Here is a 114,097-nt window from a genome sequence, read left to right on the forward strand (position 1 = left end):
GAAAAAGCGGCAGCCGCCGGAGTCTCTGCAGCCACATTTAACCTGTCCAATTTTTACGAAGAAGGGCGGGGTGTACCGCGAGATATCCGCAAAGCCACAACGCTGCTGGAGGATCTGGCAAAACAAGGAGACTCAGTGGCTGCATTCAACCTCGGGCATATCTATGCCACGGGGCGCGATGACTTTCCCCAGGATATGGAAAAGGCTATTCAGTGGTACGAAATATCTGCACAAAAGGGTTATGCGTCTGCTCAGTACAACCTGGGAAACATCTATGCCCAAGGCACCGGCGGGGTAGCCAAAGACTGGGTTCTTGCTGGCCAGTGGGTTTTAAAGGCCGCACAGGGAGATCATCACAAAGCCCAAATGGATTATGGTTTCATGCTGCTGGCTGGAATTGGGGTGCCGGAAAACCGAACGGAAGGGATTCAGTGGCTGGCGAAGGCAGCCAAAGACCCGGCTACTTTCAAACTGTTGCAGGAGCGGGTTGCGCTTGTTTGTGCAAGCACACCGGGTGCCGTCGAGAAAGAGCCTTGCACCCGGTGGACGAAGGGCCACAAACCATAGTGTGGTCGAACCCTTAGCTATGTGAGGGGGCTTTGGGTCTTCACGCGCTCTGGACCTCGAAATCAGAGAGCTTCTTTGCGCGTGGCTCAGTCCGGGGTCGCCGCTTCCAGCCCCTGCGCAAAATGCGCCTGCATCGCCTTCACCGTCGCCTTGGCATCGCGCGCCATCATCGCGCCGAGGATGGCGCGGTGCTCTTTCAGTGAATCCTCAATCCGCCCCTGCTTGAGCAGCGAGTTGTGGCGGTTGAGCTTCATCACCTTGCGCAAGTCGGCCACCATCTGGCTGCGCCATCGGTTGTCGGCCAGCTCCAGCAGCAGCATGTGAAAGCGCTCGTTGACTGCAAAAAAGCGCTCACGCTCATTGGCGGCTGCCTCCAGCTCGGCATGCAGATCCTGCAATGCTTGCAGCTGAGCCGGTGTGGCGGTGGTGGCCACCACGCCTGCCGCATCGCTCTCCAGCAGGCTGAGCAGGTGGTACACGTCGCGCAGGTCTTTTTCGCTCATTTCGGTCACATAGGCGCCACGGCGCACCTTCATCGTGACCAGGCCTTCAGCGGCCAGCACCTTCAACGCCTCGCGCAGGGGCGTGCGGCTGATGCCGAATTCCTCGGCAATCTTAAGTTCGTCAATCCAGCTGCCCGGCTCCAGTTCGCGCCGGAAGATGCGCTGGCGCAATTGCTCGGCCACTTCTTCGTAGAGCGCGCGGGGAGTGAGGGTGAGGGCAGACATGGGGTGGATTGTAAGCTGGGCGGAATATTTTGAATCAATAATTATGAATGATGTAAACTCGCCGCCACACCACTGCACCTGTGCGGTCACCGCCTGTGCGCTGTGTTGGACGCCCCAACGCCATCTTCGGAGTAGCTTTTGCCATGAGTGACAACCCCACCAACAACGCCCCAGAGTTCGCCGCGTCTTCGCTGGAAGCCTGGGCCAAGGCCGCAGCCAAGTCGGCGCCGGGGGGCGATGTCAGCGCCCTCAACTGGGTCACGCCCGATGGCATCACCGTCAAGCCGCTGTACACCGCCGAAGACACGGCCAGCCTGCCGTACGCCAACACGCTGCCGGGTTTTGAACCCTACCTGCGCGGCCCCCAGGCCACCATGTATGCCGTGCGGCCCTGGACGATCCGCCAATACGCAGGTTTTTCGACCGCCGAAGAATCCAACGCCTTCTACCGGAAGGCCCTGGCTGCGGGCGGGCAGGGCGTGAGTGTGGCCTTCGACCTGGCCACCCACCGGGGCTACGACAGCGACCACCCCCGTGTGACGGGCGATGTGGGCAAGGCCGGGGTGGCAATCGACTCGGTCGAAGACATGAAGATTTTGTTCGACCAGATCCCGCTCGACAAGGTGTCCGTGTCGATGACCATGAACGGCGCGGTGTTGCCCGTGCTGGCGGGCTATGTAGTGGCGGCAGAAGAGCAGGGCGTCTCGCAAGACAAGCTCTCCGGAACCATTCAGAACGACATTCTGAAAGAGTTCATGGTGCGCAACACCTACATCTACCCGCCCAAGCCGTCGATGAAGATCATTGGCGACATCATCGAATACACGGCCAAGAACATGCCGAAGTTCAACTCGATCTCGATCAGCGGCTACCACATGCAGGAAGCCGGGGCCAACCAGGCACTGGAGCTGGCCTTCACCCTGGCCGACGGCAAGGAGTATGTGAAGACTGCCATCGCCAAGGGCATGGACGTGGACGAGTTCGCCGGGCGCCTGTCGTTCTTCTGGGCGATTGGTATGAACTTCTATCTCGAAGTCGCCAAGATGCGCGCCGCGCGCCTGCTGTGGTGCCGCATCATGAAGGCCACGGGCGCCAAGAACCCCAAGAGCCTCATGCTGCGCACGCACTGCCAGACCTCGGGCTGGAGCCTCACCGAGCAGGACCCCTACAACAACGTGGTGCGCACCACCATCGAGGCCATGGCGGCCGTGTTTGGCGGCACCCAAAGCCTGCACACCAACAGCTTTGACGAAGCCATTGCGCTGCCCACCGAGTTCAGCGCCCGCATTGCGCGCAACACGCAGCTCATCATCCAGGAAGAGACCCACATCACCAACGTAATCGACCCCTGGGCCGGCAGCTACATGATGGAAAAGCTGACCCAGGACATGGCCGACGCGGCCTGGAAGATCATCGAAGAGGTCGAGGCCATGGGTGGCATGACCCAGGCCGTGGACAGCGGCTGGGCCAAGCTCAAAATCGAAGCTGCCGCCGCCGAGAAGCAGGCACGCATCGACAGTGGCAAGGACGTGATCGTGGGCGTCAACAAGTACAAGCTGGCGAAGGAAGACCCGGTCGATATCCTGCAGATCGACAACGTGAAGGTGCGCGACGGCCAGATCGAGCGTTTGAAGAATATTCGGTCAAAACGGGACCCAGCGCTTGTCCAACAAGCGCTGGATGCTCTCACTTCTGCAGCAGAAAGCGGCGAAGGCAACCTGCTGGACCTGTCGATCAAGGCCGTGCGTCTGCGTGCCACGGTGGGCGAGATCAGCGATGCGCTGGAGAAGGTTTTTGGGCGCCACCGCGCCGATACGCAAAAGGTGACCGGTGTGTACGCAGCTGCCTATGACTCGGCCGAAGGCTGGGACAAACTCAAGACCGAAATCAACGCCTTTGCCGAAGAACAGGGCCGCCGCCCCCGCGTGATGATCGCCAAACTGGGCCAGGACGGCCATGACCGGGGCGCCAAGGTGGTGGCCACCGCGTTTGCTGACCTGGGCTTTGACGTGGACATGGGCCCGCTGTTCCAGACCCCCGAGGAATGTGCCCGCCAGGCCATTGAAAACGACGTGCACGCCGTGGGCGTGAGCACGCTGGCTGCAGGCCACAAGACACTGGTGCCCGCCATCATCCAGTCGCTCAAGGACCAGGGTGCGGACGACATCATCGTGTTTGTGGGCGGGGTGATCCCAGCACAGGACTATGACTTCCTGTATGAGTCGGGTGTCAAGGGCGTGTACGGCCCCGGCACACCCATTCCCGCCAGCGCCAAGGATGTGTTGGAGCAGATTCGCAAGGCTGTGGCGTGACACCTGCGGCGCTTCTTGATGGGGTGGTGCAGGGCACGGCGGCGGTGCAACGCAGGGCCATGTCCAAAGCCATCACGCTGCTCGAATCGACGCGGGTGGACCACCGCGCCCAGGCCGACGAGCTGCTGACCCAGCTGCTCCCGCACACCGGCAAGGCCTTCCGCCTGGGCATCAGCGGCGTGCCTGGCGTGGGCAAGTCCACCTTCATCGAAGCCCTGGGCCTGTACCTGATCGGCCAGGGCCACCGCGTGGCCGTGCTCACCATCGACCCGTCGAGCACGGTTTCGGGCGGCTCCATCCTGGGCGACAAGACGCGCATGGAACACCTGTCGGTGCATGAAAAGGCCTACATCCGCCCCAGCCCCAGCAGCGGCACGCTGGGCGGTGTGGCCGAGAAGACGCGCGAGGCCATGCTGGTCTGCGAGGCCGCAGGCTACGACGTGGTGATCGTCGAAACCGTGGGCGTGGGCCAGAGCGAGATCGCGGTGGCAGGCATGACGGACATGTTTGTGCTGATGCAGCTGCCCAACGCGGGCGACGACCTGCAGGCCATCAAGAAGGGCGTGATGGAGATTGCCGACCTGGTGGTCATCAACAAGGCCGACATCGACAAGAACGCCGCCACACGGGCCGAGGCACAAATCACCTCCAGCCTGCGCCTCTTGAGCCAGCACGGCAACCCGGAAAACGCGCACCACGACGAAACGCTGTGGCACCCGGAGGTAGTGCAAATCAGCGCGCTGCTGGGGCAGGGCGTAGACAGCTTCTGGGCCGCCGTCACGCAGTTCCGCCAGCTGCAAACCGCCAACGGACGCCTGGCCACGCGGCGCGAGAAGCAGGCTCTGTCTTGGATGTGGGAGCGCATCGACGCAGGCCTCAAGCTCGCGTTTCGCCAGCACCCGCAGGTGCGCGAGCTGCTGCCGCAAATGCAGGCCGATGTGGCAGCAGGGCGCATTGCGGCATCGACTGCAGCACGTAATTTGCTGCTAGCGCAATCCAATCATGCGCTGGCAGCTATCAAATAGATAGTAGACACCAACCCATTCATCAAAGGACGACCATGCAAGACATCCTGGATCAACTGGAGAAAAAGCGTGCGCTGGCACGCCTGGGCGGCGGGCAAAAGCGCATCGACGCGCAGCACGCCAAGGGCAAGCTCACCGCGCGCGAGCGCATTGAACTGCTGCTGGACGACGGCACGTTCGAAGAATGGGACATGTTTGTCGAGCACCGCTGCACCGACTTTGGCATGGAGGACAACAAGATCCCCGGCGACGGTGTGGTGACGGGCTACGGCATGATCAATGGCCGCCTGGTGTTCGTGTTCAGCCAGGACTTCACCGTGTTCGGCGGCGCACTCAGCGAGACGCACGCCGAGAAGATCTGCAAGGTGATGGACCAGGCCATGAAGGTCGGCGCTCCTGTCATCGGCTTGAACGACTCGGGCGGCGCCCGCATCCAGGAAGGCGTGGCGTCCCTCGGCGGCTATGCCGATGTGTTCCAGAAGAACGTGCTGGCCAGCGGCGTGATTCCGCAGATCAGCATGATCATGGGCCCCAGCGCCGGTGGCGCCGTGTACTCGCCCGCCATGACGGACTTCATCTTCATGGTCAAGGATTCGAGCTACATGTTCGTGACCGGCCCCGAGGTGGTCAAGACCGTGACGCACGAAGAAGTCACCGCCGAGGAACTGGGCGGCGCCGTGACGCACACCACCAAGAGCGGTGTGGCCGACATGGCGTTTGAGAACGACGTGGAGGCGCTGATGATGCTGCGCCGCCTGTACAACTACCTGCCGCTCAACAACCGCGAAAAAGCCCCGGTGCGTCCCAGCAACGACCCGGCCGACCGCATGGACCTGAGCCTGGACACCCTGGTGCCCGAGAACCCCAACAAGCCCTACGACATGAAGGAGCTGATCCTCAAGACGGTGGACGATGGGGACTTCTTTGAACTGCAGCCCGAGTACGCCAAGAACATCCTGATCGGCTTTGCCCGCATGGAAGGCCAGACCGTGGGCATCGTGGCCAACCAGCCGCTGGTGCTGGCGGGCTGCCTGGACATCAAGAGTTCCATCAAGGCCGCGCGTTTTGTGCGCTTTTGCGATGCGTTCAACATCCCCGTGGTCACGTTTGTGGACGTGCCCGGCTTCATGCCTGGAACCAGCCAGGAGTACGGCGGCATCATCAAACACGGCGCCAAACTGCTGTACGCCTATGCCGAGTGCACCGTTCCCAAGATCACCGTCATCACCCGCAAGGCCTACGGCGGTGCGTACGACGTGATGAGCTCCAAGCACCTGCGCGGCGACGTGAACCTGGCCTGGCCCAACGCCGAGATCGCGGTGATGGGCGCCAAGGGCGCGGTGGAAATCATCTTCCGCGAAGACAAGAACGACCCCGTGAAGCTCGCCGCGCGTGAGGCCGAATACAAGCAGCGTTTTGCCAATCCGTTTGTGGCCGGTGCACGCGGCTTTATCGACGACGTGATCCTGCCGCACGAGACACGCAAGCGCATCTGCCGGTCGCTGGTGATGCTGCGCGACAAAAAGCTCGAAAACCCATGGCGCAAGCACGGCAACATCCCACTGTGAGCGGACAAGGAGCATAAGAACATGTTTACGAAAATCCTGATCGCCAACCGTGGCGAAATCGCCTGCCGAGTGATTGCAACGGCCAAGAAAATGGGCATCGCCACCGTCGCCGTCTACTCCGACGCCGACAAGGAAGCCCGCCACGTCAAACTGGCCGACGAAGCGGTCAACATCGGCCCCGCACCCAGCCGCGAGAGCTATTTGCAGGCTGAGAAAATCATCGCCGCATGCAAGCAAACGGGCGCCCAAGCAGTACACCCCGGCTATGGCTTCCTCTCCGAAAACGAAGCCTTTGCCAAGCGCTGCGAAGACGAAGGCATTGCCTTCATCGGCCCCAAGGCGCATTCGATTGCGGCCATGGGCGACAAGATTGCGTCCAAGAAGCTGGCCAACGAAGCCAAGGTCAACACCATCCCTGGCTACAACGACGCCATCAGCGGCCCGGAGCAGGCGGTGGAGATCGCCAAGGGCATTGGCTACCCCGTGATGATCAAGGCCTCGGCTGGTGGCGGCGGCAAGGGTCTGCGCGTGGCGTTCAATGACAAGGAAGCGTTTGAGGGTTTTGCCAGCTGCCAGAACGAGGCGCGCAACAGCTTTGGTGATGACCGCATCTTCATCGAGAAGTTTGTGCAGGAGCCGCGCCACATCGAGATCCAGGTGCTGGGCGACAGCCACGGCAACGTGATCTACCTGAACGAGCGCGAGTGCTCCATCCAGCGCCGCCACCAGAAGGTGATCGAAGAGGCGCCATCGCCCTTCATCAGCGACGCCACCCGCAAGGCCATGGGCGAGCAGGCGGTGCAACTGGCCAAGGCCGTCAAGTACCAAAGCGCGGGCACGGTGGAGTTCGTTGTCGGCAAGGACCAGGACTTCTACTTCCTGGAGATGAACACCCGCCTGCAGGTGGAGCACCCGGTGACGGAATGCATCACCGGCCTGGATCTGGTGGAGCTGATGATCCGCGTGGCTGCGGGCGAGAAGCTGCCTTTGAGCCAAGCCGATGTGAAGCGCGACGGCTGGGCCATTGAGTGCCGCATCAACGCCGAAGACCCGTTCCGCAACTTCCTGCCGTCCACCGGCCGCCTGGTGCGCTTTCAGCCGCCGGAGGAGTCGATGTTCCAGTCCGATACGACCAAAAAATTGGGCGTGCGTGTGGACACGGGCGTGTACGAGGGCGGCGAGATCCCGATGTACTACGACTCGATGATCGCCAAGCTCATCGTGCACGGCACGGACCGCAACGACGCGATTGCCAAGATGCGCGCGGCGCTCAATGGCTTTGTGATTCGCGGTATCAGCAGCAACATCCCGTTCCAGGCCGCGCTGCTGGCGCACCCCAAGTTCGTGACGGGCGACTTCAACACCGGCTTCATTGCCGAGAACTATGGCAAGGGCTTCCACGCCGAAGACGTGCCGCACAGCGACCCGCTGTTCCTGGTGGCGCTGGCCGCGTTCATGAACCGCCGCTACCGTGCACGCGCCTCCGGCATCAGCGGCCAATTGGCCGGCCACGAGGTGAAGGTGGGGGAGCAGTTTGTGGTGGTCACGCTGGGCGCCGAAGGGCAGAACCAGCACCACGAGGTGACGGTGTCCGACTTTGAAGACAAATCGGGCTCCAGCGCAATCAGCGTGGGTGGCAATAGCTATCAGATCAGTAGCACAGCCACGCTGGGCCAGATCCGCGTGCAGGGCGCATGCAACGGCCAGGGCTTCACGGCCCAGGTGGAACGCGGCGTGGGCAAGAACCCGCTGGCGCTGCGCATTGCGCACAACGGCACGCAGATCGATGCGCTGGTGCTGTCGCCGCTGGGCGCGCGCCTGCACAAGCTGATGCCCTTCAAGGCGCCGCCAGACTTGTCCAAGTTTTTGCTCTCGCCCATGCCGGGCCTGTTGGTCGATGTGGCGGTGCAGCCGGGCCAGAAGGTGCAAGCGGGCGAGAAGCTGGCCGTGATCGAAGCCATGAAGATGGAGAACATCCTCTTTGCCGCGCAGGACGGCGTGGTGGGCAAGATCACGGCAGGCAAGGGCGAGTCGCTGGCGGTGGATCAGGTGATTCTGGAATTTGTCTGATGCCGCCTTCGCCTCGCGCTCCATCCTGCAGCCTGCGATGACGGCGGTGGCTGTGCGCACGCTGCTGGCGCTGGTCGGCGGGGTGCTGTTTCTGGACGGCGCGGTGCTGATGGTTCTGGGGCACTTCAACCTGGGCACCATGTTGCCCGTTGCGCTGGGGGCGTTGTTTCTGGCCATCGCGGTGTGGTGGTCACCCCTCACGCGCTGGCGGCACCATGACCGGCGGCGTCAGCAGTGGTGGCGCGTGGGCTGGTGGGGGCTGGCTGCGTGGATGCTCAGCGTGGTGGTTTTCTGGGTGTTCTTCTTGCGGGGCGCCGGCGTGTCTCCGGCAGAGGCAACGCCTGTGCAGGCCATTGTGGTGCTGGGAGCGGGCATCCAGAACGGACAGCCCCGCCCGGCACTTGCGGCGCGGCTGGACACAGCGGCCGCGCTGGCCCGCTTGCAGCCTGAGGCGCTGATCGCTGTGTGTGGTGGGCAGGTCTGGGGCACTACAGATACCGAGGCGGAGGTGATGGCGCGCTATCTGCAAGAACGCCACGGTATCGCGCCGGAACGCCTGGTGCTGGAGAAGGACAGCACCAGCACCGAGCTGAACCTGGCGTTAAGTCGCCCCTTGCTGGAGGCGCGCGGTGTTGCCGCCACGGCCCCGCTCGCGCTGGTGACCAGCGACTTCCACCTGCCGCGTGCTCTGCGCATTGCCCAGCGCCATGGCTTTACCCACATGGTGCCGGTAGCGGCACCCACGCCCCTGACCACGCGCTACAACGCCTGGCTGCGCGAGTACTTCGCAACGCTCAGCAGCTGGGTGTTGAACGAAGGGTAGCCGGGAGCAAGTTATTTTTAGGTCAAATTGGCCTCTGGCGCTTTATCCATAAGCGCAAGTAGCTATCAATCAAGGAGCAAACACAATGACCACATCCCTTCATCGCCCGTTCAAAGTCCTGGGCATTCAGCAGGTCGCCATTGGCGGCACCGACAAGCAGCGCATGAAAACCCTGTGGGTGGACATGCTGGGCCTCACCCAAACCGGCACCTTCCAGAGCGAGCGCGAAAACGTGGACGAAGACATCCTAGCCATGGGGCAGGGGGCCTACAAGGTCGAGGTGGACATCATGCAGCCGCTGGACATCGACAAAAAACCCGCCGTGCACACCACGCCGCTCAACCACATTGGGCTATGGATCGACGATTTGCCCAAGGCCGTGGAATGGCTCACGGCCCAAGGCGTGCGTTTTGCGCCCGGCGGTATCCGCAAAGGCGCGGCGGGCTACGACATCACGTTTTTGCACCCCAAGAGCAATGACGAGTTTCCGATTGCGGGCGAGGGCGTTTTGATCGAACTGGTGCAGGCCCCGGCCGACGTGATTGCGGCACTGACCTGATAGTTGCGAAAGGCCGGCATCCAAAGTGCACCAACGTCGGCCATCTCCAGGCGTTGCTCGGCTGCACAGAGTGTCAGATGGGAGCAGATAACCACCACAACGGGGCTGTTGAAGGCGCCAAGAAACTGACTGCCCCAAAGGCCCGGCAAGTTCAATCAACGTGCAGCCTTCTGCTTCTAAAAAGTTCAGAACTTGACGGTTGTTGATGCCTCGTTTTTCTTGGCATCTTTTGTGACCCTGTGGCGTGCTTTTGTGCCGTTTTCTCGTCCAGAATCCGCCCACCTCGCAGCGCGCCATGCCAAACCATTCGTGGTGTGCCGTGCGCGCGGTGTCGCTAAACAACTTCTTAAGCCTCGGGTGGCTCCTTGCCACGGTGGGGCGAATGCCTTGAAGGGAATCGATCGCCATGTCCTCCACGACCCTTGCCATGCCCGCCGCCCAGCCTGTGCCGCCGGCACCCACCGTACAAAACGTCCAGGTGCACCGGCGCCCAGCCACTGCCAACCCACAAGGCCCGTGGAGCGTGGAAGCCATCCAGGCGTTGCTCGACAAGCCCTTGATGGACCTGCTGTTCGAGGCGCAGACCGTGCACCGCCAGCACTGGCCTGCGGGCGACATCGAGCTGGCCACCCTGCTGTCCGTCAAAACCGGCGGCTGCCCCGAAAACTGTGGCTACTGCCCGCAGGCGGCCGAGTTCGATACGGGCGTGAAAGCCGACAAGCTGATGGAGGTGGACGAAGTGGTGCGCGCTGCCCAGGCCGCCAAGGATGCGGGGGCCACGCGCTTTTGCATGGGCGCCGCCTGGCGCGCGCCCAAGGACCGCGACATCGAAAAAGTCAGCGCCCTGATCGGTGCCGTGAAGGGCCTGGGCCTGCAGACCTGCGCCACCCTGGGCATGCTCGAATCGCACCAGGCGCAGGCCCTCAAGGATGCGGGGCTGGACTACTACAACCACAACCTGGACACCGCCCCTGAGTACTACACCGATGTGGTGAGCACCCGCGCCTACCAGGACCGGCTGGACACACTGGCGCATGTGCGCAGCGCGGGCATCAGCGTGTGCTGCGGTGGGATTGTGGGCATGGGCGAGGCGCCCGTGCACCGCGCTGGCCTGATCGCCCAGCTGGCCAACCTGCAGCCGTACCCCGAGTCGGTGCCCATCAACAGCCTGGTGCGCGTGCCCGGCACGCCCCTGGCTGACAGCGAGCCCATCGACCCGTTCGATTTTGTGCGCATGATCGCCGTGGCCCGCATCACCATGCCCAAGGCCCGGGTGCGCCTGTCCGCAGGGCGCCAGCAGATGGGCGAAGCCGTGCAGGCGCTGTGTTTCATGGCGGGCGCCAACTCCATCTTTTATGGCGACAAGCTGCTGGTGACCGGCAACCCCGATGTGGAGGCTGACGTGCAACTGCTGGCCAAGCTGGGCCTCAACGGACACCGCACCACCACTTCCTCCGAAAGTGGGGCAGAAGAAAGCGCCACAGGCGCCTGCTGCTGAGAGCGCGGGGGTCAGCCGCCGCTGCTGCTGCTGACGCTGCCTTCGCCGATGACCACACCCTCGGTAGAGAGGTCCTGGGCAATGCGGTCGCGTTGCGCCTGCAGCGCATGTTCGCTGTCGGCAAACTGCTGCGCAATGCGCCGGAACTCTTCGGAGAGCGAGAGGAAGGCGTCCACCATGTCGGGGTCGAAGTGGCTACCTCGGCCGTCGCGGATGATTTCTACCGCCGTCTCATGGGAGAAGGCGGCCTTGTACACGCGCTCGGAGATCAGCGCGTCGTACACATCGGCCACCGCCATGAGCCGTGCCGACAGGGGGATGGTGTTGCCCACCAGCCCTTCGGGGTAGCCTGAGCCGTCCCACTTTTCCTGGTGGCTGTAGGCGATTTCCTTGGCGTAACGAAAAAACGGGTTGTTCTGTGTGGTTTCGGTTTCTGCCGCCACGATGGCGTCCCGGCCCAGCGTGGTATGGGTCTTCATGATCTCGAACTCTTCAGGCGTCAGCTTGCCCGGCTTGAGCAGGATGCGGTCGGGGATGCCCACCTTGCCAATGTCGTGCAGGGGGGCGGACTTGAAGATCACCTGGATGGCGTCTTCCGTGAGTTCGTCGCGAAAGCGCGGGTGGTCCTGCAGCTTGCGGGCCAGCGCTTCCACATAGTGCTGCGTGCGGCGGATGTGGTTGCCGGTCTCGTTGTCCCGCGTTTCGGCCAGCGATGCCATGGCGCGGATGGTGGCGTCCTGCAGCTCCGCCAGGGCGCGCGTGCGGTTGGCCACCTCCTGCTCCAGAAAGTGGTTGTGGTGGGTCAATAAATCCCGCGCTCGCTTGAGCTGCAGGTGGTTGCGCACGCGCGCCATGGTGATGGCGGGGTTGACGGGCTTGGTGATGTAGTCCACCGCGCCCAGCTCCAGCCCCACCGTTTCGTCGTCGGTGGCGCTCATGGCAGTGAGGAAAATCACCGGAATGTCTTCGGTCTCGGGGTTGAATTGCAGGCGCCGCAGCACCTCGTAGCCATCCATGTCGGGCATCATGATGTCGAGCAGGATCAGGTCGGGCTTTTCGGCCGCCACGATCTGCAGCGCGCGTTCGCCGGTGGGTGCCAGCTTGACCTTGTAGTCGGGGCGCAGGAGGTCGCTCATCAGCGACAGATTGCCCGGGGTGTCATCCACCACCAGCACCGTGCATTTGCCGCTCAATTCCAATGGGCTATTCATGAACTGGGTCCTCCTTGTGTTGTATATCGTTCCCCGCCTTGCGCAGCACGTCGAGCGCATCGGCAAAGAGGTAGTTGTCGAGCAGCCGCTTCATGTCGGCGTAGGCGGGGCCCAGCAGGGCCTGAAGACTGGGGCCGGAGTCCTTGAACAACTCGATGGCGTCGGAATCACTGTCTTCCAGCAGGGCGCCAAGGCGTTCCACCAATGCGCGGGCCTGCGCGCCATCCAACGGGGTTCTGGCAGCGCTCGCCGTGCCGGGCGTGTCTGCCTCAGGGGGCAGGGCGCTCTGCAGCGCAGCCACCAGGGTCTGGCAGACGGTGTCTACCGGCGGGAGCAGGGCTTCGAGGGCGTCGGCGGTCGCGTTGTGTGCAATGGCTTGCTCCGCCGCGCCTGCCAGTTCGGCCAGGCCCACCGCGCCTATGGTGGCAGCGGTACCTTTGAGCGTGTGCATGGCGCGCTGCGCCGCCTCTGGCTGGGCGGCCGCGAGGTGCGCGCGCGCTTCTTTCACTGCGCTGCCTTGTCCGGCCACGAATTTGCGCAGCAGGCTCTCATAGGCCGTACGTTTGCCGAGTACACGCCGCAGCCCGGCGGCGGTGTCCAGGCCTTCGATGTGTGTCAGCGGGTCGGGGGTGTCCGCCGGCGCCAAGGAAGGAGCGCCAGGCACCGCAGGTTGCAGGGCAACAGTCTTACCGCTGGCGCCCCCAGTGTGCGGCAGTGCAATCCATTGCAGCAGGGCGGCGAACAGCGCGTCGGGGTCAATGGGCTTGGCTATGTGGCCGTTCATGCCCGCTTCCAGGCACTGCTCGCGGTCGCCGCTCATCGCGTTCGCGGTCATCGCCAGCACCGGCAGGCGCGCCCAGGCGGGGTTCTGGCGCAATTGGCGCGTGGCGGTGAGGCCGTCCATCACCGGCATCTGCATGTCCATGAGCACGATGTCATAGGTGCCTCGGGCCAGCATGTCGAGTGCGGCCTGGCCGTTGTCGGCCACATCCACCACCAGCCCGGCGCTGGCCAGCAGTTCGCTGCCCACCTGCTGGTTCAGGTCGTTGTCGTCCACCAGCAGCACGCGCGCGCCCTGGATCGATGCCAGGTTGTCGCCTCGTGCAGCTGCGGCTGGCAGGCGCCGCCCGTCGTCCAACCGCTGCGCGCCGCCCAGTGCCCGCATGGCGGCGTCAAAAAGCTGAGATGGGTTGACGGGCTTGGTCAGCATCAGCCCGATGCCGGTGCGTGTGAGTTCGGCCAGAACGTCGTCACGCCCATGCGCGGTGACGATGACCGGGCGCGGAGGGTGGGGCAGTTGGGCCAGCTGGCGGGCGGTTTCAAAACCGTCCATACCAGGCATCTTCCAGTCCAGAAAGGCGATTTCGCAGGGCCTGCCTGCCAGGTCCGCGGCGCGTGCCAGGTCCACGGCCTGCGCCCCCGAACTGGCCAGCGTGACCGAAAAACTCATGCTGGACAGCAGCTCGGCCAGGATCTGCCGGGCCTGTTCGCTGTCATCCACCACCAGCACGCGGCGACCACGCAGGTCGGGTTCCGGCAGCAGTGGCCGCTGCACGGCCGCGCCCAAACCCAGTCGCGCCGTGAACCAAAAGGTGCTGCCCTTGCCCGGCACGCTGTGCACGCCCACCTCGCCGCCCATCAGGCTGGCCAGTTTCTTGGAAATCGCCAGGCCCAGGCCGGTGCCGCCGTACTTGCGCGTGGTCGAGGTGTCGGCCTGCTCGAACGAGCGAAACAGGCGCGCCTGCTGTTCTTCGGTCAGGCCGATGCCCGTGTCCTGCACTTCAAAGCGCAGCAGCACGCCCTGGGCATCCCGCGCTGCTTCGCGTACCCGCACGATGATCTCGCCCTCGTCCGTGAACTTGACGGCATTGTTGGCGTAGTTCACCAGGATCTGCCCCAGCCGCAGGGGGTCTCCACGCAAGTCGGCGGGCAGGTGGGAGTCCACGTCGAACATCAGCTCCAGGCCTTTGCTGGCGCATTTCTCGCCCAGCAGGTTGGCCACGTTGTCGAGCACGGCATGCAGGTCGAAATCCACTACCTCGACTTCGAGCTTGCCCGCCTCGATCTTGCTGAAATCCAGGATGTCATTGATCAGGCCCAGCAGGTGCTGTCCCGACCGCTGGATCTTTTCGACGTAGTCGCGCTGGCGCGCGGTCAGCTCGGTGGCCAGCGCCAGGTGGCTCATGCCAATCACGGCGTTCATGGGCGTGCGGATCTCGTGGCTCATGTTGGCCAGGAAGTCTGATTTCATGCGCGATGCGTCCTCTGCCTTGGCGCGGGCCACCTCCAGTTCATCCTCGTGTTCCTGCAGCGCGGCGTTGGCTCGCTGCAGCTCGGTGGTGCGCTGGGCTACCCGGGCCTCCAGGGCTTCCTCGTTGCGCTTGAGGGCTTCCACCAGTTCGGCCTGGGCCTCCAGGGCCTGGGAGGTGGCCTTTTCACGCTGGAGGAACTGGCGCGCCATGGCAATGGCCAGCAAAAAGGTCAGGATGGCCTGGAACGCGGTCAGCCCGGTGGTCAGCAGGGTCTGGTGCTTGACCTCTTCGTTGCGCCGGTCGCCCAGCAAGGCGGAGATGCGCGATGCCTGCAGCGACAGCTCTTGAACGATGTCGCGCAGCTTGTTCAGCTCGGCCCGCAACAGAAGCATATTTGTCTGGCTCGATGCCGCGTCCACACTCTGCCCGAAATGGTTGTCCCCTGCGGCGACAAACTTCTGCAGTGCTTCCAGGGCTGTGGCGTAGATCGGTTCCTCCTGCATGAGCGTGCGGGCGGTGCCGCTCTCCAGCGCGCTGAAGCGGCTCAGGAACAGGTCATAGCGCAGCTCCAGCCGGTCCATGGGCAGGCTGGGCGGGTCCAGCTCGAACTGGTGCAGGGCGTGGTCGAGTTTTTCGTACTCCACATTGAGCTGCAGGAATGACCACAGGGCATTGACGTCGCCCCGGCGCATGACCGCCTCGACGCTGCGGTACTGGTGGTACTGCACCCCGGCAATGGCCACATACGCCACCACCAGGCCCGCGATGATCAGCCGCAGAAAGTGCTTGCCCCGGATCATGGTGTGGTTCCTGGGAAGTTGGGAGGAGAGGGTGGACTAGCGAATTCGCAGGATATGGAGCTGCCAGGCGGCGCGGTTGTAGTACAGCTCGCTGCGCAGCTCTGCCTTGGTGTCAAACGGATAGACAATGAAAAGCGGCCCCTTTTCGCGCACACGCATGGGGCGGTTGTTCATGAGCCGGGCAACGATCACGTCGTGGCGCGTGGCATCGTCGATGGGGATTTCCGTCTTGTAGTCGTTGAGCGCCACCGCCGTGATGTTTTTGCCTTTGGCGCCCACGGCCGCCAGCACATCGCGCAGCAGGGGGCCAGTGAAAGTGACGGCGCTGGGGTACCAGGGGGTCTGGGTGGAGAAGCTGTGCTGGGGCAGCTTCTCCAGCATGGCCATGTCGAACTGGGCTTGCGAGCCGTTGTTGGTCTGGCTGATCGCGCCGTCGATGGTCAGAACGACCGTGCCGGTGGGTTTGTCCAAAGCGCGGGCCTGGGGCAGCGTCGCCGCAGCGACTACAAACACTGCGATGCCCAGCCACAAGGCAACGCGTGCCCCTGAAAGACTCGTATGCATAACGCTCCCCCTTTTGCAACAGTCTTGCAGACAGTTGCCCAAAATGTAAATCGTTTTCTAGCAGCATGGGTCTTGTGATGCTCCAGCGACGCAGATGGGTACCCATACCAGGGCTGCGCTCACACGGCATAGCAGGACATACCCTGCCTGTGCACTCGCTGCAAGGCCGTGACAAGCTCAAAGGGGATAAGTACAGTGGGTAGCAGGTCCGATATTCCAAAGCAGGTTTGTCGCCTGCGCCAATCATTCGGGAGGGAGGTGCATGGGCTCACGAAAGCTCTGCAAGCGTTGGCCCCGAATCTGCGCAATGCAGCGCCGTGGGTAGTGAGGCCACAGAGGTCCTCAATGAGCCGCACAGCCCTGCATCGCATAACGTGGTCGCATCATTTCCGTGTTGGCAAGGCATCTCACCATGGGTAGTTTCGATACTGAAGACCGGCCGTTTGAACAGGAAATGGCACTTTCTGAACCCGACTACCGGCTGTTGGTAGATCAGGTGCAGGCGGCCGTCTTTGTGATTCAGAAGGGGCGGTTCCTTTTTGTGAATCCCAAGCTCCTGGAGCTTTTCGGATACTCCAAGGAAGAGATGCTCAGAGGCATGGATCCCATGCTGCTGTGCGTGCCCGAGCACCGGGACATGGTGCGGGAGCAGACGAACGCCCGGGTAGCGGGGGTCCCAGGCAAAGCCTATGAGGTCGAATGCCTGCGCAAGAACGGCGAGCGGTTCAGCGCCCAGGTCTGGGGCGTGCGCATTTTTCTGTCGGCGCAAGCAGCGGACCTGGTCACGTTGCATGACGTCAGTGCAATCCAGGCGGCCACGCGGTACGCGCAGCAGCGTGTTCAGCTGTTTCGCAATGCTGAAGAGCTTGCGCGCATTGGTTCTGCGGAGGTGGACTTGGTGTCCGGGACGGTCACCCTGTCGTCGGGCATGCATGCCATCTTGGGAATCCCGCTCACCGAGACGCCCCCCGGTACAGACTGGCTGCTGGCGCGCGTACCTCCGGTAGAGCGCCCCTATGTTCAGGCCATCAGCGAGGGCGTTTCCCCCGACGACGTCTGTGAGTTCCAGCACCGTATTGTTCACACCGACGGCAGCTTGCGCACGGTGCTGCACCGGGTCCTTGCCGAGGCCGATGAAGGCGGAAAGGTGATCAGGACGGTCACACTCCTGCAGGACATCACCCTGCAGCGGGCGGCTGAACAGAAACTGGACAAGCTCGCGAATACCGACGAAATCACCGGGCTGCCGAACCGCAACGCGCTGACGGAATATCTTGATACCAAAATGCGCGAGGCCGCGCGGGGAGGGCGGCACATTGCGGTCCTGAGCGTTGAGATTGACAGACTCAAGCTTGTCAGTGAATCACTGGGCCACGCAGCTGGGGACCAGTTGCTCATGGAGGTCGGCAGACGGCTCCAGCCCCAGGTTTCCCAGGACGATCTGCTGGCGCACTTTGGTAGCGGCGAGTTTTCCCTGGTGCTGGCACGGGAGGAGTCTGTGGATGAAGCCATGGCGCGGGGCACCGCCGCCTCATTGGTTGATGCGCTGTCCCTTCCGGTTGCCATTGGCGACAACGAGATCAAGGTGACCTGCGATATCGGAATATCCCTTTACCCCGTGCACGGGGATGATCCTGAAAAATTGCTCCAGCTAGCGCAAGCGGCGATGTATCGCGCCCATGAGCTGGGCAAGAACCAAATCTGCGTTTTCAGTTCGGGCATGCATTCCAAGGCGATCTCCAGGCTTGTCATGGAGTCGGGACTGCGTCGAGCTTTGGAGCGCAACGAGTTTGAACTGCATTTTCAGCCCAAACTCGAATTGGTCAGCGGGGCCATCATTGGTGCCGAGGCATTCCTTGAATGGAAATCCCCCGATGGCGCATTAATTTCCCGGTCCAGCTATATCCGGGCCGCTGAAGAAACCGGCCTGATCGTGCCGATCGGTGAATGGGTTCTGCGCACTGCCTGCCTCCAGGCGCTGGAATGGCAGCGCGCTGGTCATCCCATGTGCCGGGTTGCCGTCAACCTGTCGGCTCGCCAGCTTCAACAACCCGATCTGGCTCAGAAGATAGAAAAGATCCTCATCGAAACCGGCCTTGATCCAAGGCTGCTGGGGCTGGAGATCACCGAGGGTGCGCTCATGGGGGAAAGCACTCGCATCGCGCGGATTCTGGGCGACCTCAAGACCCTGGGCATCGAGATTTCGCTGGATGATTTTGGCACCGGCTATTCCAGCCTGAGCTACCTGCGCACACTGCCCATTGACGTGGTGAAGGTAGACCGCTCGTTTGTCCACGACGTCACGGCAGCTTCTCAAGACGTGTCCATCACGCGCGCGATCATCAACATGGCGCACAGCCTGCAGATGAGAGTGTTGGCAGAAGGTGTTGAGACCGAGGGGCAACTGGCGTTGCTCATCGCCAACGGCTGTGACCAGATGCAAGGGCACTATTTCAGCGGGCTGCTAACTGCCGACGCCATGGGTTCCCTGTTGCGTGAAAGCAAGGCCTTGCCTGAGCACTTGTTATTGCGCCGCGCCCAACAACGTACCTTGTTGCTCGTTGATGACGAGGACAGCATTGTTTCTGCGTTGCGCAGATTGCTGCGTCGGGATGGCTATCACATCGTGACGGCCAACAGCGGGGCGCAAGGTTTGCAAAGGCTGGCCGAAAACTCGGTGGATGTGATTGTCTCGGACCAGCGGATGCCCGGTATGACGGGGGTGGAGTTCCTGCGCCGGGCCAAGGAGCTGTATCCAGACACCGTACGTATGGTGCTGTCTGGCTACACGGAGCTTCAGTCCATCACCGATGCGATCAATGAAGGGGCTATCTACAAGTTCCTCACAAAACCATGGGATGACGAGCGGCTTCGCGGGCATGTGGCGGAAGCGTTCTCCCAAAAGGGAATGGCCGATGAGAATCGGCGGCTGGCGAGTGCAGTTCTGCGAGCCAACGATGAACTCACTGCAGTGAATGACCGTTTGCAACAGTTGCTAACGAATCAACGTGAGCAGATTCATCGCGAAGAGAGTAGCCTGAGCGTCGCACGGGAGGTCTTGGATCATATTCCTGCAGCGGTCATCGGGGTGGACCTGGAGGGCATGGTGGCATTTGTGAATGCAGATGCAGAGGCACTGTTTGGAAGGACCACCGCGTTGTTGGGACAGGATGCGGACGACGTGCTACCGGCAGATCTGCGCCATGTATGGCGTGCCGCCGATCAGAGCTACCACGATGTGCAACTCGCGGGAGAGACGTTTCGCGTTGTATGCCGCTCCATCGGAGGAGAAAATCATTCACGAGGTCGATTGCTGGTCTTGGTGCCAGGCAGTGCGGCTTGAACTCTATGCGCGCCCATGCAAGCTCTTGCTACCACCACTGAACGGGTTCCGGAGGGACTACTTTTAGCGCAGCCCGTACTGGATGCACATGCGCAACTTCTGTTGCCAGAGGGGACGCCTGTCACGCGCGAAATTCTCAACAACTTGCAGCATCGAGGTATCGACACGATTTTTGTGAATGCCCCCGAGGAGTTAGCACAGCGCAATGGAAAAGTGGATCCGGTTGAGCAACGGGCACTGACGGAACAGCGTTTGTTGCACTTGTTCAGGCCTGCCCTGCGGGCAGGGCAACTCAACCCATTGCTGCACATGATTTTGAGGCACCGGCTTGAGGAGAGGCCATGAAGCAACTCACTGCGGATGCGATCTTGCACAGCGTGCACGGACTGCCAGCCTTGCCAGCAGTCGTGCTGGAGTTGATCCAGTCCTTTGGCGACAGCGATGTTTCGGCGGAGCAACTGGCCATAAAGATATCGCACGACCAGGCCATTGCCGCGAAAACCCTTCGACTTGCGAATTCTTCCTTCTACGGGTTGCCGCGTCAGGTCACTTCGATCACTGAGGCTACGGCAATCCTGGGGCTGCGCACATTGCGCGGCGTGGCAACGGCCGCAGGCCTTGTCAGCGGGTTTGCCAAGTCGCGCTGCCAAGGCTTCGACTTCGATGCGTTCTGGTGCCATTCCATCGGTACGGCGCTTACCTGCCGGGCCCTGGCGCAGCGCACCCGATTGGACGAAGACGCCGCGTTTACGTTGGGGCTGTTGCATGACATTGGGCGCTTGGTTCTGGTCAGCTCCTATGAGGAGGAATATGCCCAGGCCATTGCATATCGGACAGAACATGACTGTTTCATGCACGTTGCAGAACAGCATCAATTTGGTGTTGACCACGCAGAGGTCGGCGGCCTCATCGCTGAGCATTGGCACTTTGCCCCAGAGATCGTCGCAGCCATCGCATGCCATCACCGGCCTCGGTCCCATGCTGGCAAAGGGCTCATGGATCTCGTCCATGTTGCTGACAACATTGCCCATGGCCTCGATCTTTCGCACCAGGAAGATGACATGGTGCCGCTGCTGTCACTGGATGCCTGGGGCAGGCTCGCGCTGGGTGAGAAGGACTACCGGGAAGTTTTTGACACCGTTGCTGAACAACACGACGTCGTCTGTCACGCGTTGCTGGCCTGAAGGAGGGTTGACATGAGTTCTCACGATCCGCTATTGGCTGAGTCCGCAAACACGACATCCTTGCCGCTCTCTGCCGCCGATGTCACGGCAGACCGGGTCAAGGAACTGCTGCGCTCCAATGAGGAGCTGATGCAACTGAATGCCAAACTTTCGGATGCACAGGACAAGCTCATGCAGTCGGAAAAAATGGCCTCCATCGGGCAACTGGCTGCCGGGGTGGCCCACGAAATCAACAATCCGATTGGATTCATATTCTCTAATTTCGGGACTCTCGAACGCTATCTGGGTGATCTTTTTCAGATGCTCGCTGCCTATGAAGAGGCCGAGTCCGCATTGGCAGGCACTCCGGCAGCAGCCCGTCTGAGGGCTCTGCGCGAAAAGATAGAACTGGACTTTCTGAAGGAGGACATCCCCTCGTTGATGGCAGAGTCGAAAGACGGCATCACGCGGGTGCGCAATATTGTCCAGAACCTGAAGGATTTCTCCCGGGTGGACACCTCGCAGAAGTGGGTCCTGGCCGATTTGCACCATGGCATTGATTCCACACTGAACATCGTCAACAACGAAATCAAATACAAGGCGGAGGTCGTCAAGGCGTACGGTGAACTCCCGGATATCGAGTGCCTTCCCTCTGAACTCAATCAGGTTTTCATGAACCTCCTGGTCAACGCTGCGCACGCCATCCAGGCAGACAGGGGCGTCATCACCATCAGCACCGGCGCTGACGACAGCCGGGTATGGGTGGAAATACAGGATACCGGAGAAGGCATTGCCAAAGAGAATCTGGGAAGAATCTTCGACCCGTTCTTTACCACCAAAGCGGTGGGCAAAGGGACCGGGCTTGGACTGTCTCTTTCCTATGGCATCGTCAAAAAGCACTTTGGCAGCATTGACGTGTTCAGCGAGCAGGGGGTTGGGACTCGTTTTCGTGTCACGCTGCCGATTCAGCACCCGCAGGAGGCTTGAGGTGTGAATTCCCCTATCGACGTCACCGCCTTGTCAGGGGCGGCTTTGCAAGAGGAGGGCGCCAGTCTGCAGGGCGGTGGTCAGCGCGTCTGGCGCATTCTGTGCGTGGACGACGAGCCCAACATTGTGGCCTCGCTCAGGCGGCTGTTTCGTGGCAGCGGATACCAGGTGACAACGGCCACGAGTGGTGCCCAAGCCATTGCGCACCTCGAGCAAGAGCCTGTGGATCTGGTCTTCTCCGACATGAGAATGCCCGGCATGAGCGGGGCCCAGTTGCTGGAGCAGATACGGGTGCGGTGGCCCAAAACGACACGCGTACTGCTCACAGGCTACGCTGACATTGGGTCAACCATCGCGGCCATCAACAGCGGGGAAGTCTATCGGTACATCACCAAGCCGTGGGATGACGGTGAGGTGCTTGCCACGGCTCACCAGATTTTTGAGCGGCATGCCCTGGAAGACGAAAAAACCCGTTTGGAAGAACTGCTCAGGGCCAAAAACCAGGCCCTGATGGAATTGAATGAAACCCTGGAGGAAAAGGTTGCGGCGCGCACCAGCGAGTTGCTCCAGCTCAGTCAAAAAATCAAGAAAAACTACCTTACCTCCATCAAGGTGTTTTCCAACCTCATGGAGTGGCGAGGTGGGCAACTCTCCGGCCACTCGCGCCGTGTGGCGGATCTGGCCCGTCGCACCGCACGGGCCATGAACATGGCGGAAGCGGATCAACAGGACGCGTTCATCGCAGGGCTCATGCATGACATTGGGCAGATTGCCTTGCCTGACACCTTGCTGGCCAAACCCGTTCCCAAGCTTTCCGATGAAGAAACTGCGCAATACCGACGGCATGCCGTTCTGGGAGAGCAGGCACTGATGGCGCTGGATGACATGCAGACGGTGTCCAACATCATCCGCAGCCACCACGAGCGGCACGATGGGCTCGGATATCCAGATGGCCTGGTCGGGGAGATGATTCCAATGGGGGCCTGCATCCTCGCTGTGGCAGATACCTACGATGATCTGCAGATCGGCCATCTCAGCTCCACCCCCCTGAGTGCTGCAGACGCACGATCAATGATTGCCAGGGGCAGGGGAACCCAGTTTCATCCAGAAGTGGTGGATGTGTTCCTGCAGATGCTCCTGAAGGCTGCGCCCGTTGCAGACGCTCCGCCGCGCATGCTGCGAACGGTACAACTTCAACCCGGCATGATCCTGGCGCGCGATCTGTTGTCCAGCGAAGGCGCCGTGTTGCTTGCCGCCGATCACGTGCTCACCGCCGAATTGATCAAGCGGTTGCGCTTGCGCGAAGGGCGGGACGATGTGGAAATGATCTTGCCCATAAAACCGTAACGGAGAGGGAGCCAGCCATGCAGAGAATTCTCTTGCTCGATGATGAACACCACGTCTTGGCTGCAATCAAGCGCAGTCTGCGGGCGGGACTCGGTTCTGACCTCCGCATTGAAGAGACCGTGGATCCGGAGGTTGCCTTGGCCAGACTGAGAGAGACCGCCTTTGACGTGGTGATCTCGGACTTTAGGATGCCGCTCATGACTGGCGTGGAGTTTCTGGGTCTGGTGCGAACCATTCAGCCCAAGGCAGTCCGGATGGTTTTAAGCGCGTCGTCCGATTCGGAGAACCTGATGCGAGCCGTCAATGACGCAGAAGTCTTTCGTTATCTGTTGAAGCCCTGGGATGAAAAAGACCTGCTTGGTCACGTCCGCTCAGCCCTGGAGAGAGCGGATCAACTGCGCCATGAAAGTGAACTTGCCGACGTGGGGCGGCATGAATTGGGGCAACTCAGTGCGACGGAGTTGGAGCGCCGTCGATTGGAAGCCATGGAACCTGGATTGACGCAGGTGACGTGGGGCCCCAATGGAGAGGTTTTGGGCCCCGAGAACTAGCGTTACGCCTTTTGTGCTGGGCAGCGTCGTGGTGCCAGGACGCTGGATTGCAGAACCGGGAAGTCTGCCAAAAGACCGTGGATAGAATGTTTGTTATTTAACATAATATACATCGTATCTATTTTAAAGATAGCGTCACATCGGATCGTGCCATTCCTTGTGATGGCCCACCAATCGCACGAGAAGGCGCCATGAACATCGACACCACGTCTTTGATTCGGGACATGGGAATGAACGCGGGCCTGCTGTGTTTTCTGGCCGCGTTGTACAGCATTGTCCTGAGTGGCCTGCGCCATCCCGACCTGGGCATCAGGAAGGCGCGGCAACGATGGTTGCCCTGGATCACAGGGCTCATGTTCGGAGTCATCGGCATCCTGACCATGCTCGTGCCTTTGCGGCTGGCCGAAGGCGTGATCGTTGACGCCAGGTTGGTGATGGCGGGCCTGGCCGGCGCCTATCTGTCGCCGCTGGGTGCTGTGCTGTGCGCTGTGGTGCTCGGCGCCTACCGGCTCAGCCTGGGCGGCATCGGCAGCGGCCCGGCCATGGTCGGTATTGTTTTGACCACGGGCATCGGGTGGCTCTGGCAGCGCCACAGGCCTTACTTTTCTCCGCAGCGTTTTGGAGCCTTTTCCGATGGGGTCTGGCTAATCGGACTCGGCTTGAGCCTGGCGGCCGGCGGCATGCTGGCGATACAGACCTTGCCGCCAGAGATTGCGCGAGCAGTCACGACGCGCTCCTGGATGGCTGTGGTGGTGATCTACCCCATCGGCACGGTGCTGCTGGGGTTCCTACTGGACAACACGCAAAAACTCAACCAGCGCGAAGAGACCCTGGAGCAGACAGCCGAGACCTTGAAGACCATGCTGGCCGAAGCGCGGCAGGCCGCCAGCGTTTTCGTCAACAGCAAGGACACGATTGCCATAGTGCAACCGGACGGCACCGTGCTGGATGTCAACCCGACCTACAGCAACGTGCTGGGCTACTCGCGCGAGGAGCTGATTGGCAAGTCATCTGCCGTCCTGCGCCTTGATGAAGGGGGCGAATCCACATTCCTGCGCCGCGTCGCGCAGGCCATTGAGCGAGACGGCCGATGGCATGGCGAACTGGTCAGGCGCCGCAAAAATGGCGAAGCCTTTGTCTCGGAGGTCACCATCGAAGGCATCAAGGACCCGGACGGCGTCGTGCGCAAATGGGTCTCTGTGGGCAAGGATGTGACCGAGCAGCGCCGCCTGGAGCAGGCCCTGCAGCAGTTTGGCAACTACGACGCCCTCACCGGCCTGTCCAGCCGCCGCCTTTTTGCCAAGGAGCTGAATGCGACCCTCCAGAAACGCATCGAAACCAATGGCATCCTGGCCCTGTGTTTGCTGGACATCGACCAGTTCAAGGACCTCAACGAGCAATGGGGGCAGCCCCTGGCGGACCAGTTCCTTCGGGTATTTGCGCAGCGCCTGCGGGCCGAGGCGGGACCAGACAACCTCATTGGCCGCATTGGCGGCGATGAATTCGCCGTGACACTGAAAGACTGCGCGCACACCGAGGCCGCCCTGCAGCGGCTCGAGGGCCTGCGCCAGTCGCTCGCGCGGACGGCCGTTCTGGACAATGTGCAACTGCGCCTGACCTGCAGCGCCGGGGTCACGTTCTATCCAGATGATCTGGGGGACGCTGACGGCCTGCTGCGCCATGCAGACCTGGCGCTGTATGCGGCCAAGGAACAAGGCAAGGACCGGATCGCGGTGTTCGACGTCCAGCAGGGCCAGCGGCTGCAAGCGCGCAGGCACACGGCCAAGCTGGTCGAGGACGCCCTGCTGCAAGGCGAGATGGAGCTGTTTTTTCAGCCCAAGGTCAGAATCTCGGATGGGCAGGTGATTGGTGCCGAATCCTTGATCCGGTGGCACCATCCCGAGCGAGGGCTGCTGGCGCCGGGTGCGTTTATGGACGACATTGTGGGCACCCCTGCTTCCGGCAAACTGGACTATTGGGTGCTGGACGCTGCATTCAAAGCCGGGCACACGCTCGTCACCCAGGGCTGCCCCCTGCCCTTGAGCATCAACATCGCAGTGCCCACACTGATCGACAGCCGGTTTCAGCAGGAAGTCGCGCGACTGCTCAAGCGGCACCCATCCTTGCCCCAGCCCTTTCTGGAGGTCGAGTTGCTGGAAACCGAAACCTTCAACGACCTCTCGGCCGTGGCCTATGTCATCCAGGGGCTGGACGAGCTGGGTGTGCAATGCTCCATCGACGACTTCGGCACGGGCTACTCATCGCTCACCTATCTGCAACGCCTGCCCGCACAGATCGTGAAGATCGACCAGTCCTTCGTGCGCGAGATGCTCGACAACGAGCGCGATCGTGCCCTGGTGCGCGGCATCGTGAGCCTGGCCCATGCGTTCAACCGCACCGTGGTGGCGGAAGGTGTGGAGACCACGGCCCATGCCGGGGCACTGCGCGATCTGGGGTGCGATGGCCTGCAGGGCTATGGCATTGCCAGGCCGATGCCGCTGCCGGATCTGATCCGCTGGATCCGGGCGTGGCAGCCGCCGCCTGAGTGGGTAGGAGCCCGGCAGCCGGTGCGCTGACGGTCTGCGGGGCTTCCGTCCAAACCCCGCAGAAAGCGAGAACAGGCATTGATCGCCCTTGGGCCCGCGCACTGGCGGTAACTCGAAGCTAATGCAGGTTTCCGGCTCCACCCTCCTCCCCCACCCGCTACCATCCACGCCCATGAATCCTACAAGCCCCGCCCCATTCCTCCGGTCTTCCATTCACTTTGGCCACACAGGTCGCGTCTGCATCGTTACCGGTGGCGCGCAAGGCATTGGTGAAGCCTGCGTCCGCCGGTTTGCAGTTGAAGGCGCCAAACCGGTGATCGTGGATGTGGACGATGCACGCGGCCAGGCCCTGGCTGCGGAACTGGGCGCGCTGTATGTGCGCTGCGACGTAGGCGACAAGGCGCAGGTGGATGCGCTGGTCGCCCAGGTGCTAGCCGCCCACGGACGCATCAACGTGCTGGTGAACAACGCGGGCATCTTCCGCGCGGCGGATTTTCTGGAAGTGACCGAGGCCGACTTTGATGCCGTGCTGCGGGTCAACCTCAAGGGCTCGTTCCTCGTCGGGCAGGCCGTGGCGCGGGCCATGGTGGCTTCGGGTGGCGGCTCCATTGTCAACATGAGCTCGGTCAACGGTGTGCTGACCATTCCCAATATCGCGAGCTACAACGTGAGCAAAGGCGGCGTGAACCAGCTCACGCGCGTGATGGCGCTGGCGCTGGCCGACAGGAACATCCGCGTGAACGCCGTGGCGCCCGGCACCATCGCCACCGAGCTGGCCGCCAGGGCCGTGCTGACCAGCGATGAGGCCAAGAACAAAATCATGAGCCGCACGCCCATGAAGCGGCTGGGCGAGCCGTCCGAGATTGCCGACGTGGTGGCCTGGCTGGCCAGCGACGCCGCCAGCTATGTGACCGGCGAGATCGTGACCGTGGATGGTGGCCGCATGACGCTGAACTACACCGTTCCGGTCTGATTCAACGAAATACTACCAAATTGATAGCTGCTAGCGCTTGATGGGTAAGCGCTAGCAGCAATTCTGGCTATATTTCTACGCCTGTGGCATGCGCCGCAGCAGGCCCGCCATGCTGCGTGGCCAACCGACCGGACCGAACCAGGCGCCACCTGCAATCGCCCAGGCGTTGACCACGCCGTACAGCACCAGCGCCACGGCTTGTGCGGCAAACACCGCCGCCAAACCACCACCCCAGCGCAGCGCCAGCCAGCCGCCAGTCACGGCCACCGCCAGGCGCGTGATGTTGCCGATGACGGGCCACAGCAGGCGCCCTGCCCCTTGCGAGGCAAAGTACAGCACCAGGCCCAGGCCGAAAAAGCCATACACCGGCCCGACGGTACGCATATACAGCGCGCCCGCCTCCAGCATGGCGGGGTCGCTGTTGAAAAGCGACAGCCACGTATGGGGAAAGGCCGCCGCCCACAGACCAATCGCCTCGGCCATTACAAACGCCATGGCCGCGCCGATCCAGGTGGCGCGCAGGGCGCGCTCACGCTGGCCCGCGCCGATGCAGGTGCCGACCATGGCCACCAGCGGCGCGCCCAGGCCAAATACCAGGGGCACCAGCAGGTACTCAAGCCGCGATGCGGTTCCATACCCGGCAATGGCCGCCGTGCCAAAACCGCCGACCAGCGCGGTGGTCACCCCAATCGCTACATTGGTGGCCACGGTCGACACGGTGCCCACCAACCCGACCCGCAGGATGTCCTTGAACAGCACCCAGCGAAACCGGATGTGCGCCAAGGATGGCCGCAGCAGGCTGCGCGGCGACCACAGATAGGCGGCCAGCACCACGCTGCCGATCAGGTAGTACGCCATCAGCGCAATGGCCCCGCCGGCAATGCCCAGGCCGGGCACGGGGCCCCAGCCAAAGATCAACAACGGTGACAGCGGCACCAGCACGAAGGCGCCCAGCACCGTGACATAGGCTGGCACGGCCATGTTGCCCGTGCCCCGAATGACGGCCGAAAGCGTGTTGAACAGCCACACCAGAAACGCGCCCGCAAACACCCAGTTGGAATAGACCAGCGCCGCAGCTAGCGCGCCGCCGGTGCCGCCCATGCGGGTGTAAAGCCAGCGCCCTCCTCCCACCACGCCGACTGTAAAGATCAGCGAGAACACCGCCGCGATGACCAAGGAGTGCAGCACCAGGGCGTCGGCATCGTCCCGGCGCCGAGCGCCCAAGGCACGCGCAATGGCCGACGCAATGCCGCCGCCCATGGCACCTGCGGAAGTCATCTGCATCAACATGACGACCGGGAACACCAGCGCCATGCCCGCCAACGCATCGGTGCCCAGCTTGCCGACAAAGTAGGTCTCGATGAGCCCGACGCCCGCTTGCGCCAGCATCACCAGCACATTGGGTGCGGCCAGGCGCAGCAGCGTGGGGGCGATGGGTGCCTCCAGCAGCATGCGGGTGCGGGGGTTCAGTGCATCGGTCACATCAAGCCCCTGCCCCGTCGGCCGCAGGCCTGCGCGGCACCACGATGCGCACGGTAGACAGCTGCAGCACATCGCCATGCTGGTTGCGGGTCTCACTGCGCACCGTGACCATGCCGCGATCGGGCTTGGACTTGGAGGGCTGGATCGCCAGCACCTCGCTCACCACATGCAGCACATCGGTGGCGCGCGTGGGCCGGGGCCAGCTCAGCTCGCCCCCCGCCCCGATGATGCCGCCCGCAATGGGCAGTCCGCTGGTCACCTGCAGGCGCATGGTCACGGCCGCCGTGTGCCAGCCGCTGGCGGCCAAGCCGCCAAACAGCGTGTCACGCGCGGCGGCGTCATCCAGATGAAACGGCTGCGGGTCGAACTGGGCGGCAAAGCTGGTGATCTGCGCTTCATCCATGGCGTGTTCGCCACTTTTGAACTGGTCGCCCACGGCCAGGTCGTCCAGATAGATCGGAGATTTTCCTGCCATGGAGGCGCTGCGGGCGTGGATGTCCGTCATGTCATTGGCTTTCAATCAAGGGGATGGATGCCTTGTGGGCTCAGGCGGCGGAGGCGGCCCGGCGCGCCAATCGCGCCTCGCGGATGGGCAGATTGATCAGTGCCGCGCCCACGGCCAGCACGATGTCGATGTACCAGACCCAGTCATAGCTGCCCGTGGCCTGGAACACGCTGCCGCCCAGGTAGGCGCCAAAAAAGCCGCCAACCTGGTGCGACAGCATCACGATGCCGAACAGCATGGCCATGTTGGCCGTGCCGAACATCTTGGCCACCAGCCCAGCGGTGGGCGGCACGGTGGAGAGGAACGTCACACCCATCACGGCGGCGAAGATCAGCACCACCATGGGTGTCTTGGGCGCGAACAAGAAGACCAGCACCGCCAGGCCCCGCGTGGCATACAGCAGTGCCAACAGCGACTTCATGCGCCAGCGCCCCACGGCCCAGCCCATGGCCAGGCTGCCGACAATGTTGAACAGCCCGATGACCGCCAGTGCCCAGCCGCCCACCTCGGGCGCCAATCCACAGGCAGCAATCACCCCTGGCAGGTGCGTGGCCAGGAAGGCGACGTGAAACCCGCACACCAAGAAGCCCACCGCAAGGTACCGGTAGCTGGGTGTTGCCAGCGCCTGGGCAATGGCCTCGCGCGCGGTCAACGCCTTTTGGCCGGACGCAGCCGCAGCCTGCGCCGCCAGCGCGTTGGAATTGCCCTTGAGCACCCACACCGCAGGCAGCGCCAGCAGCACCAGCACCCCCAGCCACTGCATGGCACTGGCCCAGCCCACCGCAGCGGTCAGGCTGATGGCAATGGGCGCCATCACAAACTGCCCGAACGATCCCCCCGCGTTCACGATGCCACTGGCCAGCCCGCGCTTGCTGGCGGGCACCAGCCGCGCCGTGGCCGCCATCAGCACCGACGGCCCGGCCATGCCCGCGCCGCCTGCGGCCAGCACGCCAATCGCAAAAATCAGCCCGGCCGTGGTCGTCATGTACGGCGTGATGAAAGTGCCCAGAGCCACCAGCGCCACGCCCAGAAGGATCACACGGCCCGTGCCAATGCGGTCGGCCACAGCCCCTGCAAACGGCTGCGTCAGCCCCCACCACAGCTGGCCAAACGCAAAGGCCAGACTGATGCTGCCAATGCCCAATGCTGTGGAGGTGTTGAGCGCCGACAGGAACAGGCCCATGGTCTGGCGCGTGCCCATGGTGAGCGCAAAGGCGCCAGCGGCGGCCAGCAGCACGAGCCACAGTGCCAGTGGCGCGACGGACTTGGCTGCGACCGGAGGGGTGTCGTTATTCGTCATGCCCAGCCTCCTGCACTGGCAGTGCTGCCAGCAAATCGAGCGAGTCGTCCACCAGCGCATGCAGCGCCATCACGCGTTCCACGCCCAGCGTTTCATTCAGCGCGAGTTGCGCAGCCTTCCAGTGGCGCTGCGCCTCGGCACGTTTTTCGCGACCTGCGTCGGTGATGTGGGCCAGGCGGCTGCGAGCATCGGCGCCCGCCTCCAACGTGACCCATCCTGCATCCACCAGAGGGCGCAGGTTACGCGTCAGCGTGGACGCATCCATCTTCATGGCCACCGCCAGGTCGCCCGGGCGGATAGGCCCCAGCGTGAGCACATGCGACAGCAGCGAATACTGCGTGGTCTTGAGCCCGCACTTCGCCATTTCGGCGTCGTAGTGCGCGGCTATGCGGCGCATCAGCTGGCGCAGCTTGAAGTTGGTGCAGCCCCGTGGCAGTACGGGGGCCAGGGTGGTTGGTTCGGCTTGCATGGATTTAATTGTATCTGCAATAATTGCATATGCATCTCATGCATGTAAACCACGCCAACAACCCGGACACCCCCATGACACAGCACAACCAACTGGAACATTGGCTTGCACAAGAGCGCGACATCCTCGCCACCCTGGACGCAGGACCCGGCCCTGGCGTGGCCCGGCGCGAGCAGATCGCCCATCTGAACGGCCTGCAGCAGATGCAGGCCATGCTGCGCGGCGAACTGCCCTACGCCGCCATCGCCAAGACGCTGGACTTCTTGATCGTGGAAGTGGGCGAAGGCACAGCCATCTTCCAGGGCACACCCCGCGCTGAGCACCTCAACCCCATGGGCACCGTGCACGGCGGCTGGTTCGCCACCCTGCTCGACTCGGCCCTAGGCTGCTCCATCCATACGCGCATGGAGCCCGGGCGGGGCTACACCACGGCCGAGCTGGGCATCAACCTGGTCAAGGCCATCACACCCAAGGTGCAGCGCGTGCGTGCCGAAGGCCGCGTGATCCACAGCGGGCGCCAGTTGGCCACGGCCGAAGCGCGCCTCGTGGGGCCGGACGGCACGCTGTATGCCCACGCCACCACCACCTGCCTGGTTTTTGACATGCCTGCACAATCGAAGGGATGAAATTCCTCCACACGATGCTGCGCGTTGGCAACCTTCAACGCTCGATTGATTTCTACACCAACGTCCTGGGCATGCAGCTGCTGCGCCAGTCCGAGAACCCCGAGTACAAATACTCGCTGGCCTTCCTCGGTTTCGAAGGCGGCAACCCCGGCCAGGCCGAGATAGAGCTGACCTACAACTGGGGCGTGGAAAGCTACGAGATGGGCACTGCCTATGGCCACATCGCCCTGGGTGTTCCTGATGCTTACGCGGCGTGCGAGAAGATCAAGGCCTCGGGCGGCAACGTGACGCGCGAAGCGGGCCCGGTCAAAGGCGGCACGACGGTGATCGCGTTTGTGACCGACCCGGATGGCTACAAGATTGAATTGATCCAACGCACCGAGGGGGCTGGTGGCGCAGGCTTGCGTTAACCATCACTATCAAATATATAGCTACTAGCGCATGATGGATAAGCGCTAGAGGAAAATTTGACTCAGTAAAAAACCCGGCACTGCCGGGTTTTTATGGAGCGACCTGCTGCAGGTCACTACACAGGCATCAAGCGCCCAGTGCCACTTCCACGCGGCGCGCTTCGGCGTTGCTGCCGGTGGCGGTGGTTTCTTCAGGCTTCTTCAGCTCGATCTTGTCTTCCGCCACGCCCAGGGCCTTGAGCGCATCGCGCACTGCAAAGGCGCGTTGCTTGGCCAGCTCGGCGTTCAGGACTGCGTCACCCGTGGCGTCGTGGAAGCCGGAGATCACAGCCTTCTTGCCCTCGGCCACACCCTTGACCACATCAGCCAGGACTTCGTCGGCGCCAGGGGCCAGTTCTGCCTTGGCGGTGGCAAAGTAGAACTTCACCACACCGTCTTCCACACGCACGCTGGCTTCTTCCACCACGACCAATGCGGCGGGTGCGCTGTCTGCCAAAGCCGTCTCAGCAGGCTTGGCGGCACCCGAAGTGCCCACGCGCTTGACCACCACGGTGCCGACCACCACCGAGATCACCAGCGCAATGAGTGCGAACAGGAAACCCAGGGCAAAACGTTGTTGGCTATCGTCGTCAGAACTAGACATTGGAGATTCCTGCAGTGATTAAGAAAAAGAATGGATGCTGGGGCCGTAGCGAAACCCGTAAACACAAGTCCCCAGAGCGTTAGAGCAAAGCTTTCGATTGTAGAGTGAACCCATGACGAACCTGCCCGCCCCGCTGCGAGATCCGGCCCCCATGCTGGAGCGCGCCCTGAACGAATGGGGTGGTCACGAAGACCTGTGGATCTTTGGCTACGGCTCGCTCATCTGGCGCCCGGACTTCGACTATGCCGAGCGCCGCCCGGCCAAGGTGCATGGCTGGCACCGGGCGCTCAAGATGTGGAGCCGCATCAACCGGGGCACGCCCGAATGCCCGGGCCTGGTGTTCGGCATGTTGTCGGGCGGCAGTTGCCGGGGCATGGTGTTCCGTGTGGACAAGGCGCATGCGCGGCAGGTCATGATCAACCTGTGGCAGCGAGAGATGATCACCGCCGTGTACGACCCGCGCTGGCTTACCTGCCACACCCCGCACGGCCCGGTGCGCGCGCTGGCCTTCACCCTGTCGCGCAAAAGCCCCAACCACACGGGCGAGCTGCCCGACCACGAGTACTGCCGTATTTTTGAGCAGGCCTGTGGGCGCTATGGCACCACGCGGGACTACGCCCAGGCCACGTATGACGAGCTGCGCAGGCACGGCATCCATGACCGGGCCCTGGCCCGTTTGATTGCGCTGGCCCAAAAAGAGGCATAGTGCACATCTTTGCTGGACGCGCATGGGCCCGACGGGGAGACTGCGCCTCGGTGCCAGGTTAAATACCGGGTGGTTTCATTGTTCTAAGGAGTTTGAGTCATGAAGATCCGTTTCGCTTTTGTCCTGTCATCCGTTACGGCGCTGGCCTTGGCGGGCTGTGCAGCCTATACCTCAGGGCCCAGCGCCACCGCCAAACTCGAACCCACGCGCGGCAACACCACCGCTGGCACGGTCACGTTCGTGCAGTCGGGCGACGTGGTGAAGGTGTCTGGCTCCATCAGCGGTCTCAAGCCCAATGCCGAGCACGGCTTTCATGTGCATGAAAAAGGCGACTGCAGCAGCGGCGACGGCATGAGCACCGGCGGCCACTTCAACCCCGGCGGCAAATCCCACGGCCACCACGGCATGGGCGACCACCACACGGGCGACCTGCCCAGCCTCAAGGCCGATGCCAATGGCGTGGCCAGTTTCAGCTTTGAGTCACGCACGATCCGCGTCGGCAGCACGGCCAATGACATCGTCGGCAAGGGCCTGATCGTGCACCGCGACCCGGACGACTACAAGACCCAGCCCACTGGCAATGCCGGTCCCCGTCTGGCCTGTGCGGTCATTGCCGCCAAGTCATAAACAAAGAGGCTGCTACGGGCTCCTGGGCCTGAACCGCCCCTCCCCCGCAACCCACCCGCCAGAGATGGCCGGCGGGTTTGGTTTTTGGCAGATCAGGCCGGTGGACGGCTGGCAAGGAGGCGTTCGGCGCGCGCCAGATCCTGCACGGTGTCAATGTCCGTCACCGTGCCCTCGTCCTCCACCGCCAGGGTTTGCACCTGCCCTTGCTGAGCAAACTTGCGCACCACGCTGGCGGCACCTTGCTCGCCCGACAGGGCCAGCAGATCCGGCAAGCACTGCGCAGCAAATCCCACGGGGTGGCCGCGCTCGCCGTGAAAGAACGGCACCGTCACCGCCCTCTTCGCCACGGCCTGGGCCAGCATTTGCAGGGTGTCAGGCCGTACCAGAGGCAGATCTCCCGGCAACACCAGCCAGCCTGCTTCATGGGACGTGGCCCGCACCGCCGCCGCAATCGAATCGCCCATGCCAGGATGGCCCACATCCTCCAGGTGCCAGGCCAGCCCGCTGGCGCGCACGGCGGCCAGCGTGTGCTCCAGCACCGGCACCCCCGCCAGCAATGCGCGCAGCTTGTGCACCTGCCCGCCCGATGCCACAAACCGATCGCCCCGGCCGGAGGCCAGCACCAAGACCACGGGAGACGAGGGATCGAGAGACATGGAGATAGGACCTGCGTTGGACAATGAACCGTGCGGCGCACAGCGGGCGAGATTCTAGGCCGTCCGCCGAACTGCGACGGGACTCAAGCCAGCGTATACCCGCCATCCACCACCAGGTTGTGCCCGCTCACAAAGCTGGCTGCATCCGACAGCAAAAACAGCACCGGCCCGACCATCTCGGCTGGGGCTGCCGGGCGGCCAGACACTGATGCCTGCAAGGTACTGCGCATTGCATCCTCGTTGCCAAAGGCGGCCAGTGCCATGGGAGTGACGGTGGGCCCCGGACTCACGGCGTTCACGCGGATGCCTTGCTGAAAATACTCCATCGCCGCATTGCGCGTGAGGCCCAGGGCCGCGTGTTTGCTGGCGGTATAGGCGCTGATGCCATTGAACCCCACCTGGGACGAGATGGACAGGTTGTTCACGATGGCCCCGCCACCCGTCTTCAGCATCGCGGCAATCTGGTGCTTCATTGCATAGAAGATGCCCAATGTGTTGGCCTGCAACACCGCCTGCACATCCGCTGCATTCAGTGTGTGCAAAGGGCCTGCGACCCCCAGGGCACCTGCGTTGTTGAAGGCGCCATCCAGGCGGCCAAAGTGCTGCACTGTGGCCTCGACACTGCGCTGGACGCTGGCCTCATCGGTCACATCCAGGGCCATCACCCAGGCCTGTCCACCGGCGGCACGCACCCGCTCGGCCACCGCTTCGCATTCGGCCGTGCGGCGCGCGGCCAGCACCACATTGGCTTTGTGGCGCCCAAGCGCCACGGCGGTTTCGGCGCCAATGCCCGAAGACGCTCCGCTCACCAGATAAGTTTTTCCGGCCAGATTCCACTCGCTGTTTTGCATGTTTTCTCCTGTGGTGTTGCAAATCAGCGGGAAGCTTATTGTTGAAAATGGAATATATAAATGGCCTGAAAATGCACACATCAATGAACTAAATTCAACAATGAGCCTGGACCTCGCAGATCTCAAACTCCTGAACACCATCGCCCGCCACCTGAACTTTCGGGCCGCCGCGCAAGAGCTGGGCCTTTCAGCCTCGGCCATCAGCCATGCCGTGCGTTCGCTGGAGGAGCGGCTGGGCGTGCGCATGTTCAGCCGCACCACGCGCAGCGTGGCGCTGACGCCAGCCGGGCGCCAGTTGCTCGATCGTGTAGGGCCCGCCTTGCAGGACATTGCTGCGGCCATCGACGACATCAACGTGTTTCGCGACACCCCGCAGGGCCTGCTGCGCATCAATGCACCGCGCTCGGCGGGCGATTTGGTGCTGGGGCCGCTGATTGCACAGTTTCTGGCGCAGCACCCGCAGGCCGAGGTCGAGTTGGTGCTGGACGACGGGTTGGTCGACATCGTCGAAGGTGGCTTTGACGCAGGCGTGCGCTACGGAGAACGCCTGCAGCAAGACATGGTGGCCCTGCCATTAGGGCCGCAGCAGCAGCTGATGGTGGTGGCGTCCCCTGCCCTGCTCGCGGGGGTGGGTGCGCCGCGCAACCCGCGCGATCTGATGCAGATGCCCTGCGTGCGCATCCGCTTTCCGAGCGGAGCGCGCTATGCGTGGGAGTTTGAAAAGGCCGGCGAAAAGATCGCGGTGGATGTGCAAGGCCGCCTGACCGTAGGCGACATGCCGCTCATCCTGCAGGCGGCCTTGGCGGGCGTGGGGTTTGCGTACCTGTACGAACCCTACGCCCGCGAGGCCCTGGCCAGCGGCGCGCTGGTGAGCGTGCTGGACGACTGGTGCCCACCCATCCCGGGCTTCTACCTGTACTACCCCAGCCGCAGGCAGCCCACGGCCACCCTGCGGGCGTTTCTGGAGCTGGTCAAGATGGCCGCTGCATCAGAAGCACCCGGGGGGTGAGGCACCCGCCCCCCGGATGCACGCTGCACTCAAGCCAGCTTGAACGGCAGCTCGCGCGGCGTTTTGCCCGTTAGTTGGGCAATGGCATTCGCAAACGCAGGTGCCAGCGGCGGCAACCCAGGCTCGCCCATGCCCTTCGGTGGATCAGCGCTCGGCACAATGTGCACCGTCACCTGGGGCATGTCGGTGATGCGCGGCACGGCAAAGTCGCCAAAATTGCTCTGCTCCACCACGCCATCCTTCAGCGTGATGGCGCCGCCGGGCAGGCACATCGACAGGCCCATCAGAGCCGCGCCCTGCACCTGGGCTTCCACGCTTTTGGGGTTGACCACCAGATTGCAATGCACGCCGGCCGTGATGCTGTGCAGCTTGGGTGTGCCGTCCTTGACGGACGCCTCGACCACATAGGCCACCACCGATTCAAATGACTCATGCACGGCTACGCCCCAGGCGCGGCCGGGGGCCAGCTTCTTCTTGCCATAGCCCGACTGGGCCACGGCCAGTTGCAGCGCGGCCTTGTGACGCGGGTGTTTGTCGCCCATCAGGGCCATGCGGTAGGCCACGGGGTCTTGTTTGGTGGTGCGTGCGACTTCGTCGATGAGGGTTTCCATGGCGTAGGCCGTGTGGGTGGAGCCCACACTGCGCCACCACAACACCGGCACATTCACATCCGGGTGGTGCACCGACAGTTTCATGGGCACGTTGTACGGCTCCTTCATGCCCTCCACGGCCGTCGCATCAATGCCGTTTTTGACCATGAAGGCCTCGAACGGCGAGCCCTTGGTGATGGATTGGCCGACGATGGTGTGGTCCCACGCCAGGATCTTGCCTTGTGCGTCGAACCCGATCTCGGCGCGGTGCACGTGCATGGGGCGGTAGTAGCCGCCCTTGATGTCGTCCTCGCGGCTCCACAGCGTGCGCACCGGGGCGGTGATGCCCGCTGTGCGCGCCGCCTTGGCCACGCCGCAGGCTTCCACCACGTAGTCGCTGGTGGGGATGGCGCGGCGGCCAAAGCCGCCACCGGCCATCTGGGTGTTCACCTTCACGTTTTGCGGCTGCAGGCCCAGCGTTTTGGCGGCGGCCATCGCATCCAGGCCGGGCATCTGCGTGCCCATCCAGAGTTCGGCCTTGTCACCATCGAGCTTCACCGTGCAGTTGAGGGGCTCCATGGGTGCGTGCGCCAAGTAGGGGAAGACGAACTCGGCGCTGATCTTGTGCGCAGCGCCAGCCAGCGGCGCCATGTCGGCCTGCATGGCCACGTTGCCAGGCTTGGTGGCCAGCTCGCGGTACTGCGCCAGCAGTGCCGTGGTGTCGGGCTTGCCCACCGCGCTGGTGTCCCATTCCACCTTCAGCGCATCGCGGCCCTGCTTGGCGGGCCAGTAACCATCGGCCACGATGGCCACGCCCTCGCCGCCCCGGTCGGTGGGCACGCGCAGCACGGCCTTCACGCCCTTGATGGCTTTGGCGGCGCTGTCGTCCATCGACTTCAGCTTGGCGCCAAACACCGGCGGGCGCGCCACCACGGCCGTCAGCATGCCAGGCAAGCGCACGTCAATGCCGTAGGCCTGCTGGCCGCTCGATTTGGCCTTGGCATCGAGCCGGCCCGTGGGCTTGCCGATGAGGCGGAACTGCTTGGGGTCTTTCAAGGTGACCTTTTCGGGCACGGGCTGCTTCATGGCCGCTTCGGCCAGCGCGCCGTAGCCCAGCTTCTTGCCACCGGGGCCTACGACGAAACCGTTGCTGGTGCGCAGCGCCGAGGCATCCACGCCCCACTGCGCGGCAGCGGCCGAGACCAACATGGCCCGGGTGCGAGCGCCCAGTTCGCGGTACTGGGTGTAGGAGTTTTTGATGGAGTTGGAGCCACCCGTGAGGTGCATGCCCATCATCGGGTCGGCATAGGCCTGGTTGGCATCGCCGTGCACGCTGCGCACCTTGCTCCAGTCGGCATCCAGCTCTTCGGCCAGGATCATGGGCAGGCCGGTTTGCACGCCCTGGCCAAAGTCCAGGCGGTTGATGGTGACGGTGACCGTGCCATCGGCGTCGATACGGACGAAGGCTGAAGGCTGCTCGAACGGCTTGAGGCCTGCGGCCGCTGCCCCGGCGCCCTGCGCGCTGGCCACCAGCGGAAACGCACCCAGCGCAAAACCGGATGCCGCAGACACCTTGAGGAACGTGCGGCGCGCCACGCCTTCGTGGGAGGCTGCGTCTGCTTCTGTATTGATAGCGCCTTGCGCCTGATTCATAAGCGCTACCAGGCCTTTTGGCATATGGGCGCGGGCGGTTTGAGCGTCGAAATGCATAGTGTTCTCCTGCTCGGTGTTCTTAGGCCAGAGTCTTGGCAGCGTCATGGATGGCCGCGCGGATGCGCACGTAGGTGCCGCAGCGGCACACATTGCCCGCCATGGCAGCGTCAATGTCGGCGTCGGTGGGTTTTTTCTTGCCCTGCAGCAGTGCGGTGGCGCTCATGATCTGGCCGCTTTGGCAGTAGCCACACTGGGCCACGTCGTGCTTGACCCAGGCAGCGTGCACGGCCTTGCCCACCTTGTCATTGGTGGTCACCGCCTCGATGGTGGTGATCTTCTGGCCTGCCGCCGCCGAAATGGGCGTGATGCACGAACGAATGGGCGCACCGTTCAGATGCACCGTGCAGGCCCCGCACAAAGCCTGGCCGCAGCCAAACTTGGTGCCGGTCATGCCCAGCGTGTCGCGCAGGGCCCAGAGGATGGGGGTGGATTCATCGGCATCCACAGCCGTATCTTTGCCATTGATGTTGAGGGTGGGCATCGTGGGGTTCTCCGTGGGGAAGGTGTTGTTGTGTGGTGGGAGGCGGTTGAACAGAACGGGATGGTGTCAGCGACGCCATCGGCCATGAAACGGTTGGAGCGTGGTGAGTGGCATTTTTAAGAGAATAAAAATTCGACTAAAAGATCAACCTCGGGTAGACAAATTCATCGCAATCTCCTGCTCAGGCCTTCAGGGCGTCCCAGCACAGCCCAAAAGCCATCTGGTGCACGGCCTCCTCATCGGGCAGCACCTTGGTGCGGATGAGGTTGCCCGTCTCGCGCACAGACCCCACCAGGCTGGCCGTGAGCAGCGGGATGGGCACGGCCTTCAAGATCTCTTGCTGCTGGCCCTCTTCCATCAACGCAAAAAACCCAGCCATCAGGCGGGTCGAGAATTCGCGGTTGCCCTCGGTGAACCAGGGCGAGTTGTAGTACTGCTCCTGAAACACCACCTCGGCATACTGGTCCAGCCGGTGGCGCAGCAGGTTGCCCCAGGCGCGCCGCACGCGGGCGCGGTAGGGCATGCCGGGCACGATGCCCTCCATGATGCGCGCGGCCGTGACCGTCTTGGCATCCTGGTAGAGCTGGCTGATGAGTTCATCCTTGGACGGGTAGTACACATACAGCGTGCTGGTGGCAATGCCCGCCGCGCGGGCAATATCGGCCAGGGTCAGGCCGCTCAGGCCCGTCTGGGCCACCAGTTCGAAGGTGGCCTGGGCAATGGCACGCTGCTTTTCGTCGTCTTTGGGTTTCATCGGTGGGGCAATATAAGCGAATAGTTATTCGACGACAACCAGGGCCACCGAAGACCCCACGTTACCCGGATCCCGCCCGGCCGTCGCCCTCTTTGCAGCCTGCCCGCCGTGGCTGGCAACCGCCCTGCCCTCGCATGCACAATTGGCCCATGACCACCTCCATCGCCGACCTTCGCAAGAGCTACGAGCGCGCCGAACTCAACGAAGACGCCTCGCACGCCGCCCCCCTGCTGCAGTTTGACCAGTGGCTGAAAGAAGCCATCAGTGCCGAAGTGCCCGAGCCCAACGCCATGACCCTGGCCACCGTGGGCAGCGACCTGCGCCCCAGCACCCGCATCGTGCTGATCAAGGGCTATGACGAGCGCGGCATCGTCTGGTTCACCAATTACGACAGCCGCAAGGGCCGCCAGATTGCTGGTAACCCCTACGCAGCCCTGCAGTTCCACTGGGTAGAGCTGGAACGTGTGGTGCGCATCGAGGGCGTGGTGGAAAAGGTCAGCGATGCTGAGAGCGACGAATACTTCAACAGCCGCCCGCTGGATTCGCGCATCGGCGCCTGGGCCAGCCCGCAAAGCCAGGTGATTTCTGGCCGGGGCGTGCTGGTGGCCAATGCCGCCAAGTACGGTGCGCAGTTCATGCTGAAGCCACCCCGCCCGCCGCACTGGGGTGGGTATCGCCTCAAGCCTGATCAGTGGGAGTTCTGGCAGGGGCGCAAAAGCCGGTTGCATGACCGGTTGCGGTACCGTCTGGATTGCGGCGAATGGATGCGTGAGCGGCTGGCGCCCTGACTGCGGCCCACCCAGGGACAACAACAGACCTGCAAGCGGCCAACGATGTTTTCGCACATCTTCATCGGCGTCACCGACTTCGACCGCGCGCTGGCGTTCTACCAGCCCGTGATGGCAGCGCTGGGCATCGCGCCGCGTTTTGTGGATGCCGCCCACCCTTGGGCCGGATGGCAAAGCCACCCCAATCCGCGCCCCCTTTTTCTCATCGGCCGTCCTTTTGAAGGCGAACACGCACCGGGCAACGGCCAGATGACCGCCTTTGCTGCCAGCACCCGCGCGCAGGTGGATGCAGTGCACGCTGCGGCCCTGGCAAACGGGGGGCATTGTGACGGGCCGCCAGGCCTGAGGCCGCAGTACCACGCCAACTACTACGGCGCGTATTTCCGAGATCCGGATGGGAACAAGCTCTGCGTGGCGTGCCACGACCCCCACGACCCCCAAGACGCCTGAGCCCAAGCCACTTCGTCGTATCTTTTCTTCACGTCGCGGCGCCATGAGCATCTCTTGACCTCAAGAGCCTGCGACTTTGAAAAGCCTTTGGCGGATAAAAATTATGATGATCATCATAATTCGTGATACAGTGAGGGCATGAAGAACGCAGCCCCATCACGCAAAGAGCTAAGCCATGAGCGCATCGTGGCGGCGGCGGCGCGTGCCATCAGGCGCAATGGATTCAGCGGAGCGGGCGTTGCGGACATCATGAAGGACGCAGGCCTCACGCATGGTGGCTTCTATTCCCACTTCCCTTCTCGGGAGGCGATGCTTGCGGAAGCCACAGACAGAGCGGGCGCAGAAACCGTTGGGCTCGCCGAGTCTGCAGCTGCGTCGGTTCCAGCCGATCAAGCGCTGGAGGCCATGTTGGGGGCCTATTTGTCGGAACAGCATATCAACAATCCGGATGTTGGTTGCCCTATGGCAGCCCTCAGTTCGGAGCTGGCCCGCCAAGCCCCCGAGGTGCGGCGTGCAGCCACCCGGCGAATGAAAGAAATGGTGGATGTGATCGCACGACAGTTGCCCACCTGGGGTACACCAGAAGCCCACGAGCGAGCACTTTTTCTGGTTGCCACCATGGTGGGAGCCGTTTCCCTGGCGCGCGCCGTAGACGATCCTTCGCTGGCTGGAAGGCTCAGCAAAGCTGCTTTCAAGTACGCCCGCTCCAGTGGTGAAGAGTCGCAAAAATAGCTTCCATTTTTTTGGGGGTTAAATTATGATGAACATCATATTAGAAACTGAGGTGAATTGGAAAAGTCGAAAATCAGCCTATCGAGGGCTTGTTCTCTGGCCTGTTTCGGCGTTCTTGTTTGTGCGGAAATATGATGATCATCATGAAATCTTTTAGCCGTCGAACTTTGAAACGCCCTATTGATTGCATTGACCACCAACCCTTCCACAGCAAACCACGCTGAGTGACTCGCCGAAAAGCCTGGCATTCAGCATTTTCCGAGGCGCGTGAGCCTCATTTCCTAGGAGATATCTACCATGAACACCTTCTCTCGCTTTCTCTCCGTCGCAGTAGCCGCAACGCTCACCTCAGTCGGCGCACAGGCTTCTGAGTTGGACCCGGCGCAATTTGCCACCCAGTTTGAGGGCAACCGCACGCGGGCTGAAGTCGCCGTAGAAGCTGCACAAGTACCCATGACTCGAAGCCAGATTCCTTCGGGCTCCAAAGCCGAGTCTTACAAGTCTGTGGCTGACCGCGCAGCCATCCGGGCACAGGCGGCAGATGCAGTCCGTACTGGCCAGATCTCCTCTGGCGAGACTGGCGCGCGCTAACTTGACGAAGGTGATGCGGTCCTTGTCTCGATCTGAAATATGACGAAAATCATATAAACACAATTTGATCGTCGCCAGTGGGCCGTTCACCAACCTGGATACGCCAGGAGTAAGGAAAACCATGAAAGCATTTGTCATTGATCGCTACAGCAAAAAAGGGGATCTTCGATTGGCCGAGCTGTCAACCCCGGAGCTGCGCGACGACGAAGTCCTGGTCCAGGTCCACGCTGCGGGTGTGAATCTTCTGGACTCGAAGATCCGCAGTGGAGAGTTCAAGCTCATCCTGCCTTACAAACTGCCCCTCGTCTTGGGCCACGACGTGGCTGGCGTGGTCACCCAGGTGGGCCCCCGCGTGCGGCAGTTCAAAGTGGGTGATGAGGTCTACGCACGGCCGGACGACTTTCGCATCGGTACGTTTGCTGAATTTGTGCCGGTGAAAGAGGCCTCGCTGGCGCTCAAGCCAAAGAACATCACCATGGAAGAAGCAGCGTCCCTTCCCTTGGTGGCGCTGACGGCTTGGCAGGCGCTGGTCGAGAAGGCCCAAATCAAAAAGGGCCAGAAGGTCTTTATCCAGGCGGGCTCTGGCGGCGTGGGGACCTTTGCCATCCAGCTGGCCAAGCATCTTGGTGCCACGGTGGCCACGACCACCAGCACGGCCAATGCCGCACTGGTGAAGGCCCTGGGGGCCGACGTCGCGGTGGACTACAAGACGCAGGATTTTGAGGACGTATTGCGCGACTACGACGTCGTACTGAACAGCCAGGACGGCAAGACCCTCGAAAAATCCCTGCGAGTGCTCAAGGGCGGTGGAAAGCTCATTTCCATTTCCGGCCCGCCGGATCCCGATTTCGCAAGCGCGATCAGGGCGTCCTGGTTCGTGAAGCTGGTCGTGCGGCTGCTGAGTGCAGGCGTCAGGCGCAGGGCATTGGCGCGCCGGGTCGGCTATTCGTTCCTTTTCATGAGGGCCAACGGAAGTCAGCTGCGCGAGATCACGCGCCTGGTGGAGGCCGGGGTGATACGGCCTGTGGTGGACCGGGTCTTCTCGTTTGAGTCCACCAACGACGCACTGGCCTATGTCGAATCCGGCCGCGCCAAAGGCAAGGTCGTGATCAAGGTGCGGTAGTCACCCAAAAAGCCAATCAGAGCAAAGCCAAGCAGGGCCCAAGGCAGACATGGCCCGCCTGGCTTGGCTTTGCCCTGCGCAACGAAATCTTGATTTTTGAACTGGAGCTTTTTATGAAGATTGAAAACGCCGTAGCCCTCGTGACGGGCGCCAACCGTGGCATTGGGCTGGCCTTTGCACGTGAACTCTTGAACCGGGGTGCCCGCAAAGTCTATGCAGCCGCCCGAGATCCGGCCTCCGTCACCCTGCCCGGTGTGCAGGCGCTGAAACTTGATGTGACGAAGCCCGACGAAGTCGCCAATGCCGTCGCCCAGGCCGGGGATGTGACCTTGCTCATCAACAACGCGGGCATCGCCCAGCCAGGGGGATTTCTCGCTGACGACAGCGAAGAAGTCGCACGCCGCATCTTCGAGACCAACTTCTTCTCCGTGCTGCGCATGAGCAAGGCGTTTGCGCCCATCCTGAAGGACAACGGGGGCGGTGCCCTGCTGAATGTGCTGTCGGTCGCCTCCTGGGTGAACGGCGGAGAGCTGGCCGCCTACTCCGCCAGCAAGTCTGCCGCCTGGTCGCTCACCAACGCGCTGCGCAACGAGTTGCTGGCCCAGAAAACCCAGGTGCTCGGCCTGCACATGGCGTACGTGGACACCGATCTCACCCGGAGCTTCGATGTACCCAAGTCGAGCCCTGAAAAAATCGTCCAGCGTGCGCTGGACGGCCTTGAAGCGGGTCTGGATGAAGTCCTGGCGGACGAACTCACCATGCTGGTCAAAAACGGCATGACCGCGCCCACGCCGACCTACCTGCACCCCATGGGCTGAGTATGCCCCGATACCCGCCCCTGTGTCTTTGGCCTACCGAAAGCCCGCCATGAACCCCATCCTGAAGAAAACGGCAGCGGCGCTGCTTGCGCTGGCTGCCCCGTTTGCATCCACTCCATCACATGCCCAACAGGCCGTGCCTGGGGGCACCAGGCGCGCCGCGCCAGTAGCCAGCCCAGAGCGGCCAACCTGGGCCACTGCGCCCACCCAGTCCATCTCTGCGGGCGGGCTGGACTTTGCCTACCGCGAACTGGGCAAGCACCACGGCGGGACGCCGCTGATTCTGCTGGTCCATCTGGCGGCGGTGCTGGACAACTGGGACCCCCGCGTGGTGGACGGGTTTGCCGCCCAGCGCCACGTGATCGCGTTCGACAACCGGGGCGTGGGTGCATCCAGCGGCTCGCCATCCAACTCCATGGAGCAGATGGCCGATGACGCGATCACTTTCATCAAGGCCAAGGGCTACCAGCAGGTGGATCTGTTCGGCTTCTCGATGGGCGGAATGATTGCCCAAGAGATCGCCTTGAAGGAGCCCGATCTGGTTCGCAAAATGATTCTCGCTGGCACCGGCCCGGCTGGGGGCGAGGGCATCAGCTCCGTTGCAGGGGTGGCCAATCTGGACCTCTTGCGAGGCCTTTTCACGGGCCAGGACCCCAAGCAGTTCCTGTTCTTCACCCGCACGCCCGGCGGCATCGAAGCCGGCAAGGCTTTCCTGAAACGGCTCTCGGAGCGCACAGACAACCGTGACAAGGACATTACCGTGAGCGCCTACGTGGCCCAGTTGCAGGCCCTGAGCGCCTGGGGCAAGAAGGCGCCCGCCGATCTTTCCCGCATCCGGCAACCAGTGCTCGTCGTCAACGGTGACAACGACCGGATGGTCCCGACGATCAATACGCACGACCTGGCACGGCGGCTACCCAACAGCCAACTGATCATCTATCCCGACGCGGGCCATGGTGGGGTTTTCCAGTTCCACGCCGAGTTCGTCATGAAGGCGCTCGGATTTCTCGCCGTACCCTGACCGACAAGCGGCAGCAGAAAACCGCCGAGCAGATCATCAGCCCATCATATTCAGCCCACCACCCACCGTGTCACCGCCAAAATCACCACCGGCATCGTGACCAACGCCAGCGCCGTAGACACCGCCACACTCGCCGTCACCTCATCCTCGGCCACCGCATAGCGCTGCGCAAACAGGAACACGTTGGCCCCCACCGGCAGCGATGCTGCCACGATCATCACCGCCAGCGGCATGCCCGACAGGCCCAGTGCCCAGCCCAGGGTGGCCAGCACGATGGGGTGCACGACACACTTGACCAGCGCAATGCGCAGGGCGGCCTTGAAGTGGTGGCCGACCTTGGTAAACGCCAGCGTCACCCCCACCAGCAGCAGCGCAATCGGCCCCAGCGCCTGGCCCAGCAGCAGCAGGGGTTTGTCGACCACCTGCGGCACCACCAGCCCGGTCTGCGCAAACAGCAGGCCCGCAATGATGGGCAGCGGCACCGGGTGCACGATACCGTTGCGCACGGCCTGCAGCACGGTGCGCCACATGGGCTGCTGCGCGGAGCCCTCCCGGCCTGCATGCTCGCGCGCGGCGGCCAGTTCAAACACCACGGTGGCGGCGGTCAGCAGGATGAGCGAGTGCACCGAGATCAGCGTGAACAGTGTGACCAGCCCCGCATCGCCAAACACCAGGCCCACCAGCGGCACGCCGATCATCAGCGTGTTGCTGAAGGTGTTGGCCAGCGCCCGCGCCGCGCCCAGGCTGGTAAAGCCCAGCACCGCCAGCGTGGCCGTGTACACCACGCCAAACGCCACAAAGTAGATCCCCACGGGGCCGAAGTTGAGGTCTTCGATGTGCACCGTGCTCATGGTGCGAAACAGCAGCGCGGGCGTGAGCACCATGAACACGAGGTTGGCCAGGTCCTTCACCGCTGCGGCCCGAATCCAGCCGCGCCGCCCCACGTAAAAGCCGATGGCGATGAACAGGATGACGGGGATCAGCGAGGTGAAAACGGGAGAGTTCAAGGTGAAAAACCGGTGGCCGTGCGGTGGTGGAGGCCCGTATTGTGGCCCGGGTCACCACGCTGGCATCCGCTGGTCACTATTGTTTTTGTAGCTGCTTGCGCTTATCCATCAAGCGCCAGGGCCAATTTTTGTTTGAATATTTCATGCCCGGCAGTCGGTGTGCCGGTGCGTGGTGGATTGTCCGTGCCATAGGGCATCTCACCCCGCCACCACCGACACCACCGACACCCCGTGGTCTGCCAGCGTCAGGCTCACCGGTGCGCCCACATCCAGCGGCAGCTCCACCTGGGGCGAAACCACAAAGATCTCGCCCAGCGCGCTCGCAAAGGTGTATTCCATGACGCTGCCCAGGTAGGTGCGTTTGGTCAGCCGGGCGGCCAGCCCGCTGGAGGTGGCGGGGCCTATGACCCAGGCCTCGGGCCGCACGGCGATCTTGACCGGGCCGGGGGCGAGAGATGCTGGCGATGGCACGCGCAAAGGGCCGAGCCTGGCATGGCTGCCAGCCGCCGGGCTTTCCCCATCCGCCGGATTGAGCGCATGGATGTGCCCCTCGAACAGCATGGCCTCGCCCATGAAGCCCGCCACAAATTCGGACGCGGGCTGCTCATACAGCGTGCTGGGCGCTCCGCACTGGGCGATGGTGCCTTTGTTCATCACCACAATCTGGTCGCTGACCGCCAAGGCTTCGCTCTGGTCGTGGGTCACATAGACCACCGTCAAGCGCAGGCGTTGCTGCAGGGCGCGGATCTCTTCGCGCATGGCGCGCCGCAAGCGGGCGTCCAGGTTGGACAGCGGCTCGTCAAACAGCAGCACGGCGGGCTCCAGCGCCAGCGCTCGGGCCAGGGCCACGCGCTGCTGCTGCCCCCCCGAAAGTTCATGGGGCCTGCGCAGGTCCAGGCCCTGCAGGCCCACGGTGTCGAGCATGGCGCGGGCCTTGTCGCGTACCTGCGGCGGGCGCAGGGGCAGCCCGTGCAGGCCGTAGCACACGTTGTCGATCACGTTCAGGTGCGGGAACAGCGCGTAGCTCTGGAACACCAGGCTCACATTGCGCTGTGCCGGGCCGAGGGTGGTCACGTCCTGCCCGTCGATGAAGATGCGGCCTACAGTGGGCGATTCGAGCCCGGCAATCATCCGCAGCGTGGTCGTCTTGCCGCAGCCCGATGGCCCCAGGATGGTGGTGAGCGTGCCACGGGGCACCACAAAGCTGATGTGGTCCACCACCAGTGGGGCGTCGGCAGACGGGCCGTAGCGCTTGCAAACGCTGTGGAACTCAATGCCGTGGGGGGCTGCGGTGTTCGTCATGGTCCGTAGGTTCTGGTTATTGCCATCTCAGTCGCCCGTAGCACTGCCAGGCCCCTGAACCAAGAGACCGGCGCGCCCTGCGCAAGAGCAGCCGAGCAAGGGCCGCCCCGCAGCGAGGGCTGCGTCCCCCCAGGGGGAAGGCGCCGCAGGCGACACAGGGGGTTTCCTATTCATGCCAGGCAACAACGGCATCGACACCGATGACCTGCCCTGCGTCCATGCGGTTGAACAGCATGACCTGGGCGCCCATCGCCTCGGCAATCTGCCGGCAGATCGACAACCCCAGCCCCACCCCGCCCTGCCCTGCCGAAAACGGCTGGAACAACCGTTGTCGCACGGCGTCGTCAATGCCAGGGCCTTCGTCCCACACCAGCAGTTCGCGCCGCCCGGTGCTGTTGCGCAGCAGCACCCCCAGCCGCCCATGCACGGGCGTGTGGTGGATGGCGTTGGCCAGCAGGTTGCGCATGAGCTCGCCCAGCAGCGCCGCGTCGCCGGGGGCCCACAGCGTATCGGGGCCTTCCAGCGCAAAGTCCAGCCGCTTGGCGGCGATCAGTGGCGCCAGCTCCATCACGGCCTCGCGGGCCATGGGGTTCAAATCCACGCTGGGCAGCTCGCCCATGCGCTGAAGCTGCTCCACCTTGCTCAGGCTCAGCAGCTGGTTGGCCAGGCCCGAGGCGCGGTCTACCGTGTGCAGCATCTGCTGCAGCGCATCAGCCACCAGCACATCGCCCGCAATGGCCGACTGCAGCTGCGTGCGCAGCACCGCCATGGGGGTGCGCAGCTGGTGCGTAGCGTCGGCCAGAAAACGCCGCTGCTCCTCGATCCATCGGCTCTGGCTTTGCTGCAGCTCACCATAATGCTGCACGGCAGGCGCCAGCTCTGACGGGCCTTCGTAGCCCTGGCCGGTGCCGCCTGCACCCGGCTGGGGTGGCGGAGTGAGCGACACATCCGCGTGCAGCAGCCAGCCCGACGCGATGCGCGCCAGCACCATCGCCACCGCCGTCATGGCCAGGGCCAGCAGAACCACTGGGCGCAAACCCGCGCCTTCATCCATCAGGCGGGCCACGCTGGGCAGGCGTTCGCTGAACGGCCGCGCCACCTGGCGCACCACCGGCGGGGCGGCGCCCTGCCCGCCCCCAGCCACCGCCGGCTGGTGCAGCGTAGCGGCCACGCGCACCAGTTGGTCGCCCACCTGCGCCAGGTAAAAGTGCACGCTGCCGTGCCCTTGCACGGCCTCGGAGGGCGGTACACGCGGCAGGTCGGCGCTGCCCGCCAGGCGCTCGCCGTCCAGGCTGCTTTCGCGGAACCAGACCGCAGGGGCTTGCTCCATGGCGGATGCACCGGCCTGCGGCTGCAACACCGTCGGCCAGGTTGTCAGCGCCCTGTGCAGCACGGCATCCTGCTCGGCAGCGTTGTGCCGTACCTGCTGCACCACCTGCACCGTGGCGACCAGGGACACCAGCGCCCACAGGGGCACGAGCAGGCCCACCAGAATCAGCCGCTGTAGCGATCCTCCGCGCGGGCGCCAGGGCCAGCGCTGCCACCACGGCGTGTTCACCGGAGCGCCCCGCCCTTCTCGGCCTTGTCGACCTTGTCGCCTTTTTGGGCGGCCATGCTGTCGGCATCGCACAGCAGGTAGCCCACGCCGCGCAGGGTCACGATCTCGGCATTGGTGCCCACCAGCTTCTTGCGCAGGCGGTGCACCACCACCTCCACCGCATCGGCCTGCACCTGCTCATCGGTGTTGGCAAACACCTGGGTGCGCAGCTCTTCCTTGCTCACCACGCGGTCGATGCGCGACATCAAGAGGCGCAGCAGCTCCGCCTCACGCTGCGACAGCTCCAGCGGCAGTGCCTCGTTGTAGAACGCGCCGCTGGCCGGGTCGCGGTGGAGCGCACCACAGCGCAACTGCCCGTCGCGCCCCACCCGGCGTGTCAGGGCCCGCAGGCGCGCCACCAGCTCGTCCAGGTCAAACGGCTTGGCCAGGTAGTCGTCCGCCCCCGCCTCCAGCCCTGCCACGCGGTCGGTGACGGCCGCACGGGCCGTGAGCGCCAGCACGGGCGTGGTGCTGCCGCCATCGCGCAGGCGTCGCAGCACCTCCAGCCCGTCCAGACCCGGCAAAGACAGGTCCAGCGTGATCACATCAAAGGCCGTGCGCCGCGCCGCCGCTAGGGCCTCCTTGCCGTCGGCGCAGCACAGCACCTCAAAACCGCGCGCCACGAGGCTGCGGCTCAAGGCACCGGCCAGATCAAAATCGTCCTCGACCAACAGCAGTTTCATGCCCCGATCATGCCTTCTGCGCTGGGCCCCGGCCACTGTGGTTGTACGGAGGGGGCGTGAAAGCAAGGCGAAAGCGTGAGAGGACGACGCGAATGAAAGCTCGTGCCCTGAGTTGGAGGTTCGTTGATGAAATAAAGATGTCGAAATCGTCGCCAGGCAAGGCGCAAGCCACAGCGGTAGCCTTAGCTATCGCGAGGATTTGCAACGCAGTATGGCGGCGATTTTGGGCGTCTTTATGAAGTGAATTTCCAACTCAGGACACTTGGGTGCCTCGCACCCACCAGCGGTGAACGGGTTGCAAGAACTCAATGGTGCCCTTTGTGCACCGGGCGTGTTGCAGGCGAAGGCTCTGAGCCCGCAGCGTAGCCGCGCAGGGCGGAGTACCGCTGGATCTGGTCACTGTGGAGCAGCGCGGTTTGCGCAAGGTGCGTGCGCAAATGCTCTTCGCGCAAGCGCGCCTGGCGCTGTCCGATTTCGCTGGTCAGTGCCGATAGCCTTGCGGGGTGGATCGTGCCCGTTTTGAACGCCTCATCCAGCGCCTCTTCCGAAGCGATCAGGGCCGCTCCGAGCTTTCGCGCGGCCTCCTTGTGCGCGTGCAGCAAGGCGGTTGTGGCCGTTCTCTGCTGGTCGGTCAACGCCAGCGCGTCTGCGTGCTCCAGAACGTGGGCTGGTCCGGGGTAGCCGTTCAACTCGGCAGCCTTGGCCAAACCCATGCCCTGCCCCTGCAACAGATCTGTCACGTCCTGGTCAGACAACGATTTGATGGCGCGTTTTTGCTGGCCGGCATAGGGCGCAGGCTCGGCGGTGGCGAGATGGGCAGCCAATGCCAGTGCAATGCACCCCGCCGTCTTGATCAGTGCGGGCATGTGGCCCCTACCCTGTGTTGACCGGGCGCCTGTATTGCGTAGCTGAACTCTTGCTGTCATGGTCATGGCCCACGTTGTTGTGATTATCGTGCGCATGTTACGAAGAAGGTCGTCCTGAACGATATGATTTTGGTCATATGAAAAAAGCGATAGGTGTGGGTGTGTCCGGCTCGGGAGCCGATTTGCCATGGATGCGGCTGATGCCCCCAAGCCTGCGCGAACTGGCAAAGGCGCGGCAATTCGCAGCACACCACGCCGTCTTTCAAACTGGCAATCCTGTGTGCAGCATTTACCTGGTGGTCACGGGTGAAGTGCGCCTCGTTCGGTTCAGCCGCAACGGCGGCGAAGTCATCCTTCAGCGATCACGGCAGGGCTTTGTGGCAGAAGCCAGCCTGGACAGCCAGCTTTACCACTGCACCGCCGTAGCCTCCGAGCCCAGCGATCTGCTGGAATTTCCAGCGGATGCGTTTCGCACTGCGTTGCACGATTCGTCAGACTTTCGCGCAGCTTGGCAGTCGCAGCTGTCGCAAGAACTGCGCAAGCTGCGTGCGCAGTGTGAGCGGCTGAGCCTGCACAGGGCTGCGGACCGCATTGCTCACTACATCCACGCTGAAGGGGTTGATGGCTGCTTAACCCTGCAGCAGCCTCGAAAGGCCTGGGCCGCCGAACTCGGCCTCACGCATGAGGCCCTTTACCGGACCCTGCGGCGAATGCAGGACGAAGGGCTGATCCATATAAACGGCAACTTGCTTCGGGCCTTGGGCTAGGAGCCCACCACCCGCCCTCCTCCATCGTCCACCTCGGTCTGCAGCACGTGCCACTGACGGGGAGCATCAACACCCTTTTCGGCAGGTGCTTGCTGATGAGGACACGTATTGCCGCGAGACAACAAGGGTTTATGGAAAGTAGGCTCATCCTGTCGGGTGCGAAGCGCTGATGTCCATATTGGCAAATAAAATTATCGAAAAATATTATATTTTATTATGCAGTAGAGGGCTCTGACCCCGTCTTTCCAGCCGATTTTCTTGCCGTCTTCGTAAGTTCTTCCAAAATAGGAAATGCCCACCTCATAGATGCGGCAATTCAACTTTGAAACCTTGGCTACAATCTCCGGCTCAAATCCAAAACGATTTTCTTCAATGCGAATGGATTGAATTATTTCTCGCCGGAATGCCTTGTAGCAGGACTCCATGTCCGTCAGATTTAAATTGGTGAATACATTGGATGCCAACGTCAAGAACCCATTGCCCACGCGATGCCAGAAGTACAAGACGCGGTGGCAATTGCCACCAATGAAACGCGAACTGAACACTACATCGGCCCTGTTGGATAAAATAGGTTCTATTAAAATGGGATATTCATCGGGGTTGTATTCAAGATCGGCATCCTGAATGATGACGATAGCCCCGGTGGCATGTTGGATGCCAGACCTGAGTGCCGCCCCCTTGCCCTGATTGGTTTCATGAAATACCAGTCTATCAATCTTGCCAGCCAACTCATTAGCAAGTATCTCTCTGGTTCCATCTGTTGAAAAATCATCGACAACAATGATTTCTTTCTGCGGATAAGGAGCTGAACGCACTGCATCCACAATAGACCGGATGGTTTGCTTTTCATTGAAGCAAGGAATGACAATCGTCAGCTTCATGGAAGAAGGTATATCCATTTTTGCGCCAATAGTACGGAAACAATCATGACAACGCCCAAGCCCGCATAAAGCGCACGATAGCGCGCCTGCAGGCTGCGTACACTCTCAAACGTCAGTCCTTCCCGCATCGCCTGGAGCATCCAGTAAAAATGCAGCGGATAAATCAACGCGACAAACATGGCCAGCACTTGCGGCACCGTTCCTCTCAGCGCCAGCAGGACCAACAGGGCGTCGGCCAGCGTGAAAAGCACAAAACTAGCGATGAAGCTCCGCTTTTTGCCGAACTTCACTGCATTGGTTTGAATCCCGTTGCTTAGGTCGGCCTCGCAATCGCGAACCTCCTGCGTCAGGTGGCCCGCGCTGAAAATAGTGGCAAAGAACAATCCGATCTGCAGACCATTCATGTCGGGGCTTCTGAATACTGAATAGCCCAGCAAAAAATGCAGCAACCCGCTGGCAACATGGAGCAGTGTGTTCGCAAGCGGGATGCCCTTCAGGTAAACATGCGGGATGGAGTAGAGCGCTCCTGCCACTGCGATCGACAGCGCAATAGCCAGCGTTGCCGCGTTCAGCTGGCTGAGGGTCATGAGGCTCAGCGCCAGCAGAATCAGCAACAAGGCCCCGATCTCATTGCGCCGAATACCGCGATTGATAAAAACCCCTGCGGCCCTGGTTGGGTCCCGAAGGTCCTGGTGCACTCCGGACCAATCGTTGAGCATGAAAATGTGGGCCACCAAAAAGGCGTTTCCTGCCATCAACAGCAACAGCATCGCCGCGCTCTGATATGTGAAGTGGCCCATGGCAAAGACGGCGCCCAGCAAAGGCGCGCCCTGAAGCACCAGAACCTCGTCGAATCGAATGCACGACAACAGGCGCAGAACCCGCCGGGCTCCCTGGGGACGATCCATCATGGTGTTTTCGGGGCAGTCCGCCTGCCATCGGCTGCAGAGCTGCCGGTGTTGTTGTCAAGGCCGTTGCCGTTGTCGGCCAGAAGGCCCAGTCGCGCGCTTTCCAGGTACAGCCGCAGCCAGAGCGCATAGCCCACATCTTCCGACCAGTAGAACCTGCGCACCGAGGCGGTGAGATCGTTGTGGTACAGCAAGGGCGGGTTCCGCTTCACGGCGAAGAAGTCATTTTTTGACAGCTCTTGAAGCAGATGGATGATCTGGGTCGGCTCGGGCACCCTGCCCTTGCCGCCCTGGAGCTGCTGCAACATGTCGCTGGCGTGCAGCCAGATTTCCTGCCCTGGCAGGGCTGTTTGCGAACGCGCGGGCGGCAACTGCACATCGCAGCCCACCGCTTTCATGTCGGCCTGGCGCAGGACGGGTACCAGCGGGGCCCTGCGGTAGTAAACCCACAGGCGGTCCTGGTCGATGGCTTGGCGAAGCGCGCCGCACAACATCTGGGCCGCTGGTGGGTCGGCCTGTGCCAGCCACATCAGCACATGCATCTGGATTGCCACGTCGGTGGGGTTCGGATCGGAGCCTGGGTCGATGCACCGGTACTCATTGCGTTGGCCCAGCCAGGTGTTGTACAGGCCTTCGGCGGTACGGTACTGCAGCAGCGCCATCAGGGCCGCTGGCCGCAGTGCATCTGCACCGGGGGCCAGTCTCCACACCAGGGCGGTGTCGTCGGCATCGGGTGTGATGGGGCACAGCCCATGTTTGGTCATGGCGGCGCCATCCGGCCGGCCGTGGTAGCGCACGAGCCCACTGGCCTCGATCTGGCTGCGCAGATGGGTCCGGGCCCGGTCCAGGCTTCCCCCCAGCCCCACGGGGCTTGGTCTTGAACCGAGAACGTCCACCATCATGGAAGTGACGTAGGTGTTCATTTCCAGCTTCGGCTTCTCAAAACGCTCTTCGCTGGTGTACGCAGTGAGCCAGTAGCCATCGACCTGTTGCCTGCGGCTGATCAAACCCACAGCCTTGCGGGCGCTGTGCGCAAGCTCGCCATGGCGGGTGGCGTTGGGGGCTGGGTCCGCTTTGTCGGGCAAAGCTGGCCGCATCACGCCTGCGGTGGCTGCAGGTGCGGCAACCGGCCCTGGTTCGATGCGTATCTCGTGCAGGCCCATGACCAGATTGCGGGTATCGCCATTGGGCAGTGGCTTGATGGTGGCGGTATCCACCGCGAAGATGCTGATGACGTTCCGCCCCACATGGAGGCGGGTGCGCGCCACCACCGAAGCCCTCCCGCGGAAGGTGTACTCGCCTTCCGCCGCAGGGACGCCGTCCTGCAGCACCATGACCCTCCGGTCGGGCGCAGTCAGGCCGTGCCCCGGGGATACCTCGAACCGGAGGTCCACGTCGTGGTCCTCGCGCGACCAGAGTGCGAACTCGATGCCCTCGGCATGCCCCTGACCCATCCACAGGAAACCGCCCTCTCTGCCACCCAGGTTTTCAACAGGCCATGGCGTCTCCAGCAAGGCGGGATCGATACCCACCTTGGTTTTGAGACTGTCGGCGACCCTGATCAAGGGTGAACCCGGCGGGACGGCCGTCGTCTGGAATGGCCTTTCGTTGGCCAATGTGGTGCCGCTCACTTCGAACAGACGCATGTGGGGTGTGTTGAGGGGGATGGACTTCAGTCCGGCCTGGGCGCTGAGCCACTTCACCATTTCGCGGGTATCGACGGTTGGAAACCACTCGAAGAACACCTGCTTGTCGTCCTGGATCAAGACGTGGGTGGCTTTTTCGGATGCGATCATCCGGCCCATTCTTTCTGGGTCAAAAGGCCCCGTGCCCCAGGGAATCACTGCATTGGAATAACGGGTTTCCGGGGAGAAGAGCGAATAGTCGCGGGCGTCCTGGTGCCCCACAAAAAGCACGCGGGAACCAGCCGGCAGCATGGACCCGACAATTTCTTCAAATGGCTCATTGATCAGCTTTTCCGAGGCGGGAGCTGCGATGGCCTGTACAGCGTCGTAAGCCAGAGCCCTCATCGGCTGGTATGCGGCATACGTGACCACCATCGCGATGAGCGCCTGGGCAAATTTCTTTATGGAGAGGTACGGCGCAACCAGCGCAATGCCAACGGGCAGCAGCAATGCATACGGGCCAATGAGAAATCGCGCAGGCACGTCGGACTGGGCCATCCACCGCGCGCCAAACAGGATTGCGCACAGCAATGGAATTGCCAACAGCGTTTGTGCCGACAACGCCGTCAGCCTCACGTGCGGCCAGGTCGCGACCAGATTGCGAACCAGAAGGTACACAGCGATCAGCGACATGGGAATCCACAGCAACCCCCACAACGAAAACCGTGTGGAGTGCTCTGGCAGCGAGTACACGAAACTCCCCGGCCACGCGCCCTTGTTTTCGCCCGCCAAGGGTGCGCCAGCGCCAATGGAATAAATGAATTGGTTGGCGGCACTGCTGAAACGGGACCTCGTTTCGCTCGAAGCCGGAACGTCCGGCAGTTCCAGGAGCAAAAATACAAAACGTACCGCGTGCGTGTAGATCACTTGCGGAGTGATGTTGGCCTGCACCACGCGCCGCACCTCCTGTGGCCCCAAGGGGTGGTGGTAGAGCGCCGTGTTGAATGCCAGGGGAACAAGCAGCGAACTCAAAACACCCGCACACACCCATCCTGCAGCCAGTGCCTTGAACCGCGCAATGCATGAAAACGGACTCGGCGCCCACCACACGATCAGCAGCAAGCTAGGAATCATCGACACTGGAAACGACCGGACATTGATGCTCAGTACCGTGAATGTCCCCAGGAAGAAATATTGGGCCTTCGATGCATCAGGCTGCGTGCAAATGGAAACCACCCAATAGGCAATACCCAGCAGGGTGACGATGGACCAGATTTCAGGCTTGAGCCCCACTGCACTGGATGCAACAAGAGGCGTAGAGACCAGAATCAACACGCCCACCAGAGCCACTGTCTGGCTCAATTTGAGTGCCCGCAATAAATAATATTGACCGATGGCTGCCAATGGAAACGCCAGCCAAAACACAATGCGGCCCATAGCTTCAGTTTTGGTGAACAGCACCGGCCACAGGAAGAATAACTCGCTCCCGAACGGAATCATCGTCTGTCGGATATTGTGCGTGTCAAACGGGAATACCGATTGATTTTGAATCCAGTAGATAACCCGCGAGGCGTGGTACATCCTGTCATCAAAGTTCTGGAGAGGCGCTACGGCCTGCCCTACCAACGACATCCAGAGGACTCCGCAAATCGCCATCAGCGTTATCACTCCCCACTGCGATAATCCCCGCGCGAACGCTGCAAGCCTTGTGCGCTGCGCACTCCATATCCCCAGAAAGCCCCGAAGCGTGGGCCACCCCATTTCGCGTGTCAACCGCAAAGTGGCAATGCAAAAAAGCAGCTGGACCAGCATCCACGCAGCCGGATTCAATGCGTGAACCAACGATGTCAGGCTTGCAATTGCACCCACCTGCAGCATTGTGCTGGCGATGAAAATCCAGAAACTATCGGCAGAAGAATTGGCAAAGCGTGAAGCCCATCGCTGTGAGGACCAGACGATCAACAACAAGGAAATGGAGAAAATCATTGATTTATAAAATATTCACATTGGCAACACAAAAATCAATTAATTTTGTTGATTTTCTATCACAAATTGTTACTTCTGCAAATGTACCATGCAGCTCACTAGAAGCCATTTTCTGGGGGTGAAACGCTCGGCACGCGTACTCTAAAAGCCAAGCGGTCCGTGGGAAACAAGCCTGTACGCGGCAGGCAAAAGTCACCCCCTTGCTCGGCCTGGTCCTGCAGCATGAGCAGAGTTGCGGGCCTTGCTGGGGCCTGATCGAGGGCGGAGCAACCGAAGGGATGGGGCCGTGTGGGGCGCCGACGCAATCCAGCAAGAGCGCCTTTTAAAACCAAAAATAATATTAAACTGCAGATACATGCAAATTGCTGTATACTCTGTGTGGTTGCAGTCACGGCTCTTGACGCGTGCAGTCACCGCAACGCCTGCTCAGGGTGGCAATCCGCCCCAGGCAAGCCGCCTTTTGCAACCTTTGTGGTTGCCCATTGGGTCTGTAGAGCTGCAGCCCACTGCGTCCCTTGATGCTCACGCAGGTCGATTTCCACGCCTGCGATCCTGATTGATCCAGATTTCACAGACCGCCATTTCCATGGGCAAGTACGTCGTTTCGCCCACGACACATCCGACCGACTGCGGCCGCTTCCGCGCCTCCTTCTCGGTCCATCGTTCTCAGGGCAACGGCAGCTACTGCCGCGTGTTCCGTTTTGACAAAGCCTTTGCCTCGCGCGAAGCCGCCCGGCTCTTTGCAGTCACCCAGGGCTGGCTGCAAACGTGCATGCCGCACCCCCCAACGTGCTGATGACCTGATCTGCGACCTGCAGATCCCATCCACCCATCCCAGTTGCTGCGGACACTCGATCCGCACAGCTGCATCCCAACGGTACGCCCTTCGTTGCGCACCACATTTCAGAAAGGCTCAACCATGAGCAGCAAAATCTACGTGGGCAACCTGCCCTACTCCGTGACCGATTCCACCCTGGAAAGCAACTTTTCCGAATTCGGCCGGGTCTCCTCCGCCAAGGTCATGATGGACCGCGAAACCGGCCGCTCCAAGGGCTTCGGCTTTGTGGAAATGGCCTCCGCCGAAGTCGCCCAGGCCGCCATCAGCGCCCTGCACGGCATGTCCGTTGACGGCCGCTCGATCGTCGTGAACCTGGCCCGTCCTCGTGAAGAGGGTGGCGGCGCCGGTGGCTACAAGGCCGGCGGCTACAGTGCGAGCACACGCTCGGACGTTGGCTACGGCACGGGTGGCTTCGGCGGCGGTCGTTACTGATCCAGGCAACCCTCTGTGAAAAACCGGTTCTGAGGAGCCGGTTTTTTTTCGCCTCGCATCCATAGGATACGCAGGGTTTCAGTTGCTATCAATATAGTAGCTGCTTGCGCTTGATGGCTAAGCGCACAAGTCCGAAAACATGTTCGATTGCCAGCTTCCAATGGAGGCATCAGGCATCAGGCAGCAATCACCCCCTGGTCCCAGGCAAAAGCGCACTGGAAGCACCCCAGCGAAACCACCGAAAACCAGAAGGGGACGAGGAAGGCAAGCCATGCGACGCTCGCAGGCAATTGTCCCTGGCACGTCTTACTGAAACACGCACACGCCCAATGACTGACTTTTGGCCCGGTACATGGCGGTGTCTGCAGCGCGCAGGTAGTCGTCGACCGTTGCCAGCCTGGATGCGCTGCTGGCCAATCCGATGCTCGCACCACTGATCACCGTGTGCCTGCCGATCACGTAAGGTACTTCCAGGGCGGCAGCAATCTGCTCCGCGCGTTGGCGGGCTTCAGCGGGATCGATGGACTCCAACAGCACATTGAACTCGTCGCCACCCATGCGGGCGACCAGATCCACTGCCCGCACGCAGGATTCGAGCCGCCGCGCCACCTGCTGCAAGAGCTGGTCGCCCACATGGTGCCCGTAGCTGTCATTGACGGCCTTGAACCCGTTGAGATCCAGCAGCAGTACGGCGAACATCGTGGCTCCATCGCGTGTCGGCACGCCATCACCGTTGGCTGCCTCGTTCTGGTGCAGCGCGATGAGATGCGCGAGGCGGTCACGGAACAATGGCCGGCCGGGCAAGTTGGTCAGCGCGTCGTAGGAACTGCCACGCTCGGCCAGATCGCTCAACGATCCCGCCATGCGCACGGGAACACCCTCTTCGAACTCGGCGAGCCCGCGCCAATTGACCCACACCAGCCGCCCCGCCCCGTGGAACGCGCGGAAATCCACCGAAAAGTTCGGGCTGTTCCCCGACAGGTGCCTGCGGTAGGCCTCCTGCACGCGCTCGCGATCCTCGGTATCGATGAGCTGCTCCAAAAAGCGCCAGCCTCCGTCATGCACAAGATCGGCGCTACCCAGTCCGACGATCTGGAGAAAACGCCCGGACACATGCAGCGCGTCCGTTCGCAAGTCCCAGTACCAGATGCCGTCATTGGATCCGCGCGTCGCAAGCGAATAGCGGTTTTCGGAGCGCAACAAATCGAGTTCGGTGTTCTTCTGCCGGGTCACGTCGATCATCAGGCCGATCATGCGGTTCGGCCGCCCCGGCTCGACCACAGCACGGCACAGATCGCGCACCCACACGACCTTGCCGGACTTGGCAATCAGCCGATAGTTCATCTCGTAGGCATGGCTGTGCGTGGCGTTGTAAGCGGCATCGTCGATGCGCAGGGCCTCCTCCAGATCGTCGGGGTGCACATGCGCCCGCCAGAAGCCCGGGTCAGCCCGCCACTCCTCGACAGAGTAGCCGAACAAGCGTTCGACCTGCGGGCTCAGGAAGGTATTGCCCACGCCGATTTCAGCTTCCCACACCACGCCGTCGATGGTTTCCAGCAAGCGCAGAAAGCGCTGGCGAACTTCCACCAGCACCTGCTCGGTGACCTCGGTGATCTCGATCAGGACACCCTGGCGGCTGATCACCCGGTCCGCCGCATCCGTCTCCGGGTGGAGCTGCAGACGCACCCAGCGATAGTCCGCGTCGGCAAAGCGCAAGCGGAACACCGGCATGCCCGAGCGCATGGTGCCGATGTCGTCGGGATGCACGAACTCCAGCAAAGACCTGCCAAGCGCCGCCGCCACCGAATGGCCGGTGAGCTTGTGCCACGCCGGGTTCAGATAGGTGATCTCCCACAGCGCATCGGTTTGCACCACCGCCTCAGGAAGCAGTTGCAACAGGTTTGCGGACGGCGTGGGAGTGGTGGGCATGCAGGGCTATTGCAAATGGGTCAGATTCATGCACGGCCGCGCCGAACAAGTCCTTCGCGCGTCGCGCAACCCTGCGTTGGGCGGCCTGCTGCGGAGCCAATCCCATTTCCGAATCGGGTGCGCGACATCACCGGGACAGAGGCAGCGTCGCCTTGACGGATCGAAAAATCAACCACGTCAAAGCGAGTATGGCATGCATCCAAGTCACCTTTGGACTCGGTGGTTTGGGTGGTTTGGGGCCGCCAGATGTGCGAGCCAGCAACGCCGTCCTCTGCCGCTGGCGCGCTCACATCACGACGGCTTCACCCGTCAGAACGCCACCTTCACCCCCACCGTCAGATTGCGGCCCATCAACGGCGCGGCATTCTTGATGAACGAGGTGTGCGCATACGCCAGGCGGTCCGTCAGGTTGTTCGCCTTCAGGTACACCTGCCACGGCGCGCCGCTGCTGAACTGGCCGTTGTAGCTGACACCCAGGTTCAGCATGCCGTAGCCGGGCGTGGCGCTTTCAAACTCGGCCACGCGGTTCTGGCGGGCCACCTGGACCCATTCGACCTGGCCTTCCCACGCTTGCCAGTTGGCGTCCAGGCGGATGCCCGCGCGGGTGGCGGGGATGCGGGGAAGTCGGCCGCCGCCTGCGTCGAGCGTGGCGCGCACGGTGTCGCCGAACAGCGTGATGCCCAGGTTGCGGTTCAGGCGCTGGCGCACCTGGCCTTCGATGCCGGTGAAGGTGGCGTCGGCCTGGCTGTATTGCAGCAGTTGCAGGCCATCGACTTCATCGAGCGTGCGGCCGTAGATGTAGTTGTTGATGCGGTTGCGGAAGATGCTGACGCCAAAGGTGGTGTCGCCGCTGGTCTTCTTCAGGCTCACGTCGATGTTCTGCGAGATCTCGGACTTCAGGTCGGCGTTGCCGCGCTCATACGTGCTGGTGGCCATGTGCAGGCCCTTGGCATACAGCTCTTCGGCCGAAGGGGCGCGGCTGGCGCGGGTGAACGAGGTGCCGACCTGGTAGCCGGGCGTGAACTTCCACACCGCGCCCAGCGATGCGGAGGTGCCGTTGTGGCTGCGCTCGATGCCGCTCGTTTGCGCTTCGGCCGTCTGGCGGTCGTGGCGCAGGGCGGCTTCGAAGCGCCAGTCGCCCAGGCGGTATTCCTCCAGCGCGAAGAAGCCCAGCTTGCGGGTGATGGTGGGCTCCACGTAGGCCTCTTCGCCGTCGGCGCTGAACTTGCGCTGCGAGGTCTGCAGGCCGATCAGGCCCTTGAAGCCTGAAATGGGCTCGTGCTGCAGCTCGATGCGGGTGTCGTAGGCCTTGTTCTTGAAGGTGGTGCTGATGGCGCCGTCTTCGACTTCGTCGTGCACGTAATCCGTCACGCCCGCGCGCAGGCGCAAGGCCGAGAAGCCGGCGAAGGGGTTGCGCAGCTCGCCGCGGATGTCGAAGCGTTCGCTGCGCAGGTCCACCACAGGCACGTCGCCATGTTCTTCGGCGCCGTGGTCGTGGCCGTCTTCCTCCTCTTCGTGGGCGCCGCAGTGCAGGTGGTCGCCGTGCGTGTGGCAGCCTTCAAAGCTGTGGTTGTGGCCCGGCAGGCCGTATTTGGCGGTCTGGCGGGTGTAGGCGGCGCCCAGGTAGCCGCGCTCGCCCACCCACGACAGGCCCACGCTGCCGGTGTCGGTGCGGTTGAAGCTGCCCAGCACCTTGCGGGTGGGTTCGCCCTCGGGCGCCCAGCCCTTGCCCACGCGGTAGTCGCCCGCATCGCGCGCCACGCCTTCCACATGCACGGCCAGGTTGCCAGCGCCGCCGGTCAGCGAGAAGGCTCCTGCTTTTTCACCCGCGCCGGAGTTGGCGCGCAGCTCGGCGCTGCCCTCGTAGCCCTTTTGCGGGATGGCGGTGGGGATCTTGCCGTCGAGCACATTGACCACGCCGCCCACGGCGCCGTTGCCGTAGACCAGGGCCGAGGGGCCGCGCAGCACTTCGATCTGCGTGGCCAGCAGTGGCTCGGACACCACGGCGTGGTCGGGGCTGATGGTGGAGGCGTCGTGCAGCTCGGCGCCGTCGCTCAGCACCTTGACGCGCGGGCCGTCCATGCCCCGGATGATGGGGCGGCTGGCACCGGCGCCGAAGTGGCTGCTGGTGATGCCGGGCTCACTGTTCAGCGTTTCGCCCAGGGTGGCCTCGCGGCGGCGCACGAGTTCATCGCCTTCCAGCACGGTGACCGGCGTGGTCATCTCATTGGCGCCCAGTTGCAGGCCGCTGGCCGAGATGGTGACGGCGGGCAGGCTGGCGGGGGCCGCAGCGCTGTTATCGGCAGGTGCTGCCACCGGCGCGGCTTGCGCGTGCGCCACGCCAGTGCCCGTCAGCGCCAGCATGGCGGCCAGGGCCACGGGGTGGAGGGTGGGACGGGCGCGAAGAACAACGACGGGGCGGCGAGGTTGGGATGTGGTGTAGGTCATGGTGCGGTGTGGCAACGGGTGCTTGAGCGTGTGCGGGTACGCATGCGCAGGGGCGGTGCATGGACCGGTGCTGGCGGGGCCGGCACGCAGATACATGGCTTCCACGCCCTGGGCATGAAAATTTGACTAAAAATGGCCGCCAGCGCTTTTCTATCAAGCGCGAGCAGCTATGGAATCAGGAGTAAATGGGCAAGGCGCGATAGCGCAGCCCTGCAAGGCCGGGCAAGGCGTTGGCGGCCCGGCCCGCGATGCGGTGGGCGCGTAGGCGGTTTGCTGAGATCAGGCCGTGGGCGGGCCACGCGCCTGGAACAGCGCAACGTGCGGGGCGGCAGAGCGTCCGGCATGTTGTACCGGCGGTGCCTGCGCGGGCACCAGGGTGGGCAGCGCCGAGGGGGCGCTGTGCAGTGCGTCGCCCAGCGCAAGCTGGTCGAGCAAAAGGCAGTCCACGGCCGCGTGGGGGGCCAGGAGCAGTGATAGCAGCCCGTGGGTGTGGTCTGCCTCTGTGGACGGGGCCGCGTCCTCATCCGCTGCCGGCGAAGCGGCTGCGAGCCTGTGGTGTGCGTCGGCTTGCTGCGCAGCTTGCACCGCGTGGCCGGCACGCATCTGCTCCAGCGCCCCCGCATGCTCCACTTGGTGCAGGCGCCCCAGCGTGGGCACCACCACCAGCGCCAGCAGCAGCCATGCCAGGGCGGCCTGCGCGGGCAGTTGCTGGCGCAGGCGGCGCCACAGGGCGGCCAGTGGGGTTGGAAACAACGGGGTCACAAGAGGAACAAGGAAGGCAGCGGGATCGGGGAAAAAGGCGGAGGAATTACTTCACGGGCACCGCGTCCACCACGCGGTAGTACAGGCCATATTGGTCGTTGGGGAGCACGGTGAACTTGCCCTCCACCACCACCGGTTCCAGCGAATAGCGCACGGGAGTCTTGGCCTTGACCTCGACCATGCTCTCTGGCCCGCCCGGCGTGCAGAACGAGCAGGTCATTGGCACGGAGGTAAGTAGAAAGTGGGTCTGCGTGGGCTTGGCATCCAGCGGCACCATGAAGCCCTGGATGCGCTGCGTGGTCTTGTCCATGCCCTTTTGCGCGTCGTTGAACACGGGCAGGATGCCGTCCTTGGTGGTCTTTTTGGTCAGGTCGGTCAGCACGGACCACGGCACCACGTCATTGCGCTGGGGCAGCGGCGCAATGGGGCTGTTGGGGCTGTGGTAGCCCGCCCCGCTGCCCGACGCAACGCCCGATGGCATGGCGGTGCCCGCGCCCGCAGGCAAAGGAGACGAGAGCGCGGGTGCGGTGGTGGGCGCGGCACCGGGCGTTTTTCCGGTCGCGCGTTCAAATTCCCCCGGCGCTGGTTTGCCCGTGGGCGCAGCGGTCGGCGACTGTGCGAGTACGGCCCCAGTCCAGGCCAGCACCACCATCGCACAGGCGCGCCGGGCAGTGCGGGTGCGGCTGGCTCCGGCATCGGGTTGTGCAGCTGGATGACGGTGAGCGGGGTGGATTGCCATGGCGGGAAACCTGATCTGTAGCGTTTTCAGAAATGGTAGCGGGCCTGGAGGCCCATCGCCTCAGTGCGCGTGCTTCATGCCGCAGTATTTGCCAATCGCCAGACCCTTGCAGGCAGCCTGGAGTTCCTTCTGGCAGACGTCCTCGCCCTTGCCGGATTCGAGGCACTTGGCGGCGGCCTCGTGGGCGGCGGCCATGGCGCGGTGGCGGGCGATGTCTTCTTTGGTCTCTTTGTCGTTGTGGGCCTGGGCGTGCGCCAGGGCGCCGACGAGCAGCATGGGGGCCAGGGCGAGTGCGGTGAGGAGCTTTTTCATGGAAGGCCTTTCAGATTGGTTGGGGGACGGTTTTTAGAGGACAGAACTCGATGGCTGCATCAGGGCTGGCTTAACAGGTCGGCCACGTCCGTGCGGTACGCCTGCATGGCGGGCAGCAGCGCCGCCAGCGCCGCCACACCGGCGGCCATCAGCGGCACACCCGCTTCGGCGGGCAGCCAGATGAGGCCGGTGACAGGCAGCAGCCCCTGCGCCTGCAGTGCCCAGCCCAGGCCATGGGCCAGGCCGTGGCCCAGCAGCAGGCCCAGAACAGACGCCATCGCGGCCAGCCACAGGGCCTCCCACAGCACCAGCCCCGCCACGCGGCCCGGGGGCGCGCCCAGCATGCGCAGCATGGCCAGATCGGCACGGCGCTCGCGCACGGCGTTCCACAGCGCGATGAACACGCTCAGTGCGGCCACCGCCAGCAGCACGCCGCCAAAGGCGCGCAGCACGTCGGCCCCTACGCCCAGCAGGCGCATCAGGCGGGTGACCTCGATGGCGGGCGCCGCTGCCTGCATGGCGGTGTCGCTGTTGATTTGGCGCGGCAGCGTGATGGCGGCCATGGGCGTGCGGTAGCGCACCAGGGCCACGGTCACTTCGCGCTCTTCTTTCAAGATTTCCAGGTCTTCGGCATCGGTGGCCGTGGCGGTCTCGTGCACCATCCAGACGGATTCGGTGCTGGTCAGGATCAGCCGGTCCAGCACGCAGCCGCAGGGCGCCAGCACGCCGCTCACGCGGTAAGGGTGGTCGCCGTGCGCGTGCCCTCCCCCACCCAGGCCGTGGCTGCCGATGAAGGTGGCGCCCACCAGCGGTGCGCCCGCATGGCTGCTTTTGACAATGCCGCGCGCCGCGCTGGCGCCCAGCACCGCGTCCATGGGCTGCTGCCACAGTGCGCCCTCAGCCAACGTTGCCTCGTAGTGCGCCACGTAGTCGGGCGTGGTGCCCACGATGCGAAAACCCTGGTAGCTGTCGCCCAGGCTCAGCGGGATGACCTGCGCCACCAGCGGGTTCTTCTGCAGTGTCTGCACCTCTTGCAGCGGGATGTTGCCCGTGGGTACATCAATATGGAAAACGCCCGCCAGGATGAGCTGCAGCGGGCTGCCCTTGGCGCCCACTACCAGGTCGATGCCGCTCAAATCACGCTCAAACGCCTTGTCGAGCTGCGTGGCCACCAGCAGCACCAGCGTGATGGCGGCCAGGCCGAGCGTCAGCACCAGCAGGTTCAGCACCGCGGCCAGCGGGCGGGACCACAGGTAGCGCCACGACAGGCGGGCCAGTTTGAAGACTCCTGAATTCATAGCTGCTCGCGCTTATCCATCAAGCGCTGGGGGGCAATTTCATTCAAATCCAGCGTTTGCACACCGGCCAGGGCTTGCACCACACGCTGGTCGTGCGTGGCAATCACCAGGCTGGCATCGCAGGCGGCGGCGCTGTGCTGCAGCAGCGCCAGCGCGTCGGCGGCGGCCTCGTCGTCCAGGCTGGCCGTGGGCTCGTCCGCCAGCAGCACCTGCGGCGCCAGCAGCACGGCCCGCGCCAGCGCCACGCGCTGCGCCTGCCCGCCGGAGAGCTGGTGCGGCTTGCGGGCGGCCAGTTCGGCCACGCCCACTTGGGTGAGCGCGCGGTGGATGGCCGCATCGTCACGCGGCAGCCCGGCTGCAAAGTAGACCAGCGCCAGGTTGTCCGCCACCGTGAGCGCGCTGCTGAGGTAGAGCTTTTGCGGCAAAAAGCCAATGCTGCGCGCGCGCCAGGCATCAATCTCGGCCCCGCGCTGCGTGCCCAGCTGCGTGCCCGCCACAAACAGGTCGCCCCCGCTGGCTCCGCGCAGCCCGGCCATCAGCGCCAGCCAGGTGGACTTGCCCGAGCCCGAGCGCCCGCGCAGCAACAAGGTGCCCCCCTGGCGCAGGTCCACATCGGGGAAGCGCAGCGGCGCGGCGCCGCCCGTGGCATAGGTGTAGGAAAGGCCTCGGGTGCGGATCATGCGGCAGCGCCCCCGGCCGGGTGGGCGCATTCAGCACATCGGCCGTGCACGGCAATGTCCACCGCCAGGCTCTCATGCCCGGCCGTGGCCAGCGCCTGCAGCACCTGCTTGAGGGCGGTCTGCACCTTGGCCGATCCCTGCGAGAGGCGGAACTGGCGGTGGCAATCGTCGCATTCGAATCTGGGGGCTGCGCCCTCTTCGCCTTGGGGTGCCAGTGCATACCGGGTCACGCGGGCAGCGTCCACCTGCTTGTGCAGCAGGCCTGCAGCGGCAAAGCGGTCGAGCATGCGGTAAACGGTGACTTTGTTGACGGGAGCGCCAGCGGTGGCGAGGGCGGCTTCTACTTCGGGTTCGGAGAGCGCCGCGTCAGGCCGGGCCTCGTACAGCGCCGCCAGCGCCCGCGTGGCACGGGTGGCGCGCATGCCCGGGGGGAGCGACCAGGGCTGGTGGTGTAGGGATGAAGAAGATGGGGTGGAGGGCATGGCGAGATGCGGCGGCAGGTGATGCCTGTAACGCAATTGGTTTGCATTATGCCTTCGTGCTGACCCTCCACCAACTGAAACCTCTGAATGAAATGGCAGAGGCCTGACGGCTACAGCGACATGGTTGGCGATGGAGCCGTTCAACACAGAGAAGCGCCTCAGGTTGGGCGGACCTTTTGGCTGCTTCTTTCAGGTGCGCCTCATAGCATGCCCGTGATGCATATCAATTGTGAGGCTCAAGCCCTGACCATAATTCCTAATTTCCCCAATCGTTCACTTCATTCGACATATTGAGTTGAATACCGTCTGGATAAGGTCCAACCAAAATGCAAGCACTGCTATTACCACTTCATCTCACGTTTGTCGGTCTTTGGCTCGGTTGTGTTCTTACCGAAGCCCTTTTTGAACGCGCGTTGTTGGGTCAAGGTCGTGACAAGGAACTCATTCTTTCGGCACTTCACAAGCGCGTGGATATTTTCATTGAAATACCCACCTTCATCATGGTTCTGGCTACAGGTGCAATGCTGCTGGCTACCGCCACAACAAACCCGATCCTCTACGCCAAGCTTGGTTTTGCCTTGATAGCCATTGCCACCAATACCTATTGCGTATATCTGGTCTTCAAGCGCCATCGACTGGCTGTGCAAGGTCATTGGCAAGCGTTTGACGCCGTAGATCATCTGCAACACAAAATGGGAGCCATCGTCTTGGCGGGAATAATATGCGCGCTGGGGCTGGGGCTTTATTTGCTCCACCCGACTGCCAATGGATAGATTGACTAGTTAATCTATCCATTGGCTTGGACCCGTGTTGGTTTTGCTGCCGAGAAGACTGCTCGGCGGTCTATCAACTCTTCAAATACCGCGCAAACGTCTTGCGAAACTTCTCCACCTTCGGCCCCACCACAAACGCGCAATACCCCGCGTTCGGATTGTTCGCAAAGTAGTCCTGGTGATACGCCTCGGCCGTGCTGTAGTTGTCCAGCGGCTTCACCTCGGTGGTGATCGGCGCCCCAAACAGCTTGTCTTGCGACATCTGGCGAATCATGTCGTTGGCAATGTCACCGTGCGCAGGGTCTTCGTAATAGATGCCGCTGCGGTACTGGGTGCCCACGTCGTTGCCCTGGCGGTTGAGGGTGGTCGGGTCGTGGGTATGGAAGAAGATTTCCAGGATCTCCTCCAGGCTGATCTCATCGGCATCAAAGGTCAGGCGCACCACCTCGGCGTGGCCGGTGTCGCCCCGGCAGATTTGTTCGTAGCTGGGGTTCAGCGTGTGGCCGTTGGTGTAGCCACTTTCCACGTCGGTGACTCCGCGCACGCGCTCGAACACGGCTTCGGTGCACCAGAAGCAGCCGCCGCCCAGGGTGATGGTTTGCAAAGTCATGGTGGTCCTTGGGTTCAAATTTGACCATTATGAATTGACGCCCTATCCCGTGCTTGCTACATTACTAACCGGTCAGTCATTAACGAAGCCCTTCCTTGCCTTCCACCTCCCTTCCCCCCACCGCCTCCGTCGGCACCAAACGCGAGCGCCGCAAGGAAGCCCGCCCGGGTGAGCTGCTGGAGGCCGCGCTGGACCTGTTTGTCGAAAAAGGGTTTGCCGCGACACGGGTGGATGAAGTGGCGGCCCGTGCAGGCGTCTCCAAGGGCACGCTGTTTTTGTATTTCCCCAGCAAGGAAGAGCTTTTCAAGGCGGTGGTGCGCCAGAACATCGCGGGCCGTTTTGAAGAGTGGCGGGATGAGCTTGATTCCTTTGTCGGCACCACCAGCGATCTGCTGCGGTACTGCTACCAGGTGTGGTGGGAGCGCATAGGCGCCACCAAGGCCTCGGGTATCACCAAGCTGATGTTCAGCGAGGCCCAGAATTTCCCGGAGATCACCGAGTTCTACCAGCAGGAGGTGATTCTGCCGGGGCAGGCGCTGATCCGCCGCATCGTCGAACGCGGCATCGAGCGCGGCGAGTTCCGCCCCGTGCCACTGGACTACATCGTGCATGTGGTTCTGGCGCCCATGATCTTCCTCATGATGTGGAAGCACTCGGTGGGGGCCTGCATTCCAGACTCGCTGGGCCTGCGGCCTGAGTTGTACATCGATGCCCAGATCGACAATGTGCTGAACGGGCTGCTGGTGCGGCCCGACCCTTCTTCTCCCGTGCCCTCCCCCTCTCACACTTCTTCTGCGCCGCCCTCACGCGGCTCCTGACCATGAAACGCTGGATTCCCTGGATGGTGGCAGCCGTCGTTGTTGTCTTGCTCGGCGGCGGCGTGTGGCGGGCCATGGCGGCGCGGCAGGCGCAGCAAAAGGCATTGGCCGAAACCACGGCCCAGCGCGCCCAGGCGCCGCTGCAACTGGCAGCCCATGAGGTGTTGCCGGTGCGGCGGCAGAACCTGGCGCTTGGCGTGCCCGTATCGGGCGCCTTGCGGGCGGTGGACTCGGCCATGGTCAAGGCGCGCGTGGGCGGTGAGTTGCAGGGGCTGACGGTGCGCGAAGGCGACAGCGTGAAGGCCGGGCAGGAAGTGGCCCGCATCGACCCCACCGAAGCCCGCGCCCGCCTGCGCCAGGCGCAGCAGCAGGCCGATGCCGCCAAAGCCCAGGTGGATATCAACCAGCGCCAGTACACCAACAACCGCGCGCTGGTGGACCAGGGATTCATCTCGGCCACGGCGCTGGTTACCTCGCAAGCCAGCCTCGAATCTGCGCAGTCCAACCACCAGGCCGCAATGGCCGCCGCCGACGTGGCCCGCAAGGCGCTGGAAGACACCGTGCTCAAGAGCCCCATCAGCGGTCAGGTTGCGCAGCGGCTGGCCCAGCCGGGCGAGCGCGTGGCAGTGGACGCCCGCATCATCGAGGTGGTGGACCTGTCGCGGCTCGAGCTGGAAGCGCTGCTCAACCCGGCGGATTCCGTGGCGGTGCAGGTGGGCCAGAAGGCGCAGCTCACCATTGAGGGCATGCCAGCCCCGGTGCCTGCCACCGTGGTGCGCATCAACCCCAGCGCCCAGGCAGGCAGCCGCACGGTGCCCGTCTACCTGCGGGTAGAGCAAGCCCCCGGCGCCACGCCGCTGCGGCAAGGCCTGTTTGTGCAGGGAACGCTCGATACCGGGCGGGCCGACGTGCTGGCCGTGCCGCTGGACGCCGTGCGCACCGACAAGCCCGCACCCTACCTCCAAACCTTGAAAGATGGCCGCGTGGTCTATGCACGCGTCAAGACCGGCACCCGCGCGGTGGTGAGCGGCCAGACCCTGGTGGCGGTCGAAGGTGTGCCCGAAGGCACGGTGGTGATTGCGGGCCGGATCGGCCTGCTGCGCGAGGGCACGGCCGTGGCGGTGGCTGCATCAGCTGCGACAGCCGCTGCTGCACCTGCATTGGCAGCGGCATCCCGCGCTGCTCCCTGATCACCCTGACTACCCCGACCCGCCATGTGGTTCACCAAAGTCAGCCTCAAAAACCCCGTGTTCGCCACGATGGTGATGCTTGCCATCGTCGTGCTGGGCCTGTTCTCCTACCAGCGCCTGAAGGTTGACCAGTTTCCGAACATCGACTTCCCGGTGGTCGTGGTCACCGTGGACTACCCCGGTGCGTCGCCGGAAATCGTCGAGAGCGAAGTCACCAAGAAGATCGAGGAAGGCGTCAACTCGATTGCAGGCATCAACGCCCTGACCTCGCGCAGCTACGAAGGCACGGCCGTTGTCATCATCGAGTTTCAGCTCCACATCGACGGCCGCAAGGCCGCCGAGGACGTGCGCGAGAAGGTGGCCACTGTGCGCCCCCTGCTGCGCACCGAGGTCAAGGAACCCCGCGTGCTGCGCTTTGACCCGGCCAGTCGCGCCGTGTGGTCGCTGGCGGTGTTGCCGGACGAAAAATCCGGTCGCAGCGCTGTCGAGCTGACCACCTGGGCCGAGCAGATTCTGAAGAAACGCCTGGAGAACGTGCGCGGCGTGGGCGCCGTGAACCTGGTGGGCGCCACCAAGCGCGAGATCAACATCTACCTGAACCCGCAGGCGCTCGAAGCGTTTGGCGTGACCCCCGACCAGGTGGCGCAGGCCGTGCGCAACGAGAACCAGGACCTGCCCGTGGGCTCCATCCGGTCCCTCGCGCAGGAGCGCGTGGTGCAGATCGACGCTCGCATGGAACGCCCCGAAGACTTCGGCAAGATCATCGTCGCCCGCAAGAATGGCGCGCCGGTGCGGCTGGACCAGGTGGCCCGCGTCAACGACGGCGCCCAAGAGGTGGAAAGCCTGGCCCTGTACAACGGCCAGCGCACGTTGCTGCTGTCGGTGCAGAAGTCGCAGGGCGAAAACACCATTGAGGTGGTGGACGGCCTGAACGCCGCTGTGGTGGAGCTGAAGAACCAGCTGCCTCCCGGCGTGCGGCTGGAGACCATTGGCGACAGCGCCCGCCCGATCCGCGTGGCGGTGAACAACGTGCGCCAGACGCTGATCGAGGGCGCCATCCTCACGGTGCTCATCGTGTTCCTGTTCCTGAACTCCTGGCGCTCCACCGTGATCACCGGGCTGACGCTGCCCATCGCGCTGATCGGCACGTTCCTGTTCATGAACATGTTCGGCTTCACCATCAACATGATCACGCTGATGGCGCTGAGCCTGTGCGTGGGCCTGTTGATCGACGATGCCATCGTGGTGCGCGAGAACATCGTGCGCCACGTGCAGATGGGCAAAGGCGCCTACGCAGCCGCCATGGACGGCACGCAGGAGATTGGCCTGGCGGTGCTGGCCACCACGCTGTCCATCGTGGCGGTGTTCATGCCCATTGGCTTCATGGGCGGCATCATCGGCAAGTTTTTCCACGAGTTCGGCATCACCATCGTGGCGGCGGTGATGATCTCGATGTTTGTGAGCTTCACGCTTGACCCCATGCTGTCGAGCATCTGGCACGACCCGAGCATCCATGCCCACGGCCAGAAGATCGAGCCCGTCACCTTCTACGACAAGACCATTGGCCGCGTCACAGGCTGGTTCGACCGTGCCACCGATGCATTGGCCGAGGGCTACCAGCGCATCCTGCGGTGGTCGCTGGTGCACAAGCTGACCACCATGGCCATTGCGCTGGCCATCTTTGTGCTGAGCATCTTCATGGTGCCGCTGCTGGGCACCGAGTTCGTGCCCAAGGCCGACTTCTCCGAAACCTCGCTCAATTTCTACACCCCCGTGGGCTCGTCGCTGGAGGCCACCGAGGCCAAGGCACAACAGGTGGAGGGCATCCTGCGCGAGATGCCGGAGGTGCGCTACACACTGGCCACCATCAACACCGGCAGCGCCCAGGGCAAGATCTACGCCAATATCTACGTGCGCCTGGTAGACCGCAAGGACCGCAGCCGCAGCGTGGACCAGATGTCCGACGTGCTGCGGGAACGCCTCAAGACCGTGCCCGGCATCACCATCACCCACGTGGGCCTGCTGGACGCCGTGGGCGGCAACAAGCAGGTGGAGTTCTCGCTGCAAGGCCCCGACCTGCAGGAGCTGGAGCGCCTGACCAAGGTGGTCACCGAAAAAATCCGCGACATTCCCGGGCTTGTGGACCTGGACACCAGCGCCAAGCCCAACAAGCCGGTGATCGCCCTGGAGGTCAAGCGCGACGTGGCGTCGGACCTGGGCCTGTCGGTGGCGCCCATGGCAGCATCGCTGCGCACCCTGGTGGCAGGCACCACGGTGGGCAACTGGCGTGCCCCCGATGACCAGACCTACGATGTGAACGTGCGCCTGGCCCCCGAAGCCCGCACCCAGCCCGCCGACCTGGAGCGCCTGCCCTTTGCCCTGGCGGCCACCGACGGCACTACGCGCATCGTGCGCCTGAACCAGGTAGCGAGCGTGACCGAATCCACCGGCGCCAACCAGATCAACCGCCGCGACCTGACCCGCGAAGTGGCGGTGAACGCCAACGTGGCAAAGCGCTCGGCCGGTGAAGTGTCGAACGACATCAAGAAGGCGCTGGAGGAAGTGAGCTTCCCGCCCGGCTATCGCTACCAGTTCAGCGGCTCCACCAAGAACATGGCCGAGTCCTTTGGCTATGCCATTTCGGCCCTGGCCATGGCGATCATCTTCATCTACATGATCCTGGCGAGCCAGTTCAAGAGCTTCTTGCAGCCGCTGGCGCTCATGACCTCGCTGCCGCTCACGCTGATTGGCGTGGTGCTGGCGCTGTTGATGTTTCGCTCCACGCTGTCGATGTTCTCCATCATTGGCGTGGTGATGCTGATGGGGCTGGTCACCAAGAACGCCATCTTGCTGGTGGACTTTGCCATCCGTGCCCGCGAGGAGCACGTGAACGACCAGGGCGAGACCGTGCCCGGCCTGCCCCGTGCCGACGCCTTGCTGCTGGCCGCCCGGGTGCGGCTGCGCCCGATTCTGATGACCACTCTGGCCATGATCTTCGGCATGGTGCCACTGGCGTTCGCGTTGTCCGAAGGCTCGGAGCAGCGCGCGCCCATGGGCCAGGCTGTGATTGGCGGGGTCATTACCTCTTCCCTCTTGACCCTGGTGGTGGTGCCGGTGGTGTATTGCTACATGGACGACTTGGCCCAGTGGGCCCTTCGCAAGATGGGACGCGCCCCGGCAGCGCCTAAAATCGAAGGTTTGTCCTGATCGTCCCGATCGGCCTTGCATCTGCCCCACGGAGAAATCCCATGAACCTGCCCCTGAACACGTCCGCCAACATCAGCGACCCTATTGCCCAGGCCCGCTACAACATGATCGAGCAGCAGATCCGCCCCTGGAATGTGCTCGACGCTGACGTGCTCGATCTGCTGGCGGTGGTCCGCCGTGAAGACTTTGTGCCCCCGGCCTACCGCAGCCTGGCCTTCATGGACATCGAAGTGCCCCTGCTGGGCAACGACGCCGAAGAAGCCGTGCGCCTGGGCCACAGCATGCTGCAGCCGCGCGTCGAGGCACGCATCCTGCAAGACCTGCGCATTTTGCCGACCGACCGCGTGCTCGAAATCGGTGCAGGTTCGGGCTACATGGCCGCCCTGCTGGCCGCCCGCGCCGAGCGTGTGGTGTCGCTCGAAATCAACCCCGAACTCGCCGAAATGGCCCGTGAGAACCTGCGCGACGCGGGTGTTCAAAACGCCGATGTGCGCCTGAATGACGGCGCCCGCGACGCCATTCCCGATGGCCCGTTCGACGTGATCGTACTCAGCGGCTCGGTGGCCGAAGTGCCCACCTCCCTGCTTGCGCTGCTGCGTGACGGCGGCCGCCTGGGCGCCATCGTGGGGGGCGAGCCCGTGATGCGTTTCACCCTGACCCGCCGCACCGGCGACCGTTTCGAAACCACCTCGCCCTGGGACACCATCGCCCCGCGCCTGGTGAACTTCCCGGAACCTTCCGGCTTTACGTTCTGACCCTGTTGTTCGGCTTTCTTCGGAGTTCTGCATGATCGATCACGTCCGCCCCGCCCAGCTGTCTGCCTGGTTTGCCTCCGCACCCGAAGGCAGCCAGCCCCTGGTGCTGGACGTGCGCGAACCCTGGGAGCTGCAGACCGCCAGCGTGCGCGCCGACGGCTTTGAACTGGTGGCCATCCCCATGGGCGAATTGCCCGGGCGACTGGCCGAGCTGGACCCCGCCCGCCCCATTGCGTGCCTGTGCCACCACGGCGCACGCAGCCTGCGGGTGGCATCGTTTCTGCAACACAACGGGTTTGAACAGTTGGCCAATATCACCGGTGGCATTGATGCCTGGTCGCACGAAAGCGACCCCACCGTGCCCCGCTATTGATCACGCCCCTGGCACCCCGCTCTCCCATCGAACCGCAGACTCTTCCGAAGGACCCCCATGACTCCGCACCGGCCCCTCTCCCTGTCACTTCTGTCCCTGGCGCTCGGCGCGGCGCTGAGCGCTCCAGCGCACGCCCAGAGCCTGCTGGAGCTGGTGGAGTCGGCACGCACCTATGACACGACCTGGCAGTCGGCTCGAGCCCAGCTCGACGCAGCATCCCGCCGCGCCGACCAGGCCCGCGCCGGCCTGCTGCCCAGCGCCGCGCTCACGGCCGGACTCAGCCGCGCCAATGTGGAACTGAGCCGCCCGCCGGTGGAGAACACCGGCACCACACAGACGGTGGGCGTGCAGGCCTCGCAACCGCTGTACCGCCCCGCCAACCGCATCACGCTGGAGCAAGGCCAGCGCGGCATTGACGTGGCCCAGGCGCAGTTGGACGCCGCCACGCAAGACCTGCTGGTGCGCGTGAGTCAGGCCTACTTTGACGTGCTGGCCGCGCAGGACACCCTGGCCTTCGTGCAGGCGCAAAAAGCCGCCGTGTCGGAGCAACTGGCCTCCGCCAAGCGCAACTTCGAGGTGGGCACCACCACCGTCACCGATTCGCGCGAGGCCCAGGCCCGCTACGACCTGGTGGTGGCCCAGGAAATCGCGGCCGAAAACGACCTGCGCGTGAAACGCCTGGCACTGGACCAGCTGGTGGGCATCACCGGCACCAAGCCCCAGCCGCTGGCGCTGCCCGTGCAACTGCCCACGGTGCAGCCCGACAACGTGACCACCTGGGTGGACACTGCACGCGACCAGCAGCCCGGCGTACGCCAGGCCGCCATCGCGCTGGACATTGCCCGCCTTGAAACCAAAAAGGCCGAAACCGGCCACCTGCCCACCCTGGACCTGCAGGTGGGCTACAACGTCACGCGCAATCCGAATGGCACCATCACGGCGCCCGGCGTGAACAACCGCACCAACAGCGCCAGCGTGGGCGTGGCCTTCAATCTGCCGCTGTTTGCCGGATTTGCGGTGCAAAACCGCGTGAAGGAAACCCTGGCGCTGGAAGAAAAGGCCAGCGCCGACCTGGAGACCACGCGCCGCAACGTGGCCCAGGCCACGCGCGCCGCCTTCTTTGGCGTGCAATCCGGCCAGGGCCAGGTGCAGGCCTTGGAGGCTGCCGAAGCCTCCAGCCAGAGTGCGCTCGATGCCAACAAGCTCGGTTATCAGGTGGGCGTGCGCATCAACATCGACGTGCTCAATGCCCAAAGCCAGCTCTTCCAGACCAAGCGCGACCTGGCCCAGGCCCGCTACAACGTGCTGCTCGGCACACTGAAATTGCGCCAGGCGGCGGGCACGCTGACGCAGCAGGACATTGAGGCGATCAACGCCTTGCTCATCAAGCCCTGACGGGGTTGGCGGACGGGCCGCGCGGAGCTACCCGGCGGCGGCTTGCAGCACGGCCTGCACCGCCTGAGCCGTAGCCCGGGCCGCCCCCCGGTGTGCCGTGGCAAAACGGCTGGCACGTTCGCTGGCCGCGGCCTGCTCCGGGGCATCCGTCGCCAAATGGGCCGCGAGCGCCATGCCTGCGGCCAGGTCGGGCACGCGCTGCGCAGCCCCTGCCGCGCAGGCCAGCTCGGCGGCCTCGGCAAAGTTGAAGGTATGCGGCCCCAGCACCACAGGGCAGCCGCAGGCGGCGGCCTCGATCAGGTTCTGGCCGCCCAGGGGGGCAAAACTGCCACCCAGCAAGGCCACATCGGCCAGGCCGTAGTACAGCGCCATTTCGCCCAGTGAATCCCCCAGCCACACGTCGGCCGCCTCGGGTTCTGCCGCCCAGTGGCTGCGGCGCGATACGGTGAGCCCAGCGCGCAGGAGCAGCTGTTGCACCTCGTCAAACCGCTGAGGGTGGCGCGGCACGATGAGCCATTGCACGCCATTTGCTATATTATTAATAGCTGCTTGCGATTGTCCATCATGCGCTGCGGCCTGTTTTGGCTTGAAGTTTTCGAGCCACATTGCCTCCTCGCCCTCCCGGCTGCTGGCCAGCAGCACCACGGGGCGCCCGGTGTGGGTGTGCCAGGCCCGACCTTGGGCGATCTGGCGGGCGTCGGGCACCACGTCAAACTTGAGATTGCCAAACACGCCGCGCACCGGGGCGCCGATGGCCCGCAGGCGGGTGGCGTCGTCTTCGGTCTGGGCCCAGGCAGCGGTTAACCCCCCATAGGCGGGCCGGGCCAGCGTTGCCAGGCGCTGGGCCTTGTGCAGCGACTTGGCGTTGAAACGCGCATTGGCCAGCACCAGCGGCACGCCACGCTGGTGGCAGCCCGCCACCAGGTTGGGCCAGACCTCGGTTTCCATGAGGATGCCGATGGCCGGGCGAAAGGTGCGCAGAAAGCGCGCCACGGCGCCCGGTGTATCCCAGGGCTGCCACACTTGCACGTCGCCGGGCAGCAGAAGCTTTTCGCCCTCGGCCCGCCCGGTGGCCGTGCCGTGGGTGAGCAGCAGACGCATGCCCGGAAGCTGCTCGCGCAGCTGGGCCAGCAAGATGGCGGCGGCGCGGGTTTCGCCCAGCGATACGGCGTGGACCCAGACAAACTGGCCTATCGGATCGACGCTGTGGTGCGACACCATGCTGTCCATGGGCACCGGATAGCGACCAAAACGCTCGCCCACCGCATGGGCATAGCCGGGTTCGGCCACGGCGCGGCGGCGCAGCTTGCGGCGCAGCAGGGGCTGCGCGCACCAGGTCACCAGCGAATACAGGGCGCGGGCAGCGTTCATGCGGGGGATCGATCAGCGGATCAGCCGACCAGCTCCACCACCCCGCCCGTCCAGCCGCTGTCGCCCCGTGCCGCCCACACCAGGCTGGGGCTGTCATCGGGCGCGGCTGCCACGCAGTGGCCACCGGGTGCCCAGAAGGCGCTGCGACCCGCGCTCACGTAGCCGCCAGAGGGCCCGCTGTAGTTGGCCACCAGCACTGCCATGTCGTGGTCACGGGCATAGCCTTGCAGCAGAGCCGATTCGGCCCCATAGGCCTTCTCGGAAATCAGCACGCCCGCCGCGTAGAGCGCGGCTCCCGCATTGCTGGCGGCCATTGCGTGTTCGGGATGGGTGATGTCGGCACACACGGCCAGCGCCGTGGGTTCACCGGCCAGCAACAGCACCTGGGCGTCGTCGGTGCCAGCACTGGCGAACCGCTCCTCGCTCGGGTGCAGGTGGCGCTTGCGGTACAGCGCCACACTGCCGTCGGCCCCGAGCACCCAGGCGCCAATGGCGGGCAAGGCGCCCGCCACCACCGGCGCAGCCGGGGCGCCCACCACCAGGGTGATGCCATGTTGCTGGGCAGACTGCCGCAAGGGAGCCAGCGCGGGATGGTCGGCCGACAGCACGTTGGCCGCCAGCAGGTTCGGTTCATACCCCGTGAGCGACAGCTCGGGAAACACCAGCACCAGCACACGTTCGTGCACCGCCGCCCGCACGAAGGCCAGGTGCGTTTGCACGTTGCGCGCCACATCACCCGGCGCCGAGGGCGACTGGGCAGCGGCAACACGCAAGGGGGTGGACAGTGACGGTTTCATGCGGGGCGGTTCAACAACAAATACAGAAAGAGGGGCACAGAAAGAGGGGCGCGGCGGGTTCGACGATACGGCGTCAGTGGCTGGCGGCGCCGACGTGCGCATCGGGCTTGACCCGGTGCAGCAGGGCCAGCATGGCCGCTTCGATGCGGGCCAGGGCCTCGGTGGTGTGGCCCTCAAAGCGCAGCACCAGCACCGGCGTGGTGTTGCTGGCGCGGATCAGGCCAAAACCGTCGGGCCAGTCCACGCGCAGGCCATCGATGGTGCTGATCTGAGAGGGCGCGGCAAAGGTCTCTGCAGCCAGGGCCTGCAGCTCGGCCGTGAGGCGGTGGGGTTCGCCCTCGGCGCAGGCCACGTTCAGCTCGGGGGTGGAGAAACTGGTGGGCAGCGCGTTGAGCACGGCGCTCGGGTCGGTGGACTTGCTCAGGATTTCCAGCAGGCGGCAGCCCGCGTAGGTGCCGTCGTCAAAGCCGTACCAGCGCTCCTTGAAGAAGATGTGGCCGCTCATCTCGCCGCCCAGCGGGGAGTGGGTCTCCTTCATGCGGGCCTTGATGAGCGAGTGGCCGGTCTTGAACATCACCGGCACGCCGCCAGCGGCCGCAATGGCAGGCGCCAGGCGCTGGGTGCACTTCACGTCAAAGATGATCTCGCCGCCGGGCACGCGCGAGAGCACGTCTTGCGCAAACAGCATCATCTGGCGGTCGGGGAAGATGTTGGTGCCGTCCTTGGTCACGATCCCCAAGCGGTCGCCGTCGCCGTCAAACGCCAGGCCCAGCTCGGCGTCGCTGGCCTTCAGGGCCTCGATCAAGTCACGCAGGTTCTCGGGCTTGCTCGGGTCGGGGTGGTGGTTGGGGAAGTTGCCATCCACCTCGGAGAACAGCTCGATCACTTCGCAGCCCAGGGCGCGGAAGATGTCCGGCGCCGAGGCGCCCGCGATGCCGTTGCCGCAGTCCACCACGATCTTGATCGGGCGGGCCAGTTTCACATCGCCCACGATGCGTTCGCGGTACGCGGGCAGCACGTCCACATGGCGCACCGAGCCGCCGGGCAGCAGCTGCCAGGTTTCCTGCTCCATGGTGCGGCGAAGCTGCTGGATCTCTTCGCCATAGATGGCGCGGCCGTTCAGCACCATCTTGAAGCCGTTGTAGTCCCTGGGGTTGTGGCTGCCGGTGACCTGGATGCCGCTGGCACACAGCGTGCTGGCTGCAAAGTACAGCAGCGGCGTGGTCACCAGGCCCACATCGACCACCTCAATGCCCGCCTCCACCAGCCCCTGGATCAGCGCACCCGAGATAGCCGGGCCCGACAGGCGCCCGTCGCGCCCCACCGCCACGGTGGTCTGCCCCTCGGCGCGGGCTGCCGTGCCAAAGGCCCGGCCCAGGCCGAGCGCAACTTCTTCGTTGAGCGTGGACGGCACAATGCCGCGGATATCGTAGGCTTTGAAAATGGCGGGTGTGGGCTGCACGCAGGGGCCTTTCGCGTAGGGAGTTGGGCTGTTTTCGGAAGTCCGCTGCATTGTAGGCGCGCCCTCCGGGGGTACTGGGGGCAAACCCTCGCGTTGGGCTGAGGCACATGTCCGAAAACGGCCAGTGAAAACACCCCCGGCTCCTATGATCCAGCCCATGAATCCGCCCTCCCCCCCCACCCCACCCGTTGCCCAGGCACCTGACACCGCCTTGGACGAAGGCCGCTACCTGGCGGTGCTGGCGCGGGATGCACGGTTTGACGGGCATTTTTTCACGGCGGTGACCTCCACCGGCATCTATTGCCGACCCGTGTGCGCCGTGCGCACGCCCCGGCGCGAGAACTGCCGCTTTTTTGTGCTGGCCGCACAGGCCGAGAACGCGGGCTTTCGCCCCTGCCTGCGCTGCCGGCCCGAGCTGGCGCCGCAGGCGCTGGTGTGGTCGGTGCAGGACGCCAGTGGCATCCTGGTCCAGCAGGCCGTGCGCCTGCTGGATGCGCCCGACCTGTGGCCCGCCCCATCCGCACCGGGCGAAGGCAGCGCCACCGTGGCCCGGCTGGCCGAGCGCCTGGGCGTGAGCGACCGGCACCTGCGCCGCATTTTTGAGGCGGCCCTGGGCGTATCGCCGCTGCAGTACCTGCAGACGCGCCGGCTGCTGACCGCCAAACAACTGCTCACCGATACCCCCATGCCCGTTACCCAGGTGGCGCTGGCCAGCGGCTTTGCGAGCGTGCGGCGCTTCAATGCGGCGTTTTCGGGGCACTACGGCCTGAACCCCACACAGCTGCGGCGCAGCGGCACCACCGCAGGGGCCCAACCCACCAGCACCTTGCGCCTGGCCTGGCGCCCGCCGTTTGATGTGCCTGCGCTGCTGGCCTTTTTTGAACGGCGGCAGTTCCACGGTGTGGAATGGGTGCTGCCGGAGGAGACCATGCTGCGGCGCACGGTGCGTCTGCCCGCCTCCTGCACCGGCCTGCCCGGCGAAACCACGGGATGGTTCAGCGCACGCTTTGACGGGGCCCAGCACCAGGTGCTGCTGCAGACCAGCGACAGCCTGTACCCCGTGTTGCCGCTCGTGATCCGCCGCGTGCGCGCCATGCTCGACCTGGACGCCGACCCCGCGGCCATCAACGCCGTGCTGCACCCGCACTTCCCCCAGGGCGACGGCCTGCGGGTGCCCGGTGCGTTCGATGGCTTTGAGCTGGCCGTGCGCGCCGTGCTGGGCCAGCAGATCTCCGTGGCCGCTGCGCGCACCCTGGGCCAGCGGCTGGTGGAGCGGCTGGGTGAGCCCATCGAAACGCCCTGGCCCGGGCTGAACCGCCTGTTCCCCACCGCTGCCACGCTGGCAGCGGCCGACGGCGACACCCTGGGCCAGCTGGGCATCGTGCGCCAGCGCCAGGCTGCCATCGTGGCGCTGGCCCGCGCCGTGGATGGCGGCACGCTGGCCTTGCACGCGGGCGCCGACGTGGCCAGCACCACGGCCGCGCTGTGCGCCCTGCCCGGTATTGGCGACTGGACGGCCCAGTACATCGCCATGCGCGTGTTGCGCTGGCCCGATGCGTTTCCGGCCGGGGATGTGGCGCTGCACAAGGCCCTGGGCGTGCAGGGGCACAAGAACCCGGCCCGCGCCGCAAGCGAGGCCTCGCAGTCCTGGCGGCCCTGGCGCAGTTACGCGGTGCTGCGCGCCTGGGCAGCGGGCACCCCGGCGGGTGCCGTGCCACCAGCTCCATCACTATCAAAGTAGGAGCTGCTAGCGCTTATCCATCAAGCGCTGGAGGCCAATTTCATCTAAAAATCGTTCATTCAGTCATGCAATTTCACCCCCACACCGTGCAAATGCGCACCTCCACCGCGCTGGGGCCCGTGCGCCTGGCGGCGTCGCCCGCCGGCTTGGTCGGCGTCTGGTTTGAAGGCCAGCGCCACGAGCCAAGCCAGCGTCTTCATGGCCCCACGGCCTGGGCTGACACGGCAAGCCACCCCGTGCTGGAGGAAGCCGCCCACCAGCTCCAGCAGTACCTCGCCGGGCAACGTGCGGGGTTTGACCTGCCGCTGGACCTTTCGGGTGGCACGCCGTTTCAGCAGGCTGTGTGGCGTGCCTTGCTGGCCATCGGCCGGGGTGCCACCACCAGCTACGGCGCCTTGAGCCGCCAGCTGGGCCGCCCCCTGGCCGTGCGCGCAGTGGGCGCCGCCGTGGGGCGCAACCCGATCAGCGTGGTGGTGCCCTGCCACCGCGTGGTGGGATCGGACGGCAGCCTGACGGGCTATGCCGGTGGCCTTGATCGCAAAGCGGTCTTGCTGACGCTGGAAAATGCGCTGCCCTCCACCTCCCCCAACGCTTCCCGCAAAGGACATGCATGAACAGCCCCGGCAACCAGCCCGTTTCCACCTGGATCGGCGAATTCATCTTGCTAGCGGCGCTGTGGGGCGCGTCCTTTCTGTTCATGCGGCTGGGTGCGTCCGACTTCGGCCCTCTGCCCACGGCCGGGCTGCGCGTGGCGCTGGCCACGGTGTTCCTGTGGCCCATCATGCTGCGCCAGGGCCACTGGCCTGCGCTGCGCCAGCACTGGCGGCCCATCCTGTTTGCGGGGGTCATCAATTCGGCCATTCCATTTGCGCTGTTTTCCTGGGCTGTGCTGCACATTGCCACGGGCCTGACCTCCATCCTCAACGCCACCGTGCCGCTGTTTGGCGCGCTGGTGGCCTGGATGTGGCTGGGTGACCGCATCAACCGCCTGCGCTGGGCGGGCCTGGCACTGGGTTTTGTGGGCGTGGCGCTGCTGGCCTGGCGTGCGCCAGCGGGCACCGGGTTCAAGAGTGACAGCGCCGAATGGGCCATTGCCGCCTGCCTGTTGGCTTCGAGCTTCTACGGGCTGTCGGCCAGCTTTGCGCGGCGCTACCTCACGGGCATTCCACCGCTGGCCACCGCGACCGGCAGCCAGCTGGGCGCGGCGCTGGGACTGGCCCTGCCCACGCTGTGGTTCTGGCCTGCGCAGATGCCAGGCCTGCGCGCCTGGGGCGCCATCATTGCCATTGCGGTGCTGTGCACGGGCATTGCCTACATCCTGTACTTTCGCCTCATCGCCAGTGCCGGCCCCAGCCGGGCGCTGGCCGTGACCTTCATCACCCCCGTGTTTGCGGTTTTGTACGGCACGGTCTTCCTGGGCGAACGCATCACGCCCTGGATGGTGGGCTGCGCCGTGGTCATCGTGTGCGGCACATTGTTGTCAACCGGACTTATCAGGACACTCAGGCCCGCCCTGCCCGCCTCAGAACGGCCCTAAACTTGGCCCATGGGGTTTTCTTTGGGCTTTTGCCATCTGACCAAGTCCGTCAACGGCACCGGGCGCTGTACTGCCACATATATCCCCGGCCGCTCCCCCTGCTACTCCTGGCCTGCGGCTACCCCGCCGCAAGGGGCTTGCCCAGGGGTTTTCCATGGGTAACAACACCCTTTTGGCCGCCACAGCGCTGATGTCGCTGCTGCTGGTGCTGGCCTGGCTGCCGCCGCGCGAGTCCTTGCACCCGTCGCGCCGCACCTTGCTGCTGCTGGGGTTGGCAGGCGGCCTCGTTTCCTGGATTTCTTTTGAGGCGCTGCGCTGGAACGCCCCCGAGCTGCGGGTGGTGGCCTATCCCACGGTGGCGGCGTTTCTGGCGCTCTTTTTCAGGTTTCCGGCGACCATCATTGCGGCGCTCATCGCCCTGGTGGCAGCGGTGCGCACTGATATGTCCGATGCGGTGCCAGCCGTTGCCGTGCTGTGCGTGTCGGTGGCCACGGGGTTGTTGTGGCGCCATGTAGGGGCACGCCTGCAGGTGCCCAAATGGGCTGCACTGATCGGCCTGACGCTGAGCCTGCCCCTGGCCGTGTCTGGCAGCCTGTGGGCTACCGACGGCGCATCCGACATGGCGCGAAGCCTGCCATGGCACCACGGCGCCGGGGTGCTGATGCTGGGCGTGGGCCGGTTGCTGCTGGCCAACGGAGCACGCTCCGAGCTTTCACGCAGCGACATCCAGCAAGCCCTTGCACAACAAGAGCGCAGGCTGCGCCTGGTGCTCGACTCCATGGGTGGCGGGCACTGGGAGTGGGATGTGGTGCAGCGCCAGTTCCGCTGCCACGGCAGCTTCTACGACACCTTCGGCATCACCGCCGCCGATCTGGAGGCGCCAGACCTGTGGCAGCGCTGGTATGCCCGGCGCCACCCGCAGGATGCCGAGCGCAATGCGGCCAGGCTGGCGCGGGCCATGGACGGGCTGGAAGACAGCTACGAGGCCGAATTCAGGGTGATGGACACCGAGGGCCGCTGGCATTGGCTCATGTCGCGCGGCACGGTGGCCACGCGCGACGCCCAGAACCGGCCGACCAGCCTGATCGGCATGGACGTGGACATCACCGCCCACCGCGCGGCAGAAGATGCGCTGCGCTCGTCCGAGGCCAAGTACACGACCTTCTACCAGACGCTGCCCGACCCCGCAGGCATCTCGCGCATCTCGGACGGCCGCTACATCGACGTGAACCCCGCATTCTGCGAGGTGCTGGGGCGCCCGCGCGAGGAGGTGATCGGCCGCACATCGACCGAGCTGAACATCTGGGCCTCTGAACAGGAACGCAAGCGGCTGGTGGAGACCTTCCGCCGCGACGGCAAGGTGGACCGCCTGCCGCTGGTTGCGCAGCGCGAGGGCGGACGCATCCCGGGACTGATGTCGGCACGCTCCGTGCTTGTGGATGGCGAAAACTGTTTTGTGTTCGTTTTCCATGACATGACCGAAGCCCACCGCGCCAGTGACGAGCTGCGGGCCCTCAATGGCCTGCTGCAGCAGGCCGGCCGCCTGGCCCGGCTGGGTGCCTGGGAGGACGAGCGCGGCAAGGGCCTGGTCTACTGGTCAGACGTGTGTTTTGACATCCACGGCCTGCCCCCCGGTTCGCCGCTGCCCCACGACTACATCGACCGCCATGTGGCGCCCGCCTACCGCGAAACGCTGCGCGCCAACTTCCGCTTGAGCATTCTGGAGCGCCGCGAGTGGAGTATGGAGATCGAGGTGCTGCACACCGACGGTCGGCTGGTGTGGGTGCGCGCCATGGGCGAGCCGGTGATCGAAAACGGGCGCGTGACCCGCGTACGCGGCGTGATGCAGGACATCGACGAGGCCAAGCGCGCCGAGCAGCGCCTGCGCCAGTCCGAAGAGCGTTTCTCGCGCATCTTTCAGCTCATGCCCTACCCCATGGGCCTGTCGCACCGCCGCGACGGACGCTATGTGGACATCAACCCCGCCTGGGTGGACATGCTGGGCATCCCGCGCGAGGAGGCCATCGGCCGTACTGCGGTCGAGCTGGGTATCTTCACCGCGCACGACCGCGAAAAGCTGATTGCGGAGGTGGAGCGCTCGGGCCACCTGAGCAGCTACGAGGTCAACCTGAATGTGCGTGGCGGCCCACCCCGCACCGTGCTGCAGTCCATGCGCGCCACCGAATTCGATGGCGAGCCGTGCTGGCTGTTCTCGGTGCACGACATCACCGACCGCAAACGCAACGAAGAGCAGGTGCGGGAACGCGAGGAACTGCTCTCGCTCACCATCTCGGCGGCATCGTTGGGCCTGTGGGACTGGAATTTGCACACAGGCACCGTCACCGGCGACAGCCGCTGGCACGCCATGCGAGGCCTGGACACGCCCCACACCCCACTGGCCTCCACGCAGTGGACCGCCGGCATTGCCCCCGACGACATCGACCGCATCACCAGCGAACTGGCCCGCCACACCACCCACCCCGGCACCCCGTTCGACGCCACCTGGCGTGTGAACCAGCAGGGCGACCCCGCCCGCTGGCTGCGCAACCTGGGCAAGATCGTGGGCTTCGATGCGGCGGGCCGCCCCGCACGCATGCTGGGCGTGGCCATTGACGTCACGCCCCAGCGCGAGCAAGAGGTTCTGCTGCAGCGGCTGGCCCTGTTTGACGCCCTCACGGGCCTGCCCAACCGCGTGCTGCTGGCCCGCAAGCTGCAGGAGTGCATGGACCAGGCGCGCCAGAACGGTCGGCAACTGGGTGTGGCCTACCTGGACCTGGACGGCTTCAAGCCCGTCAACGACCGCCTGGGCCACGGCGCGGGCGACCGCCTGCTGGTGGTGGTGGGTGGCCGCCTCACACGCGCGCTGCGCCCGCTGGACACGGTGGCGCGTCTGGGCGGCGACGAGTTCGTGATCCTCATGCCCGACCTTGAATCCGTGGGCGACTGCGAGCGCATGCTGCACCGGGTGATGGACAACATCTCAGCGCCCTACACACTCGACACCGAGCGTGTGGTGGTCACTGCCAGCATCGGCTACACCGTGTTCCCGCAGGATGACGCCGACGCCGACGCCCTGCTGCGCCACGCCGACCAGGCCATGTACGCCGCCAAGCAGGCCGGGCGCAACCGGTTCCACCAGTTCGACGCTGCGCAGGAACGCGCCCTGCAACTGCAGCGCGAACAGGGCCGCCACCTGCGCGAGGCCCTGGCCGCCGCGCAGTTCACGCTGTACCTGCAGCCCAAGGTGGACATGAGGAGTGGGGCCGTGGTGGGTGCCGAAGCGCTGGCGCGCTGGCAGCACCCCGAACGCGGCCTGGTGCCGCCGGGCGAGTTCTTGCCGCTGCTGGAGGGCACCGAGCTGGAAATCGACTTTGGAGAATGGGTGGTCGAAGCCGCACTCACCGTGCTGGCGCAACTGCAGGCACACGGACTGCACCTGCCGCTGAGCATCAACATCGCCGCCCAGCACCTGCAAAACCCAGACTTTGCCGACTGGATGGCCCGGTGCATCGCCCGCCACCCAGGCGTGCCCGGCCACCTGGTGGAAATCGAAATCACCGAAAGCGCCGCCCTCTACGACCTGACCGCCGTGGCGCAAACCCTGACGGCGCTGCGTGCGCTGGGGGTGGCGGTGTCGCTGGACGACTTTGGCACCGGCTACTCGTCGCTGACCTACCTGCGCCGCCTGCCCATGGACACGCTCAAGATCGACCAGAGTTTTGTGCACGGCATGATGGGCGACCCCGGCGACCTGGCCATCGTGCAGGGGGTCATCGGCCTGGCCCGCTCCTTCGGCTACCGCGTGATTGCCGAAGGCGTGGAAACCATCGAACAAGGCCAGATGCTGCTGCAGCTGGGCTGCATGCAGGCCCAGGGCTACTGTATCGCCCGGCCCATGCCGCTGCAGGATTTCATCGGCTGGACGCCAGGGTGGCAACCGCCGGTGGGGTGGCAGAAAAACCGGCCTGCGTGATTGCGCTCCGGCCGGAGTCTCGCCCCGCTCTGGCCCGGTGCCAGCGCACTGCGCCGATGGCAAAAAATCCGGGCGTTGCGACCGCCAAGGCGGTAAAAATGAATCTCCGTTCTTTTCTTACTATCGGAGGGGTCCCATGAGCGCTTTGACTTTGACCAACAGCACCTCGTACATCGCCCAGTACGTGATTCACCGGGGTGGGCTGGCCCTCGCCCGCCTGCCGGGCCTCGCCCCCGGCGCGACGCTATCCGTCCCGGAGGCCGAAACTTTCGAGATCACGGCCAGCACCATACTGGAAGGCAACACCTATACCTCCGCACCGATAGCAGTCAGTGGTGCAACCCGTTTTCTGGCGCAGGTGAAGCAGCAGCGCGCCCAGCAAACCTACGAATTCGAAGTGGTGACAACACCCAGTAGCGTTGCCAACCAGATGCAATTCGAAAAAACCAGCCTTGGCCCGGTGACCTTCCAGATCACGCACCAAGGTGTGCCAGTGCAAGACGTCGTAGTGCCTGACTCATTCGTGCAGGTCACGGTGGAAATCAGCGATGTCTACTCCGTCTACGCCGTCATCAATGGCATCACGACTGACAGCGTGACCACATCCAATCCCAACGCCACCGTCACAGCAGTGTCCGAAGCGACCGACATGGAGTTTGGCTACTTCACCCTGGTAATCTCCTGAGCCCTGGCGTGCCAAGCCCCACGCGAACAGCACGGAGGCCTTTGCACGGAGCCCACTGCGGGTCGAAAAGGCTCGTCACCCCACCAGGTCCTTCACCTGTTGCAGCGCCGCCGGGTCTTCCATCGTCGTCAAGTCACCCGGGTCGCGCCGCTCGGCGACGGCCTGGAGCGCGCGGCGCAGCAGTTTGCCGCTGCGGGTCTTGGGCAGCACGGTCACGAAGTACACACGCGACGGCCGGGCCACGGCGCCGAGCTGGTGGTCCACCTGCTTCATCACTTCGCCTTCGAGCTTGAGGCGCGCCGCATCGTCCGTGAGGCCCGACGCATCGCGTGCCACGGCAAATGCCATGGCGACCTGGCCCTTCAGGCTGTCGGCGACGCCCACCACGGCCACTTCGGCGATGTTGGGGTGGGAGGCAATGCTCTCCTCGATCTCGCGCGTGCCCAGGCGGTGGCCTGCCACGTTGATCACGTCGTCCGTGCGGCCCAGGATGAAGTGGTAGCCGTCGGCGTCGCGGATGCCCCAGTCGAAGGTGCTGTAGATCAGCCGACCGGGAATGCTCTTCCAATAGGTGTTCACAAAACGTGCATCGTCGCGCCACACGGTCTGCATGCAGCCGGGGGGCAGCGGGCCCTCGATGGCGACCACGCCTTTCTGGTTGGGGGCGGTCAGCTCTTCGCCGTTGCTCTCGTCGATCAGCTTGACGTGGTAGCCGTACATGGCCTTGCCGGGGCTGCCAAAGCGCGTGGTCTGCTGCTCCACGCCATTGGCCAGCGTCAGGATGGGCCAGCCGGTTTCGGTCTGCCAGTAGTTATCGATGATGGGAACCTGCAGCGCGTCGCTGATCCACTGGGCCGTGGGCTCGTCCAGCGGCTCGCCCGCCAGCCACAGGGCCTTGAGGGTGGAGACGTTGTACTTCCTGAGCCAGCTGGCGTCCTGCTTCTTGAGCACCCGCACCGCCGTGGGTGCCGAGAACATGTGGGTGACCTGGTACTTTTCGACAATGCTCCACCACACACCGGCATCGGGTCGCGTGGGCAAGCCTTCGTACATGATGGTCGTCATTCCCGCGATCAGCGGGCCATAGACGATGTAGCTGTGACCCACCACCCAGCCGATGTCGCTGGTCGCAAAGTAGGTGTCACCCGCTTTGGCATCAAAGATGTGCTTCATGCTGGCGGCCAGCGCCACGGTGTAGCCACCGGTGTCGCGCTGCACGCCCTTTGGTTTGCCCGTGGTGCCGCTGGTGTACAGCGTGTAGCTAGGGTGGGTGGACTCCACCCATTCGCACGGCACCACGGTGTTCAGGTGCTGCTCGCGCAGCGGCGCCCATTCATGGTCGCGGCCCGGCTGCAGGTGCATGGGGGCCAAGCCGCGGTTCACCATGAGTACAGCGGCGGGCTTGTGTTTGGAGAGCGCAATGGCATCGTCCAGCAATGGCTTGTAAGGCACCACCTTGCCACCGCGCGACCCGGCATCGGCGCTGACCACAGCCACGGGTTCGGCGTCTTCGATGCGCGAAGCCAGCGAGCCCGAGGCAAAGCCGCCGAACACCACGGAATGCAGTGCACCAATGCGCACGCAGGCCAGCATGGCAAAGGCGGCTTCGGCAATCATGGGCATGTAGATGAGCACGCGGTCGCCCTTCTTCACCCCCAGGCTCTGCAGCACGGCTGCCATGCGCTGCACCTCGGCATGCAGCTCGGCAAAGCTGTAGCTGCGCTCGGTGTCGGTTTCGGCGGAGATGGCCACCAGCGCGGCCTGGCTGGCGCGCGTGGCCAGGTGCCGGTCTACTGCGTTGTGGCACAGGTTGGTGGTGCCGCCCACAAACCATTTGGCAAAGGGCGGGTTGCTGTAGTCGCACACCTGCTGGGGCTGCGTCTTCCAGTCGATCAGCTGCGCCTGTTCGCTCCAGAAGGCGTCGCGGTGGTCGATGGACTGGCGGTAGAAATCAGCGTAAGCGGTCATTGTGGGGGTCTCCTCGGCATCTCTCTCGGCCTGCCAAGACAGCAGGTTTTGAATTCATAATTATTCATAACGGGCTTGCGGCAAACTGACGCAGGGCTTGGCATCGGCCCTGAATCCATTTACACGGCGCCACATCTCCATGGACAAAGCGACTGCCGCCCTGCATTGGGCGCTGTTCCTGTGTACCGGATGCCTTTTCGTCTGCACCGCTCCCTTGTATGACCAGAACCACCCGGCATGCAAGGAATCTTTGGGGATCACGATTTTTGAAGTAGAAATAACTATTTCACTACTTAATGCATATACTTCAATACCATGTGGTCCACCCTCATCATGACGCTGCCGACGCAGCCCAACGCCGTGCGGCTGCGCATCTGGCGCAATCTCAAGGCACTGGGTTGCGCCGCCCTGCGCGACGGCGCCTACCTGTTGCCTGAAGAACACGCGGGCCTGCTGGCCCCCATTGCCACCGAGGTGCGAGAACACGGCGGGACGGCCATGCTGCTGACTCTTACTGCGCCGGACAGCGCACAGCGCCAGGAGATCGAAGCGTTGTTCGACCGCACAGAAGCCTTCACTCAGTGGCGCGACACGGCCACCGCCTTGCAGGCGGAGCTGGCACAGCTCACGGAAACCGAAGCGCGCCGCCGCTTGCGTGGCATTGCCGACGCCCTGCAGGCCTTGCACCGCACCGACTACTACCCCAGCGGCGCCGCCGCGCAGGCCGATGCCGACCTGGCCACCCTGCGGCAGGCCCTGGACGCCTGCTTTTCACGCGGGGAGCCCGCCGCCCTGCCCGCCCATGGCATCGCGCGCCTTCACACCGTCCAGTTCCAGAACCAGCGCTGGGCCACGCGGGCGCGGCCTTGGGTGGACCGCCTGGCCTGCGCCTGGCTGATCCGCCGCTTCATCGACCCGGGCGCGCGGTTCGTATGGCTGGCCGATCCGGCATCGCCGCCTGCTGATGTCCTGGGCTTTGACTTTGACGGCGCCCGGTTCACCCATGTGGGTGCCCTGGTGACCTTCGAGGTGCTCATTGCCAGCTTCGGGCTCGAAGTCGACCCCCGCCTGCAGCGCCTGGCCCGCGCCGTGCACTACCTGGACACCGGCGGCATGCCCGTGCCCGAAGCCGCCGGGCTGGAGGCCGTGCTGGCTGGCCTGCGCGAAGTGCATGCCGATGACGATGCCCTCGCCCAAGCCGCCGCGCAGGTGTTCGACGCCCTGTATGCCGTGCCGCCCACCCTTCCATCCTCCCAGGCTCCGCTGACCAGTGCCGCACCATGACCACCCTTACCCCTGCGCCCACCGCCTCCGCCCTGGACCGCCCCACCCCCGTAAGCTATGGTGAGGCCTTCCTGTTCTGGCTCAAGCTGGGCTTCATCAGCTTTGGCGGGCCAGCGGGCCAGATCGCGATCATGCATGCCGAGCTGGTGGAGCGCCGCCGCTGGATCAGCGAAAAGCGATTTCTGCACGCACTCAACTACTGCATGCTGCTGCCCGGCCCCGAGGCGCAGCAGCTGGCCACCTATATCGGCTGGCTCATGCACCGCACCTGGGGCGGCATCGTGGCCGGGGCGCTGTTTGTGCTGCCTTCGCTCTTCATCCTGATTGCGCTGTCGTGGGTGTACCTGCGGTTTGGCGATGTGCCGGTGGTGGCGGGCATCTTCTATGGCATCAAACCCGCCGTGACCGCACTGGTGCTGCACGCAGCGCACCGCATTGGCACGCGGGCTCTCAAGAACCGCTGGATGTGGGGCATCGCTGCCGCATCGTTTGTGGCCATCTTTGCGTTCGATACGCCCTTCCCTGCCATCGTCCTGACGGCCGGGCTGATAGGCTACTTTGGCGCACAACGCTGGCCTGGCGTGTTTGCCCTCGGAGGCGGCCATGCCGACGGCCACAAGGGCTACGGCCCAGCACTGATCGACGACGACACCCCCACGCCCCCCCACGCCCGCTTCTCACGCAGCCATCTGGCCAAGGTGCTGGCGGCCGGGCTGGCGCTGTGGCTGGTTGCCATGGCAACGCTGGTCGTCACCCAGGGGGTACAAGGCACGCTCACGCAGATGGGCTGGTTCTTTACCAAGGCCGCGCTGGTCACCTTTGGCGGCGCTTATGCCGTGCTGCCGTACGTCTACCAGGGCGCGGTGGAGCAATACCAGTGGCTCAGCGGCCCGCAGATGATCGACGGCCTGGCGCTGGGCGAGACCACGCCCGGCCCGCTGATCATGGTGGTGGCCTTCGTCGGCTTCGTGGGCGGCTGGCTGCAGCAGGTGTGGGGGCCGGAAGCGCTGTTTGCAGGCGCTGCTGCCGCCGCCACGGTGGTGACGTTTGTGACCTTTCTGCCCTCGTTCATCTTCATCCTTGCGGGCGGCCCGGCGGTAGAGGCCACCCACGGCAAGCTCGGTTTCACCGCCCCGCTGTCGGCCATCACCGCCGCTGTGGTGGGTGTGATCCTGAACCTGGCGCTGTTTTTTGCCTACCACCTGCTATGGCCCAAGGGTTTTGGCGGGGCGTTCGATGCCGTGTCGGCGGTGATCGCCGTGGGCGCACTGGTGGCGCTGTTCCGCTTCAAGCTGGGGGTGATGCCGCTGCTGGGGCTGTGCGCGGCCGTGGGGTTGGCAGTGACCTTCCTCAAACCCTGGCTGGCCTGAACCAGTTGTCATCCACTTCCCGGGAGTATCCCCATGCAAGCACGCCCCCAAGCCCTTCCCTTTGACCCGGCCACGCTGCCCGGGCTGTCCGAAAGGCTGCTGCGCAGCCACCACCAGAACAACTATGGCGGTGCGGTGGCGCGGCTCAACGCCATCCGGGCGCAGCTCTCGGGGCTGGACTTTGCCTCCACGCCCGGCTTTGTCGTCAACGGACTCAAGCGCGAGGAGCTGATGGCCAGCAATTCGATGCTGCTGCACGAACTGTACTTTGGCAGCTTGGGCGGCGGTGGCGCCGCCCCTGCCCCCGGCATGTTGCTGGCCCTGGCGGCCAGCTTCGGCAGCGCGGAGCGCTGGCGTGAAGAGTTTGTCGCCATGGGCAAGGCACTGGGCGGCGGCTCGGGATGGGTGCTGCTGGTGTTCCAGCCGCGCGATGGCACGCTCGTCAACCAGTGGGCCAGCGACCACACCCAGGCTGCTTCCGGTGGGGTGCCCATCCTCGCGTTGGACATGTATGAACATGCCTACCACCTCGACCACGGCGCTGCAGCGGGCGCGTATGTCGATGCCTTCATGGCCAATATCGACTGGCCTGCCGTGTACGAGCGCTACCAGCGCGCGGTCCACGCCGCCAGCGAGGGCTTGGAGGCATCGGTACAAGACGCGCAGCAGGCACGCCATCGCATCGATGTGCGCCGCGCTGGTGTTTACGACGCCGCCACCACCATCCTGCCCAATGCCCCCTGGAGCGACCCGGTGGCCATCGACGCCTGGGCCGGTGAGCTGCCGACCGACGAAGAGGTGGTGGTGTACTGCGTCTATGGCCACGAGGTCAGCCGTTCCACCGCGTTGCGCCTGCGTGCCGTAGGCATCAAGGCGCGTTTTCTGCAAGGTGGCATCGACGGCTGGATCGCGGCGGGCCAACCGGTGCAGGCCAAAGCCTCAGCATTGCCCACGGGTTGAGCCGGGACTGACTGGACACCCGTCCACAGCTTCGTCGTATCTCTAAAATTGATAGCAATCAGCGCTTGTCAGATAAGCGCTAGAGGCAAAAAAAACTCCTATTTCTAATCGCGGCCCCGTGTGCCGCAATGATCGGGGTTTGGGCCCATTCCATGCGCCATACCTTGGCTCACTCAGAGGCGGCCCAAACCTCTACCCATCTCACGATGCCGGTTCAGCAACCGCCCGGGTGCGCAGCCTGCGCTCATAGGACTCCCGCTCGCTGAAAGCCACAATGCGCCGCCCGCGGTAGTGCGCGTATTCGTCCACAAAGGCCTGCACGCTTGCGTACGGCCCGGCGATGTGGCCTGGGCGTTTGGAATCGGCAAAAAAATAATGCTGCCCGCCCCGTTCGAACGACACCAGCCAGTGTCGGCGCAGCGTGTTGCCGCGCACAGAGACGGGGTCGAACTCGATCATCAGGTAGCGCGGCTGCACGCCGGGTTGCAGGGTTCGCAGCGTCTCCAGCGCAAAACGGGCCACGTCCACACACACGCCGCGGGGGGCTGCAAAAAAGGCGTCAGGCGCCAGGATGGGCATGCGCCCGCTGGCCTGGCGCTGGGTTTCAGACAGCTGCATCGCGCGGTCTGTGTCGTACCGGAACCGCGCGCCAATCCAGGCGTTGATATCTTCTGGGCTCTGCCAGCGCTGCAGCGCTTCGTCGTATGTCGGCGCGTCGATGAATGGGCCACGCGGGGCAAACGCCGCCTCGGGGGCGTCGGAGTTGGGATCCGCGGCCTGTGGGACTGCACTGCAGCCACTGAGCGCCGCCAACGTCGTGAACGTCGCCAATAGCCATGCACACGACGTAAAGAACGACCGCCTCGCCCCTTCAGGCGCCGCGCGGCGCAAGTTGACCCAAAAAACAGGGGAAGACGAAGAATAAAAATGTCGGTACATGAAAAACCACCTTGTTGGGCTGCCCAAGCATAGGCTTTGGGCGATCGGGTGTCTTCAATTAGATGACCGCCGCTGACCAGTGCTACCTCACGCCGCTGCCCCACCCCAACGCGCAGGGTCTGGCGCCCAGCCCTCGTTATCGACAATGTCCAGCGAGGCGCCCACACTGCTCCCCAGGTCCACGGACAACACCTCGACCGCCGCTTGCGCCCCGGCATCGCGGCGCTGCGCTGTGGTCACAAAAGCGGTAAACGCGGCCCAGTCGCGCGCCATGTGGTCCACCAGAATGCGCGCCAGCTCATAGGACAGCAGGTTGCCGTCGTCGGTGCGCTGAAACGACGTGCCCGCCCAGAACTCCTGCATGCGCTCGGGCGTCCAGAAGCGTTGGTGCAGATGGTGCAGTTGCGCGGGGGTGTGCTGTGCTGGTGGCGCGCCCTTCAGGCGGCGCTCGGTGTTGACAGCCAGGCCCTCGTCCAGCCAGGTGGGCAGGTGCAGGTGGGCCAGCGCGCTGTGCGTCATCTCGTGGGCAATCACCGGCTCGATGGCTGCAAGGTCGGCTGCCACGACCACAAAATGCGGGCAACCGAAGTGGATGAACATGCCGCCGCTGCGCGCAAACTCGCCGTCCGATCCATAGAACTGCGCGACGTAGTGGTAGTAGGTGTCCTCGTCATCCAGCACGAGCAAGATGCTTTTTTCGGCCACGGGGAAATGCGCCATGCCCGCCAGCAGCCGGTCGATGCGCTGACGTGTGGTGGTCACATAGCGCGCGGTGGCGCGCGCCACTGACGGTTCCAGCGGCGACAGGATGAAGCAATCCGCCCCTTCGTGCAGATGCATGTGCGTGCCCAGCGCATCGCGCAGGTGCAGCAGCCAGGCGCGTCGGCCCTGGTTCAGCGCGTCGGCCACGGCCGCCGGTGCACGATTGCCCGCGCCGTGGGCCCAGGCGTCCAGCGCGGGCCAATCCAGCTGCGGCAGATTCTGTGTGTTTTGCAGATGCCCCCGTACGTCAAAACTCGCAACGCCTGGCGCCTCAAGGTGCTCGGGGGCTGGCTCGGCCTCCCCTGCACCAGATTCACCGGGCGCCGGCACTGCGGCGGACTGCAGGTGGATCTTCACCAGCCAGGCACCCAGGAACGGCAGCACCCACACACCGCCCGTGAGCATCGTTTTGCGAAAACCTTGCAGTCCGGTGCGCACAATCTGGCGGGTGGCCTGGACATTCAGGACCAGCAACACCACGAGCAGAACGAGGCCAATCAAGACAGGGGACATGGGCGAATGGGAGCAATCAGCGCCCTCGGCGGTGCCTAACGAGTACTACTATTTTGATAGCTGCTAGCGCTTGATAGATAAGCGCTAGATGGCAAAAAGACTCAAAAACTGGCTACTTGATCAAGCCCAGCACATCCTTGAACGCCGGGTGCTCGCAGGTGCCCAGCCATTCAAACGCCACCATCTCGGTGGTCACCAGCTCGGCGCCCGCGCCGGCCAGGCGGTCGAAGGCGGCGTCGCGGTTGCGTTCGGTGCGCGAGCCGCAGGCGTCGGTCACCACCCACACCTCAAACTCGTCCTCCAGCAAATCGAGTGCGGTCTGCAGCAGGCAGACATGGGCTTCGCACCCGGCAATGACGATGGTGCCGCGCTCGGGCTCCTGCTGAGCGGGTTTTTGAAGGTGCTTGGGCAGGCTGCGCGCGTTGCCGCCCTGCTGGGGCTTGGCCGGGGGGCGCAGCCATTCGCCCAGGCCTTCTTCGGCGGCACTGAAGTGCATCTTGGCCAGGGTCTTCTGGCACAGGGCACGCAGCGCGGGGTCGTTCGCACCCAGTCGCGAGGGGTTTTGCTCGGTGCACCACACGGGTACGTCCAGCATGCGGGCCACCTCGGCCAGGCGGCGGGCGTTGGCCAGCACGGCGGGGCCTTCAAAGATGGCGGGCATCAGGCGCTCCTGGTAATCGACCAGGACGAGTTGGGATTCGGTGGCGTCAAGCAGCATGGTGGGACCGTTTCTGTATTCGTTGAATCGCTGTGCGGGCGCAGCGTCGGAGGCAATGGCGCATTGTCGCAGCCCGAGCCCGGGGTTTTCAGGTGCGAAGGACGGACTGCAGCGCGGAGGCCAGCGGCCCGGCCATGGGCACGGCGTTGCTCGGGTGCGGGATGCAGTCCGTGCTCCACACCTCCCCCACCCCGGCTTCATGCAGCACCTGCAGCGCATCGCCCGCAAACAGTGCGTGCGTCACAGCCACATCCACCGATGCCGCGCCCGCCTGCAGCAGCAGCCGCGCCGCCAACGCCAGCGTGCGGCCGGTGCTGGCCATGTCGTCCAGCAGCACCACGGCCCGGCCTTGTGCTTTGAGTGGGGGCAGTTCGATGGCGACATCGCGGTCGCCATGGCGGACCTTGGTACAGACAGCATGGTCAAAACCGTGGCGGGCGGCGGCCTGGGCGATCCACTGGGCGGATTCGCCGTCCGGGCCTACCAGGAGTGCATTGGGGCGCCGATCAGCGATCAGGTCGGCCAGTGGCTCGGCGCCGCTGAGCACCACGGCCTGCGGCACTGTAATGGCCTGCTCCAGCCGGTTTATGCGGTGCAGGTGCGGGTCCACCGTGATCACCGCGTCGAACAGGCCCGCCAGAAACCCGCCCACCACCTGCTGGCTCACGGCCTCGCCGGGGTGGAAGGCGATGTCCTGCCGCATATAGGCCAGGTACGGCGCTACCAGCGTGAGCTGCTGCGCGCCCAGGCTGCGGGCCGTGCGCGCGGCCAGCAGCAGTTCCACCAGCTTTTCATTGGGCTGGTGCAGGCTGCGCAGCAGCACCACCCGCCGGGGCAGGCGGCCCGCCGCGTTGACGGGCAAACGCAGCTTGAGTTCACCATCGGGGAAGCGGTGGCGCTCGACGGCCTGGGCAGTCATGCCAGCTGCCTGCGCCAGGCGCAGCGCAGGGGCCTCTTCGTCGGCAAAGTACAGCAGACACGCTTGGTGGGGGGCAACAGTCACTGTCAGAACTCCACAAAAACCTTGGGCACCTCGTCAGCGGTCCCCAGGCGGTAGCCGGTGTCACGCTCGCATGCGTGGCGCGCAAACTCCAGGTCGGCCGGGTAGCTGGCGTGCACGCGGTACAGCACGTCCCCGGCAGCCACGGTGTCGCCCAGCTTGTGCATCAGGTCCACCCCGGCGCCGGGCACCTTGGGCGCACCGGCCAGTCGGGCCACGCGGGCGATCTGGTAGTTGTCGATGCCCGCGACAACGCCGCTGGCGGGGGCCACCACGTCCAGTGTCAGTACACCCAGTGCCGGGTGGTTGTGGTCAAACCCTGTGCTGCCCTGGGCGGCGATGATGGCGTTCATGCGCGCCAGCGCCCGGCCAGAATCAAGAATGTCGCGCGCAATCGCGTAGCCGTCGCCGCCGCGCACATCAGGGTCGCACTCGATCAGGCGCCCAGCCAGGCGCAGCGCCTTCTGCCGCAGGTCGTCGGGTGCGCGCGGGTCGTTCTGCAGCACGCGCATCACGTCGCGCGCCTCCAGCACCGGGCCCACGCCGTTGCCCACGGGCTGGCGGCCATCGGTGATGACCACGTCCAGCGACAGGCCCATGCGCCGCGCCACATATTCAAACAGGCGGCGCAGACGCTGTGCGTCGGGCATGGAGCGCACCTTGGCCGTGGGGCCGATGGGGATGTCGAGCACGAGGTGCGTGGCACCGGCCGCCACCTTTTTGGACAGGATGGACGCCACCATCTGCCCGGCGGAGTCGATGGACAGCGGCCGCTCCACCGAGATCAGCACATCGTCGGCGGGCGACAGGTTGGCCGTGCCGCCCCAGGCAAGGCAGCCCCGGTAGTCGCGCACGATGTCGGCCAGCTGCTCCAGCGGCAGCTCGACCTTGGCCAGCACCTCCATGGTGTCGGCCGTACCGGCAGGCGAGGTGATGGCACGCGAGGACGTCTTGGGGCACAACATGCCGTGCGCCGCCACGATGGGCACAACCAGCATGGTGGTGCGGTTGCCCGGTATCCCGCCAATGCAGTGCTTGTCCACCACCAGCGGTTCGTGCCAGTCCAGGCGCCGGCCGCTGGCCACCATGGCGTCGGTGAGGAAGAACACCTCCTCCCGGTCCAGCTCGCTGCGGTGGCAGGCCACTACAAAGGCGGTGAGTTCGATCTTGGAATACCGGTGGTCGGCGATGTCGCGCACGATGGCGCCAAAGTCCTCGCGGGTTAGGCGCTCGCTGGCGATCTTGCGGAACAGCGCGCCCATCGATTCGGGAGGCTCGGCCTGGGCGACCGACACGGTGTGGCCGTTGTCCACGCCCAGCTGGGCGAAGGCGTCTTCCGACAGGCCCAGCTCGTTGCAACCCACGATGGCAGGGTCGTCCACCACGTTGACCGTGGCCAGGATACGGCGGCCATTGGCGCGCACCTCGATCTTGGACAGGGCCTGGAAGCCCTCGGCCCGGTACACGGCGCAGTCACGGTGCTGGTAGGCCACGTTTTCGCGCCAGGTGTCGATGGCCACGCGGCGCAGGGCCAGCTGGGACCGGGGCGGCGCGTCGGCCGAAGCGGATGGCTCTGCGGGATCAGAGGCAGGAGAGGAAGAAGAGGACGGCTCGGAATGCATCGCGTCAGCCTAACTCCAAAGTGACCACCAAGACCCTGGGAACACCCCGCGCGACGGCGTCTGGAGCGTAGATCTTTCAGCCGCCATGACCTAGGTCAAGACTGCCATGCCTCCTGCGGCGGTTTCACACCCGGTCTCACGCTTGTCAGTTCGGCTGCAGCCGCAGCAACCGGCCTTGCGGGCTGTCAGTCACCATATAGAGCAGACCATCCGGCCCCTGGCGGACATCACGGATGCGTTCGCCGTTGCCTTGCAGCAGTTTTTCCTCGCGCTGTACCTTGTCGCCCGCCACCTCCAGGCGGTGCAGGGTGCCAAATTTGAGCGAACCGATGAACAGGCTGCCCTGCCACGCTGGGCCATAGCGCGTGCTGGTCAGAAAAGCCATACCCGACGGCGCAATCGACGGCACCCAGTAGTGCTGTGGCTGCTCCATGCCCGCCTTGGCTGTGCCTTCGCCCAGCTTGCCGCCGCCGTAGTTTTCGCCATAGGTAATCACCGGCCAACCGTAGTTGCGGCCCGGCTGGGGTTGGTTGATTTCATCGCCACCCTGCGGGCCGTGTTCGTGCATCCACAGCTTGCCGTCTGGCCCCAGCGTTGCACCCTGGGGGTTGCGGTGGCCGTAGCTCCAGATCTCGGGCAAGGCGCCAGGTTGTTTGGCGAACGGGTTGTCGGGCGGCACGGCGCCTTCGGGGGTGATGCGGATGATCTTGCCGTGGTGGTTGTCGAGCTTTTGGGCATCGTCCTTGCGGTGGTAGCGGTCACCCAGGGTCAGGAACAGGTTGCCGTCCGCCGCCTGCACGATGCGGCAGCCAAAATGCAGGCTGCTGTCGACCTTGGGCCGCTGGCTGAAGATCACCTTGACGTCCTGCAGGCTGCGAGCATCCTCGGACAGCGTGGCCCGAGCCAGCGCCGTGCTGTTGCCGCGTGCGCCCGCCGCTGCGGGCTCGGAAAAACAAAAGAAGATGCGGCGGTTGCGGGCAAAGGCAGTGTCCGTCACCACATCCAGCAGGCCGCCCTGCCCGCCTGCTGCCACAGCAGGCACCCCGGCCAGTGGGGGGCTGACCTGCCCGCTGGCACTGACAACCCGCATGCGCCCCGGCCGCTCAGTGATCAGAAACTGCCCCTGCGGCAAAAAGTCCACCGCCCAAGGGTGATCCAGGCCCTGGGCCACGGGCACCAGCGCTACCGCCGGTGTGGTGTTCTGGGCGTCAGCACTGACTGAAACCCCTGCCACTACCAAAAAGATAGCTGCTTGCGCTTTTACAGCAAGCGCTGGAGGCATTTTTGACTTGAACTTCATAAGGCTGCGATCCTGAAAAAGCGGTGGAAACCACCCGTCCCCAGGCGACGCCCGAGGTGCATCGTCGGAGTGTGCCTGCAGGGGCTTTCAGGGCCTTGTGATCCCTGGGGAAACCCGGGGTTTTGATTTACTTCAACGAAATCAACGGCTTGCAAAGGTGATTATTTTCGATAAGCAAGCGTTGCGTGTTACCCTTCGCCCCCATGTCCCGATGGCTTTGCATACTTCTCCTGGCCTGCGCCACCACCGCCCAGGCTGCGCCGCAAGCGGCAAACCCTGACGATATGGACCGTTTCATCACGGACAAAGGCCTGCTGACGCGGCTGGAAGACGTGAGCCACAAGGTGGCGGACCGGGCCCACACCGTGGCCGACCAGGCATCTTCCCTGGTGGTCAACGCCATGGGGTTTCTGGGCGTGCCCTATAAGCGTGGTGGCAGCAGTGCCGAAACAGGCTTTGACTGCAGCGGCTTCGTGCGTGCCATGTACGAACAGACCGTGGGCCTTTTGCTGCCCCGCCGTGCAGATCAGCAAGCTGCCGCCACCCAGGTCATCGACAAAAAAGAGCTTCAGCCGGGTGATCTGGTGTTCTTCAACACCATGCGCCGCAATTTCAGCCACGTGGGCATCTACGTGGGGGACAACAAGTTCATCCATGCTCCTCGAAGCGGCGCCCAGATCCGTGTGGAAGACATGGGCGTGGCCTACTGGGCCCGCCGCTTCAATGGTGCGCGCCGCGTGGCGGGCACTGCCGACGGCGACACCGCGCAAGCCAAATAACCGCCGGCCTGCGGTACCGGTTACTTTTTGATCTCGTACACCGTTTCGGTGCTGCGGATCGGGCCTCCCACCACATTCACCGGCCCCAGCGAAGGGTCGCGCAACATGGCTTTGGCCGTGGCCATGTCGGCCTGATAGCGTGCCCGGGCCTGGGACTCACAGCTTCTGCGCTCCGCCGCAGCCATGGTGCGGCATTCCTCCAGGCTGACCTTGAGGCCTCCGCCTGCCTCGCGGATGGCGGTCTGGTAGCGTTGCTGAGGGGTCGTGTCCGGTACCGCACCGCGCGCCAGCGAAGCCTCATCTCCATTTTGTGCGGCCGCAGTGGTGGGCAGCGCCACTGCGCCCCCCAGGGCCAGCGCGGCCATCAACACCAGGGAGAAAGAACGGGTTTTGGGGATTTGGGTCATCAGTCTTCCTTAAAGTGCAGACGCTTGAATGTAGGGCCCAGCGCACGCAGGCTTGGCAAGCACCCGCCGCACTAGGATGTCAGACAGCACCCACAACCCGCTACCGACCGCTTGCAGCGTCATCCAACGGCGCCGACACGCGGAGCGAACGCACGGCGAGAACAGGCGACGGCGCGCCACCAGACGGGACGCCCACAGGGCGCGTTGTCCGACACCCCCACTTTCCCGCCTTCTTTAGAGTCAGCGCATCGCCGTCGTAACAACACAAGGGGAAACAAATATGGTGTCATTGATCGGAACGCTGGTGGTCGGTCTGGTGGTGGGTCTTCTGGCCCGGGCCTTCAAGCCGGGGGATGACAAGCTGGGGTGGATCATGACCGCACTGCTCGGGGTGGCGGGTTCATTTCTGGCCAGCTACCTGGGCCTGGCCATGGGCTGGTACCAGCAGGGCGAGGCCGCAGGCTGGATCGCTTCGGTGGTGGGCGCCATGCTGCTGCTGGCGGTATACAGCCTTGTGAAGGGCAAAAACTGATGAAATGATGGATTCACTGCTACTGTTGGCAGTCGCTCCTTCTTTTACCGACATTTCATTCAATACCACCCAACCATGCCCACTTCCCTGCAGATGGCAGCTGGCAATCCCGCCTTAGCTGCCGCCGTGCAACGCAGCCGCAAATTGCTCCATCGGCGTGCCCTGGTGGCTGCCGCCGCCAGTGCCGTGCCCGTGCCCGGGCTCGATTGGGCGGTGGATGCCGCACTGCTCTCACGCCTGCTACCGCAGATCAATGCCGAGTTCGGCCTGTCGGCGGCGCAGATTGACCAACTCGACCCGAACAAGCGCGAGCAGGTGCAAAAAGCGGTGAGCCTTGTGGGATCGGTGCTGATCGGCAAGCTGATCACGCGCGAGCTGGTCATCCGCGCCACGCAGACCGTGGGTCTTCGCCTGACGACCAAACAGGCCGCCAAATATGTTCCCCTCGCGGGGCAGGCTGTGGCTGCCACCATTGGCTATGCCACGCTGCGTTACCTGGGGGAGCAGCACTTGAAGGACTGTGTTCGCGTGGTGCAGGAGGCACAGCTGCAGCTGCCCGCACCCAAGGCATCTCGGTAATCCTGCTGAGAACCTGCGAGGGCTACGCCGCAGATGGCGTGGCCCTAGCGTCTGGGCGCATCAATCGGCCTTGAAACCCGTGGCGGCCACTGCTTTGCCCCAGGTCACCGTGTCGGCGGCAATGGTGCGGGTAAAGTCCTGCTGGCTGGTGCCCGTCACGCGGAAACCGGCCTCTTCCATCTTCGCCTTGCCTTCAGGCGACTGCACGGCCCGCACGATGTCGGCATTGAGCTTGGCAATGATCTCGGGGGGCGTCTTGGCGGGTGCCACGATGCCAAACCACGATGAGAACTCCAGATTGGCGTAGCCCTGCTCCTTGATGGTGGGCACATCGGGCAGCGTGGGCGTGCGCGTGGCCCCGGTGGTGCCCAGCGCGGCGAGCTTTCCAGCCTTCACGTTGGGCGCGGCCAGCCCCACGCTGGCAAACACGCCCTGCACGTCGCCACTGAACAGGCCGCCCAGCGCATCCGACGTGTTCTTGTAGTGCACGGGCTCTGGCTTGAGCTTGACCGCGTCCCCAAACATGAAGGCGCCAAAATGCCCCGGAGTGCCCGCGCCGAAGGTGGCCAGGAACAGGCCCTTTTGCTGCTTGGTCCAGTCCACAAACTCCTTCACGTTGCGTGCCGGCACCTTTTGGGGGTTGACCAGCAGCACAAAGTCGGACGTGACCACCTGGCTCACAGCGGCGAAGTCCTTGGCCGGGTCGTAGGGCAGCTTGTTGTAGCTGCTCGGGGCGATGCTGAGCTGGCCCGTCTCGCCCAGCATGATCGTGTACCCGTCCGGTGCGGCGCGGGCTGCCTCGCCCGCAGCAATGAGGCCGCCAGCGCCGGGTTTGTTGTCCACGATCACGCCCAGGTTGCCCCAGCCTTCCGACAACTTTTGCGCCAGCAGGCGCGCCACGATGTCGGGCCCCGTGCCCGCCGGAAAGCCCACGATGATGCGCACCGGCTTGTTCGGATATGCGCCGCCACTGGCTTGCGCCTGCGCGCCCGACCAGGGCAGCAGGCTGGCGGCCAGAGTGACCGCTGCGGCAAGCAGTGTGCGGCGTGTGCCGCTTTTTCGTGCATCGGCGGCGGGGGCGGAATGGAAAGAAGGCTTCATGGTTGTCTCCAGGAGTTCTGTCAGGCGGGTCAAGGGGGAAAAGAATGCAGCGTGGGGTGGTCAGAACGAAGAGCCTGGCTCCTAAAGCAGCTCGAAAAACCGCATGACCACAGCGTCGGGATAGCGGGCACCCGTGCCCACAAACATGCGCTCGCCCATCCAGGAGAGCGCGGGGGCAGCGGTCTCGAAGCTCGGGCTACAGCGGAAGTAGATTTGCTCCGGGTCCACCGGCTCGCCGCGCACCAGGCGGGCAATCAGCTCCGGCGGCCCGGAGCGCACGGCCCGGTTCTGTACATAGATGAAGTCACCTGCGTCGGTCTCCAGCACGTAGCGCGCATCCAGCTCTGACAGCCGGTCATTCACGATGAGCTGAAAATCCGCACCACCCGGCAGCACCCGGGCGCTCCAGCCATCGCCCGTGGCGGTACCGCCGGTGATGGGAATCAGGCGGCGCAGGCCATGCACGGTCTGCCCCACCTGCTGGGGTGCCCCCACTTCCACACGCAGGTCGGCAAAGAACTTCAGCCGAGGTTCGGCCAGGGTCGGTAGGTCAGGCATAAGAGGGCTTGCTCTGCAGAATGAGTCATGACTTACGCAAACACGGTTCAGGCAAGAGGTTCACCCCAGAGCGAGGCGGCCGCTGCATCCCGGTTTGCGTAAGCCCTATTGGTTATGAACCTAGCGTAAATCCCGTGGCGCAAACCCCCTGTCATCCCAGAGGATGACAACGCAATGACACGGCGTAACCCCCACCCCTGCCCGCCATGAGGCAATGGACCCCTTCCCCACCGTCTGCCACCGGCAGGCAGGCCACCACGGGCCCGGCGGGCCATGCGCTGGCGGGCATGGTGCACCGGCTGGGCGAGCCCGGCTTTGCGTCGGGCTTGCTGCAGGACCTGGCCCCCGTGCTGCCGGCTGCCTCGTGGTCGGTGTACCGCACAGGGCATCGCTGCAAGCCCACGCTGTTCATGTCGGCCAGCCTGGGCGTGCCGGACACCACGCAGGACTGCTGGTGGGCCTACCTCTCAGGCCCCTACCGCCATGACCGCACCTGGGGCCGCTCCTTTGACGAAGCGGCGCCCGCAGAATCTCCCACCCGCCTGTGCCACCTGACGGCCCGGGAGGTCGATGGAGAGCACCGCGCCCGGGTGTACGAGGCCCATGGCGTGGCCGAGCGTGTGTCGGTGGTCGAATACGAAAGCGATGGATCGGTATTTGCCGTCAACTTCTACCGCCACCAGCACCAAAAGCCCTTCCGCGATGCCCACATCGGCGGCTTCGAGGCGGTGGCGCCCGTGCTGCTGGCGCTGGCACGCAAACACATTGCACTGTCGCATAGCGACACCCTTGCGCCCGCCGCCTGGCCACGGTCTGGAAGCGCCGGCTTGGCATTGCCGCAGGCCGAACACCCTGCCCGGCACGGCCCCCTGCCCGCCAGCTTGCCCGCGCTGCGTGAGCGCCTGCTGCGCGTGCACGCCGACTTAACGGACCGCGAGCTGGACGTCTGTGCCCGCCTGCTGCAGGGCATGACACACGAGGGCATCGCCAGCGACCTGGGGCTGGGCGTGCCCACCGTCAAAACCTACCGCAACCGCGCCTTTGCGCGCCTGGGCATCCACTTTCGCAACGAGCTGTTTGCGCGGGTGCTGAGCGGTTAGCACGAAGGCCACTGCCCAGGTAGGGTGCGACGCTGCGGACAACTTCTTCGCGAACGTAGCAGCTCGGATGAGCTACGGCCAGAGGTATGCAGGCGCAGAGCCGTCCCCCAAGCCGACTGACTGCCGAAGGCTGTCCTTGCGTTGTCTGCGGCGGCCCCACTCACCGCAGCACCTTCCACCATCCCCCCTGTTAACAAAAGTTTTCCTGGAGGTGCAGCGCATCTGTGGCCTGTGTCCGGCGCGCCGCAGTGCGGCTTCATCCCCACTTAATCTTGGCCGCGTCCAATGCAGTTTGTGGGCAGTCAGTCCACATGTTCAAACCCACTGACACCAACATTCACCATGAAACTGCACATCACCGCCCTTGTTCTCGCCCTTGGTTCTACCGCTGCATTTGCGGGCCCCACCTGCAATGTTCCAGAAGAAAAATGGATGAAAGAAGCCGACTTCAAGGCCGGGCTCGAAAAGCAGGGCTACCAGATCCGGACCTTCAAGGTCAGCAAAGGCAAGTGCTACGAAATCTACGGTCTGGACAAGGCGGGCAAGAAAGTGGAGATCTATTTCGACCCCGCCACCGGCGCTGAAATCGAGCGTAAGTAAGCCTCAGCGAAGCGTCCCGTCCTGCCCCTCGCCTGCACCCCGAGTCGCCCATGAAGCCCGTCCCTCTCCACCACCCCCCTGCCGCCACCAAGGTGTGGGACCCGTTTGTCCGCATTTTTCACTGGAGCCTGGTGAGCTGCGTGGTCCTGAACCAGTTTGTTCTGGAGCCCGGAAAAACAGCACACGAGTGGGTGGGCTACACCGCCAGCGCCCTGGTGCTGGCGCGGCTGGTCTGGGGCTTCGTAGGCAGCCGCCACGCGCGGTTCAGTGACTTTTTCCCCACCCCGCGCAGACTGGCAAAGCACCTGGGCGCACTTCGCAATGGCGAGCATCCGGTCTACGTGGGCCACAACCCCCTCGGGGCACTGATGATGCTGGCCTTGATGGCCATCGTTCTGGCCCTGGGCGTAACGGGGTGGATGCAAACCACCGACACATTCTTCGGCGAAGAATGGCTGATGGAGTTGCACGAGGTGCTGGCCAACGGACTGCTGCTGGCGGCAGGGTTGCACGCTGCGGCGGCCATCGTTATGGGGCGGCTGGAGCGGGTGCGCCTCGTGCGGGCCATGGTCACCGGCACCAAGCAGCACTTTTGACGGACCAGGTTCGCATGCGACTGTTGCTGCTGGAAGACGATCACACTCTGGGCGAAGGCTTGCGGGATTTTCTGCAGCACGACGGCTATCTGGTGGACTGGTGCACCACCCTGGCGCAAGCCCGGGGTTTGATCATAGAGCCCTACGACGCCTGGCTGCTGGACTGGAACCTGCCCGATGGCTCCGCCCTCGACTGGCTGCGCAGCCTGCGCGCAAAAGGGGCTAAGACACCGGCCCTGGTGCTCACCGCGAGGGACATGCTCAGTGACCGCATCCATGGGCTGGACAGCGGTGCTGACGATTTTCTCGTCAAGCCCTTTGCCCCCGAGGAGTTGTGTGCCCGGCTGCGTGCACTGTCCCGCCGGATGACCGGCGGCACTCCCAGCAAGGCATTTGGCGCGGTGGAGGTGCTGCTGGCCGACAAAGAAGTGCGGCTGCACGGCCAGCGGGTGGAGCTGACCGCCCGTGAATGGGCGGTGCTGGAGGCGCTGGTGTTGCGCGCGGGGCGCACAGTTTCCGCGTCGGATCTGGAGGCGCTGGTGCTGGGGCTGGACAGCGACCTGGCCAGCAACGCGCTGCAGGTGCACGTTTTCAATCTGCGCAGCAAATTGGGCAAGGACGTGATCCAGACGGTGCGGGGCATGGGCTACCGCATTCCTGCACCCGTTGCCCCGCCGACGGCTCTAACGGCCTCTACGGGCTAACGACATGGGTATGCGCACGGGCGAGACAAAACCGCCGTCCATCCGGGGGCGGCTCGTCCAATCGCTGCTGTTTATCTCCATCGCGTTCGGCCTGTTGACCTCCGTGGTCGTCTGGTACGTGATCGCCCACGAAATGGGCGAACTCATGGACCAGGAACTGCGAGAGGCTGCTGAGATTTTTCACAGCGTCATGGCCATCCAGCCCGATCTGGCCACCAGCGGCCAAAGCGCCACCAAACACTTTTCGTATGAGGAACACCTGGTCTGGCAGGTGGTGGACGCTCCGTCGGGCCGCGTGAAAAGCCGCTCGCACAAGGCCCCCGAGCTGGCATTGCAAACCGCCCCCACCGAGGCGATCACCTGGACGCAAGACGGGCAATGGCGCGCCTTCACGTCGGTATTCAGCCAGCGCCCCGGGCAATTCCTGGTGGTGGCGCAAAGCCGCACGGAGCGCGACGAGGTGCACGGTGAAGTGGTCTGGTACACGCTGATGGCGGCGCTGTCGATGGGCCTGCTGTCGGCCCTGCTGATGAACTGGCGCATCCGCCAGGAGCTTCGCCCGCTGGGCGCCCTGGGCCAAAGCGTTCAGCACTATGACCCCCTTCGGCCCGACACCGCGCCCAAGGCCGCACCGAGGCAGGAGCTGTATCCCATCGAGCAGGCCATTGGCGACCTGGGGCACCGGCTGGCACAGCGGATCATCAGCGAACGCGCGTTCACCTCGCACGCGGCCCATGCCCTGCGCACGCCGGTGGCGGGTATCGACGTGCAACTGGCCCTGGCGATCAAAGAGGCGCCCGAGTCGATAAGGCCGCGCCTGGTGCGCGCGCGAGACGCTGCGGGCAGGCTCGGTCGGGTCATGCAAGCGCTGCTGATGATGTTTCGCAGCGGCATGGAGCCACAGCGCCAAAACGTTGACCTGCGCCAGCTCATCGATGCGCTGGCGTTTCACGACATGGCCATCTCCATCCAACAAACCACCCCAGTGGACGCCGACCCCGATCTGCTGGCCGCCGCCCTGCTGAACTTGCTGGACAACTCGCACCGTTTCAATGCCCACCAGGTCATCATCACGGCGCTGCAGGAGGGCCACGAGACCGTGTTGCGCGTGCAGGACGATGGCGATGGCTGCCAGCCCCACACCAAAGCCCGTTTACAGCAATCGCTGCAGCAGCAGGCTTATGGCGAAGGCAGCGCCATGCGTGGCTTGGGGCTGGTGCTGGCCCACCTGGTGGCGCGCGCGCACGGGGGCCACACGGTGCTGCCAGACTGTGCTTCGGGCTTTGGCATTGAGCTGCGATGGCCTGCCGCCCTGCCCCGTTCTGCCGAATGAAAATGCGCCTGACCCGCGCCGCAACAATTCGAATCCCACTACAAAGAGAGACCCCATGAGACGCCCCCCAAAAGCCACAAAACCCTCGCAAATCGCGCCCCTTTGCATCGCACTGTCCAGCCTGGCAGGCGCCTTGCACGCCCACGCCGAAGCGCCCATGCACACCGACGATGCGGGCACGCTGACCCAAGGCGCCATGAAGCTCGAAGGTGTCTTCGGCCGCGATGACAAGACCCGAGGTGCCGAGCTGCTTTTTGGCGCTGGCGTCGCGCCACAGCTGGAAATGGAGGTCTCGCTGGCACGCGCCAAAGACACGGCCATGGGTGCATCCACCACCTTCCACGGGCATGGCTGGGGTGTGAAGTGGGTGCCCATCCAGAACGAAACGGGCTGGTCGGTGGGTGCGCGGTTCGACATGGGCCACACCCGCGTTCGCGACCACGCCACCCCGCAGCGCTTCACCGAGCGCGAAACCGCCCTCACAGCGCTGGCCAGCTACCGGTTGGCCAATGCGCAGGTGCTGCACCTCAATGCCGGCCACAAAACCGTCAGGGCACAAGGCGCCCGCCACCGTGCGGCCACCTGGGCCGTGGGCTATGAGATTCCGCTTACTGAACAACTGCAGCTCACGTCTGAGGTGTACGGCGAACAAAGGTCGCGCCCGGACAAGGCCGTGGGCCTGCGCTACGCCATCACCGACGGGCTCAAAGCATCCGCCGCCGTGGGCCGCGGCAACGGCCGCACGTTCAGCCAGGTGGGCATGGCCTGGGAGTTCTAGGCGCGGTCTGGGACGCCGCCGGCACGGCACAATCGGCGGCCTATGCCTGCATCCGGTGCCCGCCCCACAGAACCCATCCCGCCCCGCTCTGACCGGGCGGCGTTGGTACAGGCCTGGGTGCAGGCCCTGCGCACCCAGGCCGGGCCTGCCCAGCTCCAGGCGTTGGCGCCCCTGAGTGATGCGGAAGCCGTGCGCGTGATGGCTCTGCTGCGCAACGACGCGCCCCACAAGTCTGTTCAACCCGACCGCCCTGCCTCCGAAAGCGCCCACAACCCTGGCATAACCACCGGCCACTTCCGCCCCCGCATCACCCTCATGACCCTGGGCCGGGGCGACGGTCTGCTGGGCCTGCAACCCCAGGGCAAGCTCGGCCCGCGCGGCGACAGCGTGACGCTGGTGCAGATTGACTGGACCTACCGCACTGATGATGGCGCCCACTGGCAGACGCCTGCCCCCACCTCCATCCTCAACGCGCGCCCGGGCCCCGTGCAAGACCTCTTCGACACCGGCGGCCCGGTGGTGCGCATGCAGCGCAACCTGGGCGCCGAGGCCGACGCCATGGACCGCGTGTGGGATCTGGGCCTGATCCCCGTCGATGCGAACAAGCTGCAATGGCGCCACCGCGCCGCTGCTGCCACGCTGGGCCCCGTGTGGACGCTGGCGCAGGAGGCGCACTTTGGCGACTTCTGGGCCGAGCAGATTCCCCAACTGCGCGCCGAGGGCTGGAGCGTGGTGGTGCAGCCCGGCTTTGCGCACGAAAGCGTGCCCGTGTTGCGCTGGAAGCTGCTGATCGCCCCCGACACGGGCGAACTGCTGGGCAAGGAGGTGGACGGCCCGCTGGCCGCACGCGAACGCCCCGTGCAAAAGCTGCAGCTGCCCGAGCGCGAAGGCGCCTGGCTGCTCAGCTTGGGGCTAGAGATCGACGGCGAAACGCTGGACCTGGCCCCCATGCTGGCCGACCTGTTGCGCCGCGACGCCCGTTGGCTCAACGCGCAGCAGATGGCCGCCATCGACGACATCGCCATCATTTCGCTGCGCGCACCCGGCGGCAAACGCATCGACGCGCCCGCCGGGCCGCTCAAGGCCATCGTGGGCGCCATGGTCGACCTGCTGACCGACCCCACCCGTAACCAGCGCAAGGATGGCGATCCGCTGCACCTGGGAGCGTGGGAGGCCCGCCGCATCGAAGCCCTGCGCGCCGGGCTGGTGCTGGCCCACCGCGTGGGTACGGTCAATGGCTGGGACAACGACTGGCAGCTGCAGGGCGACGTGGGCCTGGCCCAGCTCGCCAAGCGCCTGCGCACCATCGGCACCCCGCAGCCGGTGGCCGCGCCGCAGGGACTTCAGGTGCAGCTGCGCCCCTATCAACTGGAGGGCCTGGCCTGGCTGCAGTACCTGCGCGCGCAGGGCCTGGGCGGCATATTGGCCGACGACATGGGCCTGGGTAAAACCGCGCAGGCGCTGGCCCATGTGCTGGCCGAAAAGGAGGCCGGGCGCCTGACCCGCCCTGCCCTGGTGGTGCTGCCCACCTCACTGCTCTTCAACTGGCAAGCCGAGGCCGCCCGCATGGCCCCCAACCTCCGCGTGCTGGCGCTACACGGTGCGAGCCGTGGCCAGCGCTACCTGCAGATCGCCGACCACGACCTGGTGCTGACCACCTACCCACTGCTCTGGCGTGACGTGGACGCGCTGGCCGCACAGCCATTCCACCTGCTGATCCTGGACGAAGCCCAGATGGTGAAGAACGCCGGAAGCCGCAGCGCCCGCGCCCTGCGCAAGCTGCAGGCGCCCCACCTGCTGTGCCTGACGGGCACGCCGCTGGAGAACCATCTGGGCGAGCTGTGGGCACAGTTTGACTTCCTGATGCCCGGCTTTCTGGGCGATGTGCGCAGCTTCAACGCCCGCTGGCGCAAGCCCATCGAGGAGAACGGCGAAACCCTGCGCGCGCAGCTGCTGGCCCAGCGCGTGCGCCCCTTCATCCTGCGCCGCCGCAAGCAGGACGTGGCCACCGAACTACCGCCACGCACCGAAGTCATCCAGCGCGTGCAGCTACAAGGCAAACAGCGCGAGCTGTACGAGGCCGTGCGTACCACGGCCGACAAGCAGGTGCGCCGTGCGCTGGAGCGCCAGAGCTTTGACGGCGCGCAGATCACCATCCTCGATGCACTGCTGAAACTGCGCCAGGTCTGCTGCGACCCCCGATTGGTCAAAGGCACCACGAAGACCGCCCACACCATGGAGCGCGCCAAGCTCGAACTGCTGGCCGACATGCTGCCCGCCCTGGTCGATGAAGGCCGCCGCGTGCTGGTGTTCTCGCAGTTCACCGAGATGCTAGGCCTGGCAGCCGAGATGCTCGATACCCTGGCCCTGCACTACCTCACCCTCACCGGCCAGACGCCCCCCCGCCAGCGTGGCGCGGTGGTGCGGCAGTTCCAGGCGCAGGACGGGACCAGCGCCCCCATCCTGCTCGTCAGCCTCAAGGCCGGTGGTCTGGGCCTGAACCTCACCGCCGCCGACACCGTGATCCACCTCGACCCCTGGTGGAACCCCGCCGTCGAAGAGCAGGCCACCGCGCGCGCCCACCGCATCGGGCAGGACCAGCCGGTATTCGTCTACAAGCTGGTGGTGGAAGGCAGCATCGAAGAACGCATGCTGGAGCTGCAGGCCCGCAAGGCCGCGCTGGCCCAGGGCGTGTTGGGCCACGATGCTGAAGGCGCGGTCAAGTTCAGCGAGGCCGACCTGCACGCACTGCTGGCGCCTTTGAGTGAGCCTGTCAACAACCCGCTGGGCATTCCGGGAGAAGACGCACTGCGCTGGGGTGGCACGGGCAAACGGCGGCCCCGGCCGCTGCAGCCACCGGAAGTTTGAGTGTTTTTTGCCCCTGGCGCTTATCTAAACAGCGCTAAAAGCTATCAATATAGTAGCAATCTGAGCCTGAGACCCTTGGCCCCCGAATAGCGCAGAATTCAAAAGCAAGCTTCGGAGTGCGCCCCACACCACCCATCCCTAGAGTGCATGGCATCGCAATCCCTTTGTGAGCCATCCACCATGAACCTGAACGCCATTCACAGCAGCGCCAACGACCTGGCCCGCCCTTTCACCAACGTTGTTGCTATGCCGAACCGCGCCACACCGCCTGCAAAAGCCGCACAGGCCGCAGCCACCCAGGCCGACCCGCGCTGGGCGGCGGTGGCGGCGCGCAGCGCAGCGGCGGACGGCAGCTTTTGGTATTCGGTGCAGACCACGGGCGTGTATTGCCGCCCCAGCTGCGCGGCGCGTGCACCCCGGCCGGAGAATGTGCGGTTTCACGACAGCTGCGCGGATGCAGAAGCCGCAGGCTTTCGCCCCTGCCAGCGCTGCAAGCCCCGGCAGCCCACGGCGTTGTCGCACCACGCCGCGCTGGTCACCGAGGCCTGCCGCATCATCGAAGGCGCTGCCGCCGGTGAAGCGCCCACGCTGGATGCGTTGGCCGCCCAGATGGGCCTGAGCCCGTCGCACCTGCACCGCCTCTTCAAGCAGTCCACGGGCCTCACGCCCAAGGCGTATGCCGCGGCCCAGCGTGCGCAGCGCCTGCGCAATGCGCTCGACAACGCACCCACGGCCTCGGTGACGGACGCGATCTACAGCGCTGGCTACCAGTCCAGCAGCCGCTTTTACGAACAATCGGCCCAGGTCCTGGGCATGACGCCCAGCCGCTACCGCGCGGGGGGTGCGGCGCAAGACATTCGCTTTGCGATTGGCCAGTGTTCGCTGGGCGCCATTCTGGTCGCCCAGAGCGACCGGGGCATCTGCGCCATCTTGCTGGGCGACGACGCCGACGCCCTGGTGCGCGACCTGCAGGACCGTTTTGCGCAGGCCCACCTGATCGGCGGGGATACCGCGTTTGAAGCGCTGGTGGCACAGGTGGTAGCGTTTGTGGAGGCCCCGGGCCTGGGGCTGAACCTGCCGCTGGACGTGCGTGGCACGGCGTTTCAGCAACGCGTGTGGCAGGCACTGCAGGCCATACCCGCCGGGCAGACGGCGAGCTACGCCGAGGTGGCCCAGAGCATAGGCGCCCCCACCGCAGTCCGCGCCGTGGCGCAGGCCTGCGCGGCCAATGCGCTGGCGGTGGCCATACCCTGCCACCGGGTAGTGAAAAGTGATGGCGCGTTGTCGGGCTACCGGTGGGGCGTGGAACGCAAACGTGCGTTGCTGACGCGCGAAGCAGCGCCAGAGCCCGCACAACCGCTGGCGGAGAAGGTGGCATGAGCGCTGTCCCGCTGTCTCACCAACCCGGTCTGAAGAACGACGACTGGGCGCTGCGTACAGTTGCCATCGACTGGCCAACAACCACGGAGGCCCTGCACCAGCAAGGCAACGCGGTACTGCCGCAACTGCTCAGCGCCACCGAATGTGCCGCGCTGGCCCTCCTGTATGGCAACGCGGATGAGAGCACCTTCCGCAGCCGCGTGGTGATGCAGCGCCACGGCTTTGGCCAGGGCGAATACCGGTACTTCAGCTACCCGCTGCCCGGTGTGGTGGCCGGGCTGCGCGAGGCGCTGTACCCCCACCTGGCGCCCATCGCCAACCAGTGGAACACCGCCATGGGCATCGATGTGCGCTACCCCACGCGGCATGCCGACTTTATTGCCCGCTGCCATGCCGCTGGCCAGATGCGCCCCACCCCGCTGCTGCTGCAATACGGCGCTGGCGACTACAACTGCCTGCACCAGGACCTGTATGGCGAGCATGTGTTTCCGCTGCAGGTCGCGGTGCTGCTGTCAGAGCCCGGGCGCGACTTCATTGGCGGCGAATTCGTGCTGACCGAGCAGCGCCCGCGCATGCAGTCGCGGGCCGAGGTGGTGCCGCTTTTGCGCGGCGACGCCGTGGTGTTTGCCGTGCACCACCGCCCCGTGCAGGGCACGCGCGGGCCGTACCGCGTGCAGATGCGACATGGCGTTAGCCGCTTGCGCAGCGGGCAGCGGCATACGCTGGGTGTGATCTTTCACGATGCTGGATGATGTTCCCCCTGTGCCGCTTCGCGCCTTCTCCTCCGGGGATGACGGCAGCTGTGGTCCACACTGCCGCCATGGATTGCCACCGTTATGAGCCTGAGCCTTTTCGACGACCCACCCCAGCCTGCCCAGCCGCCCG

At 64.4% G+C, this 114,097-nt stretch carries 103 protein-coding genes (2 of these 103 cut by a window edge); 59 read left to right on the forward strand and 44 right to left on the reverse strand.

What is annotated here, in order from left to right:
- Nucleotides 1-567 carry the 3' portion of a tetratricopeptide repeat protein gene (locus tag KW832_RS18595; RefSeq protein WP_218301121.1) on the forward strand. 246 nt of this gene lie to the left of the window's left edge, so the window shows 567 of its 813 coding nt (coding positions 247-813); its start codon lies off the left edge, out of view; its stop codon occupies nt 565-567.
- An 86-nt stretch (nt 568-653) separates the two neighbouring features.
- On the opposite strand, the gene KW832_RS18600 is transcribed toward KW832_RS18595, so the two are convergent.
- Nucleotides 654-1,295 carry a GntR family transcriptional regulator gene (locus KW832_RS18600; RefSeq protein WP_218301120.1) on the reverse strand — a complete coding sequence of 214 codons (642 nt, stop codon included), beginning with the start codon at nt 1,293-1,295 and terminating at the stop codon, nt 654-656.
- Nucleotides 1,296-1,438: 143 nt separating this feature from the next.
- Between KW832_RS18600 and scpA the strand changes: the two genes are divergently transcribed.
- The 7 genes from scpA to bioB all read left to right on the forward strand — a co-directional run bounded on the left by scpA (nt 1,439) and on the right by bioB (nt 11,150).
- On the forward strand, nt 1,439-3,607 hold the full coding sequence (scpA, locus tag KW832_RS18605; RefSeq protein ID WP_218301119.1) for a methylmalonyl-CoA mutase: 2,169 nt from the start codon (nt 1,439-1,441) through the stop codon (nt 3,605-3,607).
- The gene (gene meaB / locus KW832_RS18610) at nt 3,604-4,632 is read left to right on the forward strand and encodes a methylmalonyl Co-A mutase-associated GTPase MeaB (protein ID WP_218301118.1); all 1,029 of its coding nucleotides are present in this window, start codon (nt 3,604-3,606) and stop codon (nt 4,630-4,632) included. Before scpA ends, meaB begins: the two co-directional genes overlap by 4 nt.
- A 35-nt stretch (nt 4,633-4,667) precedes the next feature.
- The gene (locus tag KW832_RS18615) at nt 4,668-6,200 is read left to right on the forward strand and encodes an acyl-CoA carboxylase subunit beta (RefSeq protein ID WP_056062687.1); all 1,533 of its coding nucleotides are present in this window, start codon (nt 4,668-4,670) and stop codon (nt 6,198-6,200) included.
- Between the two features lie 21 nt (nt 6,201-6,221).
- Nucleotides 6,222-8,270: an acetyl-CoA carboxylase biotin carboxylase subunit gene (gene accC / locus KW832_RS18620; RefSeq protein WP_218301117.1), complete on the forward strand. Its 2,049-nt coding sequence runs from the start codon at nt 6,222-6,224 to the stop codon at nt 8,268-8,270.
- The gene (locus KW832_RS18625; protein ID WP_370628746.1) at nt 8,263-9,093 is read left to right on the forward strand and encodes a YdcF family protein; all 831 of its coding nucleotides are present in this window, start codon (nt 8,263-8,265) and stop codon (nt 9,091-9,093) included. Before accC ends, KW832_RS18625 begins: the two co-directional genes overlap by 8 nt.
- An 85-nt stretch (nt 9,094-9,178) precedes the next feature.
- Nucleotides 9,179-9,652, forward strand: a complete 474-nt coding sequence (locus KW832_RS18630) for a VOC family protein (protein ID WP_055397875.1) — start codon at nt 9,179-9,181, stop codon at nt 9,650-9,652.
- Nucleotides 9,653-10,058: 406 nt separating this feature from the next.
- A complete protein-coding gene (gene bioB, locus KW832_RS18635; protein ID WP_218301116.1) occupies nt 10,059-11,150 on the forward strand; it encodes a biotin synthase BioB in 1,092 nt (363 codons plus the stop codon).
- An 11-nt stretch (nt 11,151-11,161) separates the two neighbouring features.
- Here bioB and KW832_RS18640 read toward each other — a convergent pair whose 3' ends face one another.
- Genes KW832_RS18640 through KW832_RS18650 form a run of 3 tightly spaced genes read right to left on the reverse strand, consistent with a single transcriptional unit; the run spans nt 11,162 to nt 15,977 of the window.
- On the reverse strand, nt 11,162-12,361 hold the full coding sequence (locus tag KW832_RS18640) for a two-component system response regulator (protein ID WP_218301115.1): 1,200 nt from the start codon (nt 12,359-12,361) through the stop codon (nt 11,162-11,164).
- Nucleotides 12,354-15,413, reverse strand: coding sequence for a response regulator (locus KW832_RS18645; protein ID WP_218301114.1), 3,060 nt, complete (start codon nt 15,411-15,413; stop codon nt 12,354-12,356). The genes KW832_RS18640 and KW832_RS18645 overlap by 8 nt, the downstream gene beginning before the upstream one ends.
- 36 nt (nt 15,414-15,449) lie before the next feature.
- Entirely contained in the window at nt 15,450-15,977 is a 528-nt protein-coding gene (locus KW832_RS18650) for a molybdopterin-dependent oxidoreductase (protein WP_233559250.1), read from the reverse strand.
- A gap of 412 nt (nt 15,978-16,389) precedes the next feature.
- On the opposite strand from KW832_RS18650, the gene KW832_RS18655 reads away from it, so the two are divergent.
- From KW832_RS18655 to KW832_RS18690, 8 genes are all read left to right on the forward strand, one after another.
- Nucleotides 16,390-19,320: an EAL domain-containing protein gene (locus KW832_RS18655; protein ID WP_218301113.1), complete on the forward strand. Its 2,931-nt coding sequence runs from the start codon at nt 16,390-16,392 to the stop codon at nt 19,318-19,320.
- Nucleotides 19,321-19,335: 15 nt separating this feature from the next.
- Entirely contained in the window at nt 19,336-19,665 is a 330-nt protein-coding gene (locus KW832_RS18660) for a hypothetical protein (RefSeq protein ID WP_218301112.1), read from the forward strand.
- Nucleotides 19,662-20,504: an HDOD domain-containing protein gene (locus tag KW832_RS18665; protein WP_055397893.1), complete on the forward strand. Its 843-nt coding sequence runs from the start codon at nt 19,662-19,664 to the stop codon at nt 20,502-20,504. Before KW832_RS18660 ends, KW832_RS18665 begins: the two co-directional genes overlap by 4 nt.
- A gap of 12 nt (nt 20,505-20,516) precedes the next feature.
- Nucleotides 20,517-21,470 carry an ATP-binding protein gene (locus KW832_RS18670; RefSeq protein WP_370628745.1) on the forward strand — a complete coding sequence of 318 codons (954 nt, stop codon included), beginning with the start codon at nt 20,517-20,519 and terminating at the stop codon, nt 21,468-21,470.
- 3 nt (nt 21,471-21,473) lie between these two features.
- Nucleotides 21,474-22,817: an HD domain-containing phosphohydrolase gene (locus KW832_RS18675; protein WP_218301111.1), complete on the forward strand. Its 1,344-nt coding sequence runs from the start codon at nt 21,474-21,476 to the stop codon at nt 22,815-22,817.
- 17 nt (nt 22,818-22,834) lie between these two features.
- Nucleotides 22,835-23,368: a response regulator gene (locus KW832_RS18680; protein ID WP_218301110.1), complete on the forward strand. Its 534-nt coding sequence runs from the start codon at nt 22,835-22,837 to the stop codon at nt 23,366-23,368.
- 191 nt (nt 23,369-23,559) lie between these two features.
- On the forward strand, nt 23,560-25,944 hold the full coding sequence (locus tag KW832_RS18685; RefSeq protein ID WP_218301109.1) for an EAL domain-containing protein: 2,385 nt from the start codon (nt 23,560-23,562) through the stop codon (nt 25,942-25,944).
- A gap of 142 nt (nt 25,945-26,086) precedes the next feature.
- On the forward strand, nt 26,087-26,887 hold the full coding sequence (locus tag KW832_RS18690; RefSeq protein ID WP_218301108.1) for an SDR family NAD(P)-dependent oxidoreductase: 801 nt from the start codon (nt 26,087-26,089) through the stop codon (nt 26,885-26,887).
- A 75-nt stretch (nt 26,888-26,962) separates the two neighbouring features.
- Here KW832_RS18690 and KW832_RS18695 read toward each other — a convergent pair whose 3' ends face one another.
- Genes KW832_RS18695 through KW832_RS18710 form a run of 4 tightly spaced genes read right to left on the reverse strand, consistent with a single transcriptional unit; the run spans nt 26,963 to nt 30,643 of the window.
- Nucleotides 26,963-28,339 (reverse strand): MATE family efflux transporter, encoded by a 1,377-nt coding sequence (locus tag KW832_RS18695; RefSeq protein WP_218301205.1) that lies wholly within the window; start codon nt 28,337-28,339, stop codon nt 26,963-26,965.
- Nucleotides 28,340-28,370: 31 nt separating this feature from the next.
- A complete protein-coding gene (locus tag KW832_RS18700) occupies nt 28,371-28,874 on the reverse strand; it encodes a MaoC family dehydratase (protein WP_255577835.1) in 504 nt (167 codons plus the stop codon).
- A 40-nt stretch (nt 28,875-28,914) separates the two neighbouring features.
- Nucleotides 28,915-30,174, reverse strand: a complete 1,260-nt coding sequence (locus KW832_RS18705; RefSeq protein WP_121420192.1) for an MFS transporter — start codon at nt 30,172-30,174, stop codon at nt 28,915-28,917.
- Nucleotides 30,164-30,643 (reverse strand): MarR family winged helix-turn-helix transcriptional regulator, encoded by a 480-nt coding sequence (locus KW832_RS18710; RefSeq protein WP_121420191.1) that lies wholly within the window; start codon nt 30,641-30,643, stop codon nt 30,164-30,166. Before KW832_RS18710 ends, KW832_RS18705 begins: the two co-directional genes overlap by 11 nt.
- 74 nt (nt 30,644-30,717) lie before the next feature.
- Between KW832_RS18710 and KW832_RS18715 the strand changes: the two genes are divergently transcribed.
- The gene (locus KW832_RS18715; RefSeq protein WP_121508683.1) at nt 30,718-31,269 is read left to right on the forward strand and encodes a PaaI family thioesterase; all 552 of its coding nucleotides are present in this window, start codon (nt 30,718-30,720) and stop codon (nt 31,267-31,269) included.
- Complete coding sequence (gene gloA / locus KW832_RS18720) at nt 31,266-31,679, forward strand: lactoylglutathione lyase (RefSeq protein ID WP_121420190.1); 414 nt, start codon at nt 31,266-31,268, stop codon at nt 31,677-31,679. The genes KW832_RS18715 and gloA overlap by 4 nt, the downstream gene beginning before the upstream one ends.
- Before the next feature lie 127 nt (nt 31,680-31,806).
- Here the strand turns inward: gloA and KW832_RS18725 are convergent, their stop codons facing one another.
- Nucleotides 31,807-32,322, reverse strand: a complete 516-nt coding sequence (locus KW832_RS18725; RefSeq protein ID WP_218301107.1) for an OmpA family protein — start codon at nt 32,320-32,322, stop codon at nt 31,807-31,809.
- Nucleotides 32,323-32,434: 112 nt separating this feature from the next.
- Between KW832_RS18725 and KW832_RS18730 the strand changes: the two genes are divergently transcribed.
- Both KW832_RS18730 and KW832_RS18735 read left to right on the forward strand, forming a co-directional pair.
- Nucleotides 32,435-33,028 carry a gamma-glutamylcyclotransferase gene (locus KW832_RS18730; RefSeq protein ID WP_218301106.1) on the forward strand — a complete coding sequence of 198 codons (594 nt, stop codon included), beginning with the start codon at nt 32,435-32,437 and terminating at the stop codon, nt 33,026-33,028.
- Nucleotides 33,029-33,127: 99 nt separating this feature from the next.
- Complete coding sequence (locus KW832_RS18735) at nt 33,128-33,655, forward strand: superoxide dismutase family protein (protein ID WP_176885993.1); 528 nt, start codon at nt 33,128-33,130, stop codon at nt 33,653-33,655.
- Between the two features lie 92 nt (nt 33,656-33,747).
- On the opposite strand, the gene KW832_RS18740 is transcribed toward KW832_RS18735, so the two are convergent.
- Nucleotides 33,748-34,311 (reverse strand): NTP transferase domain-containing protein, encoded by a 564-nt coding sequence (locus KW832_RS18740; RefSeq protein ID WP_218301105.1) that lies wholly within the window; start codon nt 34,309-34,311, stop codon nt 33,748-33,750.
- 83 nt (nt 34,312-34,394) lie between these two features.
- Nucleotides 34,395-35,162, reverse strand: coding sequence for an SDR family NAD(P)-dependent oxidoreductase (locus KW832_RS18745; RefSeq protein ID WP_218301104.1), 768 nt, complete (start codon nt 35,160-35,162; stop codon nt 34,395-34,397).
- A 100-nt stretch (nt 35,163-35,262) separates the two neighbouring features.
- Between KW832_RS18745 and KW832_RS18750 the strand changes: the two genes are divergently transcribed.
- Nucleotides 35,263-36,171 (forward strand): LysR family transcriptional regulator, encoded by a 909-nt coding sequence (locus KW832_RS18750; RefSeq protein ID WP_218301103.1) that lies wholly within the window; start codon nt 35,263-35,265, stop codon nt 36,169-36,171.
- 29 nt (nt 36,172-36,200) lie between these two features.
- On the opposite strand, the gene KW832_RS18755 is transcribed toward KW832_RS18750, so the two are convergent.
- The 3 genes from KW832_RS18755 to KW832_RS18765 form a co-directional block, all read right to left on the reverse strand.
- Entirely contained in the window at nt 36,201-38,471 is a 2,271-nt protein-coding gene (locus tag KW832_RS18755) for a xanthine dehydrogenase family protein molybdopterin-binding subunit (RefSeq protein WP_218301102.1), read from the reverse strand.
- Between the two features lie 22 nt (nt 38,472-38,493).
- A complete protein-coding gene (locus KW832_RS18760) occupies nt 38,494-38,955 on the reverse strand; it encodes a (2Fe-2S)-binding protein (protein WP_055401911.1) in 462 nt (153 codons plus the stop codon).
- A 181-nt stretch (nt 38,956-39,136) separates the two neighbouring features.
- Entirely contained in the window at nt 39,137-39,709 is a 573-nt protein-coding gene (locus KW832_RS18765; RefSeq protein ID WP_121506399.1) for a TetR/AcrR family transcriptional regulator, read from the reverse strand.
- Nucleotides 39,710-39,858: 149 nt separating this feature from the next.
- Here KW832_RS18765 and pdxH point away from each other — a divergent pair, with 149 nt between their 5' ends.
- From pdxH to KW832_RS18800, 7 genes are all read left to right on the forward strand, one after another.
- Nucleotides 39,859-40,497, forward strand: coding sequence for a pyridoxamine 5'-phosphate oxidase (pdxH, locus tag KW832_RS18770; protein WP_218301101.1), 639 nt, complete (start codon nt 39,859-39,861; stop codon nt 40,495-40,497).
- A gap of 45 nt (nt 40,498-40,542) precedes the next feature.
- Nucleotides 40,543-40,947, forward strand: a complete 405-nt coding sequence (locus KW832_RS18775; RefSeq protein ID WP_218301100.1) for a VOC family protein — start codon at nt 40,543-40,545, stop codon at nt 40,945-40,947.
- A gap of 138 nt (nt 40,948-41,085) precedes the next feature.
- Entirely contained in the window at nt 41,086-41,679 is a 594-nt protein-coding gene (locus tag KW832_RS18780; protein ID WP_121420177.1) for a TetR/AcrR family transcriptional regulator, read from the forward strand.
- Nucleotides 41,680-41,976: 297 nt separating this feature from the next.
- Nucleotides 41,977-42,270, forward strand: a complete 294-nt coding sequence (locus KW832_RS18785) for a hypothetical protein (protein WP_218301099.1) — start codon at nt 41,977-41,979, stop codon at nt 42,268-42,270.
- A 121-nt stretch (nt 42,271-42,391) separates the two neighbouring features.
- On the forward strand, nt 42,392-43,393 hold the full coding sequence (locus KW832_RS18790; RefSeq protein ID WP_218301098.1) for an NADP-dependent oxidoreductase: 1,002 nt from the start codon (nt 42,392-42,394) through the stop codon (nt 43,391-43,393).
- 113 nt (nt 43,394-43,506) lie between these two features.
- Nucleotides 43,507-44,211 (forward strand): SDR family oxidoreductase, encoded by a 705-nt coding sequence (locus KW832_RS18795; protein WP_218301097.1) that lies wholly within the window; start codon nt 43,507-43,509, stop codon nt 44,209-44,211.
- 49 nt (nt 44,212-44,260) lie between these two features.
- On the forward strand, nt 44,261-45,232 hold the full coding sequence (locus KW832_RS18800; protein ID WP_218301096.1) for an alpha/beta fold hydrolase: 972 nt from the start codon (nt 44,261-44,263) through the stop codon (nt 45,230-45,232).
- Between the two features lie 50 nt (nt 45,233-45,282).
- Here the strand turns inward: KW832_RS18800 and KW832_RS18805 are convergent, their stop codons facing one another.
- The 5 genes from KW832_RS18805 to KW832_RS18825 all read right to left on the reverse strand — a co-directional run bounded on the left by KW832_RS18805 (nt 45,283) and on the right by KW832_RS18825 (nt 50,687).
- Complete coding sequence (locus tag KW832_RS18805; RefSeq protein ID WP_218301095.1) at nt 45,283-46,239, reverse strand: AEC family transporter; 957 nt, start codon at nt 46,237-46,239, stop codon at nt 45,283-45,285.
- Nucleotides 46,240-46,437: 198 nt separating this feature from the next.
- Nucleotides 46,438-47,541 (reverse strand): ABC transporter ATP-binding protein, encoded by a 1,104-nt coding sequence (locus KW832_RS18810; protein ID WP_218301094.1) that lies wholly within the window; start codon nt 47,539-47,541, stop codon nt 46,438-46,440.
- 166 nt (nt 47,542-47,707) lie between these two features.
- Nucleotides 47,708-49,099 (reverse strand): ATP-binding protein, encoded by a 1,392-nt coding sequence (locus KW832_RS18815; protein WP_218301093.1) that lies wholly within the window; start codon nt 49,097-49,099, stop codon nt 47,708-47,710.
- Nucleotides 49,096-49,821 carry a response regulator transcription factor gene (locus KW832_RS18820; RefSeq protein ID WP_055401899.1) on the reverse strand — a complete coding sequence of 242 codons (726 nt, stop codon included), beginning with the start codon at nt 49,819-49,821 and terminating at the stop codon, nt 49,096-49,098. The genes KW832_RS18815 and KW832_RS18820 overlap by 4 nt, the downstream gene beginning before the upstream one ends.
- Nucleotides 49,822-50,126: 305 nt before the next feature.
- A complete protein-coding gene (locus KW832_RS18825; RefSeq protein ID WP_218301092.1) occupies nt 50,127-50,687 on the reverse strand; it encodes a Spy/CpxP family protein refolding chaperone in 561 nt (186 codons plus the stop codon).
- Nucleotides 50,688-50,887: 200 nt separating this feature from the next.
- On the opposite strand from KW832_RS18825, the gene KW832_RS18830 reads away from it, so the two are divergent.
- Nucleotides 50,888-51,454, forward strand: a complete 567-nt coding sequence (locus tag KW832_RS18830; RefSeq protein ID WP_218301091.1) for a Crp/Fnr family transcriptional regulator — start codon at nt 50,888-50,890, stop codon at nt 51,452-51,454.
- 191 nt (nt 51,455-51,645) lie between these two features.
- Here KW832_RS18830 and KW832_RS18835 read toward each other — a convergent pair whose 3' ends face one another.
- From KW832_RS18835 to KW832_RS18845, 3 genes are read right to left on the reverse strand one after another with little or no spacing between them, the layout of a single operon-like run.
- Nucleotides 51,646-52,335 carry a glycosyltransferase family 2 protein gene (locus KW832_RS18835; RefSeq protein ID WP_255577836.1) on the reverse strand — a complete coding sequence of 230 codons (690 nt, stop codon included), beginning with the start codon at nt 52,333-52,335 and terminating at the stop codon, nt 51,646-51,648.
- Complete coding sequence (locus KW832_RS18840; RefSeq protein WP_218301090.1) at nt 52,332-53,246, reverse strand: UbiA family prenyltransferase; 915 nt, start codon at nt 53,244-53,246, stop codon at nt 52,332-52,334. Before KW832_RS18840 ends, KW832_RS18835 begins: the two co-directional genes overlap by 4 nt.
- Nucleotides 53,243-56,854 (reverse strand): glycosyltransferase family 39 protein, encoded by a 3,612-nt coding sequence (locus KW832_RS18845; RefSeq protein WP_218301089.1) that lies wholly within the window; start codon nt 56,852-56,854, stop codon nt 53,243-53,245. The genes KW832_RS18840 and KW832_RS18845 overlap by 4 nt, the downstream gene beginning before the upstream one ends.
- 586 nt (nt 56,855-57,440) lie before the next feature.
- Here KW832_RS18845 and KW832_RS18850 point away from each other — a divergent pair.
- Nucleotides 57,441-57,650 (forward strand): hypothetical protein, encoded by a 210-nt coding sequence (locus KW832_RS18850; protein WP_055401919.1) that lies wholly within the window; start codon nt 57,441-57,443, stop codon nt 57,648-57,650.
- Nucleotides 57,651-57,773: 123 nt separating this feature from the next.
- Complete coding sequence (locus KW832_RS18855) at nt 57,774-58,124, forward strand: RNA-binding protein (protein ID WP_055401895.1); 351 nt, start codon at nt 57,774-57,776, stop codon at nt 58,122-58,124.
- Nucleotides 58,125-58,430: 306 nt separating this feature from the next.
- Here the strand turns inward: KW832_RS18855 and KW832_RS18860 are convergent, their stop codons facing one another.
- The 8 genes from KW832_RS18860 to KW832_RS18895 form a co-directional block, all read right to left on the reverse strand.
- Nucleotides 58,431-60,053 carry a sensor domain-containing diguanylate cyclase gene (locus KW832_RS18860; RefSeq protein WP_218301088.1) on the reverse strand — a complete coding sequence of 541 codons (1,623 nt, stop codon included), beginning with the start codon at nt 60,051-60,053 and terminating at the stop codon, nt 58,431-58,433.
- Between the two features lie 309 nt (nt 60,054-60,362).
- The gene (locus tag KW832_RS18865) at nt 60,363-62,501 is read right to left on the reverse strand and encodes a TonB-dependent receptor domain-containing protein (RefSeq protein WP_218301087.1); all 2,139 of its coding nucleotides are present in this window, start codon (nt 62,499-62,501) and stop codon (nt 60,363-60,365) included.
- A 279-nt stretch (nt 62,502-62,780) separates the two neighbouring features.
- A complete protein-coding gene (locus KW832_RS18870) occupies nt 62,781-63,263 on the reverse strand; it encodes a hypothetical protein (protein WP_370628744.1) in 483 nt (160 codons plus the stop codon).
- Between the two features lie 46 nt (nt 63,264-63,309).
- Nucleotides 63,310-63,915 carry a DUF3299 domain-containing protein gene (locus KW832_RS18875; protein ID WP_121420164.1) on the reverse strand — a complete coding sequence of 202 codons (606 nt, stop codon included), beginning with the start codon at nt 63,913-63,915 and terminating at the stop codon, nt 63,310-63,312.
- Between the two features lie 147 nt (nt 63,916-64,062).
- Nucleotides 64,063-64,314 carry a hypothetical protein gene (locus tag KW832_RS18880; protein ID WP_218301085.1) on the reverse strand — a complete coding sequence of 84 codons (252 nt, stop codon included), beginning with the start codon at nt 64,312-64,314 and terminating at the stop codon, nt 64,063-64,065.
- 59 nt (nt 64,315-64,373) lie between these two features.
- Nucleotides 64,374-65,612, reverse strand: coding sequence for an FtsX-like permease family protein (locus tag KW832_RS18885; protein ID WP_218301084.1), 1,239 nt, complete (start codon nt 65,610-65,612; stop codon nt 64,374-64,376).
- Nucleotides 65,609-66,292 (reverse strand): ABC transporter ATP-binding protein, encoded by a 684-nt coding sequence (locus tag KW832_RS18890; protein ID WP_218301083.1) that lies wholly within the window; start codon nt 66,290-66,292, stop codon nt 65,609-65,611. Before KW832_RS18890 ends, KW832_RS18885 begins: the two co-directional genes overlap by 4 nt.
- Nucleotides 66,289-66,714 (reverse strand): Fur family transcriptional regulator, encoded by a 426-nt coding sequence (locus tag KW832_RS18895; RefSeq protein ID WP_218301203.1) that lies wholly within the window; start codon nt 66,712-66,714, stop codon nt 66,289-66,291. Before KW832_RS18895 ends, KW832_RS18890 begins: the two co-directional genes overlap by 4 nt.
- Before the next feature lie 386 nt (nt 66,715-67,100).
- On the opposite strand from KW832_RS18895, the gene KW832_RS18900 reads away from it, so the two are divergent.
- Nucleotides 67,101-67,547 carry a hypothetical protein gene (locus KW832_RS18900; protein WP_055401882.1) on the forward strand — a complete coding sequence of 149 codons (447 nt, stop codon included), beginning with the start codon at nt 67,101-67,103 and terminating at the stop codon, nt 67,545-67,547.
- A 73-nt stretch (nt 67,548-67,620) separates the two neighbouring features.
- Here KW832_RS18900 and msrA read toward each other — a convergent pair whose 3' ends face one another.
- On the reverse strand, nt 67,621-68,157 hold the full coding sequence (msrA, locus tag KW832_RS18905; RefSeq protein WP_055401881.1) for a peptide-methionine (S)-S-oxide reductase MsrA: 537 nt from the start codon (nt 68,155-68,157) through the stop codon (nt 67,621-67,623).
- 95 nt (nt 68,158-68,252) lie between these two features.
- On the opposite strand from msrA, the gene KW832_RS18910 reads away from it, so the two are divergent.
- From KW832_RS18910 to KW832_RS18935, 6 genes are read left to right on the forward strand one after another with little or no spacing between them, the layout of a single operon-like run.
- Nucleotides 68,253-68,975 (forward strand): TetR/AcrR family transcriptional regulator, encoded by a 723-nt coding sequence (locus KW832_RS18910; RefSeq protein WP_218301082.1) that lies wholly within the window; start codon nt 68,253-68,255, stop codon nt 68,973-68,975.
- Between the two features lie 2 nt (nt 68,976-68,977).
- Complete coding sequence (locus KW832_RS18915) at nt 68,978-70,165, forward strand: efflux RND transporter periplasmic adaptor subunit (protein ID WP_218301081.1); 1,188 nt, start codon at nt 68,978-68,980, stop codon at nt 70,163-70,165.
- Between the two features lie 24 nt (nt 70,166-70,189).
- On the forward strand, nt 70,190-73,372 hold the full coding sequence (locus KW832_RS18920) for an efflux RND transporter permease subunit (RefSeq protein ID WP_218301080.1): 3,183 nt from the start codon (nt 70,190-70,192) through the stop codon (nt 73,370-73,372).
- 41 nt (nt 73,373-73,413) lie between these two features.
- Nucleotides 73,414-74,127: a protein-L-isoaspartate O-methyltransferase gene (locus KW832_RS18925; protein WP_218301079.1), complete on the forward strand. Its 714-nt coding sequence runs from the start codon at nt 73,414-73,416 to the stop codon at nt 74,125-74,127.
- A gap of 31 nt (nt 74,128-74,158) precedes the next feature.
- The gene (locus KW832_RS18930) at nt 74,159-74,500 is read left to right on the forward strand and encodes a rhodanese-like domain-containing protein (protein ID WP_218301078.1); all 342 of its coding nucleotides are present in this window, start codon (nt 74,159-74,161) and stop codon (nt 74,498-74,500) included.
- 57 nt (nt 74,501-74,557) lie between these two features.
- On the forward strand, nt 74,558-75,895 hold the full coding sequence (locus tag KW832_RS18935; RefSeq protein WP_218301077.1) for a TolC family outer membrane protein: 1,338 nt from the start codon (nt 74,558-74,560) through the stop codon (nt 75,893-75,895).
- Nucleotides 75,896-75,922: 27 nt separating this feature from the next.
- Here KW832_RS18935 and KW832_RS18940 read toward each other — a convergent pair whose 3' ends face one another.
- The 3 genes from KW832_RS18940 to KW832_RS18950 form a co-directional block, all read right to left on the reverse strand.
- A complete protein-coding gene (locus tag KW832_RS18940; protein WP_218301076.1) occupies nt 75,923-77,266 on the reverse strand; it encodes a 3-deoxy-D-manno-octulosonic acid transferase in 1,344 nt (447 codons plus the stop codon).
- Between the two features lie 20 nt (nt 77,267-77,286).
- Nucleotides 77,287-78,063 carry a carbon-nitrogen hydrolase family protein gene (locus tag KW832_RS18945; RefSeq protein WP_218301075.1) on the reverse strand — a complete coding sequence of 259 codons (777 nt, stop codon included), beginning with the start codon at nt 78,061-78,063 and terminating at the stop codon, nt 77,287-77,289.
- Between the two features lie 73 nt (nt 78,064-78,136).
- A complete protein-coding gene (locus KW832_RS18950) occupies nt 78,137-79,525 on the reverse strand; it encodes a phosphomannomutase/phosphoglucomutase (RefSeq protein WP_218301074.1) in 1,389 nt (462 codons plus the stop codon).
- A gap of 157 nt (nt 79,526-79,682) precedes the next feature.
- On the opposite strand from KW832_RS18950, the gene KW832_RS18955 reads away from it, so the two are divergent.
- The 5 genes from KW832_RS18955 to KW832_RS18975 all read left to right on the forward strand — a co-directional run bounded on the left by KW832_RS18955 (nt 79,683) and on the right by KW832_RS18975 (nt 87,461).
- A complete protein-coding gene (locus KW832_RS18955; RefSeq protein ID WP_218301073.1) occupies nt 79,683-81,266 on the forward strand; it encodes a DNA-3-methyladenine glycosylase 2 family protein in 1,584 nt (527 codons plus the stop codon).
- A 65-nt stretch (nt 81,267-81,331) separates the two neighbouring features.
- Entirely contained in the window at nt 81,332-81,880 is a 549-nt protein-coding gene (locus tag KW832_RS18960) for a methylated-DNA--[protein]-cysteine S-methyltransferase (RefSeq protein ID WP_218301072.1), read from the forward strand.
- Nucleotides 81,877-82,803: a DMT family transporter gene (locus KW832_RS18965; RefSeq protein ID WP_055401926.1), complete on the forward strand. Its 927-nt coding sequence runs from the start codon at nt 81,877-81,879 to the stop codon at nt 82,801-82,803. The genes KW832_RS18960 and KW832_RS18965 overlap by 4 nt, the downstream gene beginning before the upstream one ends.
- Nucleotides 82,804-82,957: 154 nt before the next feature.
- Nucleotides 82,958-86,776, forward strand: coding sequence for an EAL domain-containing protein (locus KW832_RS18970; RefSeq protein ID WP_218301071.1), 3,819 nt, complete (start codon nt 82,958-82,960; stop codon nt 86,774-86,776).
- Between the two features lie 136 nt (nt 86,777-86,912).
- Nucleotides 86,913-87,461 (forward strand): hypothetical protein, encoded by a 549-nt coding sequence (locus KW832_RS18975; RefSeq protein ID WP_055401930.1) that lies wholly within the window; start codon nt 86,913-86,915, stop codon nt 87,459-87,461.
- A gap of 75 nt (nt 87,462-87,536) precedes the next feature.
- Here the strand turns inward: KW832_RS18975 and KW832_RS18980 are convergent, their stop codons facing one another.
- Nucleotides 87,537-89,471, reverse strand: a complete 1,935-nt coding sequence (locus KW832_RS18980) for a propionate--CoA ligase (RefSeq protein ID WP_255577856.1) — start codon at nt 89,469-89,471, stop codon at nt 87,537-87,539.
- Nucleotides 89,472-89,744: 273 nt separating this feature from the next.
- On the opposite strand from KW832_RS18980, the gene KW832_RS18985 reads away from it, so the two are divergent.
- Genes KW832_RS18985 through KW832_RS18995 form a run of 3 tightly spaced genes read left to right on the forward strand, consistent with a single transcriptional unit; the run spans nt 89,745 to nt 93,043 of the window.
- Entirely contained in the window at nt 89,745-90,713 is a 969-nt protein-coding gene (locus KW832_RS18985; RefSeq protein WP_218301069.1) for a chromate resistance protein ChrB domain-containing protein, read from the forward strand.
- Nucleotides 90,710-92,083, forward strand: coding sequence for a chromate efflux transporter (chrA, locus tag KW832_RS18990; RefSeq protein ID WP_218301068.1), 1,374 nt, complete (start codon nt 90,710-90,712; stop codon nt 92,081-92,083). The genes KW832_RS18985 and chrA overlap by 4 nt, the downstream gene beginning before the upstream one ends.
- A 33-nt stretch (nt 92,084-92,116) precedes the next feature.
- Nucleotides 92,117-93,043 carry a Fe-Mn family superoxide dismutase gene (locus KW832_RS18995; protein WP_218301067.1) on the forward strand — a complete coding sequence of 309 codons (927 nt, stop codon included), beginning with the start codon at nt 92,117-92,119 and terminating at the stop codon, nt 93,041-93,043.
- A gap of 201 nt (nt 93,044-93,244) precedes the next feature.
- Here the strand turns inward: KW832_RS18995 and KW832_RS19000 are convergent, their stop codons facing one another.
- The 6 genes from KW832_RS19000 to KW832_RS19025 form a co-directional block, all read right to left on the reverse strand.
- The gene (locus tag KW832_RS19000; protein WP_121420143.1) at nt 93,245-93,874 is read right to left on the reverse strand and encodes a hypothetical protein; all 630 of its coding nucleotides are present in this window, start codon (nt 93,872-93,874) and stop codon (nt 93,245-93,247) included.
- Nucleotides 93,875-94,069: 195 nt separating this feature from the next.
- Entirely contained in the window at nt 94,070-95,257 is a 1,188-nt protein-coding gene (locus KW832_RS19005) for a hypothetical protein (protein ID WP_218301066.1), read from the reverse strand.
- Nucleotides 95,258-95,369: 112 nt separating this feature from the next.
- Nucleotides 95,370-95,975, reverse strand: a complete 606-nt coding sequence (locus tag KW832_RS19010) for an isochorismatase family protein (protein WP_218301065.1) — start codon at nt 95,973-95,975, stop codon at nt 95,370-95,372.
- A gap of 88 nt (nt 95,976-96,063) precedes the next feature.
- Nucleotides 96,064-96,978, reverse strand: a complete 915-nt coding sequence (locus KW832_RS19015; RefSeq protein WP_218301064.1) for a ribose-phosphate diphosphokinase — start codon at nt 96,976-96,978, stop codon at nt 96,064-96,066.
- Nucleotides 96,979-96,980: 2 nt separating this feature from the next.
- Nucleotides 96,981-98,597: a thymidine phosphorylase family protein gene (locus KW832_RS19020; RefSeq protein WP_255577837.1), complete on the reverse strand. Its 1,617-nt coding sequence runs from the start codon at nt 98,595-98,597 to the stop codon at nt 96,981-96,983.
- A gap of 145 nt (nt 98,598-98,742) precedes the next feature.
- Nucleotides 98,743-99,879, reverse strand: coding sequence for a PQQ-dependent sugar dehydrogenase (locus KW832_RS19025; protein WP_370628757.1), 1,137 nt, complete (start codon nt 99,877-99,879; stop codon nt 98,743-98,745).
- A 221-nt stretch (nt 99,880-100,100) separates the two neighbouring features.
- On the opposite strand from KW832_RS19025, the gene KW832_RS19030 reads away from it, so the two are divergent.
- Entirely contained in the window at nt 100,101-100,676 is a 576-nt protein-coding gene (locus tag KW832_RS19030; RefSeq protein WP_055395932.1) for a C40 family peptidase, read from the forward strand.
- Nucleotides 100,677-100,696: 20 nt separating this feature from the next.
- Here KW832_RS19030 and KW832_RS19035 read toward each other — a convergent pair whose 3' ends face one another.
- Entirely contained in the window at nt 100,697-101,083 is a 387-nt protein-coding gene (locus tag KW832_RS19035) for a hypothetical protein (protein WP_055395930.1), read from the reverse strand.
- Nucleotides 101,084-101,363: 280 nt separating this feature from the next.
- Between KW832_RS19035 and KW832_RS19040 the strand changes: the two genes are divergently transcribed.
- A complete protein-coding gene (locus KW832_RS19040) occupies nt 101,364-101,615 on the forward strand; it encodes a GlsB/YeaQ/YmgE family stress response membrane protein (protein WP_055395928.1) in 252 nt (83 codons plus the stop codon).
- Nucleotides 101,616-101,690: 75 nt separating this feature from the next.
- The gene (locus KW832_RS19045) at nt 101,691-102,194 is read left to right on the forward strand and encodes a hypothetical protein (RefSeq protein ID WP_055395927.1); all 504 of its coding nucleotides are present in this window, start codon (nt 101,691-101,693) and stop codon (nt 102,192-102,194) included.
- Nucleotides 102,195-102,254: 60 nt separating this feature from the next.
- Here KW832_RS19045 and KW832_RS19050 read toward each other — a convergent pair whose 3' ends face one another.
- Nucleotides 102,255-103,295, reverse strand: a complete 1,041-nt coding sequence (locus KW832_RS19050; RefSeq protein ID WP_218301062.1) for a tripartite tricarboxylate transporter substrate binding protein — start codon at nt 103,293-103,295, stop codon at nt 102,255-102,257.
- A gap of 81 nt (nt 103,296-103,376) precedes the next feature.
- Complete coding sequence (locus KW832_RS19055) at nt 103,377-103,853, reverse strand: DUF3237 domain-containing protein (RefSeq protein WP_121420135.1); 477 nt, start codon at nt 103,851-103,853, stop codon at nt 103,377-103,379.
- A gap of 206 nt (nt 103,854-104,059) precedes the next feature.
- Between KW832_RS19055 and KW832_RS19060 the strand changes: the two genes are divergently transcribed.
- The 10 genes from KW832_RS19060 to alkB form a co-directional block, all read left to right on the forward strand.
- Nucleotides 104,060-104,953 carry a helix-turn-helix transcriptional regulator gene (locus tag KW832_RS19060; protein WP_218301061.1) on the forward strand — a complete coding sequence of 298 codons (894 nt, stop codon included), beginning with the start codon at nt 104,060-104,062 and terminating at the stop codon, nt 104,951-104,953.
- A gap of 342 nt (nt 104,954-105,295) precedes the next feature.
- On the forward strand, nt 105,296-105,553 hold the full coding sequence (locus KW832_RS19065; protein ID WP_121506444.1) for a PepSY domain-containing protein: 258 nt from the start codon (nt 105,296-105,298) through the stop codon (nt 105,551-105,553).
- Between the two features lie 50 nt (nt 105,554-105,603).
- A complete protein-coding gene (locus KW832_RS19070; RefSeq protein ID WP_121506445.1) occupies nt 105,604-106,149 on the forward strand; it encodes a cytochrome b/b6 domain-containing protein in 546 nt (181 codons plus the stop codon).
- A gap of 14 nt (nt 106,150-106,163) precedes the next feature.
- On the forward strand, nt 106,164-106,853 hold the full coding sequence (locus KW832_RS19075; RefSeq protein WP_218301060.1) for a response regulator transcription factor: 690 nt from the start codon (nt 106,164-106,166) through the stop codon (nt 106,851-106,853).
- Between the two features lie 4 nt (nt 106,854-106,857).
- Nucleotides 106,858-108,186 (forward strand): HAMP domain-containing sensor histidine kinase, encoded by a 1,329-nt coding sequence (locus tag KW832_RS19080; RefSeq protein WP_218301059.1) that lies wholly within the window; start codon nt 106,858-106,860, stop codon nt 108,184-108,186.
- A 55-nt stretch (nt 108,187-108,241) separates the two neighbouring features.
- A complete protein-coding gene (locus KW832_RS19085; protein ID WP_255577838.1) occupies nt 108,242-108,964 on the forward strand; it encodes a hypothetical protein in 723 nt (240 codons plus the stop codon).
- A 42-nt stretch (nt 108,965-109,006) separates the two neighbouring features.
- A complete protein-coding gene (locus KW832_RS19090; RefSeq protein WP_218301058.1) occupies nt 109,007-111,832 on the forward strand; it encodes a DEAD/DEAH box helicase in 2,826 nt (941 codons plus the stop codon).
- A gap of 246 nt (nt 111,833-112,078) precedes the next feature.
- A complete protein-coding gene (ada, locus tag KW832_RS19095; RefSeq protein WP_218301200.1) occupies nt 112,079-113,212 on the forward strand; it encodes a bifunctional DNA-binding transcriptional regulator/O6-methylguanine-DNA methyltransferase Ada in 1,134 nt (377 codons plus the stop codon).
- Complete coding sequence (locus KW832_RS19100) at nt 113,209-113,964, forward strand: 2OG-Fe(II) oxygenase (protein ID WP_255577839.1); 756 nt, start codon at nt 113,209-113,211, stop codon at nt 113,962-113,964. The genes ada and KW832_RS19100 overlap by 4 nt, the downstream gene beginning before the upstream one ends.
- A gap of 84 nt (nt 113,965-114,048) precedes the next feature.
- Nucleotides 114,049-114,097: the beginning of a DNA oxidative demethylase AlkB gene (alkB, locus tag KW832_RS19105; protein ID WP_218301057.1), read on the forward strand. It continues 605 nt past the right edge of the window; 49 of the gene's 654 nt are visible here — the first part of the coding sequence; its start codon is at nt 114,049-114,051; its stop codon lies beyond the right edge, outside the window.

The sequence above is a fragment of the Acidovorax sp. sif0632 genome (assembly GCF_019218805.1).
Taxonomy (GTDB): domain Bacteria; phylum Pseudomonadota; class Gammaproteobacteria; order Burkholderiales; family Burkholderiaceae_C; genus Acidovorax; species Acidovorax facilis.

Coding starts and splice junctions, on each gene's coding strand:
- KW832_RS18845 (WP_218301089.1), bottom strand. CDS start 56,854: ATGATTTTCTCCATTTCCTTGTTGTTGATCGTCTGGTCCTCACAGCGA.
- KW832_RS18765 (WP_121506399.1), bottom strand. CDS start 39,709: ATGAAACCCAAAGACGACGAAAAGCAGCGTGCCATTGCCCAGGCCACC.
- KW832_RS19060 (WP_218301061.1), top strand. CDS start 104,060: ATGAGGCAATGGACCCCTTCCCCACCGTCTGCCACCGGCAGGCAGGCC.
- KW832_RS18660 (WP_218301112.1), top strand. CDS start 19,336: ATGCAAGCTCTTGCTACCACCACTGAACGGGTTCCGGAGGGACTACTT.
- KW832_RS19020 (WP_255577837.1), bottom strand. CDS start 98,597: ATGCATTCCGAGCCGTCCTCTTCTTCCTCTCCTGCCTCTGATCCCGCA.
- gloA (WP_121420190.1), top strand. CDS start 31,266: ATGAAATTCCTCCACACGATGCTGCGCGTTGGCAACCTTCAACGCTCG.
- msrA (WP_055401881.1), bottom strand. CDS start 68,157: ATGACTTTGCAAACCATCACCCTGGGCGGCGGCTGCTTCTGGTGCACC.
- KW832_RS18700 (WP_255577835.1), bottom strand. CDS start 28,874: ATGACGGACATCCACGCCCGCAGCGCCTCCATGGCAGGAAAATCTCCG.
- KW832_RS18965 (WP_055401926.1), top strand. CDS start 81,877: ATGAACAGCCCCGGCAACCAGCCCGTTTCCACCTGGATCGGCGAATTC.
- KW832_RS18750 (WP_218301103.1), top strand. CDS start 35,263: ATGAGCCTGGACCTCGCAGATCTCAAACTCCTGAACACCATCGCCCGC.
- KW832_RS18725 (WP_218301107.1), bottom strand. CDS start 32,322: ATGTCTAGTTCTGACGACGATAGCCAACAACGTTTTGCCCTGGGTTTC.
- KW832_RS18960 (WP_218301072.1), top strand. CDS start 81,332: ATGCAATTTCACCCCCACACCGTGCAAATGCGCACCTCCACCGCGCTG.
- KW832_RS18715 (WP_121508683.1), top strand. CDS start 30,718: ATGACACAGCACAACCAACTGGAACATTGGCTTGCACAAGAGCGCGAC.
- KW832_RS18935 (WP_218301077.1), top strand. CDS start 74,558: ATGACTCCGCACCGGCCCCTCTCCCTGTCACTTCTGTCCCTGGCGCTC.
- KW832_RS18940 (WP_218301076.1), bottom strand. CDS start 77,266: ATGAACGCTGCCCGCGCCCTGTATTCGCTGGTGACCTGGTGCGCGCAG.
- KW832_RS18730 (WP_218301106.1), top strand. CDS start 32,435: ATGACGAACCTGCCCGCCCCGCTGCGAGATCCGGCCCCCATGCTGGAG.
- KW832_RS18615 (WP_056062687.1), top strand. CDS start 4,668: ATGCAAGACATCCTGGATCAACTGGAGAAAAAGCGTGCGCTGGCACGC.
- KW832_RS18740 (WP_218301105.1), bottom strand. CDS start 34,311: ATGTCTCTCGATCCCTCGTCTCCCGTGGTCTTGGTGCTGGCCTCCGGC.
- KW832_RS18915 (WP_218301081.1), top strand. CDS start 68,978: ATGAAACGCTGGATTCCCTGGATGGTGGCAGCCGTCGTTGTTGTCTTG.
- KW832_RS18780 (WP_121420177.1), top strand. CDS start 41,086: ATGAAGAACGCAGCCCCATCACGCAAAGAGCTAAGCCATGAGCGCATC.
- KW832_RS19070 (WP_121506445.1), top strand. CDS start 105,604: ATGAAGCCCGTCCCTCTCCACCACCCCCCTGCCGCCACCAAGGTGTGG.
- KW832_RS19005 (WP_218301066.1), bottom strand. CDS start 95,257: ATGTCCCCTGTCTTGATTGGCCTCGTTCTGCTCGTGGTGTTGCTGGTC.
- KW832_RS18840 (WP_218301090.1), bottom strand. CDS start 53,246: ATGATGGATCGTCCCCAGGGAGCCCGGCGGGTTCTGCGCCTGTTGTCG.
- accC (WP_218301117.1), top strand. CDS start 6,222: ATGTTTACGAAAATCCTGATCGCCAACCGTGGCGAAATCGCCTGCCGA.
- KW832_RS18745 (WP_218301104.1), bottom strand. CDS start 35,162: ATGCAAAACAGCGAGTGGAATCTGGCCGGAAAAACTTATCTGGTGAGC.
- KW832_RS19055 (WP_121420135.1), bottom strand. CDS start 103,853: ATGCCTGACCTACCGACCCTGGCCGAACCTCGGCTGAAGTTCTTTGCC.
- KW832_RS19090 (WP_218301058.1), top strand. CDS start 109,007: ATGCCTGCATCCGGTGCCCGCCCCACAGAACCCATCCCGCCCCGCTCT.
- KW832_RS18695 (WP_218301205.1), bottom strand. CDS start 28,339: ATGCTGCTGGAGGCACCCATCGCCCCCACGCTGCTGCGCCTGGCCGCA.
- KW832_RS18835 (WP_255577836.1), bottom strand. CDS start 52,335: ATGAAGCTGACGATTGTCATTCCTTGCTTCAATGAAAAGCAAACCATC.
- KW832_RS18645 (WP_218301114.1), bottom strand. CDS start 15,413: ATGATCCGGGGCAAGCACTTTCTGCGGCTGATCATCGCGGGCCTGGTG.
- KW832_RS18970 (WP_218301071.1), top strand. CDS start 82,958: ATGGGTAACAACACCCTTTTGGCCGCCACAGCGCTGATGTCGCTGCTG.
- KW832_RS18705 (WP_121420192.1), bottom strand. CDS start 30,174: ATGACGAATAACGACACCCCTCCGGTCGCAGCCAAGTCCGTCGCGCCA.
- KW832_RS18885 (WP_218301084.1), bottom strand. CDS start 65,612: ATGAATTCAGGAGTCTTCAAACTGGCCCGCCTGTCGTGGCGCTACCTG.
- KW832_RS18785 (WP_218301099.1), top strand. CDS start 41,977: ATGAACACCTTCTCTCGCTTTCTCTCCGTCGCAGTAGCCGCAACGCTC.
- KW832_RS18640 (WP_218301115.1), bottom strand. CDS start 12,361: ATGAATAGCCCATTGGAATTGAGCGGCAAATGCACGGTGCTGGTGGTG.
- KW832_RS19080 (WP_218301059.1), top strand. CDS start 106,858: ATGGGTATGCGCACGGGCGAGACAAAACCGCCGTCCATCCGGGGGCGG.
- KW832_RS18865 (WP_218301087.1), bottom strand. CDS start 62,501: ATGACCTACACCACATCCCAACCTCGCCGCCCCGTCGTTGTTCTTCGC.
- KW832_RS18975 (WP_055401930.1), top strand. CDS start 86,913: ATGAGCGCTTTGACTTTGACCAACAGCACCTCGTACATCGCCCAGTAC.
- KW832_RS18945 (WP_218301075.1), bottom strand. CDS start 78,063: ATGAAACCGTCACTGTCCACCCCCTTGCGTGTTGCCGCTGCCCAGTCG.
- KW832_RS19035 (WP_055395930.1), bottom strand. CDS start 101,083: ATGACCCAAATCCCCAAAACCCGTTCTTTCTCCCTGGTGTTGATGGCC.
- KW832_RS18985 (WP_218301069.1), top strand. CDS start 89,745: ATGTGGTCCACCCTCATCATGACGCTGCCGACGCAGCCCAACGCCGTG.
- KW832_RS19030 (WP_055395932.1), top strand. CDS start 100,101: ATGTCCCGATGGCTTTGCATACTTCTCCTGGCCTGCGCCACCACCGCC.
- KW832_RS19040 (WP_055395928.1), top strand. CDS start 101,364: ATGGTGTCATTGATCGGAACGCTGGTGGTCGGTCTGGTGGTGGGTCTT.
- KW832_RS19045 (WP_055395927.1), top strand. CDS start 101,691: ATGCCCACTTCCCTGCAGATGGCAGCTGGCAATCCCGCCTTAGCTGCC.
- KW832_RS18820 (WP_055401899.1), bottom strand. CDS start 49,821: ATGAAACTGCTGTTGGTCGAGGACGATTTTGATCTGGCCGGTGCCTTG.
- KW832_RS18830 (WP_218301091.1), top strand. CDS start 50,888: ATGCCCCCAAGCCTGCGCGAACTGGCAAAGGCGCGGCAATTCGCAGCA.
- KW832_RS18735 (WP_176885993.1), top strand. CDS start 33,128: ATGAAGATCCGTTTCGCTTTTGTCCTGTCATCCGTTACGGCGCTGGCC.
- pdxH (WP_218301101.1), top strand. CDS start 39,859: ATGACCACCTCCATCGCCGACCTTCGCAAGAGCTACGAGCGCGCCGAA.
- KW832_RS18710 (WP_121420191.1), bottom strand. CDS start 30,643: ATGCAAGCCGAACCAACCACCCTGGCCCCCGTACTGCCACGGGGCTGC.
- KW832_RS18920 (WP_218301080.1), top strand. CDS start 70,190: ATGTGGTTCACCAAAGTCAGCCTCAAAAACCCCGTGTTCGCCACGATG.
- KW832_RS18955 (WP_218301073.1), top strand. CDS start 79,683: ATGAATCCGCCCTCCCCCCCCACCCCACCCGTTGCCCAGGCACCTGAC.
- KW832_RS18775 (WP_218301100.1), top strand. CDS start 40,543: ATGTTTTCGCACATCTTCATCGGCGTCACCGACTTCGACCGCGCGCTG.
- KW832_RS18680 (WP_218301110.1), top strand. CDS start 22,835: ATGCAGAGAATTCTCTTGCTCGATGATGAACACCACGTCTTGGCTGCA.
- KW832_RS19075 (WP_218301060.1), top strand. CDS start 106,164: ATGCGACTGTTGCTGCTGGAAGACGATCACACTCTGGGCGAAGGCTTG.
- KW832_RS18670 (WP_370628745.1), top strand. CDS start 20,517: ATGAGTTCTCACGATCCGCTATTGGCTGAGTCCGCAAACACGACATCC.
- KW832_RS18760 (WP_055401911.1), bottom strand. CDS start 38,955: ATGCCCACCCTCAACATCAATGGCAAAGATACGGCTGTGGATGCCGAT.
- KW832_RS18850 (WP_055401919.1), top strand. CDS start 57,441: ATGGGCAAGTACGTCGTTTCGCCCACGACACATCCGACCGACTGCGGC.
- KW832_RS19010 (WP_218301065.1), bottom strand. CDS start 95,975: ATGCTGCTTGACGCCACCGAATCCCAACTCGTCCTGGTCGATTACCAG.
- chrA (WP_218301068.1), top strand. CDS start 90,710: ATGACCACCCTTACCCCTGCGCCCACCGCCTCCGCCCTGGACCGCCCC.
- KW832_RS18825 (WP_218301092.1), bottom strand. CDS start 50,687: ATGCCCGCACTGATCAAGACGGCGGGGTGCATTGCACTGGCATTGGCT.
- KW832_RS18995 (WP_218301067.1), top strand. CDS start 92,117: ATGCAAGCACGCCCCCAAGCCCTTCCCTTTGACCCGGCCACGCTGCCC.
- KW832_RS19100 (WP_255577839.1), top strand. CDS start 113,209: ATGAGCGCTGTCCCGCTGTCTCACCAACCCGGTCTGAAGAACGACGAC.
- KW832_RS18630 (WP_055397875.1), top strand. CDS start 9,179: ATGACCACATCCCTTCATCGCCCGTTCAAAGTCCTGGGCATTCAGCAG.
- KW832_RS19050 (WP_218301062.1), bottom strand. CDS start 103,295: ATGAAGCCTTCTTTCCATTCCGCCCCCGCCGCCGATGCACGAAAAAGC.
- KW832_RS18930 (WP_218301078.1), top strand. CDS start 74,159: ATGATCGATCACGTCCGCCCCGCCCAGCTGTCTGCCTGGTTTGCCTCC.
- KW832_RS18600 (WP_218301120.1), bottom strand. CDS start 1,295: ATGTCTGCCCTCACCCTCACTCCCCGCGCGCTCTACGAAGAAGTGGCC.
- KW832_RS18855 (WP_055401895.1), top strand. CDS start 57,774: ATGAGCAGCAAAATCTACGTGGGCAACCTGCCCTACTCCGTGACCGAT.
- KW832_RS18685 (WP_218301109.1), top strand. CDS start 23,560: ATGAACATCGACACCACGTCTTTGATTCGGGACATGGGAATGAACGCG.
- scpA (WP_218301119.1), top strand. CDS start 1,439: ATGAGTGACAACCCCACCAACAACGCCCCAGAGTTCGCCGCGTCTTCG.
- KW832_RS18800 (WP_218301096.1), top strand. CDS start 44,261: ATGAACCCCATCCTGAAGAAAACGGCAGCGGCGCTGCTTGCGCTGGCT.
- KW832_RS19025 (WP_370628757.1), bottom strand. CDS start 99,879: ATGCCTCCAGCGCTTGCTGTAAAAGCGCAAGCAGCTATCTTTTTGGTA.
- KW832_RS18655 (WP_218301113.1), top strand. CDS start 16,390: ATGGGTAGTTTCGATACTGAAGACCGGCCGTTTGAACAGGAAATGGCA.
- KW832_RS18875 (WP_121420164.1), bottom strand. CDS start 63,915: ATGGTGGTGCTGGCCTGGACTGGGGCCGTACTCGCACAGTCGCCGACC.
- bioB (WP_218301116.1), top strand. CDS start 10,059: ATGTCCTCCACGACCCTTGCCATGCCCGCCGCCCAGCCTGTGCCGCCG.
- KW832_RS18880 (WP_218301085.1), bottom strand. CDS start 64,314: ATGAAAAAGCTCCTCACCGCACTCGCCCTGGCCCCCATGCTGCTCGTC.
- KW832_RS18895 (WP_218301203.1), bottom strand. CDS start 66,714: ATGCGCGCCACCCGTGCCACGCGGGCGCTGGCGGCGCTGTACGAGGCC.
- KW832_RS18890 (WP_218301083.1), bottom strand. CDS start 66,292: ATGATCCGCACCCGAGGCCTTTCCTACACCTATGCCACGGGCGGCGCC.
- ada (WP_218301200.1), top strand. CDS start 112,079: ATGCCGAACCGCGCCACACCGCCTGCAAAAGCCGCACAGGCCGCAGCC.
- KW832_RS18690 (WP_218301108.1), top strand. CDS start 26,087: ATGAATCCTACAAGCCCCGCCCCATTCCTCCGGTCTTCCATTCACTTT.
- KW832_RS19065 (WP_121506444.1), top strand. CDS start 105,296: ATGAAACTGCACATCACCGCCCTTGTTCTCGCCCTTGGTTCTACCGCT.
- KW832_RS18795 (WP_218301097.1), top strand. CDS start 43,507: ATGAAGATTGAAAACGCCGTAGCCCTCGTGACGGGCGCCAACCGTGGC.
- KW832_RS19085 (WP_255577838.1), top strand. CDS start 108,242: ATGAGACGCCCCCCAAAAGCCACAAAACCCTCGCAAATCGCGCCCCTT.
- KW832_RS18665 (WP_055397893.1), top strand. CDS start 19,662: ATGAAGCAACTCACTGCGGATGCGATCTTGCACAGCGTGCACGGACTG.
- KW832_RS18755 (WP_218301102.1), bottom strand. CDS start 38,471: ATGCATTTCGACGCTCAAACCGCCCGCGCCCATATGCCAAAAGGCCTG.
- KW832_RS18900 (WP_055401882.1), top strand. CDS start 67,101: ATGCAAGCACTGCTATTACCACTTCATCTCACGTTTGTCGGTCTTTGG.
- KW832_RS18790 (WP_218301098.1), top strand. CDS start 42,392: ATGAAAGCATTTGTCATTGATCGCTACAGCAAAAAAGGGGATCTTCGA.
- KW832_RS18650 (WP_233559250.1), bottom strand. CDS start 15,977: ATGCATACGAGTCTTTCAGGGGCACGCGTTGCCTTGTGGCTGGGCATC.
- KW832_RS18860 (WP_218301088.1), bottom strand. CDS start 60,053: ATGCCCACCACTCCCACGCCGTCCGCAAACCTGTTGCAACTGCTTCCT.
- KW832_RS18810 (WP_218301094.1), bottom strand. CDS start 47,541: ATGACGAACACCGCAGCCCCCCACGGCATTGAGTTCCACAGCGTTTGC.
- KW832_RS18925 (WP_218301079.1), top strand. CDS start 73,414: ATGAACCTGCCCCTGAACACGTCCGCCAACATCAGCGACCCTATTGCC.